The 114711-nt window shown below is 70.9% G+C and carries 93 protein-coding genes, 2 pseudogenes and 2 riboswitches (1 of these 97 running past the window's edge); of the genes and pseudogenes, 63 read left to right on the forward strand and 32 right to left on the reverse strand.

Going from position 1 to position 114711, the window contains the following annotated elements; all coding sequences use genetic code 11:
• The first annotated feature begins 767 nt into the window (after window positions 1-767).
• The 3 genes and pseudogenes from alr to tsaE all read left to right on the forward strand — a co-directional run bounded on the left by alr (window position 768) and on the right by tsaE (window position 3686).
• A complete protein-coding gene (gene alr, locus ACZ5WE_RS22460; RefSeq protein WP_467691556.1) occupies window positions 768-1928 on the forward strand; it encodes an alanine racemase in 1161 nt (386 codons plus the stop codon).
• 13 nt (window positions 1929-1941) lie between these two features.
• A pseudogene (locus tag ACZ5WE_RS22465) lies at window positions 1942-3196 on the forward strand (alpha/beta fold hydrolase); the annotation flags it as partial.
• Window positions 3174-3686 carry a tRNA (adenosine(37)-N6)-threonylcarbamoyltransferase complex ATPase subunit type 1 TsaE gene (gene tsaE, locus ACZ5WE_RS22470; RefSeq protein WP_467691558.1) on the forward strand — a complete coding sequence of 171 codons (513 nt, stop codon included), beginning with the start codon at window positions 3174-3176 and terminating at the stop codon, window positions 3684-3686. The pseudogene ACZ5WE_RS22465 and the gene tsaE, both read left to right, overlap by 23 nt.
• Before the next feature lie 296 nt (window positions 3687-3982).
• On the opposite strand, the gene ACZ5WE_RS22475 is transcribed toward tsaE, so the two are convergent.
• Complete coding sequence (locus ACZ5WE_RS22475) at window positions 3983-4534, reverse strand: hypothetical protein (protein ID WP_467691560.1); 552 nt, start codon at window positions 4532-4534, stop codon at window positions 3983-3985.
• A 108-nt stretch (window positions 4535-4642) separates the two neighbouring features.
• Between ACZ5WE_RS22475 and tsaB the strand changes: the two genes are divergently transcribed.
• The 4 genes from tsaB to ACZ5WE_RS22495 are packed head-to-tail and all read left to right on the forward strand — an operon-like array spanning window position 4643 to window position 7155.
• Window positions 4643-5299 (forward strand): tRNA (adenosine(37)-N6)-threonylcarbamoyltransferase complex dimerization subunit type 1 TsaB, encoded by a 657-nt coding sequence (tsaB, locus tag ACZ5WE_RS22480; RefSeq protein WP_467691562.1) that lies wholly within the window; start codon window positions 4643-4645, stop codon window positions 5297-5299.
• A gap of 29 nt (window positions 5300-5328) precedes the next feature.
• Window positions 5329-5802, forward strand: coding sequence for a ribosomal protein S18-alanine N-acetyltransferase (gene rimI / locus ACZ5WE_RS22485; protein ID WP_467691831.1), 474 nt, complete (start codon window positions 5329-5331; stop codon window positions 5800-5802).
• Window positions 5795-6901, forward strand: a complete 1107-nt coding sequence (tsaD, locus tag ACZ5WE_RS22490; RefSeq protein WP_467691564.1) for a tRNA (adenosine(37)-N6)-threonylcarbamoyltransferase complex transferase subunit TsaD — start codon at window positions 5795-5797, stop codon at window positions 6899-6901. Before rimI ends, tsaD begins: the two co-directional genes overlap by 8 nt.
• Window positions 6898-7155, forward strand: coding sequence for a hypothetical protein (locus ACZ5WE_RS22495; RefSeq protein ID WP_467691566.1), 258 nt, complete (start codon window positions 6898-6900; stop codon window positions 7153-7155). Before tsaD ends, ACZ5WE_RS22495 begins: the two co-directional genes overlap by 4 nt.
• 24 nt (window positions 7156-7179) lie before the next feature.
• Here ACZ5WE_RS22495 and ACZ5WE_RS22500 read toward each other — a convergent pair whose 3' ends face one another.
• A complete protein-coding gene (locus ACZ5WE_RS22500) occupies window positions 7180-7899 on the reverse strand; it encodes a TetR/AcrR family transcriptional regulator (protein ID WP_467691568.1) in 720 nt (239 codons plus the stop codon).
• A 71-nt stretch (window positions 7900-7970) separates the two neighbouring features.
• On the opposite strand from ACZ5WE_RS22500, the gene ACZ5WE_RS22505 reads away from it, so the two are divergent.
• A complete protein-coding gene (locus tag ACZ5WE_RS22505; RefSeq protein ID WP_467691570.1) occupies window positions 7971-9470 on the forward strand; it encodes an MFS transporter in 1500 nt (499 codons plus the stop codon).
• 131 nt (window positions 9471-9601) lie between these two features.
• On the opposite strand, the gene ACZ5WE_RS22510 is transcribed toward ACZ5WE_RS22505, so the two are convergent.
• The gene (locus tag ACZ5WE_RS22510; protein ID WP_467691572.1) at window positions 9602-10828 is read right to left on the reverse strand and encodes a THUMP-like domain-containing protein; all 1227 of its coding nucleotides are present in this window, start codon (window positions 10826-10828) and stop codon (window positions 9602-9604) included.
• A gap of 82 nt (window positions 10829-10910) precedes the next feature.
• On the opposite strand from ACZ5WE_RS22510, the gene ACZ5WE_RS22515 reads away from it, so the two are divergent.
• The 3 genes from ACZ5WE_RS22515 to groL all read left to right on the forward strand — a co-directional run bounded on the left by ACZ5WE_RS22515 (window position 10911) and on the right by groL (window position 14410).
• Window positions 10911-11870, forward strand: a complete 960-nt coding sequence (locus tag ACZ5WE_RS22515) for a polysaccharide deacetylase family protein (protein ID WP_467691574.1) — start codon at window positions 10911-10913, stop codon at window positions 11868-11870.
• Window positions 11871-12355: 485 nt separating this feature from the next.
• Window positions 12356-12664 (forward strand): co-chaperone GroES, encoded by a 309-nt coding sequence (gene groES, locus ACZ5WE_RS22520; RefSeq protein WP_006347174.1) that lies wholly within the window; start codon window positions 12356-12358, stop codon window positions 12662-12664.
• Between the two features lie 120 nt (window positions 12665-12784).
• Window positions 12785-14410 carry a chaperonin GroEL gene (gene groL / locus ACZ5WE_RS22525; RefSeq protein WP_467691576.1) on the forward strand — a complete coding sequence of 542 codons (1626 nt, stop codon included), beginning with the start codon at window positions 12785-12787 and terminating at the stop codon, window positions 14408-14410.
• 205 nt (window positions 14411-14615) lie between these two features.
• Here the strand turns inward: groL and ACZ5WE_RS22530 are convergent, their stop codons facing one another.
• Window positions 14616-15389 carry an SDR family NAD(P)-dependent oxidoreductase gene (locus ACZ5WE_RS22530; RefSeq protein WP_467691578.1) on the reverse strand — a complete coding sequence of 258 codons (774 nt, stop codon included), beginning with the start codon at window positions 15387-15389 and terminating at the stop codon, window positions 14616-14618.
• Between the two features lie 113 nt (window positions 15390-15502).
• Complete coding sequence (locus ACZ5WE_RS22535; RefSeq protein ID WP_467691580.1) at window positions 15503-16204, reverse strand: MOSC domain-containing protein; 702 nt, start codon at window positions 16202-16204, stop codon at window positions 15503-15505.
• A gap of 79 nt (window positions 16205-16283) precedes the next feature.
• Here ACZ5WE_RS22535 and ACZ5WE_RS22540 point away from each other — a divergent pair, with 79 nt between their 5' ends.
• Window positions 16284-17180: a LysR family transcriptional regulator gene (locus ACZ5WE_RS22540; protein ID WP_467691582.1), complete on the forward strand. Its 897-nt coding sequence runs from the start codon at window positions 16284-16286 to the stop codon at window positions 17178-17180.
• 22 nt (window positions 17181-17202) lie between these two features.
• Here the strand turns inward: ACZ5WE_RS22540 and ACZ5WE_RS22545 are convergent, their stop codons facing one another.
• On the reverse strand, window positions 17203-17571 hold the full coding sequence (locus tag ACZ5WE_RS22545; protein ID WP_467691583.1) for a WhiB family transcriptional regulator: 369 nt from the start codon (window positions 17569-17571) through the stop codon (window positions 17203-17205).
• Between the two features lie 390 nt (window positions 17572-17961).
• Between ACZ5WE_RS22545 and ACZ5WE_RS22550 the strand changes: the two genes are divergently transcribed.
• The 4 genes from ACZ5WE_RS22550 to ACZ5WE_RS22565 all read left to right on the forward strand — a co-directional run bounded on the left by ACZ5WE_RS22550 (window position 17962) and on the right by ACZ5WE_RS22565 (window position 22389).
• Window positions 17962-18573 (forward strand): response regulator transcription factor, encoded by a 612-nt coding sequence (locus ACZ5WE_RS22550; RefSeq protein WP_003948568.1) that lies wholly within the window; start codon window positions 17962-17964, stop codon window positions 18571-18573.
• Between the two features lie 266 nt (window positions 18574-18839).
• The gene (locus tag ACZ5WE_RS22555) at window positions 18840-19415 is read left to right on the forward strand and encodes a sigma-70 family RNA polymerase sigma factor (RefSeq protein ID WP_160506701.1); all 576 of its coding nucleotides are present in this window, start codon (window positions 18840-18842) and stop codon (window positions 19413-19415) included.
• Between the two features lie 198 nt (window positions 19416-19613).
• Complete coding sequence (guaB, locus tag ACZ5WE_RS22560) at window positions 19614-21122, forward strand: IMP dehydrogenase (protein ID WP_467691585.1); 1509 nt, start codon at window positions 19614-19616, stop codon at window positions 21120-21122.
• Window positions 21123-21264: 142 nt separating this feature from the next.
• The gene (locus tag ACZ5WE_RS22565) at window positions 21265-22389 is read left to right on the forward strand and encodes a GuaB3 family IMP dehydrogenase-related protein (RefSeq protein ID WP_467691587.1); all 1125 of its coding nucleotides are present in this window, start codon (window positions 21265-21267) and stop codon (window positions 22387-22389) included.
• A 97-nt stretch (window positions 22390-22486) separates the two neighbouring features.
• Here ACZ5WE_RS22565 and ACZ5WE_RS22570 read toward each other — a convergent pair whose 3' ends face one another.
• Complete coding sequence (locus tag ACZ5WE_RS22570) at window positions 22487-23740, reverse strand: nucleotide sugar dehydrogenase (protein WP_467691589.1); 1254 nt, start codon at window positions 23738-23740, stop codon at window positions 22487-22489.
• Between the two features lie 240 nt (window positions 23741-23980).
• Here ACZ5WE_RS22570 and ACZ5WE_RS22575 point away from each other — a divergent pair, with 240 nt between their 5' ends.
• The 8 genes from ACZ5WE_RS22575 to ACZ5WE_RS22610 all read left to right on the forward strand — a co-directional run bounded on the left by ACZ5WE_RS22575 (window position 23981) and on the right by ACZ5WE_RS22610 (window position 41085).
• Window positions 23981-25687, forward strand: coding sequence for a glycerol-3-phosphate dehydrogenase/oxidase (locus tag ACZ5WE_RS22575; RefSeq protein WP_467691591.1), 1707 nt, complete (start codon window positions 23981-23983; stop codon window positions 25685-25687).
• Window positions 25688-26200: 513 nt separating this feature from the next.
• A complete protein-coding gene (locus tag ACZ5WE_RS22580) occupies window positions 26201-28414 on the forward strand; it encodes a serine/threonine-protein kinase (RefSeq protein WP_467691593.1) in 2214 nt (737 codons plus the stop codon).
• Window positions 28415-28591: 177 nt separating this feature from the next.
• Entirely contained in the window at window positions 28592-31789 is a 3198-nt protein-coding gene (locus ACZ5WE_RS22585) for a protein kinase (protein WP_467691595.1), read from the forward strand.
• A gap of 210 nt (window positions 31790-31999) precedes the next feature.
• Entirely contained in the window at window positions 32000-33778 is a 1779-nt protein-coding gene (locus tag ACZ5WE_RS22590) for a serine/threonine-protein kinase (RefSeq protein WP_467691833.1), read from the forward strand.
• 103 nt (window positions 33779-33881) lie between these two features.
• Window positions 33882-35516: a serine/threonine-protein kinase gene (locus ACZ5WE_RS22595; RefSeq protein WP_467691597.1), complete on the forward strand. Its 1635-nt coding sequence runs from the start codon at window positions 33882-33884 to the stop codon at window positions 35514-35516.
• A 108-nt stretch (window positions 35517-35624) separates the two neighbouring features.
• Window positions 35625-37367, forward strand: coding sequence for a serine/threonine-protein kinase (locus ACZ5WE_RS22600; protein WP_467691599.1), 1743 nt, complete (start codon window positions 35625-35627; stop codon window positions 37365-37367).
• Window positions 37368-37541: 174 nt separating this feature from the next.
• Window positions 37542-39158, forward strand: a complete 1617-nt coding sequence (locus ACZ5WE_RS22605; protein WP_467691601.1) for a succinic semialdehyde dehydrogenase — start codon at window positions 37542-37544, stop codon at window positions 39156-39158.
• Between the two features lie 82 nt (window positions 39159-39240).
• On the forward strand, window positions 39241-41085 hold the full coding sequence (locus ACZ5WE_RS22610; protein ID WP_467691603.1) for a GMC family oxidoreductase N-terminal domain-containing protein: 1845 nt from the start codon (window positions 39241-39243) through the stop codon (window positions 41083-41085).
• A gap of 147 nt (window positions 41086-41232) precedes the next feature.
• On the opposite strand, the gene ACZ5WE_RS22615 is transcribed toward ACZ5WE_RS22610, so the two are convergent.
• Window positions 41233-42339 (reverse strand): LAETG motif-containing sortase-dependent surface protein, encoded by a 1107-nt coding sequence (locus ACZ5WE_RS22615; protein WP_467691605.1) that lies wholly within the window; start codon window positions 42337-42339, stop codon window positions 41233-41235.
• 189 nt (window positions 42340-42528) lie between these two features.
• Here ACZ5WE_RS22615 and ACZ5WE_RS22620 point away from each other — a divergent pair, with 189 nt between their 5' ends.
• Window positions 42529-42942 (forward strand): hypothetical protein, encoded by a 414-nt coding sequence (locus ACZ5WE_RS22620; protein ID WP_467691607.1) that lies wholly within the window; start codon window positions 42529-42531, stop codon window positions 42940-42942.
• 220 nt (window positions 42943-43162) lie between these two features.
• Window positions 43163-43915 (forward strand): hypothetical protein, encoded by a 753-nt coding sequence (locus tag ACZ5WE_RS22625; protein WP_467691609.1) that lies wholly within the window; start codon window positions 43163-43165, stop codon window positions 43913-43915.
• An 880-nt stretch (window positions 43916-44795) separates the two neighbouring features.
• On the opposite strand, the gene ACZ5WE_RS22630 is transcribed toward ACZ5WE_RS22625, so the two are convergent.
• A complete protein-coding gene (locus ACZ5WE_RS22630; RefSeq protein WP_467691611.1) occupies window positions 44796-45119 on the reverse strand; it encodes a chorismate mutase in 324 nt (107 codons plus the stop codon).
• A 535-nt stretch (window positions 45120-45654) separates the two neighbouring features.
• Here ACZ5WE_RS22630 and guaA point away from each other — a divergent pair.
• The 4 genes from guaA (at window position 45655) to ACZ5WE_RS22650 (ending at window position 50530) form a co-directional block, all read left to right on the forward strand.
• Window positions 45655-47241: a glutamine-hydrolyzing GMP synthase gene (gene guaA / locus ACZ5WE_RS22635; RefSeq protein WP_467691613.1), complete on the forward strand. Its 1587-nt coding sequence runs from the start codon at window positions 45655-45657 to the stop codon at window positions 47239-47241.
• 378 nt (window positions 47242-47619) lie between these two features.
• Window positions 47620-48405: a class II aldolase/adducin family protein gene (locus tag ACZ5WE_RS22640; protein WP_467691615.1), complete on the forward strand. Its 786-nt coding sequence runs from the start codon at window positions 47620-47622 to the stop codon at window positions 48403-48405.
• A gap of 169 nt (window positions 48406-48574) precedes the next feature.
• Entirely contained in the window at window positions 48575-49840 is a 1266-nt protein-coding gene (locus ACZ5WE_RS22645) for a hypothetical protein (RefSeq protein ID WP_467691617.1), read from the forward strand.
• Window positions 49841-50005: 165 nt separating this feature from the next.
• The gene (locus ACZ5WE_RS22650; protein ID WP_467691618.1) at window positions 50006-50530 is read left to right on the forward strand and encodes a DoxX family protein; all 525 of its coding nucleotides are present in this window, start codon (window positions 50006-50008) and stop codon (window positions 50528-50530) included.
• 73 nt (window positions 50531-50603) lie between these two features.
• On the opposite strand, the gene ACZ5WE_RS22655 is transcribed toward ACZ5WE_RS22650, so the two are convergent.
• Together ACZ5WE_RS22655 and ACZ5WE_RS22660 are read right to left on the reverse strand one after the other, a co-directional pair.
• Complete coding sequence (locus tag ACZ5WE_RS22655; protein WP_467691619.1) at window positions 50604-50843, reverse strand: hypothetical protein; 240 nt, start codon at window positions 50841-50843, stop codon at window positions 50604-50606.
• On the reverse strand, window positions 50830-52167 hold the full coding sequence (locus ACZ5WE_RS22660) for a PspC domain-containing protein (RefSeq protein WP_467691621.1): 1338 nt from the start codon (window positions 52165-52167) through the stop codon (window positions 50830-50832). The genes ACZ5WE_RS22655 and ACZ5WE_RS22660 overlap by 14 nt, the downstream gene beginning before the upstream one ends.
• 183 nt (window positions 52168-52350) lie before the next feature.
• On the opposite strand from ACZ5WE_RS22660, the gene ACZ5WE_RS22665 reads away from it, so the two are divergent.
• Window positions 52351-53640 (forward strand): PspC domain-containing protein, encoded by a 1290-nt coding sequence (locus ACZ5WE_RS22665; protein WP_467691622.1) that lies wholly within the window; start codon window positions 52351-52353, stop codon window positions 53638-53640.
• Complete coding sequence (locus ACZ5WE_RS22670) at window positions 53637-54443, forward strand: LuxR C-terminal-related transcriptional regulator (RefSeq protein ID WP_467691624.1); 807 nt, start codon at window positions 53637-53639, stop codon at window positions 54441-54443. Before ACZ5WE_RS22665 ends, ACZ5WE_RS22670 begins: the two co-directional genes overlap by 4 nt.
• Before the next feature lie 27 nt (window positions 54444-54470).
• Here the strand turns inward: ACZ5WE_RS22670 and ACZ5WE_RS22675 are convergent, their stop codons facing one another.
• Both ACZ5WE_RS22675 and ACZ5WE_RS22680 read right to left on the reverse strand, forming a co-directional pair.
• Window positions 54471-55112 carry a hypothetical protein gene (locus ACZ5WE_RS22675; RefSeq protein WP_467691626.1) on the reverse strand — a complete coding sequence of 214 codons (642 nt, stop codon included), beginning with the start codon at window positions 55110-55112 and terminating at the stop codon, window positions 54471-54473.
• Between the two features lie 34 nt (window positions 55113-55146).
• On the reverse strand, window positions 55147-56190 hold the full coding sequence (locus tag ACZ5WE_RS22680; RefSeq protein ID WP_467691627.1) for a C40 family peptidase: 1044 nt from the start codon (window positions 56188-56190) through the stop codon (window positions 55147-55149).
• A 319-nt stretch (window positions 56191-56509) separates the two neighbouring features.
• Between ACZ5WE_RS22680 and ACZ5WE_RS22685 the strand changes: the two genes are divergently transcribed.
• Entirely contained in the window at window positions 56510-56863 is a 354-nt protein-coding gene (locus ACZ5WE_RS22685; RefSeq protein WP_467691628.1) for a hypothetical protein, read from the forward strand.
• Between the two features lie 79 nt (window positions 56864-56942).
• Here ACZ5WE_RS22685 and ACZ5WE_RS22690 read toward each other — a convergent pair whose 3' ends face one another.
• Window positions 56943-58145, reverse strand: a complete 1203-nt coding sequence (locus tag ACZ5WE_RS22690; protein WP_467691630.1) for a C40 family peptidase — start codon at window positions 58143-58145, stop codon at window positions 56943-56945.
• Window positions 58146-58153: 8 nt separating this feature from the next.
• Window positions 58154-58310, reverse strand: a riboswitch (cyclic di-AMP (ydaO/yuaA leader).
• A gap of 243 nt (window positions 58311-58553) precedes the next feature.
• On the opposite strand from ACZ5WE_RS22690, the gene pcrA reads away from it, so the two are divergent.
• Entirely contained in the window at window positions 58554-61058 is a 2505-nt protein-coding gene (pcrA, locus tag ACZ5WE_RS22695) for a DNA helicase PcrA (RefSeq protein WP_467691631.1), read from the forward strand.
• A gap of 21 nt (window positions 61059-61079) precedes the next feature.
• On the opposite strand, the gene ACZ5WE_RS22700 is transcribed toward pcrA, so the two are convergent.
• Both ACZ5WE_RS22700 and ACZ5WE_RS22705 read right to left on the reverse strand, forming a co-directional pair.
• Window positions 61080-62714 carry a M23 family metallopeptidase gene (locus tag ACZ5WE_RS22700; RefSeq protein ID WP_467691632.1) on the reverse strand — a complete coding sequence of 545 codons (1635 nt, stop codon included), beginning with the start codon at window positions 62712-62714 and terminating at the stop codon, window positions 61080-61082.
• Window positions 62715-62920: 206 nt separating this feature from the next.
• Window positions 62921-63775, reverse strand: a complete 855-nt coding sequence (locus ACZ5WE_RS22705) for a lipase family alpha/beta hydrolase (RefSeq protein ID WP_467691634.1) — start codon at window positions 63773-63775, stop codon at window positions 62921-62923.
• A 404-nt stretch (window positions 63776-64179) separates the two neighbouring features.
• Here ACZ5WE_RS22705 and ACZ5WE_RS22710 point away from each other — a divergent pair, with 404 nt between their 5' ends.
• A complete protein-coding gene (locus tag ACZ5WE_RS22710; RefSeq protein WP_467691834.1) occupies window positions 64180-64596 on the forward strand; it encodes a cobalamin B12-binding domain-containing protein in 417 nt (138 codons plus the stop codon).
• A gap of 179 nt (window positions 64597-64775) precedes the next feature.
• Here ACZ5WE_RS22710 and ACZ5WE_RS22715 read toward each other — a convergent pair whose 3' ends face one another.
• A complete protein-coding gene (locus tag ACZ5WE_RS22715) occupies window positions 64776-66449 on the reverse strand; it encodes a DUF5691 domain-containing protein (RefSeq protein WP_467691636.1) in 1674 nt (557 codons plus the stop codon).
• A 259-nt stretch (window positions 66450-66708) separates the two neighbouring features.
• Complete coding sequence (locus ACZ5WE_RS22720) at window positions 66709-68091, reverse strand: SWIM zinc finger family protein (protein ID WP_467691638.1); 1383 nt, start codon at window positions 68089-68091, stop codon at window positions 66709-66711.
• Between the two features lie 155 nt (window positions 68092-68246).
• Between ACZ5WE_RS22720 and ACZ5WE_RS22725 the strand changes: the two genes are divergently transcribed.
• The 7 genes from ACZ5WE_RS22725 to sucD all read left to right on the forward strand — a co-directional run bounded on the left by ACZ5WE_RS22725 (window position 68247) and on the right by sucD (window position 78078).
• Entirely contained in the window at window positions 68247-69455 is a 1209-nt protein-coding gene (locus tag ACZ5WE_RS22725) for an ATP-binding protein (protein WP_467691640.1), read from the forward strand.
• A 99-nt stretch (window positions 69456-69554) separates the two neighbouring features.
• Window positions 69555-72083 carry a DUF5682 family protein gene (locus ACZ5WE_RS22730; protein ID WP_467691642.1) on the forward strand — a complete coding sequence of 843 codons (2529 nt, stop codon included), beginning with the start codon at window positions 69555-69557 and terminating at the stop codon, window positions 72081-72083.
• Window positions 72084-72268: 185 nt separating this feature from the next.
• Window positions 72269-73411: a vWA domain-containing protein gene (locus ACZ5WE_RS22735; RefSeq protein WP_467691836.1), complete on the forward strand. Its 1143-nt coding sequence runs from the start codon at window positions 72269-72271 to the stop codon at window positions 73409-73411.
• A 142-nt stretch (window positions 73412-73553) separates the two neighbouring features.
• Entirely contained in the window at window positions 73554-74594 is a 1041-nt protein-coding gene (locus tag ACZ5WE_RS22740) for a hypothetical protein (RefSeq protein ID WP_467691644.1), read from the forward strand.
• Window positions 74595-74714: 120 nt separating this feature from the next.
• Window positions 74715-75674: a hypothetical protein gene (locus tag ACZ5WE_RS22745; protein ID WP_467691646.1), complete on the forward strand. Its 960-nt coding sequence runs from the start codon at window positions 74715-74717 to the stop codon at window positions 75672-75674.
• Between the two features lie 319 nt (window positions 75675-75993).
• Complete coding sequence (sucC, locus tag ACZ5WE_RS22750; protein ID WP_467691648.1) at window positions 75994-77172, forward strand: ADP-forming succinate--CoA ligase subunit beta; 1179 nt, start codon at window positions 75994-75996, stop codon at window positions 77170-77172.
• A 21-nt stretch (window positions 77173-77193) separates the two neighbouring features.
• Window positions 77194-78078 (forward strand): succinate--CoA ligase subunit alpha, encoded by an 885-nt coding sequence (gene sucD / locus ACZ5WE_RS22755; RefSeq protein WP_160506736.1) that lies wholly within the window; start codon window positions 77194-77196, stop codon window positions 78076-78078.
• Window positions 78079-78211: 133 nt separating this feature from the next.
• Here sucD and ACZ5WE_RS22760 read toward each other — a convergent pair whose 3' ends face one another.
• Window positions 78212-79672: a sigma factor-like helix-turn-helix DNA-binding protein gene (locus tag ACZ5WE_RS22760; protein ID WP_467691650.1), complete on the reverse strand. Its 1461-nt coding sequence runs from the start codon at window positions 79670-79672 to the stop codon at window positions 78212-78214.
• Window positions 79673-79822: 150 nt separating this feature from the next.
• Between ACZ5WE_RS22760 and ACZ5WE_RS22765 the strand changes: the two genes are divergently transcribed.
• Complete coding sequence (locus ACZ5WE_RS22765) at window positions 79823-81472, forward strand: cell division protein PerM (protein WP_467691652.1); 1650 nt, start codon at window positions 79823-79825, stop codon at window positions 81470-81472.
• Window positions 81473-81848: 376 nt separating this feature from the next.
• Here ACZ5WE_RS22765 and ACZ5WE_RS22770 read toward each other — a convergent pair whose 3' ends face one another.
• On the reverse strand, window positions 81849-82700 hold the full coding sequence (locus tag ACZ5WE_RS22770; RefSeq protein WP_467691654.1) for a hypothetical protein: 852 nt from the start codon (window positions 82698-82700) through the stop codon (window positions 81849-81851).
• A gap of 254 nt (window positions 82701-82954) precedes the next feature.
• On the opposite strand from ACZ5WE_RS22770, the gene purN reads away from it, so the two are divergent.
• On the forward strand, window positions 82955-83584 hold the full coding sequence (purN, locus tag ACZ5WE_RS22775; RefSeq protein ID WP_467691655.1) for a phosphoribosylglycinamide formyltransferase: 630 nt from the start codon (window positions 82955-82957) through the stop codon (window positions 83582-83584).
• A complete protein-coding gene (gene purH, locus ACZ5WE_RS22780) occupies window positions 83581-85152 on the forward strand; it encodes a bifunctional phosphoribosylaminoimidazolecarboxamide formyltransferase/IMP cyclohydrolase (RefSeq protein ID WP_467691657.1) in 1572 nt (523 codons plus the stop codon). Before purN ends, purH begins: the two co-directional genes overlap by 4 nt.
• Before the next feature lie 199 nt (window positions 85153-85351).
• Here purH and ACZ5WE_RS22785 read toward each other — a convergent pair.
• The 3 genes and pseudogenes from ACZ5WE_RS22785 to ACZ5WE_RS22795 form a co-directional block, all read right to left on the reverse strand.
• Window positions 85352-85831 (reverse strand): annotated as a pseudogene (locus ACZ5WE_RS22785) (protein kinase family protein); the annotation flags it as partial.
• Entirely contained in the window at window positions 85828-86580 is a 753-nt protein-coding gene (locus tag ACZ5WE_RS22790; protein WP_467691658.1) for an FHA domain-containing protein, read from the reverse strand. The pseudogene ACZ5WE_RS22785 and the gene ACZ5WE_RS22790, both read right to left, overlap by 4 nt.
• Before the next feature lie 146 nt (window positions 86581-86726).
• Window positions 86727-87323, reverse strand: a complete 597-nt coding sequence (locus ACZ5WE_RS22795; RefSeq protein ID WP_467691660.1) for a hypothetical protein — start codon at window positions 87321-87323, stop codon at window positions 86727-86729.
• Between the two features lie 265 nt (window positions 87324-87588).
• Here ACZ5WE_RS22795 and ACZ5WE_RS22800 point away from each other — a divergent pair, with 265 nt between their 5' ends.
• From ACZ5WE_RS22800 to ACZ5WE_RS22835, 8 genes are all read left to right on the forward strand, one after another.
• Window positions 87589-88455, forward strand: coding sequence for a bifunctional methylenetetrahydrofolate dehydrogenase/methenyltetrahydrofolate cyclohydrolase (locus tag ACZ5WE_RS22800; protein WP_467691662.1), 867 nt, complete (start codon window positions 87589-87591; stop codon window positions 88453-88455).
• An 18-nt stretch (window positions 88456-88473) separates the two neighbouring features.
• Complete coding sequence (locus ACZ5WE_RS22805; RefSeq protein ID WP_467691664.1) at window positions 88474-89007, forward strand: DUF3017 domain-containing protein; 534 nt, start codon at window positions 88474-88476, stop codon at window positions 89005-89007.
• Between the two features lie 450 nt (window positions 89008-89457).
• Window positions 89458-90612, forward strand: a complete 1155-nt coding sequence (locus ACZ5WE_RS22810; RefSeq protein ID WP_467691666.1) for a sensor histidine kinase — start codon at window positions 89458-89460, stop codon at window positions 90610-90612.
• 1 nt (window position 90613) lies between these two features.
• Entirely contained in the window at window positions 90614-91297 is a 684-nt protein-coding gene (locus ACZ5WE_RS22815; protein ID WP_467691668.1) for a response regulator, read from the forward strand.
• Between the two features lie 486 nt (window positions 91298-91783).
• Window positions 91784-92974, forward strand: a complete 1191-nt coding sequence (locus tag ACZ5WE_RS22820) for an XRE family transcriptional regulator (RefSeq protein ID WP_467691670.1) — start codon at window positions 91784-91786, stop codon at window positions 92972-92974.
• A 415-nt stretch (window positions 92975-93389) separates the two neighbouring features.
• The gene (locus tag ACZ5WE_RS22825; RefSeq protein ID WP_467691672.1) at window positions 93390-94379 is read left to right on the forward strand and encodes a malate dehydrogenase; all 990 of its coding nucleotides are present in this window, start codon (window positions 93390-93392) and stop codon (window positions 94377-94379) included.
• A gap of 149 nt (window positions 94380-94528) precedes the next feature.
• Complete coding sequence (locus ACZ5WE_RS22830) at window positions 94529-94777, forward strand: helix-turn-helix transcriptional regulator (RefSeq protein ID WP_160506754.1); 249 nt, start codon at window positions 94529-94531, stop codon at window positions 94775-94777.
• Entirely contained in the window at window positions 94774-95319 is a 546-nt protein-coding gene (locus tag ACZ5WE_RS22835; protein ID WP_467691674.1) for a hypothetical protein, read from the forward strand. Before ACZ5WE_RS22830 ends, ACZ5WE_RS22835 begins: the two co-directional genes overlap by 4 nt.
• Before the next feature lie 19 nt (window positions 95320-95338).
• Here ACZ5WE_RS22835 and ACZ5WE_RS22840 read toward each other — a convergent pair whose 3' ends face one another.
• Window positions 95339-96052, reverse strand: a complete 714-nt coding sequence (locus ACZ5WE_RS22840) for a hypothetical protein (protein ID WP_467691676.1) — start codon at window positions 96050-96052, stop codon at window positions 95339-95341.
• A gap of 233 nt (window positions 96053-96285) precedes the next feature.
• Between ACZ5WE_RS22840 and ACZ5WE_RS22845 the strand changes: the two genes are divergently transcribed.
• From ACZ5WE_RS22845 to ACZ5WE_RS22865, 5 genes are all read left to right on the forward strand, one after another.
• The gene (locus tag ACZ5WE_RS22845; protein WP_467691838.1) at window positions 96286-97806 is read left to right on the forward strand and encodes an aldehyde dehydrogenase family protein; all 1521 of its coding nucleotides are present in this window, start codon (window positions 96286-96288) and stop codon (window positions 97804-97806) included.
• Window positions 97807-97941: 135 nt separating this feature from the next.
• Window positions 97942-99486 (forward strand): GMC family oxidoreductase, encoded by a 1545-nt coding sequence (locus tag ACZ5WE_RS22850; RefSeq protein WP_467691678.1) that lies wholly within the window; start codon window positions 97942-97944, stop codon window positions 99484-99486.
• Window positions 99483-100631 carry a quaternary amine ABC transporter ATP-binding protein gene (locus tag ACZ5WE_RS22855; RefSeq protein WP_467691680.1) on the forward strand — a complete coding sequence of 383 codons (1149 nt, stop codon included), beginning with the start codon at window positions 99483-99485 and terminating at the stop codon, window positions 100629-100631. The genes ACZ5WE_RS22850 and ACZ5WE_RS22855 overlap by 4 nt, the downstream gene beginning before the upstream one ends.
• Entirely contained in the window at window positions 100631-102607 is a 1977-nt protein-coding gene (locus ACZ5WE_RS22860; RefSeq protein WP_467691682.1) for an ABC transporter permease, read from the forward strand. The genes ACZ5WE_RS22855 and ACZ5WE_RS22860 overlap by 1 nt, the downstream gene beginning before the upstream one ends.
• A gap of 22 nt (window positions 102608-102629) precedes the next feature.
• A complete protein-coding gene (locus ACZ5WE_RS22865) occupies window positions 102630-103571 on the forward strand; it encodes an ABC transporter substrate-binding protein (protein ID WP_467691684.1) in 942 nt (313 codons plus the stop codon).
• Window positions 103572-103623: 52 nt separating this feature from the next.
• Here the strand turns inward: ACZ5WE_RS22865 and ACZ5WE_RS22870 are convergent, their stop codons facing one another.
• The 5 genes from ACZ5WE_RS22870 to ACZ5WE_RS22890 all read right to left on the reverse strand — a co-directional run bounded on the left by ACZ5WE_RS22870 (window position 103624) and on the right by ACZ5WE_RS22890 (window position 105930).
• The gene (locus ACZ5WE_RS22870) at window positions 103624-103941 is read right to left on the reverse strand and encodes a type II toxin-antitoxin system PemK/MazF family toxin (RefSeq protein WP_467691685.1); all 318 of its coding nucleotides are present in this window, start codon (window positions 103939-103941) and stop codon (window positions 103624-103626) included.
• On the reverse strand, window positions 103938-104138 hold the full coding sequence (locus ACZ5WE_RS22875) for a RuvA C-terminal domain-containing protein (RefSeq protein WP_367044420.1): 201 nt from the start codon (window positions 104136-104138) through the stop codon (window positions 103938-103940). Before ACZ5WE_RS22875 ends, ACZ5WE_RS22870 begins: the two co-directional genes overlap by 4 nt.
• Before the next feature lie 105 nt (window positions 104139-104243).
• A complete protein-coding gene (locus ACZ5WE_RS22880) occupies window positions 104244-104969 on the reverse strand; it encodes an isocitrate lyase/PEP mutase family protein (protein WP_467691687.1) in 726 nt (241 codons plus the stop codon).
• On the reverse strand, window positions 104966-105412 hold the full coding sequence (locus tag ACZ5WE_RS22885) for a carboxymuconolactone decarboxylase family protein (protein WP_467691689.1): 447 nt from the start codon (window positions 105410-105412) through the stop codon (window positions 104966-104968). The genes ACZ5WE_RS22880 and ACZ5WE_RS22885 overlap by 4 nt, the downstream gene beginning before the upstream one ends.
• A complete protein-coding gene (locus tag ACZ5WE_RS22890) occupies window positions 105409-105930 on the reverse strand; it encodes a carboxymuconolactone decarboxylase family protein (protein ID WP_467691690.1) in 522 nt (173 codons plus the stop codon). Before ACZ5WE_RS22890 ends, ACZ5WE_RS22885 begins: the two co-directional genes overlap by 4 nt.
• Before the next feature lie 47 nt (window positions 105931-105977).
• Between ACZ5WE_RS22890 and pdxR the strand changes: the two genes are divergently transcribed.
• Window positions 105978-107384 carry a MocR-like pyridoxine biosynthesis transcription factor PdxR gene (gene pdxR / locus ACZ5WE_RS22895; RefSeq protein WP_467691692.1) on the forward strand — a complete coding sequence of 469 codons (1407 nt, stop codon included), beginning with the start codon at window positions 105978-105980 and terminating at the stop codon, window positions 107382-107384.
• A 457-nt stretch (window positions 107385-107841) separates the two neighbouring features.
• Here the strand turns inward: pdxR and ACZ5WE_RS22900 are convergent, their stop codons facing one another.
• Window positions 107842-108699 (reverse strand): hypothetical protein, encoded by an 858-nt coding sequence (locus ACZ5WE_RS22900; protein WP_467691840.1) that lies wholly within the window; start codon window positions 108697-108699, stop codon window positions 107842-107844.
• A gap of 258 nt (window positions 108700-108957) precedes the next feature.
• Between ACZ5WE_RS22900 and ACZ5WE_RS22905 the strand changes: the two genes are divergently transcribed.
• The 3 genes from ACZ5WE_RS22905 to ACZ5WE_RS22915 all read left to right on the forward strand — a co-directional run bounded on the left by ACZ5WE_RS22905 (window position 108958) and on the right by ACZ5WE_RS22915 (window position 111472).
• On the forward strand, window positions 108958-109311 hold the full coding sequence (locus ACZ5WE_RS22905) for a hypothetical protein (protein ID WP_467691842.1): 354 nt from the start codon (window positions 108958-108960) through the stop codon (window positions 109309-109311).
• A 101-nt stretch (window positions 109312-109412) separates the two neighbouring features.
• The gene (locus tag ACZ5WE_RS22910; RefSeq protein ID WP_467691693.1) at window positions 109413-110603 is read left to right on the forward strand and encodes a glutathionylspermidine synthase family protein; all 1191 of its coding nucleotides are present in this window, start codon (window positions 109413-109415) and stop codon (window positions 110601-110603) included.
• Window positions 110604-110680: 77 nt separating this feature from the next.
• Window positions 110681-111472: an SAM-dependent methyltransferase gene (locus tag ACZ5WE_RS22915; protein ID WP_467691694.1), complete on the forward strand. Its 792-nt coding sequence runs from the start codon at window positions 110681-110683 to the stop codon at window positions 111470-111472.
• Between the two features lie 373 nt (window positions 111473-111845).
• Here the strand turns inward: ACZ5WE_RS22915 and rocD are convergent, their stop codons facing one another.
• Window positions 111846-113048: an ornithine--oxo-acid transaminase gene (gene rocD, locus ACZ5WE_RS22920; protein ID WP_467691695.1), complete on the reverse strand. Its 1203-nt coding sequence runs from the start codon at window positions 113046-113048 to the stop codon at window positions 111846-111848.
• Window positions 113049-113159: 111 nt separating this feature from the next.
• A riboswitch (ZMP/ZTP riboswitch) is annotated at window positions 113160-113250 on the forward strand.
• 40 nt (window positions 113251-113290) lie between these two features.
• Here rocD and ACZ5WE_RS22925 point away from each other — a divergent pair.
• On the forward strand, window positions 113291-114634 hold the full coding sequence (locus tag ACZ5WE_RS22925; RefSeq protein WP_467691696.1) for a serine hydroxymethyltransferase: 1344 nt from the start codon (window positions 113291-113293) through the stop codon (window positions 114632-114634).
• A gap of 62 nt (window positions 114635-114696) precedes the next feature.
• On the opposite strand, the gene ACZ5WE_RS22930 is transcribed toward ACZ5WE_RS22925, so the two are convergent.
• Window positions 114697-114711 carry the 3' portion of a hypothetical protein gene (locus ACZ5WE_RS22930; protein ID WP_467691698.1) on the reverse strand. The gene runs 819 nt beyond the window's last position, so 15 of the gene's 834 nt are visible here — the last part of the coding sequence; its start codon lies beyond the right edge, outside the window; it ends in the stop codon at window positions 114697-114699.

Consider the following 114711-nt stretch of genomic DNA (forward strand, 5'->3'; position numbering starts at 1 on the left):
GGTATGTCCGTCCTCGCTATCGTCCGGTGGCCGCCTTGGTACTTCGGCGAGGGAGCGTCGCGAGCCGTGCTCCGGGCGGACATACCGGCACGTCCCCTCGCGCGCGTTGCCGGCTGCGGGCCGTCGGGCGTTGCTGCGGTGCTGCTTCGTCTGTGGGTGCGGGGCCGTGCCGGTATGTCCGTCCTCGCTATCGTCCGGTGGGCGTTTGGGTGCTTCGCCGGGGGAGTCTTCGCGAGCCGTGCTCCGGGCGGACATACCGGCACGTCCCCTCGCGTCTGGCTGCCGGCTGCGGGTCGTCGGGCGTTGCTGCGGTGCTGCTTCGTCTGTGGGTGCGGGGCCGTGCCGGTATGTCCGTCCTCGCTATCGTCCGGTGGCCGCCTTGGTACTTCGGCGAGGGAGCGTCGCGAGCCGTGCTCCGGGCGGACATACCGGCACGTCCCCTCCCGAGTGCTCCCGACTGCGGGTGCGTGGCACTGTCCCACCCCGCCGCTACGTCCGCCCCCTCTATGCCGGGCTGCCCGCTGCCCCCCCCACTTGCTATGTCCGCCCTAGCTGTCGGGCTGTCCCCCCCCCCGCAACCGCGGGGCAATCGGGTAGGTGGGTGGGAAAGCTCGTTCGGGGCGGAGTGGCTGCGGGGTGATCGGGCGGATGGGTGGGGAAAGGCTTGTTCGGGTGGAGGTTGCTGGAGGGTGTGGGCGTAGCCCCGCGGTGCAGCCCCGCGGCTGGGAGGTTGTCAGAGGCGGGCCTCTGAGACACTGGTCGGCGTTATGACTGAGACCGCACCTTTGCGTGCCCGCGCCGAGATCGACCTGGCCGCCCTCAGGGCCAACGTGCGGACTCTGCGCGCCCACGCCCCAGCAGCCGCCTTCATGGCCGTCGTGAAGGCGGACGCGTACGGCCACGGGATGGTGCCCTGCGCCCGCGCCGCCGTCGAGGCGGGCGCCACCTGGGTGGGCACCGCGACCCCCGAAGAGGCCCTCGCGCTGCGCGCCGCCGGGATCCAGGGGCGCCTCATGTGCTGGCTGTGGACTCCGGGCGGGCCCTGGCGCGAGGGAGTCGAGGCCGACCTCGACATGTCGGTGAGCGCGCTCTGGGCGCTGCGTGAAGTCTCCGCCGCCGCGCGGTCCGTGGGGCGTACGGCGCGTATTCAGTTGAAGGCCGACACCGGGCTCGGGCGGGGCGGCTGCATGCCCGCCGACTGGCCCGAACTCGTCTCGCAGGCGCTGCAGGCCGAGGCCGAGGGCCTGGTGCGCGTCACGGGCCTCTGGTCGCACTTCGCGTGCGCCGACGAGCCGGGCCATCCGTCCATCGCGGCCCAACTCTCCCTGTTCCGCGAGATGGTCGGGGCCGCAGAGGGGCGCGGCATCCGCCCCGAGGTGCGGCACATCGCCAACTCGCCCGGCACGCTCACCCTTCCGGAGACCCACTTCGATCTCGTACGTCCCGGGATCGCGATGTACGGGATCTCGCCGAGCCCCGAGGTCGGCACGTCGGAGGAGTTCGGGCTGCGGCCCGTCATGCGGCTCAGCGCATCGCTCGCCCTGGTGAAGCATGCCCCGGGGGGTCACGGCGTGAGTTACGGGCATCACTACGTCACACTCGGCGAGACGACTCTCGGACTCGTCCCGGTCGGGTACGGGGACGGGATCCCGCGCCACGCGTCCGGCACCGGACCCGTACTCGTCGGCGGGAAGTTGCGGACAGTCGCGGGGCGCATCGCCATGGACCAGTTCGTGGTCGACCTCGGCGGCGACGAGCCGGCCGTGGGCTCCGAAGCCGTCCTGTTCGGTCCCGGCGACCGGGGCGAGCCGACCGCCGAGGACTGGGCACAGGCGGCGGGCACCATCGCGTACGAAATCGTCACCCGCATCGGATCGCGCGTTCCGCGCGTCTATGTGAACGAGCGGCGAGCAGCGGACGGCGTCTGAGGAGGAGCGGCACGTGAGCGAGACCAGCACGGGGGCGGCCGCGGACGCGGTGACGGAAGTCGCGGCGGCGGCCGGTAACTGGCGCAGGGCCGGCTTCGCCGGTGCCGCGATAGGTGTCGTCGCGGCGGGCGCCGCGGCCGGTGTCGCCATCGAGCGGCTGACCGTCGGCCGCGGGATGCGCAAGAAGGCGCGGCTCGCACTCGACGCGTCGGGGCCGTACGGCTCGCTGCGCGGCATGCCCGGCGTGGCGTACGCCGACGACGGCACGGAGCTCTCGTACGAGGTCGACGAGATCGACAAGGACGAGGCAGAGAGCGCGCGGGCACCGCGCCGCCGCAGGCTCTTCGGGCGCAAGACCCCGGCTCCCGTCACCGTCGTCTTCAGCCATGGCTACTGCCTGAGCCAGGACTCCTGGCACTTCCAGCGGGCGGCGCTGCGCGGCGTCGTGCGCTGTGTGTACTGGGACCAGCGCAGCCACGGCCGTTCGGGGCGCGGTGCGGCGCAGCTGAGGGACCGGACGCCGGTCTCCATCGACCAGTTGGGGCGTGACCTGAAGGCCGTCATCGACGCGGCGGCTCCCGAGGGGCCGCTGGTCCTCGTCGGGCACTCCATGGGCGGCATGACGACGATGGCCCTCGCCGACCACTTCCCGGAGCTGATCCGTGAGCGGGTCGTCGGCGTCGCCCTCGTCGGTACGTCGTCCGGTCGGCTCGGCTCGGTCAACTTCGGTCTTCCTGTCGCCGGGATGAATGCCGTGCGGCGCGTGCTTCCGGGCGTCCTGAAGGCGCTCGGATCGCAGGCCGATCTCGTGGAGAAGGGCCGGCGGGCCACCGCGGACCTCTTCGCCGGCATCATCAAGCGCTACTCGTTCTCGTCGAAGGACGTGGACCCGGCGATCTCGCGGTTCGCGGAGCGGATGATCGAGTCGACGCCCATCGACGTGGTCGCGGAGTTCTATCCGGCGTTCGCCGAGCACGACAAGACGGAGGCGCTCAAGCACCTCGCCGAGCTGCCGGTGCTCGTCCTCGCGGGGGACAAGGACCTGGTGACGCCCAGCGAGCACAGTGAGGCCATCGCCGATCTGCTCCCGGACGCCGAGCTCGTCCTCGTCGCCGACGCCGGGCACCTGGTCATGCTGGAACACCCCGAGGTCGTCACGGACCGCCTCGCGGACCTCCTCGCCCGTACGGGAGCTCTGCCGACGGCGGCCGACGCGCGGACGTCCAGCGGCTAACGTGGGTGGGCATGGAAGCACCGCACAACCCGGCCCCCGTGAACACCCTCGGCATCACCGTCACCTCCCCCGAGCAGATGGGCGACCTGGGCCGCCGCCTGGCCAAGCTGCTGCGCCCCGGTGACCTCGTGATGCTCACCGGCGAGCTCGGCGCAGGCAAGACGACACTGACCCGCGGCCTGGGCGAGGGCCTCGGCGTGCGCGGCGCCGTCACGTCGCCGACCTTCGTCATCGCCCGCGTGCATCCGTCCCTCTCCGAGGGGCCGCCCCTGGTGCACGTGGACGCGTACCGCCTGGGCGGCGGTCTCGACGAGATGGAGGACCTCGACCTCGACGTCTCGCTGCCCGAATCGGTGATCGTCGTCGAGTGGGGCGACGGCAAGGTCGAGGAGCTCTCCGACGACCGGCTGCGCGTCGTCATCGACCGGGCCGTCGGCGACACGGTGGACGAGGTGCGTGAAGTGACGCTGACCGGGGTCGGGGCGCGGTGGGCGCAGGCCGACCTCACGCTGCTTTCGGCCTGATCCGCGCCTTTTCACCGTCTTTTCGCCCTGACTTTCCGACAGGGCGTCGGGAAGATGTTGCGCGGCGTGCGTCGCGCGTGGTGACATGGATGCCGGTACTGGTTAGGTCTACCTAACCACGTCTGCCCCCGGAGCCCAGGAGGCATCCATGTCGGCTTCAGAACGTGACGCACAGCCCCGGCCGCACGGGCTGCCGGTGCCATCGGGGATTTCCATGCGCGATCTGCTGGCTTCCTGCGCGGCCGCGACCGCGGTCTCCACGCCGCCGCGCGATCCGGCGCCCCGGGGCGAGGCGCCTACGGAACGACGACGACCTTCTTGCTGATCGTCGCGAACTCCCACATCGCGTTGCCGTCCTTGCGGGACTCGCGGATGCCGCCGGTCTTCTTCGACGGGTCGGGCTTCGGCGTCGAGCCGTCCACCGCCGCGCTGAAGCCGATCGCGATCCCCTCCACGCTCGCGAAACGCACGACGTGCTCGATCGCCACACCGTCCGTTCCGGTGACGGTGCCCGAGCGTGAGGTGACGGCGTACGTGCCGGGGACCGGGTCCACCGTGCTCGGCGTGACCTTGAAGGTGCGCTGCGCCTTGTTGGAGCCGCCGACCAGCCACACGCGGTCCTCGCCCACCGAGTAGACGACCCGCTCGCCCGTGCCGGACTGTGCCGGGACCACGGTCGGGTCGGCCTTGTCCTTGGGGGAGCGGGGGACCGGCGCGGAAGGGGACGAGTCCGGCTTCCTGCCCAGGGTGTCCGGCGCGCTGGCCGAGGCCTGGTAAGCGAGGAAGCCGACGCCGGCGAGTGCGGCGGCCGTGAGCCCGGCCACGAATCCCGAGCTGCTCCTGGACACCTGCGCCACCCTCTTCGTACTCCGTACGGCTACGGGGTGACGTTAGCAGCAGGTGTGCGGCATCCCGGGTCGGCCGTGCTCCGGGCGTCGGAGCCGTAGGCTATTCGCGTGCTCTTGCTCGCTCTGGATACCGCCACCCCCGCCGTCACCGTCGCGCTGCACGACGGCTCGTCCGTCGTCGCAGCCTCCAGCCAGGTGGACGCCCGCCGCCACGGCGAGCTGCTGCTGCCCGCCGTCGACCGCGTGCTCGCCGAGGCGGGGCTCGGACTCGACGCCGTGACCGGCATCGTCGTCGGCGTGGGCCCCGGCCCCTACACCGGCCTGCGTGTCGGCCTGATGACCGCCGACACGTTCGGCCTCGCGCTCGGCGTGCCGGTGCACGGCGTGTGCACGCTCGACGGCCTCGCGTACGAGTCCGGCGTCGAGGGCGGCCCCTTCGTCGTCGCCACGGACGCGCGGCGCAAGGAGGTCTACTGGGCGCGGTACGCGGACCCGCGCACCCGCCTCACCGACCCCGCCGTGGACCGCCCCGCGGACATCGCGGACGAGGTGGCGGGCCTGCCCGCCGTCGGCGCCGGCGCGGTGCTCTACCCCGAGACCTTCCCGGACGCCCGCGCCCCCGAGCACGTCTCGGCGGCCTCGCTCGCCTCCCTCGCCGCGCGGAAGCTGGCCGCGGGCGAGGAGCTGTTGGCCCCCAGGCCGCTGTATCTGCGGCGCCCTGACGCGCAGGTCCCCAAGAACTACAAGGTGGTCACCCCCAAGTGACATCCGTGACGACAGTCGTCCTGCGCGAGATGCGCTGGTGGGACATCGAGCCCGTCTTCGTCCTTGAGAAGGAACTCTTCCCGGACGACGCCTGGTCGCGCGGCATGTTCTGGTCCGAGCTCTCCCACGCGCGCGGGCCGCTGGCCACCCGCCGCTATGTGGTCGCCATGGACGGGGACCGGCTCGTCGGGTACGCGGGGCTCGCCTCGGCCGGCGACCAGGCCGACGTACAGACCATCGCGGTGGCCCCGAGCCACTGGGGCACGGGGCTCGGCTCCCGGCTCCTGACCGATCTGCTGAGCGCGGCGAGCGCCTTCGAGTGCGCCGAGGTCATGCTCGAGGTGCGGGTCGACAACACGCGGGCGCAGAAGCTGTACGAGCGTTTCGGCTTCGAGCCCATCGGCTTCAGGCGCGGCTACTACCAGCCGGGCAACGTGGACGCCCTCGTCATGCGTCTGACCGACCCATCAACTTCCGTACAAGGAACCGACATCCATGGCTGACTCGCGCGACCAACCTCTCGTTCTCGGCATCGAGACCTCCTGCGACGAGACCGGCGTCGGCATCGTCCGCGGCACCACCCTGCTCGCCGACGCCATCGCGTCCAGCGTCGACGAGCACGCGCGTTTCGGCGGTGTCGTGCCCGAGGTCGCCTCGCGGGCGCACCTGGAGGCAATGGTGCCGACCATCGATCGCGCCCTGAAGGAAGCGGGCGTGAGCGCCAAGGATCTGGACGGCATCGCGGTGACGGCCGGGCCCGGTCTCGCGGGCGCTCTGCTGGTGGGCGTCTCGGCGGCCAAGGCGTACGCGTACGCGCTCGGCAAGCCGCTCTACGGCGTGAACCACCTGGCCTCGCACATCTGTGTCGACCAGCTGGAGCACGGCACGCTGCCCGAGCCGACGATGGCGCTGCTCGTCTCCGGCGGCCACTCCTCGCTGTTGCTCTCCACCGACATCACCTCGGACGTGCGTCCCCTGGGCGCGACGATCGACGACGCGGCGGGCGAGGCCTTCGACAAGATCGCGCGGGTGCTGAACCTGGGCTTTCCCGGCGGACCCGTCATCGACCGGTACGCGAAGGAGGGCGACCCGCAGGCGATCGCCTTCCCGCGCGGCCTCACCGGGCCGCGCGACGCCGCGTACGACTTCTCCTTCTCCGGTCTGAAGACGTCCGTGGCGCGCTGGATCGAGGCCAAGCGGGCCGCGGGCGAGGAGGTGCCCGTCCGTGATGTGTCGGCGTCCTTCCAGGAGGCGGTCGTCGACGTGCTGACCCGCAAGGCGGTGCGGGCCTGCAAGGACGAGGGCGTGGACCACCTGATGATCGGCGGCGGCGTGGCCGCCAACACGCGGCTGCGCGCGCTGGCGCAGGAGCGCTGCGAGGCGGCAGGGATCCGGCTGCGGGTGCCGCGGCCGAAGCTGTGCACCGACAACGGCGCGATGGTGGCCGCACTCGGCGCGGAGATGGTGGCCCGGAACCGGTCGGCATCCGACTGGGCCCTGTCGGCCGACTCCTCGCTCCCGGTGACCGAGCCGCATGTCCCGGGGCACACCCACGCGCACGACCACGTGCACGAGGTCAGCAAGGAGAACCTGTACTCGTGACCGTCGCGCTGATGTGGGAGGCCCGCGCCGTCGACGGGCGGGGCGATGAACTGCTCGCGTGGGCGCGGGCCCAGGTCCTGGACGCCGAACCGGTCCGCCGGGAGAGCTTCCACGCCCCGCAGGACCGGGTCCTCGTCCTGACCTGGTGGGACGCCGCGTACGACGCCGACCTCCCCGAACTCCCGGAGCCCGCGCCGGAGTTGGTGACGCGGGCGGTGCACCGGTGGCGTTTCGAGTCGGTCGGCCTCGGCTGACGCCCCACAGCGGCCCGGGGTGGGTCAGGGGCGTCGCGCCCGCCCCAGGAGGCCGTCGATGACCGTTCCCAGCTGCGCGGACATGTCGTAGTCCGCTGTCAGTTCCAGCCAGCGGTCGGCGAGCGCGGTCAGGTGGGGGAGTTCATCGGCGTCCGCGTCCGTGAGCATGCCGGGGAAGTGGCGCCCGCGGTCCGGTTCCTCGGCGCGGCGGGTCATCGCGTGGCGGAAGACCAGGTCGCCGTAGACGCAGTGCCAGATCGTGCGGTAGGCGGAGACGGCCTCGGGCGGGGTCAGGCCGCAGGCGACGCAGTCGGCGATGATCTCCTCGACCATCCACAGGGCGCCCTTGTCGGTGAGGTCGCCGAGGCTCAGGACCTCGACCACCCAGGGCATCCGCGCCAGCGTGCCGTGCATGTGCAGGGAGACCGCGAGCAGTCGGTCGCGCGGGTCGTCGGGGAGCTCCGGGCGCGGGACCGAGTCGGCCGTGCCGGACAGGGTGAGCATCAGGAGCTCGTCCTTGTCGCGTACGTGGTGGTAGAGCGCCATCGGCGTCGTGCCGACCTCCTTGGCGACCCGGCGCATGCTCAGGGCGGCCACGCCCTCCTCCTGGAGGATGCGGCGCGCGATGCCGACGATCGTGTCGAGGTCGATACGGCTTGGCCGCCCCCGCTTCTTCTTCTCGACCGGCTTCGCCGCTTCTGGCGCCGGTGCCGACGCTGGCTTCTCTGCTTCCACGCGGCTCATTGTCGCTGCCGCGCCGCATGGATGACGCACACCGCGGCATTTTCTTTACACGTATAGTAAAGTTCGTGGGCATGGTGAACCCCGTTGACTCGAAGCCTCCAGGGACCCGTTGGCTGCTGCCCGTGCTGCTGACCGTGCAGTTCCTGGTCTCCCTCGACATGTCCGTCGTGAACATCGCGCTGCCCGACATCGGCTACGACCTCGGCTTCGGTGCCGATTCGCTGCTCTGGGTCGTCAACGCCTACGCGCTCGCCTTCGGCGGCCTCCTCATGCTGGGCGGGCGCCTCGCCGACCTGGCCGGGCGGCGACGCACGCTGGTCGCCGGGTTCGCGGTCTTCGGCCTCGCGAGTCTGGTGGGCGGTCTCGCGCAGACGCCGGGGCAGCTCGTCGCCGCGCGGGCCGTCCAGGGCGCGGGTGCGGCTGCCCTCGCACCCGTCGCGCTCGCCCTGATCACCGTCAACTACGCGGCAGGACCCGCGCGTTCACGGGCGCTCGGGCTCTGGGGCGCGGCGGGCGCGCTCGGTGGCGCTGTCGGGGTGATGGCGGGCGGGCTGCTCACGGACTTGGCGGGCTGGCGCTCCGTGATGCTGATCAACGTCCCGGTGGTGCTCGGCGCACTGCTCCTGTCGCGGCGCGGCGTGCCCGCCGACCGGCGCACCGGGCCCGCTCCGCGCCTCGACGTGGCGGGGGCGCTCCTGGTCACGGCCGGCATGGCGGTGCTCGTCCTCGGCCTCGTCCGTACGGAGACGCACGCCTGGGGGTCGGCCGCGACCCTGGGCACCCTCGGCGCGGCCGTCGTGCTGCTCGCCGCCTTCGCCGCCGTCGAGTCCCGCCGACGGGAGCCGCTGCTCAGGCTCGGCCTGCTCAGGAACCGTCCCGTGCTCTCCGCGAACGCGTTCGCGCTCCTGATGTCGTCCGGGCAGTTCGCCGCCTTCTACTTCACCTCGCTCTATCTGCAGGAGGTCCTTTCGTACGGGTCGACGCGGGCGGGGGCGGCGTTCCTGCCGTTCTGCGCGGGTGTCGTCGCCGGGTCAGTGATCTCGGCGCGGAAGGTGGGACGGCTCGGGGAGCGGGCGCTGCTGGTGACCGGGGGGCTCCTGGGAGCGGCGGGGTTCGTGTGGTTCGCGCTCACGGTCGGGCCCGAGGGCACCTTCCTGTGGTCCGTCGCGGGGCCCTCCCTGGTGGCGAGCGTCGGCATCGGCATGTGCTTCGTGCCGCTGGGCACCGCGGCGACGTCCGGTGTCGCAGCCGAGGAGACCGGCATGGCTTCGGGGCTGCTCAACAGCTCGCGGCAGCTGGGCGGTTCGCTGGGGCTCGCGGTGCTGGTGACGGTGGCGTCGGGCGTCACGGGGGCCACGGGGAGCGGCCGGGGGCCGGGGGTGCTCGCGGACGGGTACGCGACGGCGTTCGGGGTCGCCGCGGCGCTGCTCGTGGCGGCAGCCGTGGCCACAGCGGTGCTGCATCGCGGCCCCGCGCGGCTGCCACCTGCGCAAACGTATGCCCAAGAAGATTCCTCGAAGAACCTGGGCCACGATGCCGATCCGGGCGTCTCCCGTTCGACGCATGGGTGAGAGGCGAGGAGAAGCCCCGCCACCACCCGATGGGAGATCACCGTGCCGCGCTTTCTGACGATGATCCGTGTCGACGAGAAGAACTCCCCCGAGGGCGGCCCCAGCCCCGAGATGGGCGAGCGAAGAGGAAGTCAGCTCCCCGCCACCGGCCGCCCGATCAGCATCGCCGGCGCCCCCGCCACCCGCGTAAGGAAAACGGTCGCCGAGTTCTTGCCCCGCGGCTTCACCTTGCGTCGCAGTTCCTCGGGCTCCATCGCCGACCCCCGCTTCTTCACCGTCAGGATGCCGACCTCCCGCTCCCGCAGCACCGCCTTCAACTTCTTCACGCCGAAGGGAAGTTGATCGGTGATCTCGTACACAGCCGCGTACGGCGTCGCGTGCAGCGAGTCGGAGGTGACGTACGCGATCGTCTCGTCGATCAGGCCGCCCTCCACCCGCGCGGCCACCTCCGCCACCAGATGCGCGCGGATGACGGCGCCGTCCGGCTCGTACAGATAGCGCCCCACCGGTCGGACCTCCGGGTCCGGCAGCATCGCGTCGAGCGAGGACCACAGGAGGGCGCCCGAGGGCAGTAGCGTGGCGCGGTGCGAGGACGGGGTGTCCGTGCCGAACCACAGCACGGCCTCCTTCACGTCCCCGCCGTCCGAGATCCACTCCGCCGCGGCATCGGCGGGCACCGCCTCGTGCGGAATGCCGGGAGCGATCTTCAGTGCCGCGTGCGGGGCCTTGCGGGCGGCCTCGATCGCCCAGGAGAGGGGCGGGGAGTAGGCCTCGGGGTCGAAGATGCGGCCCCGCCCGCCGCGCCGCGCCGGGTCCACGAAGACCGCGTCGTACGTGGAGGTGTCGACCGCGGTGACATCGGCCTCGCGCACCTCGATGAGGTCCGCGAGCCCAAGGGCGTCCGCGTTCGCGCGCGCCACCGCGCAGGTCAGCGGGTCGCGGTCGACGGCGAGCACGGCGATCCCGGCGCGGGCGAGGGCGATCGCGTCGCCGCCGATGCCGCAGCAGAGGTCGGCCAGGGTGCGTACGCCGAGGGCCTTGAAGCTCTCGGCGCGGTGCACGGCCACGCTCGTACGGGTCGCCTGCTCGACGCCGTTCGGCGTGAAGAACATCCGCCCCGCGTCCTTCGCGCCGAACTTCGCCACCGCCCGCCTGCGCAGCCGCGCCTGCGCGAGCACCGCCGTGACCAGTTCCGCCGGGTGCTCGCGGCGCAGGCGGGTGGCGACGGCCAGCTCCCGGGCCGGGTCGGCCTCCCGCACCTCGTCGAGATCGAGCAGGGACCGGCCCTCGGGGGTGAGCAGCGCGGAGAAGGAGGCCAGGGCGGTCGAAGCGGGGTCGAGGTCGTTCACCCGGCCCATTGTGGGCCAGTCGGTGGATGGTGCGCGCCCGGCGGCAGTGTCGGCCGAGCGGCGGGGACGTGAGCTGCAAAGATCCGGCGCCATGCAACTAGTACGACAAAACGACAAATTCAGGGCGAGATGGAAGGGCAGAGGGCGGGGCGCGACCCGGGGCCGGGCGAGAGGCCGGGTGCGGGCCGGGGCCGCCGTGCTGACCGCCGCCGCGATCGTCTCCGGCTGCGCCTCGGGCGACGACGGCGGGGCGAACCCCGCCCCCGGTCAGCAGCGCCTGGACGCGCCGCCCGCCCGCGCCCTCGACTCCTACGCCCACAAACTCCGCGTCACCCAGGTCGCCCGCGCCGCCGCCGCGAAACGCTGGGGCCTGGCCAAGCCCCCGCTTGCCGCGCCGCCGGCCCCGGCCAGGAAGCCGGAGATCACCACCCGCAAGGGGTTCGAGGTGAAGGGGCAGGCGAGTCTGCCCCCGGTCTTCACGACCATCCCGACCAAGAAGAAGATCGTCTTCCTGACCATCGACGACGGCGCCGAGAAGGACCCGGCGCTGCTCAAGATGATGAGCGAACTGCAGATCCCGTACACCGCGTTCCTCAGCGACTATCTGGTCAAGGAGGACTACGGCTACTTCAAGAAGATGCAGTCCCGCGGGGTCGCGCTCAACAACCACACCCTGAACCACCCCTACCTGCCGGGACTCTCGTACAAGCAGCAGCGGCGCGAGATCTGCGGCATGCAGGACGTCATCCACAAGCGGTACGGCAAACGCCCCGAGCTCTTCCGGCCGCCGTACGGCAACTACAACGCGGACTCGCTGCGCGCCGCCAAGTCCTGCGGCATCAAGGCCGTCCCGCTGTGGGCGTCCGAAGCGTTCCCCAACCGTATGGACTGGCGCGAGTGGGACCGGGACCTGCACCCCGGCGACATCATCCTCACGCACTTCAGGGGGCGTGAGGACTGGAAGGGCACGATGCCCGACATGGTCCGCAAGGTCATGAAGACGGTCACCGACAAGGGGTACGCGGTGGCCAGGCTGGAGGACTACCTGTGACCGGGCGGGCGCGGGCGCGGCGGTTCCTCGTCGGCGCGCTCGCGGCAGGCGTGCTCGCGCCCGCACTGCTCACGGGGTGCGCACAGTCGGTGGACCCGATCGAGAGGCTGGGGAGGAAGGCGGCGGAGAAGGTCCCGCCGAGGAAACCCGGGGCCTCGCCCAGCTGTGCCCCACCTGCGGGGGCGCCGAGAACCGGGCGGCACACGGCTACGGAGACGCAGCCGCCCACTCCCGGGGAACGGTGCCCCGAGGGGCGCCGGGCCGCGTCCGAGCCCCCGCGGAGCAGTCCGTCCGGATAAGACCCGCGTCAGCGAATTAGCAGTCCGCTTGACCGAGTGCTAATCGTCGTCCTAGTCTCGGGCTTGGCACTCACCACTGGAGAGTGCCAACAGCGACGGGCAGGTCCGGCACCCGCGACGACGGATCCACCTGGTCGCCACCCCAGACTGTTAACCCCGTAGATCTCCGAAGGGGGAGACCGGATCGTGACGACCGCCAGCTCCAAGGTTGCCATTAAGCCGCTCGAGGACCGCATTGTGGTCCAGCCGCTCGACGCCGAGCAGACCACGGCCTCCGGCCTGGTCATCCCGGACACCGCGAAGGAGAAGCCCCAGGAGGGTGCTGTCCTCGCCGTGGGCCCGGGCCGCTTCGAGAACGGCGAGCGCCTGCCGCTCGACGTGAAGGTCGGCGATGTCGTGCTGTACAGCAAGTACGGCGGCACCGAGGTGAAGTACAACGGCGACGAGTACCTCGTCCTCTCGGCTCGCGACGTGCTCGCGATCGTCGAGAAGTAATTCACCCGCTTCACCAGTTTTGCTTTTGAGTTGCGCCCCTGGTCACCCCGCTGCTGATTGCCGGGCGGCGAGGGGCGCAGTTCGTTAAACCCGAGTTTTCGAGAGGGCTGAACCGCTCCCATGGCGAAGATCCTGAAGTTCGACGAGGACGCCCGTCGCGCCCTCGAGCGCGGCGTCAACAAGCTTGCCGACACGGTCAAGGTGACGATCGGCCCCCGCGGCCGCAACGTCGTCATCGACAAGAAGTTCGGCGCCCCCACCATCACCAACGACGGCGTCACCATCGCCCGTGAGGTCGAGGTCGAGGACCCGTACGAGAACCTCGGCGCGCAGCTCGTCAAGGAGGTGGCGACCAAGACCAACGACATCGCGGGTGACGGCACCACCACCGCGACCGTGCTCGCCCAGGCCCTGGTCAAGGAAGGCCTGCGCAACGTAGCCGCCGGCGCCTCCCCGGCCGCCCTGAAGAAGGGCATCGACGCCGCCGTCAAGGCCGTGTCCGAGGAGCTCCTCGCGACCGCGCGCCCGATCGACGACAAGGCCGACATCGCGGCCGTCGCCGGTCTCTCCGCCCAGGACCCGCAGGTCGGCGAGCTCATCGCCGAGGCGATGGACAAGGTCGGCAAGGACGGTGTCATCACCGTCGAGGAGTCCAACACCTTCGGTCTGGAGCTGGACTTCACCGAGGGCATGGCCTTCGACAAGGGCTACCTGTCCCCGTACATGGTGTCCGACCAGGAGCGTATGGAGGCCGTCCTCGACGACCCGTACATCCTGATCCACCAGGGCAAGATCTCCTCGATCCAGGACCTGCTCCCGCTGCTCGAGAAGGTCATCCAGACCAACGCCTCGAAGCCGCTCCTGATCATCGCCGAGGACGTCGAGGGCGAGGCCCTGTCGACCCTGGTCGTGAACAAGATCCGCGGCACCTTCAACGCCGTCGCGGTGAAGGCCCCCGGCTTCGGTGACCGTCGCAAGGCCATGCTCGGTGACCTCGCCACCCTCACCGGCGGCACCGTCATCGCCGAAGAGGTCGGCCTCAAGCTCGACCAGGTCGGTCTCGACGTGCTCGGCACCGCCCGCCGCGTGACCATCACCAAGGACGACACCACCGTGGTCGACGGCGGCGGCGACGCCTCCGAGGTCGCGGGCCGCGTCAACCAGATCAAGGCCGAGATCGAGTCCACGGACTCGGACTGGGACCGCGAGAAGCTGCAGGAGCGCCTGGCGAAGCTCGCCGGTGGCGTCTGCGTGATCAAGGTCGGCGCCGCGACCGAGGTCGAGCTCAAGGAGAAGAAGCACCGTCTGGAGGACGCCATCTCCGCGACCCGCGCCGCGGTCGAGGAGGGCATCGTCTCCGGTGGTGGCTCCGCTCTGGTGCACGCCGTCAAGGTCCTCGAGGGCAACCTCGGCAAGGAGGGCGACGAGGCCACCGGTGTCGCCGTCGTCCGCCGCGCCGCCGTCGAGCCGCTGCGCTGGATCGCCGAGAACGCCGGCCTCGAGGGCTACGTCATCACCTCGAAGGTCGCCGAGCTCGACAAGAACTTCGGCTTCAACGCCGCGACCGGCGAGTACGGCGACCTGGTCAAGGCCGGCGTCATCGACCCGGTCAAGGTGACGCGCTCCGCGCTGGAGAACGCCGCTTCCATCGCCTCGCTGCTCCTGACGACCGAGACCCTGGTCGTCGAGAAGCCGGCCGAGGAAGAGGCCGATGCCGGTCACGGCGGGCACGGTCACTCGCACTGACCCGCTGCGCTCGGCTTGAACGGTGACCGAGGCCCGGCTTCCCCGCGAGGGAAGCCGGGCCTCGGTCCTTTTCGGGTGCGCGTCTTCCCGTCCTTTCGGGTGCGCGTCTTCCGGGTCGCGGGCCGTTGCCGACCGCGGATCGGCGTCCGTCCTCGCGCAGTTCCCCGCGCCCCTTACGGGGCGCTCCTTGTGTCTCTACGTATCGCTACTGCGGGCCGTACTTCCTGCCCGTACGGGATGTCACGCCCCCCAGCAGCGCCCTCGGCGTCACCTTCACCACGCCCATCAGCGCCTTGTAGCGCGGGTCCGGGATGGACAGGGACTTGCCGCGCGCCAGGTCGGCAAGACCGGCCGCGACCAGCTTGTCCGCGTCGAGCCACATCCACTTGGGGATGTTGGACGTCCCCATTCCGGCGCGCTCGTGGAACTCGGTGCGTACGAATCCGGGGCACAGGGCCATCAGCCGCACCCCGGAGCCGGCCAGATCCTTCGCCGCCCCCTGCGTGAACTGCACGACCCACGCCTTCGACGCGCCATACGTCCCGCGCGGCACGAACGCCGCCACCGAAGCGACGTTGACGACGCCACCACGGCCCCGCTCCCGCATCGACTCCGTCGCCGCCGACGTCAGCCGGAGCACCGCCTCGCAGTGCACCTTGAGCATCGTCAGCTCGTCCTCGATCGACACCTCCAAGTACCGGCCCTTGTTGCCGAACCCGGCGTTGTTCACAAGGAGGTCGACCGGATTCCTGCGGTCCGCGAGCCGCTTCTCGACGGCGGTGATCCCGTCGTCGGTCGCGAGGTCCGCGGTGAGCACCTCCGCCTCGATGCCGTGCCGGTCGTGCAGTTCGGTCGCCTGTTCCCGCAGCCGCTCGGTGTCCCGTGCCACAAGGACCAGGTTGTGGCCGTCACCGGCGAGCCGCCGGGCGAAGGCCGCGCCGATACCGGCGGTCGATCCCGTAATCAGAGCCGTAGTCATGGACCAAGGCTAGTGAGATCCGATGCCCCCTGCGTCGCCCGGACGGCCTCCCGGCCTGCTGTGCTTCGGTTTTCACGGCGGCCCCGGCCCAAGTCGCAGGGCCCGACGGCCAGTTACGACGCCTGCGATCCCTGTTCCTGCGCGTCCTTCTCCGCGTGCTTCTCCGCGTACGTCCGAGCCGTTTCGATCACCTCGGAATGGAGCGCGTCCCCGGCGGCGAGCAGGCTCGGCAGCAGATGCCTCTCCGTCGTGACCGCCCTGAACTGGAGGGCGACGGTGACGTCGTGCGCCGGCCGGTGCGCGATCTCCAGCGCGTCCCCGCCGCGGATCTCGCCCGGCTCGATCACCCGCAGATAGGCGCCGGGAGCGCCCTGTTGGGTGAAACGCCTGACCCACTGCGTCGCGCCGAGGTGGCCCTGGAAGGTCTGGCAGGGGATGCGGCCCGACGTCACCTCGAGGAGCAGATCGGGGCCGACGCGCCAGCGCTCGCCGATCTTCGCTCCGCTCACGTCGAGCCCGGACGTCGTGAGGTTCTCGCCGAAGGAGCCGTGGGGCAGCGGGCGGCCGAGCAGCCGTTCCCATGCGTCGAGGTCCTCGCGCGCGTAGGCGTACACCGCCTGGTCGTCGCCGCCGTGGTGCCGCAGGTCGCAGACCTCGTCCCCGGCCACCCCGCTTCCGGCGGCCCCCTTCGCGCCGGGAGCCGCCACCCGTACGGCCCCATCGGCGGGCTGCTTGTCGATGCCGGTTCCACCCGAGGGCGCGTCGGTGTACTCCACGGCTTTGTACCGGCCCAGATTCACGGAGAGAAGCTTCATGGCGGAAGGCTAGGCGAGTACGCTCAAAGCCTCGACGCATTATTGGGCACTTCACCCAAGCGTCGCTTATGCTCGAGTCATGATCGAGGCCCGCCATCTCCGTGTCCTGCGTGCGGTCGCCGCCACCGGCTCCTTCTCCGCCGCGGCGCGCGAGCTCGGCTGCACCCAGCCGGCCGTCAGTCAGCAGATGAAGGCGCTCGAAGCCTCCGCGGGCACGACACTGCTGATCCGCACAGGGCGTGAGATGCGCCTGACGCAGGCGGGCGAGGCCCTGGTCCGGCATGCTGCCGGGATCCTGGCGGGGCTGACGGCCGCCGAGGAGGAGGTCGCCGCGATCGCCGGCCTGCGGGCAGGCCGCGTCCGCCTCGTCTCCTTCCCCAGCGGCAGCTCGACGCTGGTGCCGAGCGCCCTGGCCGCCCTGCGCGCGGCGCACCCCGGCACCCGGGTCTCGCTCGTGGACGCCGAACCGCCGCGCTCGGTCGAGATGCTGCGCGAGGGCGACTGCGATGTGGCGCTTGCCTTCCGCTACGACGGCGCGTCCGCCGCCGAGGAGTGGGACGACCTGGTGGTGCGCCCCCTTCTCGCCGACCGGCTCGTCGGTCTCGTGCCGGAGGGGCACCGGCTCGCCAAGGCGGATGCGGTCGCGATCGGAGAGCTGGCCGACGAGTCGTGGATCGCGGGCTGCCCGCGCTGTCGCCGGCAGCTGGTCGAGGTCTGCGAAGGGGCGGGGTTCGTGCCCCGCATCGATTTCGCGACCGACGACTATCCGGCGGTGATCGGCCTGGTCGGCGCGGGCCTCGGGGTCGCGGTGCTGCCCGAGCTCGCCATCGAATCCGTACGCCCCAAAGGTGCACGCACAGTGACGGTGGAGCCTGCCGTCCAGCGCGAGATCGTCGCGCTCACCCTGCCGGATCTGGCGCAGGTGCCGGCGGTGGCGGCCACGCTGGACCACCTCGCGCGCGCCGCGGAGCGCTGAGCGCCTTCGAAGAAACGTTCCTTCAGGTGTGCGTGATCATGCCGCCGCTTGATGCCCTGGACGCGGCCGAGGTCGAGGCCGAGGCCGTGGGTGCGGACGTCGTGACGAGGCGGTTGCGGGCCCGGCCCATGAGCTCCTCGCGCTCGTCCTCGGTAAGACCGCCCCACACGCCGTACGGCTCCCGTACCGCGAGGGCGTGAGCAGCGCACTCCGCGCGTACCGGGCACCTCATGCAGACCTCCTTGGCGGAGTTCTCACGCGCGCTGCGTGCCGCGCCCCGCTCGCCCTCGGGGTGGAAGAAGAGCGAGCTGTCGACCCCGCGGCAGGCCGCGAGGAGCTGCCAGTCCCAGAGATCTGCGTTCGGTCCGGGAAGGCGGGAGAAATCTGCCATTGCTTGTCTCCTGGTAGCCGTTCTGCGCGGATACGGTGCCCACGACCGTACATCTACTGTCTAAGGAGATGAAAATATGACTCATTGGAAAATCTAGCCACAGACACCAGCAAAAGGGAAGGAAGAGGGCTAAATGGGGCATGGGTTGTGATGAAACGTTGAGGGTCTCTTGCGCCGCCTGCTCCGTGTCCGCGCCCTCACGTAGAGTGCCGAAGGAGGCCCACCGCCCCGTAACTCTTTCGGGTGACCGTCGTTGAGAGTGCGGAGGCGGTTGAAAGAACAAGCGCTCGGGCAGATGTCCGAGAGCGTCAACCGCACAGGTGACGAATAAGTACCAGCCTGGAGGCTCAAGGTGACGCGCAGCAGCTGTGAGAGCCGCGGAGGACAGTCATGACATCCGTCCTCGTCTGCGACGACTCCCCGCTCGCCCGAGAGGCGCTCCGCCGCGCGGTCGCGACCGTGCCCGGCGTCGAGCGCGTGACGACAGCGGCCAACGGCGAGGAAGTCCTCCGCCGCTGGGGCGCCGACCGCTCGGACCTGATTTTGATGGACGTACGCATGCCCGGTCTGGGCGGCGTGGAGACGGTCCGGCGGCTGCTGTCCGCCGACCCCGGTGCGCGCATCATCATGCTCACCGTGGCCGAGGACCTGGACGGGGTCGCACTCGCGGTCGCCGCCGGTGCCCGCGGCTATCTCCACAAGGACGCCTCGCGCGCCGAACTGCGCGCGACCGTCACGCAGGCGCTCGCCGACCCTACGTGGCGACTGGCTCCGCGCAGACTGCGTTCGGCCGAGATGGGCGCGGCGCCCACACTCACCGCGCGTGAGATCCAGGTGCTCGAGGGCATGAGCCACGGCCGGTCGAACGCCGAGATCGGACGTGAGCTTTTTCTCTCCGAGGACACGGTCAAGACCCACGCCCGGCGGCTGTTCAAGAAGCTCGGCGCCTCGGACCGCGCGCACGCCGTGGCGCTCGGTTTCCGCTGGGGCCTGGTCCGATAGGTGTGCCGCCGTGCGGGCACGGCGATCCCCGCCCGCCGTGTGGCGGGTGGGGTGACGGACGCCCGTCGCTCCCTCTCGCGGGAGCGGTTGCCGTTGCTTCGCCGCCGATGCCGCATCCTTGAGATGTGGAGTTCCTCGGGGACAGGTCGGTCGAGCGGGAGGGGAGGGCGCACGAGATGAGTTCCGGCGCACCTGCTCATAACGCTTCGGTGCACAACTACGGACGTGGTGCCACGGATCAATCAGCGCCAAGGCACCATGGACCGATGCGCGATGACAGGACGACGGTGATCGGTGCCCTCGTCCTTCGCGCGGTCGAGGGTGACGAGCAGGCGACGCACGATCTGCTGGCTCATGTGCACCCCCTGGCGCTGCGGTACTGCCGCACCAGACTCTCCCGACTGCCGGGCGACGCCCGGCACTTCGTGGAGGACCTGGCGCAGGAAGTGTGTGTCGCGGTCCTTCTGGCGCTGCCGCGCTACAAGGACACGGGCCGCCCCTTCGAAGCCTTCGTCTTCGCGATCGCCGCGCACAAGGTCGCCGATCTGCAGCGCGCGGCGATGCGCCATCCCGGGTCCACGGCGGTGCCGTCGGACGAGATGCCGGAGCGGCCCGACGACTCCCTCGGTCCCGAGGAGCGCGCGCTGCTCAGCAGCGACGCCGAGTGGGCCAAGAAGCTCATGGCGAACCTTCCGGAGAACCAGCGCGAGCTGCTGCTCCTGAGGATCGCGGTCGGGCTCACGGCCGAGGAGACCGGGCAGATGCTGGGCATGTCACCGGGCGCTGTGCGGGTCGCGCAGCATCGCGCGTTGAGTCGGTTGCGGGCACTGGCCGAGCAGTAGATCGGGCATCGGCCGAACAGCAGGTGCGGGCATCGGCCGAGCAGCGGGGTTCGGTACCGGTCGACGGCGGACTTCGACGGCTTTGCATGCCGTATGAACGTACGAACCTGGTCGATGATCTTGATCGTGGAATGAGACACCCTCTGTTCCCGTTAGCATGGACATCCGCACCGATCAAGGCCATTTGGGGAAGGTGTCATGACTGCAAACGTCGACGGAGTGCCCGAGAAATTCGCGACACTCGGGCTGACCTACGACGACGTGCTGCTGCTGCCCGGCGCGTCGGACATGGCGCCGGACCAGATCGACACTTCCTCGCTCATCTCGAAGAACGTGCGCGTGAACGTCCCGCTGCTCTCCGCGGCGATGGACAAGGTCACCGAGTCCCGCATGGCGATCGCCATGGCGCGACAGGGCGGCGTCGGCGTGCTGCACCGCAACCTCTCCATCGCGGACCAGGCCAACCAGGTCGACCTCGTGAAGCGCTCCGAGTCCGGCATGGTCACCGACCCGATCACGGTGCACCCGGACGCGACGCTCGGCGAGGCCGACGCGATCTGCGCCAAGTTCCGCATCAGCGGCGTCCCGGTGACCGACCCGGCGGGCAAGCTGCTCGGCATCGTCACCAACCGCGACATGGCCTTCGAGTCGGACCGCACGCGCCAGGTGCGCGAGGTCATGACGCCGATGCCGCTGGTCACCGGCAAGGTCGGCATCTCCGGCGTCGACGCCATGGAGCTGCTGCGCCGCCACAAGATCGAGAAGCTTCCGCTCGTCGACGACAGCGGTGTCCTCAAGGGCCTCATCACGGTCAAGGACTTCGTCAAGGCCGAGAAGTACCCCGGCGCCGCCAAGGACAGCGAAGGCCGCCTCCTGGTGGGCGCCGCCGTCGGTGTCGCGGGCGACTCCTTCGAGCGCGCCCAGGCCCTGATCGAGGCGGGCGTCGACTTCATCGTCGTCGACACCGCGCACGGCCACTCCCGTCTGGTCGGCGACATGGTCGCCAAGATCAAGTCCAATGCCTCGGGCGTGGACGTCATCGGCGGCAACATCGCCACGCGTGACGGCGCCAAGTCCCTCATCGACGCCGGTGTCGACGGCATCAAGGTCGGCGTCGGACCCGGCTCCATCTGTACGACGCGTGTCGTCGCCGGCATCGGCGTACCGCAGGTGACGGCCATCTACGAAGCGTCGCTCGCCGCCAAGGAGGCCGGTGTCCCGGTCATCGGCGACGGCGGCCTGCAGTACTCGGGCGACATCGCCAAGGCGCTCGTCGCCGGCGCGGACACGGTCATGCTGGGCTCGCTGCTCGCGGGCTGCGAGGAGTCCCCGGGCGAGCTGATGTTCATCAACGGCAAGCAGTTCAAGTCGTACCGCGGCATGGGCTCGCTGGGCGCGATGCAGACGCGCGGCGACCGCAAGTCCTTCTCCAAGGACCGGTACTTCCAGGAGGGCGTCGCCTCCGACGAGAAGCTGGTGCCCGAGGGCATCGAGGGCCAGGTGCCCTACCGCGGCCCGCTCTCCTCGGTCGTGCACCAGCTGGTCGGCGGTCTGCGCCAGTCGATGTTCTACGTAGGCGGCCAGACGGTGCCGGAGCTCCAGCGGAACGGCCGTTTCGTACGGATCACATCGGCGGGCCTCAAGGAGAGCCACCCGCACGACATCCAGATGACGGTCGAAGCGCCCAACTACACGAACAAGCGCTGACGGCGCTCCACGCGCGCGTGGTGGGCGGTCCGGATTCCCCGGGCCGCCCCCTTTGCGCGCGTCGGGGATACTGGAGCGGCAGACCGAGTGCCGAAGTGCCGAAGAAGTGCGAAGTACCGAAGAAAGCTGAAGGGCCACCCACGTGACTGAGATCGAGATCGGGCGCGGCAAGCGCGGCCGCCGGGCGTACGCCTTCGACGACATCGCCGTCGTACCGAGCCGTCGTACCCGCGACCCGAAGGAGGTCTCGATCGCCTGGCAGATCGACGCCTACCGCTTCGAGCTGCCCTTCCTGGCGGCGCCGATGGACTCGGTCGTCTCGCCGCAGACCGCGATCCGCATCGGTGAGCTGGGTGGACTGGGCGTACTGAACCTCGAGGGCCTGTGGACGCGGTACGAGGACCCGCAGCCGCTGCTCGACGAGATCGCGGAGCTCGACACCGACAACGCCACCCGGCGCCTCCAGGAGATCTACGCCGCTCCGATCCAGGCCGATCTGATCAAGCAGCGCATCAAGGAGGTGCGCGACTCGGGCGTGGTCACCGCCGCCGCGCTCTCCCCGCAGCGCACCGCGGAGTTCTCCAAGGCCGTCGTGGACGCCGGTGTCGACATCTTCGTCATCCGCGGGACGACCGTCTCCGCCGAGCACGTCTCCGGCGCCGCCGAGCCGCTCAACCTCAAGCAGTTCATCTACGAGCTCGACGTGCCGGTGATCGTCGGTGGCTGCGCCACGTACACCGCCGCGCTGCACCTGATGCGCACCGGCGCGGCCGGTGTCCTCGTCGGCTTCGGCGGCGGCGCCGCGCACACCACGCGCAACGTCCTGGGCATCCAGGTGCCGATGGCCACCGCCGTCGCGGACGTCGCGGCCGCACGCCGTGACTACATGGACGAGTCCGGCGGCCGGTACGTGCACGTCATCGCGGACGGTGGCGTGGGCTGGTCCGGCGATCTGCCCAAGGCCATCGCCTGCGGCGCCGACTCGGTGATGATCGGCTCCCCGCTGGCTCGTGCCACGGACGCGCCCGGCAAGGGCCACCACTGGGGCATGGAGGCCGTCCACGAGGACGTGCCGCGCGGCAAGCGGGTCGACCTCGGCGTGGTCGGCACGACGGAGGAGATCCTCTCGGGTCCCTCGCACATCCCGGACGGCTCGATGAACTTCTTCGGGGCGCTGCGCCGGGCGATGGCGACGACGGGCTACAGCGAGCTCAAGGAGTTCCAGCGCGTCGAGGTGACGGTCGCGGACTCGCAGCACAAGCGGTGACGCCGCGCTGAGCGGAGCGTGTGATCGATGTGGGGCCCGGACGCTGACGCGTCCGGGCCCCACATGCGTGCGGGGAGCCCCACGCGCGCGTGCCCGGCTACAGGCGGTGGGCCGCGCCCGCCGGGGTCGCGCCGCGGGTGTCGAGCAGGAGCTGTGCCTTCACGGCGAGGCCCTGCAGGTCGTACGTGCGGTGGTGCTGGAGCAGGATCGTGAGGTCGGCGTCGGCGGCGGCATCGTAGAGGGAGTCCGCGCGGGGCACGGGGTGGCCGAGCACGCTCCAGCTGGGGACGTAGGGGTCGTGGTAGCTGACGGCGGCGCCCATCTCCATCAGGCGGGTCGCGACCTCCTGGGCGGGGGAGCCCTGCTGATCGGCGAGGTCGGGCTTGTAGGTGACGCCGAGGAGCAGGACGCGGGCGCCGCGGGCGGACTTGCCGTGTTCGTTGAGCAGGGTCGCCGAGCGCTGGATCACGTACCGGGGCATGCGGTCGTTGACCTGCTGGGCCAGTTCGACCATGCGCAGGGGGCGTGCGCCGCGGCCGGGGCCGGGGATGTCCAGGGCGACCCCGTGGCCGCCGACGCCGGGGCCCGGCCGGAAGGCCTGGAAGCCGAAGGGCTTGGTCTCCGCGCAGCGGATGACGTCCCACAGGTCGATGCTCAGGTCGTGGCAGAGCACGGCCATCTCATTGACCAGGGCCATGTTCACGTGCCGGTAGTTGGTCTCCAGGAGGTGCACGGTCTCGGCCTCGCGCGGGCCACGCGCGCGTACGACCTTGTCGGTGAGGCGGCCGTAGAAGGCGGCGGCCGATTCGGTGCAGGCCGGGGTGAGGCCGCCGATGACCTTGGGGGTGCCGGCGTAACCGTGGGTGCGGTTGCCCGGGTCGAGGCGGCCGGGCGAGTGCGCGAGGTGGAAGTCGCGGCCCGCGCGCAGGCCCGATCCGTCTTCGAGGATGGGGCGCAGGAATTCCTCCGTGGTTCCCGGGTAAACGGGTGACTCGAGGATGACCGTGGTGTGCGGGCGCAGGCGCGCGGCCAGGGCGCGGGCGGCGTCGGCCACCTGGCTCAGGTCGAGGCTGCGGTCGGCTGCCGGAGGAGTGGGGGCACAGATGACCGCGGTACGGACCCGGCCGAGCTCGGCCGGGTCGGTCGTGGGCCGGAAGCCCCCCGAGAGCATCCGGCGGACATCGGCGGCGGTGAGGGTTCCCTCGGCGCCGTCGCAGGGCAGGCGGCCGCTCGCCAGGTCGACGGCGCGGGCGGGGTCGTAGCCGATGGTGGCGATGCCGCCGGAGACGGCGGCCTGGGCGAGGGGCAGGCCGAGGTGGCCGAGACCGATGACGGCGAGATCTGCGGGCATGGCGGTGGGCCGTCCTCCCAATAGCCGGAGCGGGACGAGCGCGCAAGTCCTGTGGACAAGGTGGACCAGCGCAATGTCAGACTAGGAGTAAATATGACCGTTATGCGGCATTGCGCTGTGCCGGGCGTCGGAGTGTTGGCCGCGGGGTTGTCCACAGGCGGCGGTCGAACTCAGCGGACCCGACCAGAATCTGGGCATGATGTGAGCGCGACCACACCCGACAGCTAACGGGAGGCAGCGGTGAGGACAGCGACCTTGGGACCGGCGGAGCGTGCCGAGTCACTTGCGGGAATGGCCGAGCGGGAGCTGGATGTCCTGGTCGTGGGAGCGGGAGTGGTCGGTGCGGGCACCGCACTGGACGCCGTGACCCGCGGCCTGTCCACCGGCCTGGTCGAGGCGCGGGACTGGGCCTCGGGCACCTCCAGCCGGTCGAGCAAGCTGATCCACGGCGGACTGCGCTATCTGGAGATGCTCGACTTCGCGCTGGTGCGGGAGGCGCTGAAGGAGCGCGGCCTGCTCCTGGAGCGGCTCGCCCCGCACCTCGTGAAGCCGGTGCCGTTCCTGTACCCCTTGCAGCACAAGGGGTGGGAGCGGATCTACGCCGGATCGGGCGTCGCGTTGTACGACGCCATGTCGATGTCACGTGGACACGGCCGCGGCCTGCCCATGCACCGCCACCTGACCCGGCGTCACGCCCTGCGTGTCGCCCCGTGTCTGAAGAAGGACGCCCTGACGGGTGCCATGCAGTACTACGACGCGCAGATGGACGACGCCCGCTATGTGGCGACCCTGGTGCGCACCGCGTCGGCTTACGGCGCCAAGGTCGCCAACCGGGCGCGCGTGACGGGCTTCCTGCGCGAGGGCGAACGGGTCGTCGGCGCCCGGGTGCAGGACGTGGAAGGCGGCGGGGAGTACGAGGTCCGGGCCAAGCAGGTGGTGAACGCGACCGGCGTGTGGACGGACGACACACAGGCGATGGTCGGGGAGCGGGGGCAGTTCCACGTCAGGGCGTCCAAGGGCATCCATCTGGTCGTTCCCAAGGACCGGATCAACTCGACGACCGGCCTGATCCTGCGCACCGAGAAGAGCGTCCTCTTCGTCATTCCGTGGGGCCGGCACTGGATCGTGGGCACGACCGACACCGACTGGGACCTGGACAAGGCGCATCCCGCGGCGTCCAGCGCCGACATCGACTATCTGCTGGAGCATGTGAACTCGGTGCTCGGGGTGCCCCTTTCGCGGGACGACGTCCAAGGGGTGTACGCGGGTCTCCGGCCGCTGCTCGCCGGTGAGTCGGACGCCACGAGCAAGCTGTCCCGTGAGCACACGGTGGCCCATCCGGCGCCGGGCCTCGTGGTCATCGCCGGCGGCAAGTACACGACGTACCGAGTGATGGCGAAGGACGCCGTGGACGAGGCGGTGCACGGCCTCGACCAGCGGGTCGCCGACTGTGTCACCGAGGACATTCCGCTGGTCGGCGCCGAAGGGTACAAGGCGCTGTGGAACGCGCGCGCCGGGATCGCCGCCCGTACCGGACTTCATGTGGTGCGCGTGGAGCACCTGTTGAACCGGTACGGCTCGCTGGCGGAAGAGGTCCTCGCCCTCGTCACGGCCGACCCCACCCTGGGCGAACCGCTCACTGCCGCGGACGACTATCTGCGCGCCGAGATCGTCTATGCCGCGTCGCACGAGGGCGCACGGCACTTGGACGACGTGTTGACCCGGCGCACACGGATCTCGATCGAGACGTTCGACCGGGGCACGCGCAGTGCGCGGGTGTGCGCCGAGTTGATGGCGCCGGTGCTCGGCTGGGACAAGGACCAGGTGGAGAGGGAGGTCCAGCATTACGAGAAGCGGGTGGAGGCGGAGCGGGAGTCGCAGCGGCAGCCGGATGACCTGACGGCGGACGCGGCGAGGCTGGGGGCGCCGGACATCGTGCCGCTCTAGCGCGGACACCGCGCGCTCCGGCGCTGACATCGCGATACTCCAGCGCGGACATAACGATGCTCCAGCGCTGACAAGCTGGCAGAACTCGGCTGCCAGGTGCGCTCGTTCGATGGCCGAGGGCTCGTCGACGTGGGCGAAGCGCCAGTGGGGTTGGCGGGTCTCCTGCCGGTCGGATGCAGGGTTCGGGGCCTCTGGCGCGGTCGTTGACCAGGCGGCTCTGTGGGCCAACAGAGCCGCGGCGGGGGCCTTGCCCTGGGTGGCGAGCAACGGAAGAGTGGCGTCCGTGGCCGGTTTCGCGGCCGGCGGCGCACTGGCGGAAGGCGGGCCGAAATCGGCCGCAGAGGGGGGTATGGCCGACAGTGTCCGTGGATTGGGGGCGGCGGTCCCTGCCTGTGCGGAGCCCATCATGAGGGACGTTGGACCCTGGGCGTAGACCGGTCCCCGAGTGAGGGACAATGGAGGCTCTGTCAGGGCGGGTTGCGCGGGTAGCAGCGGTAGCAGCAGAGGGGACGCATGTCGGACGCGGAGAAGACGGGTCAGTCCCGTCAGGACAAGAGCGAACGTCTCCTCTCCGGGCGCTACCGGCTGGGAGAAGTGCTCGGCCGCGGCGGAATGGGAACCGTCTGGCGTGCCAAGGACGAGACACTCGGCCGTACGGTCGCGGTGAAGGAACTGCGCTTTCCCTCGAGCATCGACGAGGAAGAGAAGCGGCGGCTCATCACGCGTACGTTGCGTGAGGCCAAGGCGATCGCGCGGATTCGCAACACCAGTGCGGTGACCGTGTACGACGTGGTCGACGAGGACGACCGGCCGTGGATCGTGATGGAGCTGGTCGAGGGCAAGTCGCTCGCCGAGGCCATTCGCGAGGACGGGCTGCTCACGCCGAGGCGTGCGGCCGAGGTCGGGCTCGCGGTGCTCGACGTACTGCGGTCCGCGCACCGCGAGGGTATTCTGCACCGCGACGTGAAGCCGTCGAACGTGCTGATCGCCGAGGACGGGCGGGTCGTCCTCACGGACTTCGGCATCGCGCAGGTCGAGGGCGATCCGTCGATCACGTCCACCGGCATGCTCGTCGGCGCTCCCTCGTACATCTCGCCGGAGCGGGCGCGAGGGCACAAGCCGGGTCCGGCTGCCGACCTGTGGTCGCTGGGCGGCCTGCTGTACGCGGCTGTGGAAGGCGTTCCTCCGTACGACAAGGGCTCGGCGATCGCCACCCTCACGGCGGTGATGACCGAGGACGTCGAACAGCCGACGAACGCGGGGCCGTTGGAGAAGGTCATCTACGGCCTGCTCGCCAAGGACCCCGAGCAGCGGCTCGACGACGTGGGGGCGCGGGCGCTCCTGATCGACGTGATTCACGCGCCGGAGGTCAAGGACGAGCCGGAGCCGGTCGACGCGACGAAGGTCGTGCCGCTGCCTCCGGTGCCGCCGGCCTCGGGGACGGGGAAGCGGTTCGGCAAGGGCAAGGGGGGCGTCGGCCGTGCGGCCGGGGCGGGCGCGGCCGGTGGCGGCGCTGCGGGCGCCGCTGGTGCGGCGGCCAAGTCCGAGTCCGCCACGGCCTCCGGGTCTGCGGGCTCCTCCGTGGATTCCGGCGGCGGCAAGGGCGAGGAGGTCGCCGAGCGGCTGAAGGGTGCGCTCCGGTCGGTGCGGAAGGCCGCGGCTGCGACTACCGCTCGGGGTGCGGGGGCCGGGACGACTGCTTCCGCTTCCGCTTCTGCTTCGCCGTCTGTCTCGGGCTCGGATTCCACCTCCGACTCCGACTCCGGCTCCACCTCCAACTCGAACCCCACCTCCAACCACACCTCCCATTCCAACTCCGGTTCCGGCTCAGCTTCTGGGGCGGTGGCGGGGAAGCCTTCGCGCTCCGGGGCGGCTGGGGGAGCCTCCGGTTCTTCGAGTACTTCGCCGGTTCCGGCGACGCCGCCGCGTGCGACGCCTCCCAAGGCCTCGCTCACCGACGTGGTGCCTCGGCGCACGCTCGTGATCTTCTCGTTGGCCCTCGCGCTCGCGGTGCTCGGAACCGTGCTCGCGTTCGCACTGAGCGACGGGGACGGCAGCGGTGCGCGGGACAGCAAGAACGGCGGCGACAAGGCCGCGTCCAGCGGGGCGACCGCGGGCGACGGCGAGAAGGAGGAGGGCAAGGGCACCGGGCAGGACGACAGTGCCGAGAAGGACAGGGCCAAGGACGAAGCTGAGGCGAGCGCGGGGGCGAGCCCCGGTTCGGGTGAGGGCGAGCCGAGCGAGAGCGACGACGGTGACGGCGGTGACGATGACTCCGGCAAGAAGCCGGAAGACGCTGTCGAGTCGACGTACAAGCACTCCCAAGGTTTCTCCGTGGGTCTGCCCAAGGGCTGGAAGTACCAGTCCACGAGCGTCGCGGGCGCGCGTTTCTCCGGGCCGGACGGGCAGAAGCTGCTGATCGGCTGGACTCCCACCCCCAAGTCGGACCCCGTGGGCGACTGGAAGAGCCAGGAGTCGTACATGGTCCGGTCGCAGTACAAGCGGATCCGGATAGAGAAGGTCGACTTCCGGGGCTGGAACACGGCCGACTGGGAGTTCACGTACGTCGACGGCGGCACGAAGTACCGCTCGATAGACCGTGGGTTCGTCGTCAACGACCACCTGGGCTACGGACTGATGTACACGTCCAAGGCGGACAAGTGGGACAGCGGCGAGCGCAAGGACGCGTGGCGGGCCTTCACGAAGTCGTTCGAACCGAAGAAGTAGTGGCTGTGCAGGTAGTGGCCGTACAAGGAGCAGCCGCAGAAGAAGCAGCCGAAGAAGTAGCAATCCCCTCAATGTGGTTTGCCTCTGGCACGTATCGTGAGTGCTTGCGGACCGTACGCAGCCGCAACAGGGCGTAAGGCGAACGGAATTGACCACCGGGCGGACGGGGGAGGCGTCGTGGACGAATACGCGGGGCGGGTACTCGCCGACCGCTATCGCCTGCCGCTGCCTCCCGCGGATGAGTACGAACTCGCCGAGACCCGGGCCTTTGACACCTACAGCGGACAGGAAGTCCTGGTCAGGCAGGTGCCGTTGCCTGAGGTCGTCGACGCGGAAGTGCTCGAGCTCGATGAGCGTGACCTCCCGGAGGGGGAGCTTCCGGCAGGGTTCGTGAGCGCGGGGGCCGTGCGCCGGCCGTCGGCGCGTACGACCCGGCGGCCGTCGGATCCGGCGGTGCGTCGGGCGATAGAGGCGGCGCAGGCCGCCGCGCAGATCCCCGACCATCCGCGGCTCGACCAGGTCTTCGACGTCTTCGCCGAGGGCGGTTCGCTGTGGATAGTCAGCGAGTTGGTGGCGGCGAGGCCGCTCGCCGCGCTGCTCGCGGACCGGCCGCTGAGTCCGTACCGCGCGGCGGAGGTCGCGTCGGACGTGGTGACGGCGCTGCGGGTGCTGCACGCGCACGGCTGGGTGCACCGGAACATCACCGCCCGCACGGTCCTGGTCTGCGACGACGGCCGGGTGGTCCTCACGGGCCTCGCGGCGGGCGCGGCGGAAGAGGCGCTGTGCGGGTACGACCCTCGGCCCGAGGAGTTCCTCGGGGGGTTCGAGGGCGGGGGTGACTCCGATGTCGGTGGGGTGCCCGAGGCGGAGGAATCCGACGGGTCGAGCGGGCCTGCCGCGATCGAGGCCGCCCCGGCCCCGGGGCCCGGAGGTGACGCGCGGGCCGCACGAACCAGCGCCATAGCCGCGTATCGCGCCGGGGCGCGGGCTGCGGCGCGGGTGAGCGAGGACGAGGGGCGCCGGGGCGCGGAGTTGCCGGGGCCCAGGGCCGGCGGGTCGTTCGGAGCGGGCCCGGGGGGCGGCGAGGGGTACGACGAGGGCGGCAGGGGCGGGGGCGATGCCGAGACTGCCGGCCGGATCCTGGATCCGTACGGGGTCGGGGGTACGAAGCCGTGGCACGGAGCGGTGCCGAGGGGCGGTGGATCGGGGGCTTCGAGTCCCGGTGGGGGCAAGGACGCCGGGCCCGCTGACGAGGGAACCGGCCGCGGCGAGCCCGCCCCAGGGGAGCGCGCCGGCTTCGGTTACGGAGGGCAGGACGCTGAGCGGGAGCGCGCCGGCTTCGGTTACGGAGGGCAGGACGCTGAGCCTGGCTCTGGCGGGCAGGGTGCCGAGCCTGGCCTGAGCGGCTCGCGTCCGCCGTCCGGCTACGGCGGACGGGGTTCCGGCCCGAACCAGGCCGCCCCGGGTGCCGACTCTGCCGGCGGGGGAGAAGGCTCTGGTTACGGTGCTTCGGGCGCAGCTTCGGGCTCTGCGTCGGGCCGTGGTGGGCAGGGCTCCGGCTACGGTGCGTCGGGCCGCGGTGGGCAGGGCTCCGGCTACGGTGCGCCGGGCCGCGGTGGGCAGGGCCCTGGCTACGGCACGCCGGGCACCGCTTCCAGTTCCGGATCGGGCTCCACGCCGGGCTCCGCGCCCGGCTTCGGGCCGGGCTCCGCGCACGGCTCCGCGCCGGGCTCCGCGCCGGGCTCCGCGCACGGCTCCGCGCACGGCTCCGGGCCGGGCTCCGCGCACGGTCGCGGTGGGCGGGGGCAGGTCGCCGCGAGGCAGGGTGTGCCTGGTTCTGCCGTTGGCCGAGGCGGGCAGGGTGCCATTGAGGTTGGTCCTGGCCATGGCAGTCCTCCAGCCGCATCCGTTCCCTCGGCATCGTCCGGCCACAGTTACTGGGACGCCCTCGTCGCCGAGCGAAGTGGGGCACGGCGTGGGCCCGCGACCGCTCTGGCCGCGGAGCGGGCCCGGCACGCCCGGATGACCGTGGTCGGGGGCGTGACCGAGCGGTGGGCGCCCGAGCAGGCCGGGCCCGTGCACGAGAACTGGCAGCTCGCCCCGCCCATCGGGCCCGCCACCGACCTCTGGGCGCTGGGCGCCTTGCTGTTCAGGGCCGTGCAGGGCCACGCGCCCTACCCGGAGGAGAGCACCTTCGAGCTCGTCCAGTTGGTGTGCGCCGAGCCGCCCGCCTTCGCGGAGGAATGCGGAGCCCTGCGTCCCGTCGTCGAGTCGTTGCTGCGTCAGGACCCAACCGAGCGACTCGACATCGAGGAACTGAGCGGCTGGCTGCGGTCACTGGTCCGCTCCGCACCCGAGCCGGACGCCGGTGCGAACGTCGTACCCGCGCCGCCGTTCGACGCCCGGCGGCTGCCTGTCGTACGCCGTCGCGGTGATCTCGTACGTCGGAAGAAGCGACGTGCCCCCGCACCCGCCGCCCCCATGCAGGACGCCCGGCAGAACGCCCGGCAGAACGGGCGCCACAAGCACAAGCGAGGGCGGGAAGCCAGGCAGGCGGCCGCGGCGCCCAGGCCCCAGCGGACAGCAGCAGCAGCCGCCCCCACGCCCAAGCGCTCAGCCGCCAAGCAGAGCAGTACGGGGCGGCCGCGTTCCCTGGGGCGGCTCCTGCTCCTCCTCATCCTGGTCGGGCTCGCCGCAGCGGTCGCGTACGCCATGGTCTTCATGCCCAAGTCGGGGGAGAACGAGGGCAGTGGGCGCACGGGCTCCGTGGGAGACCCCGGCACCAGCCAGGCGCCCGACACCGGCAGCAGCTCCAGCGCCCAGCCCAGCGAGGACGGCGAGGACGGCAAGTCCGGTGGGCCCAGCGAGAAGCCCGAGAAGAGCCCCGGCTCGCAGAAGCCGCAGACCAGCGGGCCCGAAGTGCCGCAGGGCTTCACGCTCCGCAAGGACGCCGCGGGCTTCCGGGTCGCCGTCGCCAGCGGCTGGGACCGGCAGCCCAAGAACGGCCGGGGACAAGTCGTCTACACGCGGGGTGACTTCGAGCTCATCGTCGTACCGGGGCGGGACGGCACGGACGAGTACGGCAGCGACCCCATGAAGTACCAGCGTGAGCACGAGCGCGAACTGCAGCCGTTCCGCGACTCGACCTGGGCGGAGTCCTCGGGAATGCGCAGGATCGACGTGGGCGGACGGGTCATGGGCGAGGGGCAGTTCACCTGGCAGGGCCCGGGCGGCGGCGAAGTCTTCGTACGCAATCTCGCGATGATTGTCGGCGGGAAGTACCACGTCGTGCAGATCCGGGGGCCCGAGGCCGAGCGTGACGAAGTGGACCGGCTCTATGAACAGGCCTCGTCGACCTATGAGGTCACCGATTGAGCGTCGGGTATCCAATTGAGCACCGGCCCCTTGTCCATTGCTCACCGCTCACTGCCCGTTGCTCACCGCCTATCGCTCATCGCTCATCGGCCCGACGACGTTGCGTCGCGCGTCACAGTGAGGTCTCCGAGCACCCCCGGAGGTTCCCCGTACGCCGACCGCTCCCTAATCTGGGCCATGTCAGAACCAATGCGGGGGATCGTGAATCAGATGCAGGGCCTGCTCCTCGCGGGCCGCTACCGGCTCGGAGAGTCCATCGGCCGCGGTGGCATGGGCAGGGTGTGGCGCGCACGGGACGAGGTGCTGCACCGGACCGTCGCCGTCAAGGAGCTGACGGCCGCACAGTTCGTGCAGGAGGCCGACCGCGCGGTCCTCTTCGCCCGTACGCACGCTGAGGCGCGGGCCGCCGCCCGGATCAACCACCCCGCGGTCGTCACCGTCCACGACGTCCTGGAGTACGACGACCGGCCCTGGATCGTGATGGAGCTGGTCGAGGGCCGCTCGCTCGCCGACGCCGTCAAGGAACGGGGCCGCATCGATCCCGTCGAGGCCGCCCGCATCGGCCTGTGGACCCTGAAGGCCCTGCGCGCCGCGCACGCCGCCGGGGTCCTGCACCGCGACGTCAAGCCCGGCAACGTACTCCTGGCGGACGACCGGCGCATCCTGCTGACCGACTTCGGGATCGCCGCGATCGAGGGGGACACGACGATCACGCGGACCGGCGAGGTCGTCGGCTCCGTCGACTACCTGGCGCCCGAGCGGGTCAGCGGCGCCAACCCCGGCCCCGCCTCAGACCTGTGGGCGCTCGGTGCCACCCTGTACACGGCGGTCGAGGGGAACTCCCCGTTCCGGCGTACGTCTCCGCTGGGCACCATGCAGGCCGTGGTCACGGAGGAGCCCGCGCCGGCCGCGTACGCGGGGGCGCTCGCCCCTGTCATCAGCGCGCTCCTGCGCAAGGACCCGGAGACCCGGCCGACGGCCGAGGAAGCCGAGCTGATGCTCGCGGAGGCGGCGGAGGGACGCAGGCCGAGCGGGGCGCAGGCGTACGTGCCGACGCAGAACCATGCCACCCACGGCAGCCACACCGCCCACGGTACCCACACCACCCACGGCACGTCCCAGCAGCCGCAGCAACACCCGCAGCAACACCCGCACCCGCAACCGCAGGCCCACACCCCGCAGTTCGGCCACCACCCCGTGGAGCCCGGCACCGTGGTCACCGGAATCGGGAGCGGGAACGGAAACGGGATCGGGAGCGGGATCGGGATCGGGAACACCGTCGGTTCCTCCGGTTCCTCCGTTTCCTCCGGATCCTCCGGCACCGTCGTCCACGGCCCCCACCAGCCCACGTCCCACACTCACCTCCCTTCCCACCCCAACCCCCCGAAGCGCCGCAAGCGCCCCGCGCTCGTCGCCGCCGTCGCGGCGGTCCTGCTGCTCGGCGGCGGGACCGCGGGCTACCTGTCCTACGGGGACGGCGATGACGGTCGTACGCAGCAGTCCAGTGACGGGAAGGCGGGCAAGACCGTCGGCGGCATCCCCGAGGACTGGCCGCGGGTGAAGGACGCAGAAGGCTTCAGCCTCAGGCTGCCCAAGGGCTGGGAGCGCGAGGCCGACGGCAGCCAGATCGACTACACGCCCGACCACGGACGCCACTTCGTGCGCATCGGCATAGACCGCAAACCGACGTGGGAGAGCCCCTACACGCACCAGCTGGACCTGGAGAAGAACTCCAAGGTCAAGCTGCCGGGCTACCAGCGGCTGCAACTGGACCAGAACACCTTCCGCGACCGGCCGGGCGCGCTCTGGGAGTTCAGCTGGACGGCCGGGGCGAACGACACGACCGCGGGCCCGCGCCGCGCGATCGAACAGATGTATCTCAGCCGTGAAGGCGTCGAGTACGTGATTTACATGTCGTCCCCCGCGGAAGACTGGAGCACGGCACGCCAGCAGTTCGACGCGATGCTCCGGGGCTGGCGGGAGCGCTGAATGCCCTCTCCCGCGGCCGTGATGGCAGGGACAAGCGGCCGGAACCAGTCCGCCCCGCACGCCCACAGGGTCCGTCCGCACACCTGTGGGGCATGATGGCCGCATGGGGAGCGTGGGGGACAACGCGCGGGTCATAGCCGGCCGTTACCGCCTGGACGCGCGGCTCGGCAGGGGTGGCATGGGCGTGGTCTGGCAGGCCACTGACCAGTTTCTCGGCCGGCGGGTCGCCGTCAAGGAACTCGCCCTCGACGACACGCTCTCGGAATCCGACGCGATGCAGCAGCGCGAACGGACCCTGCGCGAGGCGCGGGCTGCGGCGCAGCTCAGGCATCCGCACATCATCGTCGTCCACGATGTCGTCGTGCAGAGCGACCGCCCGTACATCGTCATGGAGTTGATCGAGGGCGGTTCGCTGGCCGGGCGGATCGCGCGGACGGGTCCGATGAGCGCGCGTGAGGTGGCGCGGATGGGCATCGGCCTGCTGGGCGCGCTGCGTGTCGCGCACGCCGCCGGGGTCCTGCACCGCGACATCAAACCCGCGAACGTCCTCATGGAGGAGACGACCGGGCGCGTCGTGCTCACCGACTTCGGGATCGCGCAGGTCAGCGGGGCGACGACGCTGACGGAGATCGGATCGTTCGTGGGCTCGCCCGAGTACACCGCTCCCGAGCGGATGTCGGGCGAGCGGACAGGACCCGAGTCCGACCTCTGGTCGCTCGGCGCGCTGCTCGTCACGGCGATGACCGGCGAATCGCCCTTCCGCCGGGACTCGATCAGTGGCGTGCTGCACGCCGTCGTCTTCGACGAGATCCGCCCGCCACCGGCGGCGGCACCCCTGCTGCCCGTGATCCTCGGCCTCCTCGAACGCAACCCGGACCGGCGGCTCGGGGCGGGGGAGGCGGAGCGGCTGCTGCGGACGTACGTCGAGACGGGGCGCATGCCGTCGACGCCCGCGGGCCGGGCCGGCAGCCAGCCGTCGGCGCTGCCGGTCGGGCCGATCGGCGGCTACACGCCCACCTACCGCGATCTGCCCACGCGTCCGCCCGCGCAGCAGGCCGGCCCTTCCCGTCGCCGCAGCCGGGCCATGCTGATCGCGGCGGCGCTCGTGGCCGCGGTGGCCGGGGCAGGGGTGTCCGCCGCGCTTCTGATGAGCAGGGACGGTGGCGGCGACGGTGACAAGCCGCCGCCGACGGCCACGCAGTCCGCGCCGACGAAGACGGTGAGCCCCTCCCCGTCCCCGACCCCGACGGTGACGGTGACGCGCGGCTCCCGCACCCCCAAGCCCTCCACTCCCGAGGCCCCGGAGGGCTACCGCGTGACGAAGGACCGCCGCGGCTTCACGCTCGCCGTGCCCGACGGCTTCACGCGCGAGGTGGACGGGCCCCGCGTCTTCTACAAGTCGGCGGGCGGCACCTTCCGCATCGGCATCAAGGAGTCGGCCCCGGAGCCGGGCGGCCCGCTCGCCGTGCAGCGCCGCTCCGACGCCAAGGGGCCCGAGAACAACCCGGGTTACCGGGACGGCGAGGTCACGGAGACCTCGCACAACGGACGGCCCGCGGCCCTCTGGCAGTTCAGCTGGGACGGTTTCACAGAGGCGGAGGGCGCCCGGCACACGTACGACCTCTGCTGGGAGGAGGGCGGCCGGATGTACGACGTGTGGGTCTCGGCGCCGGTCGGCAGGGCCGAGGAGGGCCGGCGGTACTTCGACACGGCGGTCGACTCGTTCGTGCGCCGCTGACGTAGACCGCAGAGGCACGCCGCTGAAGTTCCGCCGGGTGCATCGCCCGGGTCACAAGTCAGTGACCCGGGTGGAACGAAAGACCGTCGGCAAGGTACTGATGTGTGCATGAGTAATGACGGGGGAGCCTCCTACGGTCCGTACGAACCCACCAGTTACGGACTGCAGACGCCACAGCCACAGCCTTACCAGCAGACCGCGCAGCACCCTGCCGGCCCGCAGCAGCCCGGTGCTTCCGGTCAGCAGCAGCCCGGCGCTTCCGGCCCGCAGCACCCCGGTGCTCCGACGCCGCCCCCGTCGCCCTACGCCCAGCCCACCCAGGTGGTGCCGAATCAGCCGTCGGAGCCGGATCCGGGCGCGGGCCGTCTGATCGCGGGCCGCTACCGCCTGCTGTCCAAGCTCGGCCACGGCGGCATGGGCACGGTCTGGCGTGCGAAGGACGAGACGGTGGACCGCGAGGTCGCCGTCAAGGAACCCCGCATCCCCGACCACCTCCCCGAGCGCGAGCGCGCCAACGCCTTCGAGCGGATGCGCCGCGAGGCGCGTGCCGCGGCCCGCCTCGACCACCCGGCCGTGGTCAACGTCCACGATGTGGCGGTGGAGGACGGCCAGCCGTGGATCGTCATGGAACTGGTCAAGGGCCGCTCGCTCGGCGCCGCCCTCCAGGAGGGCACCCTGGGCGCCCGCGACGCCGCACGCATCGGCCTCGAGGTGCTCGGCGCCCTGGACGCCGCTCACCAGGCGGGCATCCTGCACCGTGACGTCAAGCCGGACAACGTGATGCTGGGGCAGCACGACCGCGTCGTCCTCACCGACTTCGGCATCGCCCAGATCGAGGGCGAGACGAACCTGACGGACACGGGCGGCTTCGTCGGCTCGCCCGAGTTCATCGCCCCGGAGCGGGTGCTCGGCCAGCGCCCCGGCCCGGCGTCGGACCTCTGGTCGCTCGGCGTGGTCCTGTACGCCGCGACGGAGGGCGTGTCGCCGTTCCGGCGCAACAACACCCCCGCGACGCTGCAGTCCGTCCTGAACGCGACGCCGGCGGCGCCGGCTTCGGCCACGGGCCCGCTCGCGCACGCGATCAACAGCCTCCTGATCAAGGAGCCGGCCCAGCGCCCGCGCGCCGCGCAGGTCCGCGCCCTCCTGGAGGAGGCGGCGCAGCCGCCGCAGACGGCGCCTACGCGGGTCGTCCAGGTCGGTGGCGGAGGCGCGTCGGGCGGCACGGGCGTCACCCTCGGGCGCAAGGCGCTCATGGGCATCGGCGCGGTGGTCGTCGCGGCCGTGGTCGCGGGCGTCCTCGTGGTCATGAACCCGTTCGCCGCGGATGAGGCGGATAGCTGGAAGAAGCACGAGGAGAAGACGCTGGGCGCGACGCTCGCGGCGCCGCCGGACTATGTGAAGTCCGTGCCGGACGGCATCGACAAGACGGAGCACTGGGTCAGTTACACCGATCCGAGCACCGCCATCTCGATCACTCTGTATCTCGAGAAGAAGTCCGAGGACACCACGGGAGAGATGGCGGGGTCGGCGGCCGCGCAGGCGTACAGCGACGGCGACGCGATCGAGAGTGGCGACGAGAGCAGCATGGCCGAGGCGCCCGCCCCGCGGAGCAGGACGGCGAAGACCTCGTACAAGGACCGGGAGTCCGCCGAAAACACAATCACGTACGTCGACGACTCGGACTCGGACAGACTGAAGCCGCGCGAGGCCAAGGTCTTCTACTACAAGACCGCCAAGCCCGGCGATATGTACAAGCTCTGGATCGACTACCCGAGCAAGGGCGACTTCACCGAGCGCGGCCGCGAGGTCGCCAAGAGCGCGATCGCGAATCTGGAGATCGACAAGCTCTGACCCGACGCGGTCGGCGACGGGGACGCGTGAATTCGCGTCCCCACTTGATCAACTCCAACTAAGCCCCTGATCAGGGCCTTTGCCGCCAGCAATCGCTGGCACGATGTGTCCGCCCGGCGAAAGTGGATTACCGACGGGTACCCAAAACCCTGACCTGGGCCTACGCTCACCCCCATGACGGACTCGCAGGCCACCGCAGCGCCCCTCGGAACGAACCCGATAGCCACCGCCCCCGAAGGCGCGCGCACCGCCGCCGACGTGGTGACTCCCGAGCTCATCGCGCAGCTCACCCGGGACGTGATCGGTTCGGCACGGACCGCCAACCACATGCCGTTCACCGGCGAGAAGCTGGCCGACCTGCCCGAGTCCACCCCCGAGGACGTGGCCACCGCCTTCGAGCGCGCCCGGGTCGCCCAGGTCGCCTGGGAGCGCACCCCGGTCCGCCGCCGCGCCGCGGTCCTGCTGCGCTTCCACGACCTGGTCCTGCAGCGCCAGGCCGAGGTCCTGGACCTCATCCAGCTGGAGACCGGCAAGGCCCGGCTGCACGCGCACGAGGAGCTGCAGGCCGTCGCCGTCGCCGCCCGGCACTACGGCCGCAAGGCCCCCGCGTATCTGAACCCCAAGCGGCACACCGGCGTCGTACCGACCCTCACGAAGGTCACCGAGAACCGCCAGCCGCGCGGTGTGGTCGGCCAGATCGCGCCCTGGAACTACCCCTTCGAGCTGTCCATCGGCGACGCCCTTCCCGCGCTCGTCGCGGGCAACGCGCTGGTGATGAAGCCCGACACGGAGACCTGCCTGACCGCCCTGTGGGCGCGTGACCTGATCATCGAGGCGGGGCTGCCCGCGGAGGTCTTCCAGGTCGTCATCGGTGACGGGCCCGTCGTCGGACCCGAGATCGTCAAGCACGCCGACTACGTCTCCTTCACCGGCTCCACCCGCACCGGCCGCGAGGTCGCGCAGGGCGCCGCGGGCCGCCTCGTCGGCGTCTCGCTCGAACTGGGCGGCAAGAACGCCATGTTGGTGCTGCATGATGCCGACAGCGACAAGGCCGCCGCGGGCGCCGTGCGCGCCTGCTTCTCGTCGGCGGGCCAGCTGTGCATCTCCATCGAGCGGCTGTACGTCCACGAGTCGATCGCGGACGAGTTCGTGGAGCGCTTCGCCAAGCGGACCAAGGCGATGCGGCTCGGCCGCTCCCTCGCGTACGGCGCGGAGATGGGCTCGCTGGTCGGCGAGCGGCAGCTGGAGACCACCAAGCGGCACGTCGACGAGGCGGTCGCCAAGGGGGCGACGCTGATCGCGGGCGGCGTCGCCCGGCCCGACATCGGCCCGTTCTTCTTCGAGCCGACGATCCTGGACGGCGTCGAGTCCCCGATGGCGGTGTGCGGCGAGGAGACCTTCGGCCCGGTCGTCTCCATCTACCGCTTCACCGACGAGAACGAAGCGGTCGAGCTCGCGAACTCCACGTCGTACGGACTGAATTCCTCGGTCTGGACGAAGGACGGCAGCCGCGGCCGCAAGCTCGCCGCCCGCCTGCGCACCGGCACCGTCAACGTGAACGAGGGCTTCGCGCCCGCCTACGGCAGCGTGCAGTCGCCGATGGGCGGCATGAAGGACTCGGGCCTCGGCCGCAGGCACGGCTCCGAGGGCATCCTGAAGTACACCGAGGCGCAGACCGTCGCGCACCAGCGTCTTATGCCGCTCGCGCCGTCCTTCGGCATGGACGACGAGAAGTACGCGGCGTTCATGAGCCTGAGCCTGAAGGTGATGAAGTCCCTGCGCCTGCGCTAGGCCGGGAGCCGGGCCCGGGCCCGCACGAACCCGGGTCCTCAAGTTCCTTTCTCTAGGGGTTAGTTCTCAACGAGGAGAGTCGATGTCACAGGAGAGCTCTGTCCAGAAACAGCCGGACAGTGAGGCGGGTGGGTCCAACGGGGGCGGCAAAGCGTCGTACGACTACGACGTGCTCGTCGTCGGGTCGGGCTTCGGCGGCTCCGTCTCCGCCCTGCGTCTGACGGAGAAGGGCTACCGCGTCGGCGTGCTCGAAGCGGGGCGCCGCTTCACCCGTGACTCGCTCCCGAAGAACTCCTGGGACCTCAAGAACTACCTCTGGGCGCCGGCGCTCGGCCTCTACGGCATCCAGCGCATCCACCTGCTCGGCAACGTGATGGTGCTGGCGGGGGCGGGCGTCGGCGGAGGTTCGCTGAACTACGCGAACACGCTCTACGTGCCCCCCGCGCCGTTCTTCAACGACCCGCAGTGGAAGGACATCACGGACTGGCAGAACGAGCTCGCCCCCTACTACGAGCAGGCCAAGCGCATGCTCGGGGTGCGGCTCAACCCGACCACGACTCCGTCCGACATCCATCTGAAGGCGACCGCCCAGGCCATGGGAGTGGGCGACAGCTTCCACATGGCGCCGGTCGGCGTCTTCTTCGGAGACGAACAGGACGCCTCAGGTACTTCAACGGCCAGGCCCGGCGAGGAAGTTCCCGACCCCTACTTCGGGGGCGCGGGCCCCTCCCGCAAGGCCTGCAGCGAATGCGGCGAGTGCATGACGGGCTGCCGGCACGGCGCCAAGAACACCCTCAACGAGAACTACCTCTACCTGGCGGAGAAGGCCGGCGCCGTCATCCACCCGATGACGTCCGTCGTCACCGTCACCGAGGACTCGCGGGGCGGTTTCGCCGTCGCCACCCTGCCGACCGACGCCAAGCGCAAGGGCAAGGGGCGTACGTTCACGGCCCGCGAGGTCGTCGTCGCGGCGGGCACCTACGGCACGCAGACGCTCCTGCACCGCATGAAGGACACCGGTCTGCTGCCCCGCATTTCGGGGCGGCTCGGCGCGCTGACCCGCACCAACTCCGAGGCCCTGGTCGGCTCGCAGACCACCGACCGCCGCTACCGCAAGCAGCACGGTACCGAGAAGGTGGACTTCACCAAGGGCGTCGCGATCACCTCGTCGATCCACCCGAACGCCACCACGCACATCGAGCCGGTCCGCTACGGCAAGAAGTCCAACGCGATGGGCGGCATGACGATCCTGCAGGTGCCGTACAGCATCAAGGGCGGCAAGGCGCGCGTCGCCGGGTGGCTCGGCAACGTCGCCAAGCACCCCTGGCTGACGGCGCGGTCGCTCTCCAACCGGCGCTGGTCGGAGCGCACCATCATCGGCCTGGTCATGCAGACGCTCGACAACTCCCTGACCACGTACCGCAAGGAGAAGGGCATCGGCAAGGGTCTGCTGACCGCGCGGCAGGGCCATGGCGCTCCCAACCCGACGCAGATCCCCGAGGCCACCGAGGCCGCGACGCTGCTCGCCAAGGAGATCAACGGCTTCGCGGGTTCGAACATCGGCGAGCTGATGGGCACCCCGCTGACCGCGCACTTCCTGGGCGGTTGCCCGATCGGCGACTGCGCCGAAACCGGGGTCATCGACCCCTACCACCGCCTCTACGGCCACCCCGGCATCTCGGTCGTCGACGGCGCCGCGATCTCGGCGAACCTGGGCGTGAACCCGTCCCTGACGATCACCGCCCAGGCGGAGCGCGCGATGTCGTTCTGGCCCAACAAGGGCGCCGAGGACACACGCCCCGCGCAGGGCACCCAGTACGTGCGTCTCGCCGCCGTCGAGCCGAAGTCCCCGGCGGTACCGGCGGACGCGTTCGGCGCGCTGAGGCTTCCCTTCCTGGGAATGCCAGTGATGCCGGCGAAGAAGTAACCGGGCGGCGAGCGCCCCCGAGTACGCCAAAGGACCTGCACCCCCCTCCGAGCGCAGGTCCTTCAGCGTGTCTCAGGTGCCGCTGAGCGGCGTGCCGTTACCGGCGTGCATCAGCGACGTGCATCAGCGGCGTGCTGACGCGCGTGCCTACGCGGTGGCGTCGGCCTTCTTGCGGCGGACGACGAAGACCGCGCCCGCACCGGCGATGACGGCGACACCGCCGACGAGGCCGATGGTCGGCAGCATGGAGCTGGAGCCGGTCTCGGCGAGGTTGCCGGTGACCGCGATCTCCTTGGCGCCGCCCTGGGGCGTCTTGCCACCGTTGGGCGTCTTGCCGCCCTCGTTCTGCTCGGCCTCGCCCGGGTTCTCGTTGTCGCTGCCGGCCTTCAGGACCGTGAACTCGTAGAACGCGAACGCGTTGTGCACGCAGTTCTGCTCGGAGTCGAGGTAGCCGCCGAGGCCGAGCGCGTAGCCGTCACCGGCCGGGGCCTTGGCGCTGACGTTGAGGCGCAGCTTGATGTCGACCTTCTCCTTGGCACCCAGCTCGGTGGTGCCGAAGTAGAGGCCGCCCGAGACCTCGTCCGCGATGGACTCCCAGGCCTTGGTGTCGGGGTTGAAGTACTGGATCTGCGCGTAGTTGGCGAGCCAGTCCTTCTCGTCCTCGCTCTCCGTGAAGTTGTCCACGGCGGCGAGCCACTGGACCTCGCCGAGGTCCTCGTCGGTCGGGTTCGAGGCGGTCAGCTTGAACTGGTGCCAGCCGCTGCCCGCGACGATCTTGCCGGGCAGACCCGAGAGCCCCATCTTCAGCTTCGAGTCGGCGTCCTCGCCGTCCTCGTCGACCGGGCAGTCCGTGGGGTCCACGGTGGGCTCGTCGGTCGGCTCTTCGGACTCGGTGGGCTCCTCGGTGGGCTCGCCCGTCTCGGTGGCCGACGCGGTCGGCGAGGCGGTGGTCGACTCGGTGGCCGACGGGGTCGGCGCCGCCGTCTCGGACGGCTTCTCGCTCGGGGTGGCCGTCGCGCTGGGCGCGGCCGACTCGGTGGCCGTCGCGCTCGGGGCCGGCGTGGTGTCCTCGGTCGCGAAGGCGGCAGGGGCCGAGAGCAGCGCGATCGGGGCTATGGCAGCGGTCGCGGCCGCGGCGGCCATGACACGGCGAAGCTTCATGAAGACCTCAGGGAGTCCGGCGTACCACCTGGTGGGCGATACGGGGGTGGAGGCCTCCGCGGTGGGGACGCGGGTGTGGCCGTTGTTACGCATGCATGACCTGCGTCCCCTGTGAATGGTTGTCCTCGAACTCACAGAATTCTTATGTGGCTTGGATCACACGGCTTGTGCGGCTTGTGCGGCTTGGGTCACAGAGCTTGTGCGGGCGTCGCCGGGTGACGTAGAAATTCCTCCGCTCGACGGCGATCCGCCGGAGAGCGAGGGGTGTCAGGAGGGGGCGGCGTGGCGGAGCCGGATGAGATACGGGACGAAATGCCGGGGGAGATACCGGACGACGTGTGGGAGCGGTTCGAGCGCGACAGCCTGCGTGACATCCGTACGTCGGCGCCGAAGGAGCCGTCCGCTCGGGCGCGCATGGTGGCCGAACGGTTGCGGCGCCTCGACGAGGAGGCGGCGCGACAACAGGCCGCGGACTCCCGGGCGCTGGGCCGCCGGCGCAGGAAACGCAAGGCGGCGCGGGGGGAGGGCGCCGCGGGGGCGTGGCGGCCGGACGAGTGGCGGGCCGCGCCGACGGGGCCACGGCGCGGCGGGCGTTCGGAGCGCAGCCGCCGGGTGTGGAGCGTGGTGATCGTGGTGGGTGGCATGGCGCTGGCGATCGTGTTCCTGAGCCCGTTCCGGTTCTGGATCTGGCAGTAGACGGGTCTGGCAGTGGTCGGGTCCGGCGGTGGACGGGTCTGGCAGTGGTCGGGTCCGGCGGTGCACGGGTCTGGCAGAAGTCGGGTCTGGCGGTGGACGGGGCCGAGGTGGGGAACCGCTCGTAACGATCTTCCGTCGTAGAGGGGGTGCGGGTGACTCCGCACGATGCGTACGAAAGTGGGGGAGCGGGAACGTGAAGTCAGCTGTGTCGCGTGGCGTGGTGGCTGTTTCGACTGTGGCGGTGCTCGGCCTTACGGCGGCGTGCAGCGGAAGCGGCGGTGACGGCGACGGCAAGGACGAGAAGCCGGTCCGGGCGGACGCGACCCCCGCCGGGGCGAAGCTGGAGAAGGCGGCTCTCGCCTCGGGCGACGTGAAGAAGTACAAGGTCGAGGCCACAAAGGAGTCCGGAGCTTCCAAGGGCACGGCCGAGGCGTCGGGGGCGCGCGTGAACCCGGCCGAGTGCCGCCCGCTGTCCGAGATGCTCACGGCCGCCGCCCCGCGCAAGTCGAAGGCTCACGTCAGCCGCACGCTGAGCAGCACCGACGTCGCGGACACCACGACGACCGAGGTCGTGCTGTTGGCGTACGGCAAGGCCGACGCCGAGGACACCATGGACACGCTGCGTACGGCGACGAAGTCGAAGAAGTGCGCCACGTTCCGGGACGGCGGGCGCCGGTACATCGGCGTCAGGCCGCAACCCGGTCCGGTCGATGGCGACGAGGCCGTCTCGTACAAGCTCGCGAGCCGTGCCGGTGAGTTCCTCGGCCGGGACCGCGTCACGGTCGTACGCAGCGGCTCGACGCTGATCGCTTTCCGCGCCTCGAACGTCTTCGACCCGGAGTCGGCCCGCGCCGACGGGGAGGGCGGGGCCGCCGGGCTGCCGGAGAAATTCCGTGACGCGAAGACGGGCGACCCGGAGGTGGCCGACGTCATCGTCGACGCACAGCTCGCGAAGCTGGCCGCAGCGAAGTAGCGGCGCCCGGAGCGGGACGACGGCAAAGCAGGCGACGGCAAGGCAGGCGACGGCAAGGCAGGCGACGGCAAGGCAGGCGACGGCAAAGCAGGGGACGGCAAACCGAAGGGCCCCGCGGGACGGATCCGCGGGGCCCTTGGCCGTCAGCACCGACGTCAGGGCAGCGTCGGTGCCACGGGGCGGCGCCCGGGGGAGTGCGCCGCGGGCCCTGAGGGGCGCCGGTGGCCTACCCGGCGTACGAGGGGCGCACGGGTGGTCTCGACCAATGGCAATGGAATTGTGCAGAGCCGTACGTGCGGCCTGTCCTGCTACGCATCGTGCTGGATGCGCCGCGACCCGCGCAACCGGTTCGGCATGATCCAGACGAACAGGGACAGCACAGGGACAGCTGGGCCTTCGTGCGGGGACGGAGGAGCCGAAAAGCTTGAGGGACCTGGGGACCAGGAGACGGCGGCGCCGGCGGAGACGGTGGAGCCGGCGGGGGAGAGGCCGCTGGGGACGGGTGCGAGAGTGACCGGGGCGGTCGGGGACGAATCGGGGGACGGATCCGGGGGGGGGTGGTTCCGGGATACGGGTCCGGGGGGACGGTTCCGGGAGACGGAGGCCGGTCGGCTTCGGGCGTCCCCGAAGCCGACCGTTCCCTGGGTGACCGGGCTGCTGTCCCCTGCCGTCCGGTCACGTCTCTGGAGCGAGGTCCCACGGCGCACACGAGGTGTGCGCCTCATCGCTCCAGCGGAGCCACGCGTGGTTTTTCCGTGCCCGCCCCTGGCTGGCACGGACATCGGGTCCAACGAAGTCCCTCCGGGCCTGGTCACGCGCCGTACGGGTGAGAGCGGACCCGAACTCAGGTCCGGTGGGAACGGGGGTGCGCCGGGAGGCCTCAGACCCGGCCCCTGCACAGCTCGAGGAGCGTCATCGCGAGCGACGTACCGGGCTTGCCGAGCGCGTCCCTGTAGTGGGCGAGGACCTCCATCTCACGCGACAGGTTGACCCGACGGCCGCCCGAACCGATCCGGGCCTCCTGGATGACGGCCGACACGGCCATCCGTTCCTGTACGAGACCGATGATGCGGTCGTCGAGTGCGTCGATGCGATCGCGTGCGCCCTCGATCACATCGGCGGCTTCGGGGGTGCGGGCGCCGGTCTTGTCGCTCTTGGCGTCCTTGACGGTCTTACCGGCCATGGCGGTCGTGGCGATGGTCATCTGGGGCTCCTCATCGGATGGGATCTCGGTGGATCTCAGCGAATTCCAGTGGATCTCGGTGGATCTCGGTGGATCTCGCATGGAGTGCCCCGGAGCGACAAGGTCCGGAAATGACAGAACGCCCCGGGCCTTGTCGGCCCGGGGCGCCTGGGAAGTCGCTTGTCAGTGGATCAAGCAGCTCGACCATGGCAGCCGGCGGGCCGGTTGCCATAGGTAAAGAGGAAGCTGAGGTGCTTGGTCACGAGCCCAGTATGCCCCCACGCGCGCACCCCTGGTCAACACGGGTCCCGAGGCGGCTCGGATACTGAGACGTCGCGCATCGCCACGATCGCGGGGGGTGCCCCAGGCGCGTGCGAGGGGGTACCCCCGGCACGTGCGTGAGGGCGCCCTCCAGGGGCGCGATGGGCGGGGTCCCGTCGGATGCGACGAATGGGGTGCCCGCGAGCCCGTTAGAATCGACAAAACAGACCCCCTGCTCACGCACGAGCCCCAGCTCATCGCTCAAGCTCACGCTCAACGCCGGAAGGCCGCCGCCGTGCCATCAGCGTCCCCCGCTGCCGCCGCCCCCGACACCGTTCTGGTCGTCGACTTCGGAGCGCAGTACGCCCAGCTCATCGCCCGCCGCGTCCGTGAGGCCCGGATCTACAGCGAGATCGTGCCGAGCAGCATGCCGGTCTCCGAGATGCTCGCGAAGAACCCCGCCGCGATCGTCCTCTCCGGTGGCCCGTCCTCCGTGTACGCGGACGAGGCGCCGCGCCTGGACCGCGCGATCTTCGAGGCGGGTGTCCCCGTCTTCGGCATGTGCTACGGCTTCCAGCTGATGGCGACCACCCTCGGCGGCACCGTCGACAACACGGGCGCGCGGGAGTACGGGCGCACGCCCCTTGCCGTCTCCAAGCCCGGCTCCACGCTCTTCGAGGGCACTCCGACCGAGCAGTCCGTGTGGATGTCGCACGGCGACGCGTGCAGCGCGGCGCCCGAGGGCTTCTCCGTCACCGCGTCCACGGACGTCGTGCCGGTCGCGGCCTTCGAGGACGACGAGAAGAAGCTGTACGGCGTGCAGTACCACCCCGAGGTCATGCACTCCACGTACGGTCAGCAGGTGCTCGAGCACTTCCTCTACCGGGGCGCGGGCCTGAAGCCCGACTGGACCACCGGCAACATCGTCGAGGAGCAGCTCACCGCGATCCGCGAGCAGGTCGGCAACAAGCGCGCGATCTGCGGCCTGTCCGGTGGCGTCGACTCCGCCGTGGCCGCCGCCCTCGTGCAGAAGGCCATCGGTTCGCAGCTGACCTGCGTGTACGTCGACCACGGTCTGATGCGCAAGGGCGAGACCGAGCAGGTCGAGAAGGACTTCGTCGCGGCCACGGGTGTGCAGCTCAAGGTCGTTGACGCTCAGGAGCGCTTCCTCAGTGCCCTCGCCGGGGTCTCCGACCCCGAGCAGAAGCGGAAGATCATCGGTCGCGAGTTCATCCGCGTCTTCGAGCAGGCCCAGGCGGAGATCGTCGCCGAGGCGCCGGGTGACCAGCCCGTCGAGTTCCTGGTCCAGGGCACGCTGTACCCCGACGTCGTCGAGTCCGGCGGCGGCACCGGCACCGCGAACATCAAGTCCCACCACAACGTGGGCGGCCTCCCCGAGGACCTCGAGTTCCAGCTGATCGAGCCGCTGCGCCAGCTCTTCAAGGACGAGGTGCGGATGGTCGGCCAGGAGCTCGGCCTGCCGGACGAGATCGTCCAGCGCCAGCCGTTCCCGGGCCCCGGCCTCGGTATCCGCATCGTCGGGGACGTCACCAAGGAGCGCCTCGACCTGCTGCGCGAGGCCGACGCGATCGCCCGCGAGGAGCTGACCGCGGCCGGTCTCGACCGTGAGATCTGGCAGTGCCCCGTAGTGCTGCTCGCGGACGTGCGCAGTGTGGGCGTGCAGGGCGACGGCCGGACGTACGGCCACCCGATCGTGCTGCGGCCCGTCTCCTCCGAGGACGCCATGACGGCCGACTGGACGCGCATGCCGTACGAGGTCCTCGCGAAGATCTCGACGCGCATCACGAACGAGGTCGCCGACGTGAACCGCGTCGTCCTCGATGTGACGAGCAAGCCGCCGGGCACCATCGAGTGGGAGTAGTCCCCAGGGCCCGACTGAGGCCTGAACGGGCTTGAACGCCGGTGCCGCCGTCCCTCGAACAGGGCGGTGGCACCGGCGTTTTCTCATGTCCGCCTGGTCGTTCGCGCCGGTGCGCCCGGCTACCACGACTGCACCGCCAGATACTTCTCGTCCTCGCTGTACCTCCCGGACCACCCCCGTCAGCTCCGTACGGAAGAGATGGAACGCGGACCGCGGCGCAGGCCGAACCGCTCCTCGGCGGCACCTCCAGTCCGGCTCGGCGTGCCGACTTCCGCCCGGCCCCGCGCCCCGATTGCGCACTCTCTTCACAGGGGACCCCTGTCTTCCTGGGCTGACCGGCGGTAACTTCCGCTCCGTACAGCCAGGGATGGAGGACACATGCAGGCGCCCACACCGATACCCGTCGAGCGGTTGCAGTTCGCGATGCCGCCGGTGCACGACTCGTTGGCGGACGAACGGCGCTACCGCAAGGAACGGCTCGCCGGGGCGCTGCGGATCTTCGGGCGGTTCGGATACGAGGACGGGGTGTCCGGGCACATCACCGTGCGGGACCCGGAGCACGAGGACTGTTTCTGGGTGAACCCCTTCGGGATGCCCTTCAAGCACGTCACCGTGGGCGACCTGGTGCTCGCCAATGCGGAAGGGCAGGTCGTCGAGGGCCGCCACCACGTCAATCAGGCCGCCTTCACCGTCCACGCGCAGGCGCACCTCGCGCGGCCCGACGTCGTCGCCGTCGCGCACTGCCACTCGCTGCACGGCCGCGCCCTGTCCACACTCGGCGAACTCCTCGACCCCATCACCCAGGAGTCCTGCGCCTTCTACGAGAGCCATGCGCTGTACGACGGTTACACGGGCGTCGTCGTGGACTCGGACGAGGGTCGGCGGATCGCCACCGCGCTCGGCGATCACAAGGCCGTCATCCTGCGCAACCACGGGCTGCTCACCGTCGGCGACTCCGTCGACGCCGCCGCCTGGTGGTTCCTCACGATGGAGCGCTCCTGCCAGGTACAGCTGAGCGCGCGGGCCGCGGGCCGCCCGATCCTCATCGGCCACAAGCAGGCGGTGGCGACGCGCGAGCAGCTCGGCAGCGATCTCGTCGCGTGGATCAACTACCAGTCCCTGTGGCAGGACATCAGCCGCAGCGAACCGGATCTCCTGGCCTGAGCCTGATCCCGAGCCGAGGACTCCCGCCGTCAACGCGCGTACGGGGAAATCACCCTCGCTGACCTGACCCGGGCAACCCGATCGTCTTCCAGTACGGCACAATCCCCTTTCATCGCAAGGAAGTTCACGTTTCGGTGCACGAACGAGGGCGGGGAAGGCGGCGTACGCGGTGGCGGTGCAGGAGGCGCGGCAGGGCGCACACGGGGGCGGCTGCACGTGCGGCGACTGCCCGCACGGTGCGCGCGAGGGGCATCGGCGTGCCGTGGCCGCGTTCCTCGCCAAGCGCGACGAACTGGCGGCGGGGCAGGGGCTGCCCGCGGCGGTCGCCCACTCGGCGGGCGCTTCCCGGCAGTGGGTGTCGGACGAGCTGACCCAGTCCGCCCGGGCCGTCGCCGAACGCGGCAGGGCCGAGGGCGAGGCCTGGCTCGGCCTGCTCTGGCGCCGCACGGCAGGCGTGATCTGGGTGGCCGTGGGCGTGCTGCTCCTGGTCCAGGCGCTCACCGCGATCGGCACCGGGTGGACCCTCGCCAGGACCGCCGGGATGCTCGCGGCCGTGGTACTGGGGGGCCTGCTGACCGGCGCCGGATACGTGCACCGGGCGCGCGGAGGCATCCTCGCGCCGTTGGTCGGCGAGGACAACCGCCTCTCCACCTCCCGTGCGGTGGCCGCCTGTTGGGTCCTCCTCGTCGTCTTCGCCGTGCTCGTCCTCGCAGGCGAGCTCGCCGGGGCGGCAGGGCACCGCGAGCGGGACGAGCTGATCGCCGGGCTCGACCTCGCCCGCGCCGCCGGCGCGGTGACCGTCCTCGCCGTGGTCTGCGGGATCGCCGTACTCGTACGGCGTGTGGTGGGCCTGCGTGTCCTTGGCCAACGGCTGCAGAAGGTGCCCGCCGACCGGCCAAGGGCCGCCGACCTTCTCACCGACGACGCGGGCCGCGGCAGCTTCGCGGACGCGCAGTACGTCCTGGTCAGCGTCGTCGCCATGGTCTTCGCCGCCGTACGCCTCGCGCGCCGTCCCGAGCAGCTGCCCGACCTGCCGTGGGGTCTCGCCCTCCTCGTCCTGGTGTCGGCGGCGACGTACCTCGCGGGCAAGTACGCCGAGGGCGGCCGGCCCGTGATCCTCTCCGTGGTGCGCGCCCGGGAGGCGGGCGATCTCGACGCCCCCATCCGCACCGGCGACGACATCGAGATCCGAGGCGCAGGATTCGTGCCTCCCGGCGCGCAGACCGCCGATCGCCTCGCCCGGATGGTCGTTCGCATCGGTACCGTGCACGTCCATGTGCCGCTCGTCCCCGTGCCGGGCGGATTCACCAACCCGACCGACGCTGCCCTGACCGTCCCCGTCCCGGTCGACGTGGAGCCGGGGCGCGTCGACGTCCAGGTGATCACGGCCGCGGGCGTGGAGACGAACCGCTGCACGATCGACGTCACGGACTGAGCCCCCAGGCCCGCTGCCGGACCGGTCCTCGCGAATTCGGTGCAAGCCACTGAGCAGGCCCCCCTGTTCGTACGTATCGTCAGATGACGGGTCAATGGGCGAGGCGGGCCCATGGGCGAGGTGGGCCCATAGGCGACGCGGGTCACGGGAGAGGCGGCGAGAGCGATGGCTCACGGCATGCGTACCGACAGCCACACCAGCTACGTCAGAAGCAGCGGCTGGCGGGAGAGCGCCTCCCGATACGCCCTGCTCCCGCTCCGGATCTTCCTCGGCGTCACTTTCATCTACGCGGGCCTGGACAAGATCACTGACAGCGCCTTCATGTCCGCCAGCGGTGACGGTTCCATCGGCCAGCAGATGGAAGGCGTCCGCGACATCTCCGCCATCCCGGACCTCGTCGACCTCGCCCTCAAGAGCCCTGTCGGCTTCGGCTACGCCATCGCCCTCGGTGAGCTGGCCGTCGGCATCGGCACCCTCGTCGGCCTGTTCGCCCGGATCGCCGCGCTCGGCGGCGCGCTGATCTCGCTCAGCCTCTGGCTGACCATGAGCTGGTCCATCGAGCCCTACTACTACGGCAACGACCTGGCCTACCTGATGGCCTGGCTCCCGCTGATCCTGGCGGGGGCATCCATCTTCTCGGTCGACGCGATGCTCGCGGCCCGGCGCAGGCACGCCTCGGGGCTCGGCTGAGTGCCGGCTGCTGACCGCTGATCGCCGACCGCCAGGGGGCCCTGATGGGCCCGGGTGGGCCGGGCCGGGTCGGCTAGGCGTCCGTGGAGGTGTCGGCCGAGCGGTCAGCCGTGCGGGCGGTGGGCCGGCCGCGTATGCCGTAGGACACGGCTGCCGCCGCGCCCGCGAGCAGCAGGCCCGCCAGCAGGAGCGGGAACGCCACGAACCACGGCGTGTCCCAGATGCCGGCCGCGTCGCCCGCGTAGGCGATGGCCGCTATCAGCAGGAACAGACCAAGGACCAGCTTGCCGGGATGAAACTCATGGCGTAGCACGGGTCACCTCCACCTGTCCGATTCCCACTTCGACGTGCAGCTCGAGCGTGCCGCCGTCCTTGCTGCCCGCGACCGGGTCCAGCGTCACCGACTTCTCCTTGCCCGGAGCGATGTCCACGTCTCCCTCGCGGTCGTCCGGCAACTGGATGTCGCCGACGCCCACTTCGATGTCCAGCTTCACCGTGCTGTCCTTCGGCACGATCACCTTCAGCTGCCCGGCTCCCACCTCGGCACTGGTGCTCACGGTCCGGCCCTTGTCGGGACCGGCGCGGGTCAGGTCGAGCGTGCCGACGCCTGTCCCCAGTTCGTACTGCGGCCGGACCTGCTCCACCGCGGTCGGCTTCCACTCGGTCTCCGCCCAGTCGGTGCTGATGTCCTTGGGCAGCGCGGCAGAGCCCGCGAGCAGCCCGGCCGTGATCACCGCCAGCACGATCGAGCCCACGCCGGTGCGGCCGAGGAAGGCGCTGAGGGCGATGCCGATGCCGAACACGCCGAGCGCGAGGGCGAGGCCGGTCTGCAGGCTGGTGCCGAGCGACTGCTCCTCCCATGTGAGGCCGGTGCCGAGAACGCCGGCGAGCAGCGCTCCCAGCAAGATGAAGCCGCCGATCCAGCGCGGGCCTCGCGGCTTGGGCCGAGGGGCTGCCTCGGGGGCACGCTGCGGTGCCCTTCCGTGCGGGGGGTCGGGCCGATACTCGACGGCCACTCCCTCGGGCCCCCAGAAATAGCCCGAGATCCCGTCGTGCGTGCCGTCCTTGACGATCGGGTCCCGCCACCACGAAGGGGCGCCCGCCACCGGCGGTGCCTTCGCCTCGGGCGGCGCGTCCGCCACGGCCTGGGCCGCCACCGGATCGGGGTCGGTCGTAGCACGCTGCTGAGACCAGTACCCCGCGCCCGTGAGGAGCAGCGCGAGGACGGCCGCGAAGGTGAGCGCACCGGCGTTGTTCAGCAGGGAGAGGAAGACGCCGCAGCCGACGAGCGCGAAGAGCACGGCCGTCAGAGCCTGGCCGTCCACCCGGCCGGAGAGGAGCCTGCGCGCCTCGTTCTCCTCCTCGTCATCGAAGGGAACGAACAGCCATGCGAAGCCGTAGAAAACAAGGCCGAGCCCGCTGGTGACGGAGAGGAGCGCGAGCCCGATCCGGAAGATCACCGGATCCATGTCGCAGTGCTGACCGAGCCCCGCGCACACGCCCCCCAGCTTCTTGTGCCGGCGGTCGCGGCGGAAGGCCCGCACGACCATCGGCCCGCCCGGCTCCTGCGCCGTGGCGGTGAGAGGATCGCGCGGCGCGGCCTGCGGGCCCGTCCCGGCGGGCTGCTCGTCTGTCATGTGTCCATGGTGACGGGCCGCGGGCCGCCGCGGCAGTCGGGACAACCCTGGCCGAACCCTGAGATCGTCCCTGACGCGCCCCTGCCCTGACCTTCGCGCCCTGCCGTCCGGGTCGGAGATCAGGGACGTCTCGGGGGTCGACCCTGATGCCCGCGTACGCGTACGCGTGTGAATATCGGAGACATGCCGGAAGCCGCAGCAGTACCCATCGATGACGAGCGGCCGCTGCGAAAGCTCTATCGCAGCGGTGACGGCCGTTGGCTCGGCGGTGTCGCGCGCGGCCTCGCCGGTCATCTCGGTCTTCCCGTCATCTGGGTACGGCTGATCTTCGTCGGCCTGTTCACGGCGGACGGGCTCGGCGCACTGTTGTACGCGGCGTTCTGGTTCTTCGTGCCGCTGGGTGTCGGCGGGGTCGACGCCCAGCGTCCGCCCTCAGCCGTCACTGCCGAGACATCTCCCGACGGACGCCGCAGACTCGTGGCCCGCAAGCCGGACAAGGGCCAGCTCGTCGCGCTGCTCGCGATGGTCGTCGTCGCCATGGTCTTCGTCGGCAACGTGGACCTGGGCAGCTCGACCAAGGCCTATGTCTGGCCGACTCTGCTCGTCGCCGCCGGTGTCGCCCTGGTCTGGCGGCAGGCCGACAACGCCCGCCGGGCCCGCTGGATGGCCGTCGGCCGCCGCAGGCGCACGCTGACCATCGCCCGCGCGGGGGCCGGAGTGCTGCTGGTCGGCGCCGGAGTCTCCGGCATCGTCGTGCTGCAGGGCTCCACCTCGCACCTCAGCTCCGTGCTGCAGGCCGCGCTCGCGGTCCTCGTAGGCGTCGCGCTGCTCGCCGGCCCCTATCTCGTGCGCATGATGCAGGACCTCTCCGAGGAGCGGCTGATGCGTATCCGTGCCCAGGAGCGGGCGGAAGTCGCCGCCCACGTGCACGACTCGGTCCTGCACACCCTGACCCTGATCCAGCGCAACGCCGAGAACGCCGGAGAGGTGCGCCGCCTGGCCCGCGCCCAGGAGCGCGACCTGCGCCAATGGCTCTACAAACCGGAGGGCACGGGCAAGGACGAGGCGGATGAGCCCGACACTCTCGCCGAAGCGGTCCGGCGCGGCGCCGCGGAGGTGGAGGACAAGCACGGCGTTCCCATCGAGGTCGTCATAGTCGGCGACTGCCCGCTGGACGACCGTCTTACGGCGCAGACGCAGGCCGCGCGGGAAGCAATGGTGAACGCCGCCAAGTACGGTGGCGAGGGCGGGGCGGTGCAGGTCTTCGCCGAAGTCGAGGGGGAGACGGTGTTCGTGTCCGTCCGGGACCGTGGCCCCGGCTTTGATCTGGATTCCGTGCCGGACGACCGCATGGGCGTACGAGAATCGATCATCGGCCGTATGCAGCGCAACGGCGGCACGGCGCGGCTGCGCGCGGTGCCGGGGGGCGGCACGGAAGTCGAGCTGGAGATGGAGAGGACGGCGACGACATGAGCGACGCGAGTGAGCCCGTGGGGCCCGGGGGCGCAGACGCGGAGGCTGAGGCTTCCGCGGCCGAACCGACCACGTCGGCCGGGGCGACCGAAGCGGCCCGGACCGCCGACGCTGCCGGCGGCGGCGCTCCGGAGGGGGAGGGCCGCCGCGCGCGCGTCGTCCTGGTCGACGACCACCGGATGTTCCGTACGGGCGTCCAGGCGGAGATCGGCAGGACCGCGATCACCGGTGTCGAGGTCGTCGGCGAGGCAGCGGACGTCGACCAGGCGGTCACCGTCATCACCACGACGCGCCCCGAGGTCGTGCTCCTCGACGTGCACCTGCCGGGCGGCGGCGGTGTCGAAGTGCTGCGCCGCTGCGCGCCGTTGATGTCCGACGCGGAGCGTCCCGTGCGGTTCCTCGCGCTCTCCGTATCGGACGCCGCCGAGGACGTCATCGGAGTCATCCGTGGCGGCGCCCGCGGCTATGTCACCAAGACGATCACCGGCACCGACCTGGTCGACTCCATCTTCCGTGTGCAGGACGGCGACGCGGTGTTCTCGCCGCGCCTCGCCGGGTTCGTCCTCGACGCCTTCGCCTCGACCGACGCGCCCCCGGTCGACGAGGACCTGGACCGCCTCACGCAGCGCGAGCGCGAGGTGCTGCGGCTCATCGCGCGGGGGTACGCGTACAAGGAGATCGCCAAGCAGTTGTTCATCTCCGTGAAGACGGTCGAGTCACATGTGTCGGCGGTGCTGAGGAAGCTCCAGCTGTCCAACCGCCACGAGCTGACGAGGTGGGCGACGGCGCGGCGGCTGGTGTGACGGTCGGTCGGCCCGGTCCTGCCCGGCTCATCGGCGTGCGCCGCCACCGACCACCGGAGCGGGCCCCAACTTCCGTATCGCCCAGCGGTAGTGGCTCGCCGCCTTGGTGATGCCGATGAGGCCTGTCAGCCACAGGATGAGGCCGGTTCCCATGCCGAGCACGACGTCGCTGTACGAGTCCCGGCCGGGCTCGGCGTAGGCGGCGGCCGCGAAGGACGCCCACAGGCCGAGCGCGCACACGGCGAGGGACGAGAGGAGCCAGCAGAGGCTCAGGCCGGGGGAGCGCAGAGCGCAGTCCGACGTCGGGTGGCTGTCCAGCGCCAGCCAGCTGTCGGTGAGTTCGCGGATCTTCCGGTCGGTGCGGATGCCGACGACGACGCCGATCACCGAGGGAGCAAGCGCCCCGAGGCCCAGGACCGCGCAGATCGGGCCCACGAAGAAGGCCATCGGATCGTGGTCCTCGATCATCCCGAACGGCACTGTCAGGAGTGCCCAGCCGATGACGCAGCCGAGGGCGAACAGCCAGAGCAGCAACAGGCGGTGCACGCCCAGGATCCGCCGGCGCAGGTCTTCGAGGGCCATGCCGCGGTCGTACAGCAGCGCGTTCCGGTCCGGCCAGGTGCGCAGACAGACAGGTGGCGGAGGCGGCGGCAGCGTACGGCGGGGCATGGCCCTGACAGTACCTGCGGGCCCGAGAGCCCCCTCACGCCACCCGCGTCGCCCCTGCGAACGGCATCTGGCTGATCGGCGCGAGGCGGACCGGAGCGCTCGGGTTCGGGGCGTGGATCATCTGGCCGTTGCCCACATAGAGGCCCACATGGCTGATGCCCTGGTAGAAGAAGACCAGGTCGCCTGGCCGGAGTTGGGAACGCGGCACGCGTTCGCCCTCGGTGATCTGCGCGTACGTCGTGCGCGGCAGGTCGACCCCCGCCGCCCGGTAGGCGGCCTGGGTGAGCCCCGAGCAGTCGAAGGCGTTGGGGCCGGTGGCGCCCCATACGTAGGGGCTGCCCAGCGCCTTGTAGGCGTACGAGACGGCCGCTGAGGCACGGGAGTTGGGAGCCTTGGCCGGGATGCCCGATGGGCCGCCACGGTCCGCGGCACGGGAGGCCCTGTCCTCACCCGTCACCTCCGCTCGCTGGTCTTCGGTGAGCCGCGCCAGGAGTCGTCTGGCCGCGTCGAGCTTTCCGTTGACCGTCTTCTTGTGCTTGTTCAGCTGCGCTTGGCGGGACTTGAGGTGCGCCAGGGTGTCGTCGGCCTCCGTGCGCAGCTGGTCGATCTCCTGGAGCTGCTTCTGTACCCCGGTGACCGCCGCGGCCTGGCGGCTGACGGCCCGGTCGGCGATCGCGGCGCGCTCGAGGTACTGGTCGGGGTCGGAGGAGAGCGCGAGTTGGACGGCCGGGTCGATGCCGCCGCTGCGGTACTGCGCTGTGGCGATCGAACCAAGCCCCTCCCGCGCCGAGTTGAGCTTCTCCGTCTTGCGGGCCGCCTCGTCACGCAGCTCGCCGAGGGACTTCTGGGCGCCATCGGCCTTCTCCTTGGCGCCGTTGTACTTCTCGGTGGCGACCTCCGCCTCGCGGTAGAGCGCGTCGACCTTGGACTTCACCTCGGCCGGGCCGATCCGGGGGTCCGCGTGTCCGGTGCCGTCGAAGGCGGTGGCTGTGGCGGCCCCGGCAAGGGCGATGGTGGCGGCGGTGCGGGCCGTATGGCCACTGAGCGAGCGCTGTTTCGGCTTGCGGTGCGCTGCCACGAAGAGGGCTCCTTACGGTTCCGGCGGCGGCCCGCACAGGGGGAGCGGGCCGCCGCCGGATTCTCGGCGGGGTGTCCGACTGCCGCCCCTGGTCCGGGCGGCGGTGGGGAGCCGGTCACCTGACGAAGGACGCTAAACCTGACCGTCACGGGCTGGTGACGGATTGTGCGCAACTGGCGGAAGTGTGTTGGCCGGTGACCGTATGTGACTGCGCGACTCGCAGGACCGGCACCCTTCACAGGCGCGAGTGACCGATGCGGCGCCAGGGGCCCAACCTGACTATTGAGGGGTGATAAGGCCCCGGCTAGGCTCCGGGCCCATGGACGTACTCACCCATCTCTTCGTCGGCCTGCACATCATCGGCATCGCCTCCCTCCTGGGCGGCTTCCTCACCCAGATGAAGCAGATGGGCCAAGGCACGGCCCGATTCAACCCCGCGATGCTGCACGGCGCGCTCACGATGCTCGTCACGGGCGCGATCCTGGTGGGCCTCAACCGGGCGGACGACAACCCCGTCAATCACGTCAAGATCGGCATCAAGATGGCCGTCCTGATCGTGATCCTCGCGCTGGTCTACGTGAAACGGGACGAGGAGAAGGTGGACAAGGGGATGTTCGGCGCCGTCGGCGCGCTGACCGTCACGAACATCTTCATCGCCGTCCTGTGGACCTGACACGCACCCACGAGAAAGCGGCCCTCCACGCGCGCGTGGAGGGCCGCTTTCTCGTCTGACGGTTTCTCGTGGGCGGTGGTTACGCGGGGCGCACCACGCTGTGGATCGGCATGTAGTAGATCGACTCGACGCGGACGTTCGCGCCCGGCTTCGGGGCGTGGATCATCTTGCCGTCGCCGATGTAGATCCCTACGTGGCTGATGTCGTCGTAGAAGAAGACCAGGTCGCCCGGCTTGGCGTCGGCGGTCTTCACGGTCGTGCCGACCTCCACCTGGTCCCAGGTCGTACGCGGCAGGGAGATCCCCGCGGCCTTCCACGCGTCCTGGGTGAGCCCGGAGCAGTCGTAGGAGTCGGGGCCGGTGGCGCCCCACACGTAGGGCTTGCCGATCTGCGCCTCGGCGAAGTTGATCACCTTCGCGGCCTTCGTCGCGTACCCGCTGTCCGTGTCGCCGGAGCCTGCGCCCGAACCGGAACCGGAACCGGTGTCGGAACCGGAGCCCGAGTCCGGGGTCTCCTTGTTCTTCTCGCGCTCCTTGGCCGCGGCCTCTTCCGCCGCCTTGCGCTTGGCCTCCGCCTCGGCCTCCTGCTTACGCGCCAGCTCGGCGGCCTTGCGCTTGGCCTCTTCTTCCTTCTTCTTCTCGATCGCCGCGAGCCGCGCCTTCTCCTCGGCCGTCAGCTCCGAGAGCATCGTGCGCGCCTGGCCCAGCTTCTTCTGGACGGTGCGCTTGCTCGTCTTGAGCTCGTCCCGCGAGTCGCTCAGCGTCTCCAGGCTCTTGGCTGCCTTCGTGCGCTGCTTCGTCGCCGAGGCCTGCTGCGTCTGGTAGTCGTCGACCGCCTTCTTCTGGCGCGCGGTCAGCCGGTCCGACAGGTGATTCTGGTCGAAGTACCCCTGCGGGTCGTCGGCGAGCATCATCGTGGCGGTCTCGGAGACCCCACCGGTGCGGTACTGGGCCGCGGCGAACGTGCCCAGCTCCTGGCGGGCCTCGTTCAGCTTGTCGGTGCGCTCGGCCACGTCGTCGAGAAGGGTGTCGACCTTCTTGCGCTGCTTGTCGGTGCGCTCCTTGGCCGAGTTGTACTTCTGGGTGGCCACGCCCGCCTGCTGGTAGAGGTCGTCGACCTTCTTCTGGACCTCTTCGAGGCTGGGCTTCTCGGGCGCGGACGGTGCCGCCTGCGCACTCTGCGACAGGAGGGCCACGGAGGTGAGGGCTGCCGTCGTTATACCGAGGGCAGGGGTGGCGCGTAGGCCGGCAATGCGGGTCCGCGGCTTGCGGTGCGACGCCAAGGGAGGCGACTCCTTCCGTAGACCGCCTACCGGGTTAGCTGTCGGGTTCGGGCGGGTGGTTCCGGAAGGTTGCCCTACAGTCCCGTACTTCGTACGGGACCGATTCACCCCAAGTTCATCGTGGGTCCCCGGCTCCGAGGAGATCGAACTCGGCGGAGGCAGCCCGTTCCCGGCGGGGTTCGCCGGTGGGAGTACGAGCAGCCTGCGGAGCACGCTAGCCAACTCGTGTGGCCCGTGTGAAGGTTGATGTTCGATATGCCCGATACGTTTTCGTTACTTTACGAAGCTCTTGACGCGGGCACGCCGTGCCGTGACGGAGAGTGACCGGAAGCGGCCGAGGTGTAGGCGGATGGACGTGGCCGGAACCCGGGGCGGGTTGTCAGTGGGGCCGCCTAGACTCGGGAGGCGATGAGCAGCCTCTTTGATGACAGCTTCCTGGCGGACCTCAAGCCCTCGCGGGCTTCGGAGGAAGAGCCCCCGCCGCCGCCCGAGGACAGTGCTCCGGAGTCCGTTCCGGATGATCTGTTCGACGGGAAGTTCGACGCGCCCGTACCCCGGGACGCGCACTACCGCGGCGGTGCCCCGCGCCCCGTGATCGATCCGGCGGCCTTGCTCGACGGGCTGAACGAGAACCAGCGCGCGGCCGTCGTGCACGCGGACTCCCCGCTGCTCATCGTCGCGGGCGCCGGCTCCGGCAAGACCCGGGTCCTGACGCACCGCATCGCGTATCTCCTGGCCGAGCGGCACGTGCACCCGGGGCAGATCCTGGCGATCACGTTCACGAACAAGGCCGCGGGCGAGATGAAGGAGCGCGTCGAGCAGCTCGTCGGGCCGCGGGCCAACGCGATGTGGGTGTCGACGTTCCACAGTGCGTGCGTGCGGATACTGCGCCGCGAGTCGAAGACGATCGGCTTCACCTCCTCCTTCTCGATCTACGACGCCGCCGACTCCAAGCGGCTGATGGCGCTGGTCTGCCGGGACCTGGACATCGACCCGAAGAAGTTCCCGCCGAAGTCCTTCAGCGCCAAGATCTCGAACCTGAAGAACGAGCTGATCGACGAGGAGACCTTCGCGGGCCAGGCGGCCGATGGCTTCGAGAAGACGCTCGCCCAGGCATACGCGATGTACCAGTCGCGCCTGCGCGAGGCGAACGCCCTCGACTTCGACGACCTGATCATGACGACGGTCAACATGCTCCGCGCGTTCCCGGACATCGCCGCGCACTACCGCCGCCGCTTCCGCCACGTGATGGTCGATGAGTACCAGGACACCAACCACGCCCAGTACGCCTTGGTGCGCGAGCTGGTGGGCCCCTCCGGAGGCGAGGGTGACGACCCCGCCGAGCTGTGTGTCGTGGGTGACGCCGACCAGTCGATCTACGCCTTCCGCGGCGCCACGATCCGCAACATCCTCCAGTTCGAGGAGGACTACCCGAACGCGACCACGATCCTCCTCGAGCAGAACTACCGCTCCACGCAGACGATCCTGACCGCGGCCAACGCCGTCATCGAGCGCAACGAAAGCCGCCGCCCCAAGAACCTGTGGACCAACGCGGGCGCGGGCGCGGGCATCACGGGCTACGTCGCCGACACCGAACACGACGAGGCGCAGTTCGTCGCCGACGAGATCGACCGGCTCACCGACGCGGGCGACGCGAAAGCCGGCGACGTCGCGATCTTCTACCGGACGAACGCGCAGTCCCGTGTCTTCGAAGAGATCTTCATCCGCGTCGGCCTGCCCTACAAGGTCGTCGGCGGCGTCCGCTTCTACGAGCGCAAGGAGGTCCGGGACGTCCTCGCGTATCTGCGGGTGCTCGCCAACCCGGAGGACTCCGTCCCGCTGCGGCGCATTCTGAACGTACCCAAGAGGGGCATCGGCGACCGCGCGGAAGCGATGATCGACGCGCTCTCGCAGCGCGAGAAGATCTCCTTCCCGCAGGCGCTGAAGCGCGTCGACGAGGCGTACGGGATGGCTGCCCGCTCGGCCAACGCCGTCAGGCGTTTCAACGTGCTGATGGAGGAGCTGCGGACCATCGTCGAGTCCGGCGCGGGCCCCGCCGTGGTCCTGGAGGCCGTGCTCGAACGGACCGGATATCTGGCCGAGTTGCAGGCCTCGACCGACCCGCAGGACGAGACGCGCATCGAGAACCTCCAGGAACTCGCTGCCGTGGCGCTGGAGTTCGAGCAGGACAGCGGCGAGGCGCCCTCCGAAGGCGAAGGGGAGACCGAGGGCGAGGAAGCCGCGGCCACAGGTGTGGCGGGCACGCTCTCCGAGTTCCTGGAGCGAGTCGCGCTCGTCGCGGACTCGGACCAGATCCCGGACGAGGAGGACGACGGCTCCGGAGTCATCACGCTGATGACGCTGCACACCGCCAAGGGCCTCGAGTTCCCGGTCGTCTTCCTGACCGGCATGGAGGACGGCGTCTTCCCGCACATGCGTGCCCTTGGCCAGGTCAAGGAGCTTGAGGAGGAGCGCCGCCTCGCGTACGTGGGCATCACGCGCGCGCGTGAGCGGCTCTATCTGACGCGGTCCTCGATGCGCAGCGCCTGGGGGCAGCCTTCGTACAACCCGCCATCGCGCTTCCTGGAGGAGATCCCGGAGATCCACCTGGACTGGAAGCGGAAGGGTTCCGTCGGCGCACCGGCATCCTCCGGCCCCGCGGCCTCAATCGCCTCCTCCTTGTCGTCGTCGCGCTCGCGCACCGGGGGCGCGCAGGGCTTCGCCACGAGCCGTGCATCGGAGAAGCCGGTGGTCGCGCTGGCGATCGGGGACCGGGTCACGCACGACCAGTTCGGGCTTGGGACCGTGGTCGGGGTGAAGGGGACGGGGGCCAACGCCGAGGCGACGGTGGACTTCGGGGAGCCGAAGCCGAAGCGGCTGCTCCTGCGGTACGCGCCGGTGGAGAAGCTGTAACGCCGCGGGCGGCGGCCGGAGTTACGTCGGGTCGAGGCCGTGGCTGCGCAGCCACGGCAGCGGGTCGATAGCCGAGCCGCCGCCGGGGCGCACCTCGAAGTGCAGGTGCGGGCCCGTGGAGTTGCCGGAGTTCCCGGAGAAGGCGATGGGGTCGCCCGCCTTGACGGGGCCGCTGGAGACCTTGTGCGTGGAGAGGTGGCAGTACCACGTCTCGGTGCCGTCCTTGGCGGTCACGATCGCCATGTTGCCGTAGGCGCTGTTCCACTTCGTGGAGACCGTGCCGTCGGTGGCGGCGAGCACCTCGGTGCCGTACGACACCGGGAAGTCGATGCCGGAGTGCGCGGACATCCAGTTGATGCCGGCCTGTCCGTAGTACGCGCTCAGGCCGTGCTGTTTCACCGGCAGCGAGAACTTGGGGCGCAGGCGCTCCTTGCGCGCGGCTTCCTCGGCGGCCTTCTTCTCGGCGGCGACCTTCTCCGCCTTGAGGTCGATGCGCTCCTGGGTGCGGCTCGCGCGGTCGGCGAAGTCACCGGCGTCCGCTGAGAGGTTCGCCAGCTGCGTGTCGAGCTTGTTGTTGGCGGCCGAGGGCTGCACCGACGCGGGGTCAGGGGCCGATGCCGCCTGTGCCTCCTTCTCGTCGCCGCCGCCGAAGTCGCCGACGGAAGCGGCCGCGATACCCGCGACGCCCATCACACAGGCGGAAGGTACGGCGACGGTGAAGAGCGCGGAGCGCTTGGCGGGGGAGCGGCGGCGGGCCCGCGAGCGGGAGCCGTGCGAACGGTCCATGACCGGCGGTTCGTCGTCACCCGCGGCGCCCCGGCGGCTGGGCTCGACCGGGCCGAGTGAATCGGCGGGAGCTTCGTCGAGGGTGAACTCGTGCTCGGCGGGAGCCGGTTGGGCGTAGGGATCGGGGGAGTGGAGGCCGGAGTCGTAGGACTCGGAGGCGTAGGAACCGGTGGACCCGGTGTCGTAAGGCGAATGCTCGTACGGTTCGGGTGTCTCGTACGGTTCCGGCGCACCGGGCGTGTCCTGGGCCTCGTACACGCCGTGCGCCCCGTGGGCCTCAAGCATCTCGGGGGTGCCGTACGCCTCGTGCGTCCCGGTGGTTCCGTACGTCATGTCCTGGGCGCCGGAGTTCCACGCGGTCGCGTCGTACGCGCCGGTGTCGAAGGCCTGGGTCTCCCACTGGCCGGTCTGCTGCGGCTGGTTCCAGGCGGTGGCGTCCCACTGACCAGTGGCTTCGAGGCCGCCGGGTTGCGCCGGGATGTCGGCGGAGAGGTGCTGATAGCCGCCGGTCGACCACATGGCGCCGGTGTCGTAGCTACCGGTCTCATAGCCACTGGTGTCGTACGCGGCCTGGTGATGCGCGGCGTACGGGTCGTAGTTCAGCGTCTGCTGTGTCCCCGTGGTGGACCACTGCCCGGTGTCGTACGAACTGCCGGGCATATCGCCGAAGAGCGGGTCGGACGCGAAGCTTCCGGTGTCGGGACCGGCCGTCGCGTAGCTGCCCGCGGTGTCGAAGCTTCCGGTGGAGTAGCCGTCGTACCCATAGGCGCCGTGCTCGGTGCCCTGCAGGTCATACGCCGCGTAGGGCGCATAGTCGGCGGGTGCCGAGGCCGGGGGTGTCGAGCTCCCCGACGGGTGACGGTCGTTCACCAACTTCTCTTTCGCCTCGGCAGCAGGGGCAGAGCAGTGCGGCGACTGTACCCGGCGGTATGCGGGCGCGACAATCTTCGGCAGGTTTCACGCTCTCAGGAAACGGGCATTCGGCCGCCTTTCGGCGGACGGCGGGCACAGCTTTGGCCCTGCGTTCGAGCTCCGTTCGACAAATTGCCTTCGCTGCGGGGTGCGAAAGCTGCTCCTCAGGCCACGGTCAGACCGCTCTCGGCGCCCGTCGCGGGGGTCCCCGGGGCAGACAGATCGAGGGCCTGGCGGATCCCGGCGGCGACCGCGGGGTGCACGGGCAGGGCGAGATGACCGATACCGGAGACACGTACGTTCTGTGCGATCAGGTCGGGATGGTTGACGCAGGCCGTCTCGAGCGGCGCCATCAGCTGGTCCAGATCGCTCCAGAAACTCACGAAACGGGTCCGGCAGCCCGGGGCGGGCTCGCGCAGCTCCTCGATCAGGTCCGAGCCGGGGCGCATCTGGCGCACGATCGGGTGGGCGTCGGCGAGCGGCACGACCCGCGTTCCCTCGTGGGGCGTCCCGAGGGTGACCAGCGTGCGGACGTGCTCGTCGCCGCCGAGGCGCTGCGCGTAGTAGCGGGCTATCAGGCCACCGAGGCTGTGCCCGACGATGTCCACCCGTTGGTGGCCCGTGCGCTCGCAGATCTCCTCTATGTGGCGGCCGAGGAGCTCGGCGGCGGTGCGGATGTCGCAGGTGAGAGGGGAGTAGTTGAGGGACTCCACATGCTGGCCGCCGTGCTGGGCCAGGGAGCGGCGCAGGAGGACGAAGACCGAGCGGTTGTCGATGAAGCCGTGCAGGAGGACGACCGGCGGCCGGCTCTCCGCGGGGAGCCGGGGGGCGTCGGGAGTCGCCAGTTCCGAGACGATCCTGCGTTCCTGGGCGATACCCGAGGGATAGAGGAGGAGGTGTCCGGCGAGGATCGCCACCTCGAGTGCGGTCGCTTTCAGCAGAGCTATGGAGAGCCCCGCCAGTCTGGCGGGCAGCTGAAGGCAGGGCGGGCGAAAGGGCAGGACCCTCGTGATGGTCATGGTCGACCTCCCGGTCGGCACGCGGGAGGAAGGCTCTGTCCCCCGTGTGCCCGTAATGGGGAGGCGTGGCAGAGGTCGTACGGCGGCGCGTGGTCGGCGCCCATGGCGCCCCGCATACCGGCGCGATCGCCGATGCGCCGCGTCACCACGGCGTGCGGCTGACGGCGCGGTGGCACGGCGACCTCGTAGCGGCTCCCCTTGCGCCGTCCCGGGGGCGGCCCGAATGCCGCTGGATACGGGATCGGCGCGCAGCGAACGTGTCCCATCGTGTGATTTCCCCCTCGCTCTCCACCGTGAAACTGCCGGGTGCGAGATGCTGGAGATAACGTTCGTTCACTTCCCCGGCCGGTGCGGCACGGGGTGCCAGTGCTCGGACAGATGGATATCGGTACATGGAGGCAGTGATGGGTGTGGCAGCCGGTCCGATCCGCGTGGTGGTGGCCAAGCCGGGTCTCGACGGTCATGATCGCGGAGCCAAGGTGATCGCGAGGGCACTGCGTGACGCGGGCATGGAGGTCATCTACACCGGCCTGCATCAGACGCCCGAGCAGGTGGTGGACACCGCGATCCAGGAGGACGCCGACGCGATCGGTCTGTCCATCCTCTCCGGCGCCCACAACACGCTCTTCGCGCGCGTGATCGAGCTCCTCAAGGAGCGTGACGCCGAGGACATCAAGGTCTTTGGCGGCGGCATCATCCCCGAGGCGGACATCGCGCCGCTCAAGGAGAAGGGCGTCGCGGAGATCTTCACTCCAGGGGCGACGACGGCATCGATCGTGGAGTGGGTACGGGCGAACGTCCGTCAGCCGGCGGGCGCCTGACACCCACCGTGCTGCGGCTGACGCCCGCCGTGCTGCGGCTGACACCCACCGTGCTGCGGCTGACGCCCGCCGTGCTGCGGCGGGTTCGCCCGGCCTTCCTCGCTCCAGGGTGGGGGCGGGCCGTCGGCTTCGCGTTGCGGCTGGGGTGGCCGGCTGCCTCCGCTCCTTCCTCGGGTTCTCTAGGATGGCGGCACCTCCGCGGGCTCCGGGGGCTCCGCGGGTGCCGGGAGCGCGCCCAGCTCCGCCCGCATCGCCGCGCGTAGACGCAACGTACTGACCAGGCGCTGGAAGGCCTCCGACCAGTAGCCGCCCGCTCCGGGGGACGCGTCCTCCGGCTCGTCCTGTATCGCGGTCAGTACGTCGAGGCGTACGGCTTCGGCCGGGTCCAGGCAGCGCTCCGCAAGCCCCATCACCCCGCTGAAGCTCCAGGGATAACTCCCCGCGTCCCGCGCGATGTTCAGCGCGTCCACCACCGCCCGGCCCAGCGGCTCCGACCAGGGCAGCGCGCACACGCCCAGCAGCTGGAACGCCTCCGACAGGCCGTGCGTCGCGATGAACCCCGCGACCCAGTCGGCCCGCTCCCCTGCAGGCAGTGCGGCGAGGAGCTTCGCGCGCTCGGCGAGCGATGCCGCTCCGGGCCCCGCCGCATCGGGCGACGAGGGAGCCCCGAGCAGCGCCCGGGACCAGATCGCGTCGCGCTGCCGCACGGCCGCGCGGCACCACGCGGCGTGCAGCTCGCTCTGCCAGTCGTCGGCCACGGGAAGCGACACGATCTCGGCGGGGGTACGTCCACCGAGCCGCTCCGGCCAGATGCCGAGCGGCGCCGCTTCCACCAACTGACCAAGCCACCAGGAGCGTTCGCCTCGCCCGGCCGGCGGCTTCGGGGTGACGCCGTCGCGCTCCATGCCCGCGTCGCACTCGTGGGGTGCCTCGACGGTGAGCGTCGGCATGCTCTTCGTGCCCTGTGCGTGGTCGATGGCCACGCAGGACGCTGCCCGGTCCGCCATCCGCGCGGCGAGGGCGGACGAGGGGAGCGCGGAGAGGAGCTCGGCTGCCGTGGCGCGGACGTTGCGGCTGCGGTCGGTGAGGGCCTGCTCCAGGAACGGCTCGTCCGCGTCGTGCAGGTGGGTGCGCAGGGAGTCGAGGAACATCAGGCGGTCCTCCGCCCGCTCCGTACTCCAGGTGGAGGCGAGCAGGTCCCGCGCGGCGGCCGGGTCATGGGCGCGCACCGCGCCGAGCAGGGCGACGCGCTCGGCGAAAAGGCCCTCTTCCCACAGCTGTTGGACCTGGACTGTGTCCTCCGGGGCGGGCAGGGCCACACCGCCGCCCGGAGTGGAGCGGAGGGCGAACTTCCAGTCCGGGTTGAGCCGGGCGAGCCACAGGGCCCGCGGGCCCGCGAAGGCGAGGGCCTGCGGCCTGAGATCCGTGCGCCCACGAGCCGCGTTCAGGAGGGCGGGAAGCAGCTCGGGCGGGGCCGCGAAGCCCCGTTCGTTGGCCAACGCCAGCCACTGGGGCAGCAGTTCCATCAGGTCGGGCACCGCGCCCCGGCGTCCGCCGCTGCCCGCTCCGGGGTGATCGGTGAGCAGCGTGGCGAGCCTGCGCCGCGCCGAGGGCGGCACCAGGGGCCTGGGGTCGTCCGCCGCCGGCTCGGGAGGTGTGGCGGCGGGCGCGGGGGCCAGGCCGGCTCTGCGCCGCACGGTCTGCATCGCGGCCGCGTCCAGGAGGGCGGTCGGTGCGGCCTTGACCTGGGTGCGTACGGGGGGTGTGCGGCGGTCGGTGCCGAGGAGCGCGGCGGTGACCAGGTCTTCCCAGGGGGTGAGGGCTGCTTCGGTGAGTGCGGTGGTGCCGGTCATGTGGACTCCTCTCCCGGAGGGATCTCTCTCCGGTGCTCTCCGGCCTCGCCGGTCTTTCGGGTCCTTCGCGTCTTTCAGGTCCTTCGGATCCCTGGACCTCGTGGGTCTGTCGGGTGGGGCTGCCGTCTTGGATCTGTCGGGTCTTTCGTGTGGGGCTGCCGCCTTGGTCTGTCGGGCCCGTCGTCCAGGACTGCTGCTGTGGATCTGTCACGGCGGGCCCCCACTGCCTGGCGGGCGAACCCGGAGTCGCCCGTGGTGGTCAGCACAGGGCCACCGCCTCTCCCGCTCCGCGCGGCCAGGCCGTCAGAGGGGTGAAGCCCTCGTGACCACACTCGCCGAAGACCGTCACCGGAGCGCCTCCGGAGAGTGCCACCAGCCGCCACAGGCCCGCTCGGGACGCTGCGGAGGCGGTGATGGGCAGCGCCATGTCACCTTCCGCATCCACCAGTTGCCAGCTGCTGGAGGAGGGTCCCGCGCACGGGGTCGGTATGACTTCGCTCAGCGTCACCGGCCAGGACTCCAGCCATGGGTCGTCCCGCAGCACCTCGCCGTAGCGGCGCGTTGCTTCTTCCGTTTGCACGCCGGGTGGCCGCGCGGCCGTCGGTGTGGGAGCAGCGAACTGCTCGCCCAGGTCGGCCCGCAACTGCCCGGCGCCTGGGTACGAGGTCAGCTCGGCGTCCAGCGCGAGGCCCACCGGCAGCGCGAGCACGGGTGCGCGGCCCGCGGCTCCGTACGACAGGAGCAGGGCCGTTTGTCCGGACTCCGCGCCGTACAGCCATATCCGGCGGGTGGTGAGCTTGCTGTCCGCCGTGTCGTACTGCGCGAGCACCAGCCAGTGGTCCCGCACCGGTGGGCCTCCCGCCGGTGTGGGCAGGCCTATGCGGGAGCGGACCGTGGCCGCCAGCGCCTCGGGCAGTCGTTCGCGGTGCAGCCAGCCCTGGTCGAGGAGGTGGAGGAGCGCGCACTCCTCCAGCATCCGCACGGGCCAGCCGGGCCCGGAGGAGGGGATGGCTCCCAACTCCCGCACGCGCGAGGCGAGTCCGGGCGCCTGCGCGTCGACCATGCGGGCCGCCGTCTCCTCCCACAGCCCGTACCCCGTCTGCTCCGCGGCGGCTATACCGCCCCGCAGCAGGTCGGAGAGGCGCTGCTCGAGCTCCGCCACCCCCGCCGTGACCCGCTCGGCCCGCCGCTCCGCCCTGCGGCGTGCGGCCTCGGGATCAGCGACCGGCGCGGCAGGCGCAGCGTCCGCAGTCCGCTGGGCCTCCGCTCTGCTGCGTCGCCCCGCCAGCCACTCCTCCGCCCACTCCGGCGGCTGCGCGTCCGGCACCGCGCCGACCGTCCCGTCCCCGCCCGCCCAGAGCAGCAACAGCCCGAGCGCGTGCTTGCACGGAAACTTGCGGCTCGGACAACTGCACTTGTACGCCGGGCCCGCCGCGCCGGTGACGTCCGCGATGTCGACGACCGTCCGATACGGCTTGCTGCCACTCCCCTTGCACAGTCCCCACACCGTCCCCTCGCCCGAACTGCCCGCCTCCGACCATGGGCCGGCGACGCCGAGTTTGCTTCCCGCCTTGCGTGACGGGGCGTCAGGCGCCAAGGCCAGCACCTGATCCGCCGTCCAGCGCACCCCCTGCTGAGTCATGTCATCGAAGGTAGATCCCACCACTGACAATCGATCCCGCGCTCGGTGTCTGTGCAGGTCAGACGCGTGCGAGGGTCGATTGTCAGTGGCGTGGTGCACGGTTGGAATCACATCCGGGCCAGATGCGTCCGGACGAGTTGGAGGGGGATCGCTCCATGACTGTGTCCGTCGACTCGACGACCTCGACGACCGAGAACCAGCCCGCGTCAGCATCCGCCGTTTCCGCCGTTTCCGCCGTGTCCGCTGTATCCGCGTCCGCAGCCGCGCCCGCGGGGGGAGAGGGGGCGGAGGTGCTGCGACCGCATGCCGAGCATGCCTTCGCCGCCGAACTGGCCGCGCTCGCAGCGCAGGACGACCGGACCCGGCCGGCCCGCTGGCGGCTCTCGCCATGGGCGGTCGCGACGTATCTGCTCGGCGGCACGCTGCCCGACGGGACCGTGATCTCGCCGAAGTACGTGGGACCGCGCCGCATCGTCGAGGTCGCTGTCACCACCCTCGCCACCGACCGCGCCCTACTCCTGCTCGGCGTGCCCGGCACCGCGAAGACCTGGGTGTCCGAGCATCTGGCGGCCGCCGTCAGCGGAGACTCGACGCTGCTCGTGCAGGGCACGGCCGGGACGCCGGAGGAGGCGATCCGGTACGGCTGGAACTACGCGCAGCTGCTCGCGCACGGCCCCAGCCGCGACGCGCTCGTGCCAAGCCCTGTCATGCGGGCCATGGCCGACGGCATGACGGCGAGGGTAGAGGAGCTGACCCGAATCCCCGCGGACGTACAGGACACGTTGATCACGATTCTGTCGGAAAAGACCCTTCCCATACCGGAGTTGGGCCAAGAGGTGCAGGCGGTACGCGGCTTCAACCTCATCGCCACGGCCAACAACCGCGACCGCGGGGTCAACGACCTGTCGAGCGCGCTGCGCCGCCGTTTCAACACGGTGGTCCTTCCGCTGCCGGAGAGCGCCGACGCCGAGGTCGACATCGTCTCGCGCCGCGTCGACCAGGTCGGGCGCTCGCTCGATCTGCCGTCCGGGCCCGAGGGGATCGACGAGATCCGCCGCGTCGTCACTGTCTTCCGCGAGCTGCGGGACGGGGTCACGGCCGACGGGCGTACGAAGGTGAAGTCACCGAGCGGCACGCTCTCGACGGCCGAGGCGATATCCGTCGTGACCAACGGCCTTGCCCTGGCGGCCCACTTCGGGGACGGCGTGCTGCGGCCGGGCGATGTCGCGGCGGGCATCTTCGGCGCGGTCGTACGCGACCCGGCGGCGGACCGGGTGATCTGGCAGGAGTACCTGGAAGCGGTGGTCCGGGAGCGTGACGGTTGGAAGGACTTCTACCGCGCGTGCCGTGAGGTGAGCGCGTGAGGCGTGTGGGTGCACGTATGGGTGTGGGAGCAGGTGTGGGTGCGGGTGCAGGTGTGGGTGTGACGGTGGCTTGTTCGCGTGAGATGGGGAGGGGCGGACATGAACGACGAGGCACGGGGGACGGCTCGGGCTGGCGAGGGGCCTTTGCTGCTCGGGGTGAGGCATCACGGGCCGGGGTCGGCGCGTGCGGTGCTCGCCGCGCTTGATCAGGGGGCGCCGCGTGTGGTGCTGATCGAGGGGCCGCCGGAAGCTGACGCGTTGGTGGAGCTCGCGGCGGACGAGGGGATGCGGCCGCCGGTCGCGCTGCTGGCGCACGTGGTGGACGAGCCCGGCCGGTCGGCGTTCTGGCCGCTGGCCGAGTTCTCGCCGGAGTGGGTCGCGATCAAGTGGGCCGCGGAGGCCGGGGTCCCGGTGCGCTTCATGGATCTTCCGGCGGCGCATTCGCTGGCGCGGACGGAGGGAGTGGAAGGCGTGGAGGGCGCTGAGGACGCCGCCGAGGGGGAGCCGGTCGGGCCCGGAGCCTCGGAGGACGCGGACGCGGACGTGGACTTGGACGCGGGCGCGGACGCCGGCACGGGCGTGGACGTGGTGCGGATTGATCCGCTCGCGGTGCTTGCGGAGACCGCCGGGTACGACGATCCGGAGCGGTGGTGGGAGGACGTCGTCGAACACCGCGACGGAGGCGGGGACGCGTTCGCGCCGTTCGGCGCGCTGGGCGAGGCCATGGGGGTGCTGCGCGAGGAGTACGGCGCCGGGGGACATGACCGTGACCTGGTGCGCGAGGCGTACATGCGGATCCAAGTACGGTCGGCGCAAAGGGAGTTCGGGGCGGACGACGTCGCTGTTGTGTGCGGGGCATGGCATGTGCCCGCGCTGCGGCAGAAGGTGACGGTGGCGGCCGACCGTGCGCTGCTCAAGGGGCTGCCCAAGGTGAAGGTCGACATGACCTGGGTGCCCTGGACCCACCGCCGCCTCTCCCGGGCCAGTGGATATGGCGCGGGGATCGCGTCTCCCGGTTGGTACGGGCATCTGTTCAGCGCCCCGGACAGGCCCGTAGAGCGATGGCTGACCAAGGTCGCCCGACTTTTTCGGGACGAGGACAGGCTCGTGTCGTCCGCGCATGTCATCGAGGCGGTACGGCTCGCGGACACGCTCGCCGCGATGCGGGGGCGTCCGCTGCCGGGGCTCACCGAGACGACGGATGCGATCCGGGCGGTGATGTGCGAGGGCTCGGACGTGCCGCTCTCCCTCGTGCACGACAAGCTAGTTGTCGGGGACGTCCTGGGGGAGGTGCCGGACTCGGCGCCGGCGGTGCCGTTGCAGCGCGATCTCACGCGCCTTCAGCGAAAGCTGCGGCTCAAACCGGAGGCTCTTGAGAGGGAGTTGGAGCTGGATCTGCGCAAGGATACGGACGCCGCGCGCAGCAGGCTGCTGCACCGACTGCGGCTGCTCGGGATCGGCTGGGGCGAGCCGGCCGAGTCACGCGGGAGTACGGGTACGTTCCGGGAGACCTGGCGGCTGCGGTGGGAGCCGGAGCTTTCCGTGCGGGTGGCGGAGGCGGGGGTGTGGGGGACGACCGTGCCGGCGGCGGCCACCGCTCGGGCGGAGTCCGATGCCGTCGGGGCCAGGGCGCTGGCCGACGTCACCGCGCTGGCCGAGTGGTGTCTGCTGGCCGAGTTGCCGGAGGCGTTGCCCGTGGTGATGCGGGTCCTCGCGGACCGGGCGGCACTGGACGCGGATGTCGGACATCTGGCGCAGGCGTTGCCCGCGTTGGTGCGGTCGCTTCGGTACGGGGATGTGCGGGGCACGGACACGGTCGCGCTCGGCGAGGTGGCTGTGGGCCTGGCCGAGCGGGTGTTCGTCGGTCTGCCCCCTGCGTGTGCGGGGCTCGACCAGGACGCGGCGCTCGAGATGCGGGGCCATGTGGACGCGGTTCACCAGGCGGTGGGCCTGCTGGGGGAGCTGGGCGCAGGGACCGAGGAGACATCCGGCCCGGGTGCCACTCCACTGGGCGCCGGTATGCGGGGGCGGTGGTACTCCGTACTGCGGGTGTTGGGGGAGCGGGACAGCGCGGCGGGGGTGGTGCGGGGGCGGTCTGTGCGGCTCTTGTTGGACGGCGGGGAGCTGGCCGAGGGTGAGGCCGCTCGGTTCATGGGGCTGGCCCTGTCACGCGGGACCGAACCGGCCGATGCCGCCGCCTGGATCGAGGGGTTCGTGGGCGGCGGCTCAGGGGGCGGCATGTTGCTCGTGCACGACGAGCGGCTGCTCGGCCTTGTCGACGACTGGTTGACCGGCGTCCCCGACCGGGCCTTCACCGACGTGCTGCCCCTGCTGCGGCGCACGTTCTCGGCGTACGAACCAGGAGTGCGGCGGACGCTGGGCGAGCTGGTGCGGCGCGGCCCGGCGGCGACCGGCGCGGGCCCGACCGTCGCCGGCGGGATACCTGGCTTCGGGCTGGAACTGAACACCGAGCGCGCGGACGCGGTGCTGCCGGTGCTGAGTCTGTTGCTCGGGCTCGGGGCCGAGCATGAGGCAGGGGCAGGGGCAGGGGCAGGGGCAGGGGCAGGAGTCGGGGTCAGTTTTGGTGACGGTGGCGGTAACGGCAACGGGCTTGTGGGGGTGGGCTGATGGCGCGGGACGCAGCTCGGGGCGACGCGGGGGAGGCGACGGTGGACGTGGCCGGAGGATCGAGGACGGACATGGCTCGGCCGATGCCGGCTGACGCGAGAGCGGGAGGGACGGAGGGCAGGGCTTTGGAGACGAGGACAGAGGGGGCGGTGCGCGGCCAGGCGTTGGACTCCGTGGGGGAGCGGATGCGGCGGTGGCGGCTTGTCTTGGGAGGAGGGCCCGCCGACGGGACCGGGTGTGAGCTCGGGGGGCGGGATGCGGGGATGGACGGGGCGCTCGGTGCGCTTTATGGGGGAGGGGACGCGGGGAAGAAGGAGCGCGGGCGGGACCGTTCGGCGGGGCTCGGGGCGTCCGCGCCATCAGTGTCGCGTTGGCTCGGGGATATACGGACCTACTTCCCCTCCTCCGTCGTTCAGGTCATGCAGCGTGACGCCATCGAGCGGCTGGGGCTTTCCACGCTGCTTCTGGAGCCCGAGATGCTGGAAGCCGTGGAGGCCGACGTGCATCTGGTGGGGACACTCCTCTCCCTGAACAAGGCCATGCCGGAGACCACCAAGGAGACCGCGCGGGCGGTCGTACGCAAGGTTGTCGAGGACCTGGAGAAGCGGCTCGCCACGCGCACCCGGGCCACTCTCACCGGCGCGCTCGACCGCAGCGCCCGCGTCAGCCGACCGCGCCACCACGACATCGACTGGAACCGCACCATCGCGGCCAACCTCAAGAACTACCTGCCGGAGTACAAGACGATCGTGCCCGAGCGCCTTATCGGATACGGGCGGGCATCGCAGTCCGTGAAGAAGGAGGTCATCCTCTGCATCGACCAGTCGGGATCGATGGCCGCTTCCGTCGTCTACGCCTCGGTGTTCGGCGCCGTGCTCGGTTCGATGCGGTCGCTCAACACGCGGCTCGTCGTCTTCGACACGAACGTCGTCGATCTGACCGATCAGCTCGACGATCCGGTGGATGTTCTGTTCGGCACGCAGTTGGGAGGCGGGACAGACATCAACCGGGCGCTCGCGTACTGCCAGTCGCAGATCACCCGGCCCGCCGACACCATCGTCGTCCTCATCAGCGACCTCTACGAAGGGGGCATACGCAACGAGATGCTGAAGCGGGTCGCGGCGATGAAGGCGTCCGGTGTGCAGTTCGTGACGCTGCTCGCGCTCTCCGACGAGGGGACACCCGCGTACGACCGCGAACACGCGGCTGCGCTCTCGGCGCTTGACGCGCCGGCCTTCGCCTGTACCCCGGACCTCTTCCCGGAGGTGATGGCAGCGGCGATCGAGAAGCGCCCGCTGCCCATACCGGACATGAATACGCATCGGTAACGGGGGACTTGCGCGAAGGCGGGCGGACCGTGCGAGGATCGGCGGGCCTCACTCCCGGAGTGTCGCGTTCCGTACCCCCGGAGTGTCACGCTCCGTGTACCGCTCCGGGCCTCGCCCGGCCCAGCAGAGGAACCCCCTCGTCTTGACTCCCGCAGCAGTCGTTCTGCCCGATGCCGCTGAGCGCGTTCCGCGTGCCGTGGCCGGGCGGCGTGCGCTGCAACTGGTGGTGCTGCTGGCCGGATTGCTCGCGCTGGGTTTCCTCTGCGGCGAGCGCGCGCACGCGGCGGACGGTGTGGAGGCTCCGGCGCGTGTGGAGTCGGCGCGGTCGGCGGAACCGGTGCGTGAGCGGGTCGCCGAGCCTGCGGGCGAGGCCGCGAGTGAGGCCGCGCGTGAGGCCGAGAGCGGCACGGCGCGTGAGGCCGCGAGCGGGACGGCACGTGAGGCTGTGGGGGATGGGCGCGCTCGGCGCGAGGTGGTGCGCCGTGCTGCCGTTGAGCCTGTGGCCCATGCTGCCGAGCCCGTGGTTCGGACGGCGCGGGGTGTCGTGCGGCCGGTCGTGGATGAGGCCACCGGAATTGTCGAGGGTGCGCCGCAGCGGGTGCTGCCCGAGGCGAGCGATTTCCCCGGCTTCCCCACTGTTCCCGTCGTTCCCGGCGTCCCTGACTTTCCTGGCAGGCCCACGCTCCCCACCGTCCCCATGCTCCCCACCGTTCCCACCCTCCCCACCGTTCCCGGCGTGCCTGAGGTGACTGAGCTTCCGGAGCCTGGGTCTGGCGGTGGTGCGGACGTGGGTGTCGAGCCTCAGTCACCCCACGCCGGTCAGGGCGAGGCGACAGTTCGAGCGCGGGCTGAGTCCCCGTACGGCACGGGTACCGGCGCCCATGCCGTCACCGGCACCCGCACAGGTACCGAAGGCGACGGCGGCTCGGACTACGCGCACCGCACCGGGCACGGGCCGGCTCCGTTCCCGTTCCCGTCCCCTCTCCCGTCCGTGCCCGGCGATCCCGCGCGGACGCTGGGCGGGCAGTCGGCCGGTGACGGGAGTCCGACGCGGCACGGCGATCCGTGTGCCGCCTCGCTCGACAGTCGTGCGCCGGTGCGGCTTCTGCAGGGTGCCGGCGCCGGTCAGGTTCCCGCGCCGGTCCGCGAACGACACCGGGACATTCCCGAATTCCCTGGCTAGGGCAGCCCTTTCCCCGCGAAGACCTGCCGCGCGGGGGTGGCAAAGGTCTGCCCACCGACCGGACGTAAGGACACGTCCGGGCCGGATTCCCAGCCAGAGTTCGAAGGATCTGAAGCACGCATGAACAAGAACATCCGTCGTTCCATCGTCATAGCCGCCGGTGTTACGGGCGCCTGGGCGCTCGGTTCCGCTGTGGCCAGCGCGGACGAGCTGCCGCAGCACTCCGTCGCCCTGCCGGACAACGCGTCCGACGCGGTCGCCGATGTCGCCGATGCGACCGGCGACGTCGAGCGTGATGTCACCGACGCCCGGGGCAAGGCGAAGTCCACCGTCACCGAAGCGAAGGCCGCAGCCCCCAAGGTCGACCTCCCCAAGGCCCCGGCGGTCGACAAGGCCCCCGCGCTCGACACCCCGGACGTCAGGACCCCCGACGTCAGCACCCCCATCGACTCCACCGACTCCATCGACTCCATCGACTCCACCGACTCCATCGACTCCGTCGACTACCTCTTCGGCCCGCTCTCCGCCTTCGCCCCGGAGCTTGAGAGGACCCCGGCGACCGCCACGGGCGCCGCCGCCCCCATCGTCGACGAAACCGCCGCAGCCGTGCTGCCGCCCGTCGCCGCCACCGCGGTGGACGGTGTCGTGCCGGTCGCCGGGCAGGCGGTCGGTGACGCCGGCTACTTGGCGCAGGGCGTGGTCGGCGACGTGCGGCCGTTCGCCGACGGGGTCGTCGGTGAGGCCCCGCCGTTCGCGCAGGGTGTCGTCGGCGACGACGTGCAGCCCTTCGCGGGCGGTGTCGTCGGCTCGGTCTCGCCGCTCGTGCAGACCGTCACCGACCAGGTGCGGCCCGTCGTGCAGGGCGTCGGCGGCAGCGCGGGTGAGCTCGCGTACGGCGTCACGGGCGATGTCCGGCCGTTCGCCGACGGTGTCGTCGGCCAGGTCTCGCCCTTCGCGCAGGACCTGACGGGCACCGTCGCCCCCGACGCCCGGTCGCTCGCCGGGAACGCCGTCACGGGCATCCACGGCGTGGCCGACTCGGTCACCCCGGGCTACCTGCCCACGACGCACGCCCTCTAAGAGCGGGAGCGGGAGCCGGAGCGGGAGCGGGAGCGGCATCCGTGCGGCGGCGCGGCTTGCCGCTCCCTCCTCCCTCTCTCCTCGCACCCAGTCCGCATCCGCGATCTGTGACAGTCATCACCGCCCAAATGTGATCTGCGATTTAGGGACCCAAGGCCCACGGCGATAACCTGCGAGACGGACATGCCGCGTACCGGACTCCGTCCTACGCCTCCCTTGTGACAGCGCAGTCACGTTGCCCTCCGCGGCACGCCCACGCAGACAGCTGACCACAAAGCAGCGAGATCGCAGCGAGATCACGGAAAAGGGACGGACGCGCGTGGACCTGTTCGAGTACCAGGCGAGGGACCTCTTCGCCAAGCACGGTGTACCGGTGCTGGCCGGTGAAGTCATCGACACGCCTGAGGCGGCGCGCGAGGCCACCGAGAAGCTGGGCGGCAAGTCGGTCGTCAAGGCACAGGTGAAGGTCGGTGGCCGCGGCAAGGCCGGCGGCGTGAAGCTGGCCGACACCCCGGACGAGGCCGTCGCTCGCGCGACGGACATTCTCGGGATGGACATCAAGGGCCACACGGTCCACAAGGTGATGATCGCCGAGCTGTCCCCGGAGATCGAGGCGGAGTACTACGTCTCGTACCTCCTCGACCGCACCAACCGCACCTTCCTCGCCATGGCGTCGGTGCAGGGCGGCATGGACATCGAGGAGGTCGCGGAGAAGACCCCCGAGGCCCTCGCGAAGGTCCCGGTCAACGCTGTCGAGGGCGTGAACATCGACAAGGCCCGCGAGATCGTGGCCCAGGCGAAGTTCCCGGCCGAGGTGGCCGAGGGTGTCGCCGAGGCGATGGTGACCCTGTGGGACACCTTCGTCGCCGAGGACGCGCTCCTCGTCGAGGTCAACCCGCTGGTGAAGACCAAGGACGGTCGCATCCTGGCCCTGGACGGCAAGGTCTCGCTCGACGAGAACGCCGACTTCCGCCAGGCCGACCACGAGGCCCTTGAGGACAAGGACGCAGCCAACCCGCTCGAGGCTGCCGCCAAGGCCAAGAACCTCAACTACGTGAAGCTGGACGGCGAGGTCGGCATCATCGGCAACGGCGCGGGTCTCGTCATGAGCACCCTCGACGTCGTCGCGTACGCCGGTGAGGCGCACAACAACGTCAAGCCGGCCAACTTCCTCGACATCGGCGGCGGCGCTTCGGCCGAGGTCATGGCGAACGGCCTGGAGATCATCCTCGGCGACCCGGACGTCAAGTCCGTCTTCGTCAACGTCTTCGGTGGCATCACCGCCTGTGACGAGGTTGCCAACGGCATCGTCCAGGCGCTGGAGCTCCTCAAGTCCAAGGGCGAGGAAGTCACCAAGCCGCTGGTCGTGCGTCTCGACGGCAACAACGCGGAGCTGGGTCGCAAGATCCTGAGCGACGCCAACCACCCGCTCGTGCAGCGCGTGGACACCATGGACGGCGCGGCCGACAAGGCCGCCGAGCTCGCGGCCGCGAAGTAAGGGACGAGGGACAGAACAGCCATGGCTATCTTCCTCAACAAGGACAGCAAGGTCATCGTCCAGGGCATGACCGGTGCCACGGGCATGAAGCACACCAAGCTCATGCTCGGTGACGGCACCAACATCGTCGGCGGCGTGAACCCCCGCAAGGCGGGCACGAAGGTCGACTTCGACGGCACCGAGGTACCGGTCTTCGGCTCGGTCAAGGAGGCCATGGAGGCCACGGGCGCCAACGTGTCCGTCCTCTTCGTGCCGCCGGCCTTCTCCAAGGCCGCCGTCGTCGAGGCGATCGACGCCGAGATCCCCCTCGCCGTCGTCATCACCGAGGGCATCGCCGTCCACGACTCCGCCGCCTTCTGGGCGTACGCGAAGTCGAAGGGCAACAAGACCCGCATCATCGGCCCGAACTGCCCCGGTCTCATCACCCCGGGCCAGTCGAACGCCGGCATCATCCCGGGCGACATCACGAAGCCGGGCCGCATCGGCCTGGTCTCGAAGTCCGGCACGCTGACGTACCAGATGATGTACGAGCTGCGTGACATCGGCTTCTCCTCGGCCGTCGGCATCGGTGGCGACCCGGTCATCGGCACGACGCACATCGACGCCCTCGAGGCGTTCGAGGCCGACCCCGACACCGACCTGATCGTCATGATCGGCGAGATCGGCGGCGACGCCGAGGAGCGTGCGGCGGACTACATCAAGGCCAACGTGACGAAGCCGGTCGTCGGCTACGTCGCCGGCTTCACCGCGCCCGAGGGCAAGACCATGGGCCACGCCGGCGCCATCGTCTCCGGCTCCTCCGGCACGGCTGCCGCCAAGAAGGAGGCCCTTGAGGCCGCGGGCGTCAAGGTCGGCAAGACGCCTACCGAGACGGCCAAGCTGGCGCGGGCGATTCTCGCGGGCTGAGTTCGCCTGAACCGTTGAACAGTGGGCCCGCACCTTGAACGAGGTGCGGGCCCACTGTTCGTTCTGACCCGCGGGCCGTACGCGGCTGATCGCGCCCACGCGGCGGAGCCGCAAAATGTCACAGCCCGCGCCCCTAACGGGCCTGCGGCGTCAGTCTCTCCGGGCCGCTCGCCAAGTCCTCGCGCAGCTTCTTGTGGAGGATCTGGTCCGCGTATGTCAGGTGGCCGGGACCCATCCGGGGTGGTACGCCGCTGATGGCCTTGCCAGGGGCCTGGGGCGGCTCGTAGTGCGAGGGCGCCGACCTCAGGGTGAGGGCCGTCGCGCCGACGATCAGGGCGGTGAAGGCGATCGCCGCGCGGGTCCAGAACCGGGCGCGGTGCTCGCTCCCGGTGCGGACCCGGCCCGCGTTCGGGGGCGCCAGCTTCTCCGCGTTGCACAGTTCGCCGAGGCGCTGGTGCAGGGCGTCGGGTGCCGCCGCGAGTTCGGGGAGCTTCTCGGTGATCTTCTCGCGGGCGTTGAGGAGACGGTTGGCCGCCGCCGGCGTGCTCGCCTCCGTCTCGGCCGCGGTCTCGGGCAGGTCGAGCCCGACGCCGTCATAGAGCAGCAGCGTGCGGCGCTGCGCGGGCGGCAGGCTCATCAGCACCCTGAGGAAGGCGCGGTCGGCCGCATCGGCGGGCGGGGCGTCCGGCTGCCGGTGGGTGGGGCGGAGGCGGTGCCAGGGGGACATCGCATACTCGTACGCCGCCGCGCGGACCCAGCCGGCCGGGTCGCGGTCCACTGCGACCTCGGGCCAACGCTGCCAGGCGAGCTGGAAGGCGCGCTCCACGGATTCCTGGGCGAGGGTGCGGCGGCCGGTGAGGAGATAGGTCTGGCGTACGAGGCCGGGGGCGCAGGTCGCGCAGAGCGTGTCGAAGGCTTCGGCGGGGGTCGCCACTGCGGTGGGCCTTGCCGGCTGGACCTCCGGATCGGGCTTCGCCTTGGGCACCGGTCCGGACCCTGGCACCGGCCCCCGTGCGGACCCTGGCACCGGCCCCCGTGCGGACCCTGGTTCTGACCCCCGTGCGGACCCTGGTTCTGACCCCCGTGCGGACCCTGGCACCGGCCCCCGCGCGAACCCTGGTTCCGGTCCCCGTTCGGGCCACGGCTCGGGCTTTCGCTCGGCCTGAGCGGCGGGCGTCGCTCCTGGCTTTCGCTCGCCCTGGGCGACAGTGGTCGCCCGCACCCCCGGCTCCGGCAGGGTGTGACCGTTCATCGCCGCGCCGACCGGGATGCGCTCGGGGGACTTGCCGCCCTTGGTGTCGACGGCCGAATCCGGGTCCTTGGCCCAGCTGGGACGCTGTCGGGAGCGCTCTGCGGAGTGCGGCGCGGAGCGCTTGCCGGCGACGGCCTGCTCGTTTGCGATCTCGGCGAGCAGCTTCGTGTAGATGTCTCGCTTACGGCCGCGTGGCGTCGAGCGGCCCGACTCCCAGGAGCGGACCGTTTCCCGCGTGACGCCCACCTTCGCGGCGATCTCGGCCTGGCTCAGGCGCTTCGCCTCGCGCAGACGTCGGCGTTCCTTCGGGGACGGCAACGGTGTGGCAGGGCTCTGGGTCATGTCGGACTCTCCGCGCCGTGGGCCGTGGGCCTTCGTGCGGCGAGCAGCAGGGCGCGACCGATCCGCCGTACGAAAAAGTACATAAACGTATATTGAGCGACACATCCGGTATTCGCCTGTTACGGGGAGAAAGCGCGTGTCGTTGGCAGCATGGCCGGTGTGACTCAAATCACCCACCGCAGCTCACCGTTGCCGCCCCTCAAGCAGCTGATCGAAAGGGTCCGCGATCGCTCACCCGGACTGGGGACATGCCTGTTCGGCGGGGCCGTCGCGGCCGGGCTCGGCCTGGGCGCGTGTGCCGTCCTGGTGATGGTCCTCTGGATCAGTTCCCCCTATCCGGACAGCGGTCCCGACGGGGCGCTGCATGTCGCCGCCGCGGTCTGGCTGCTCGCCCACGGCACGGAGCTGATCAGGACGGACACCCTCTCCGGGGCCCCGGCGCCGGTCGGTGTCACGCCCCTGCTCCTGATGGTGCTGCCGGGCTGGCTCGCGCACCGGGCGGCGCGGGACGCGGCTGATCCCGAGGGGCGCTGCATGGCGCCGCGGACCGCGTGGTGCGGGGTGGTCGGCGGCTACCTGCTGGTCGGCGCCGCCGCGACGCTCTACGCGGCCGGGGGCGAGCTGCGGCCGTCGTGGCCGAGCGCGGTCCTGCACCTGCCGGTGGTCGTGGCGGGTGCGGCGGCGGTGGGGGTGTGGACGGCGCTCGGGCGACCCCGGGAGCCGCTGCCCGGCGTGGTGCGGGGCGGCCTGCGTGCGCTGCCCGCAGGGGTACGTCGTTTCCTCGTACGCCGCCATGTCCGCGCCGTCACGCGGGCCGGAGCGGCCGGGGCGGTGGTGCTCGTCGGCGGGGGAGCGCTCCTGGTCGCGGTGTCCCTCGCGCTGCACGGCGGCCTGGCGAGGGCATCGTTCGCGCAGGTCACGGACGTGTGGTCGGGGCGTTTGGCGGTACTGCTGCTCGCCATGGCGCTGGTGCCGAACGCGGCGGTGTGGGGCGCGGCGTATGGCCTCGGCCCCGGCTTCGCGCTCGGCACGGGGGGTGTGGCGGGGCCGCTGGCAGTGAGTTCCGGACCGCTGCTGCCGGCGTTCCCGTTGCTCGCGGCGGTGCCGGCGCAGGGCGCCGGGTCGCCGTTGACGTGGGCGGTGGGTGCGGTGCCGCTGGCGGCGGGGGTCGCGGTCGGGTGGTTCACGGCGCGGGCGGCGGCGCCTGTACTCGGGGAGCGGGGCGAGGCGTGGTCGCGGGGGCGGACGGCGCTGGTCGCCGTGGCGGCGGCGGCGCTGTGCGGGGCGGCCATGGCCGGGCTCGCGGAGCTGGCGGGCGGCCCGATGGGGGTGGCCGCCCTGGCCGACTTCGGACCGGTGTGGTGGCAGACGGGGGCGGCGGCGCTGGGGTGGGCGGCGGTGGTGGGGGTGCCGGTTGCCCTGGCGGGGCGGGCGTGGCGCTTGCGGACGCGGAGGACTGCGCCTCGCTGGGCCGCGTTGCGCCGGGCGGTGCCGCGGTGGGCTGTGCCGCGCTGGATGGTGCCGCGCTGGATGGTGCCGCGCTGGGCGTGGCCCCGGTTGCCGAAGCCTCGCCTCCCCCAGATGCGGCTGCGGGCGCCTCGGCTGCGGCTTCCACGGATTCCCCGCCGGCGCCAGAAGCCACCGCCGCCGGTGCTGCCGACGCCGGAGCCGTTCGAGCCGTACGACTTCTTGCCTGGGCCTGTGGCCGGCGTGGCGGACTGGCACAGCGAGGCGTCCCGCGAAGCCCGCTGGGCCGCCCTGCGGGACGCGGGCCCGGAGGAGCGGCCTCCGGGGGCTTGAGCGGGCGGGGCGCGCGCTGCCCCTGCGGGTGGGCAACCCCCGGCCGCGGGCGCCCGGCAGCTCCGGCCCCCGCCGGGGTGGTACCGCTGGGCCCCGCGGGCGTGCGCCCGGCAGCCGCAGCCCCGCCAACAAGCCCGCCGCTGCGCGGCGAATGCTTCCCACCCACCCACCGGTTACCCCGCAGGGCAATCGGGTGGGTGGGCGGGAAGCATCCGCCGCGCAGCGGCGGGCTGATGAAACCGACGCGAGGGCAAAGAACGACGCCGCCCCAACCGCAAGCACAACGCCGTCCCAACCGCGCCCCAAGGCCGGCGAGGCCAGGGCCGGCGAGGCCAGGGCCGGCGAGGCCAGGGCGGTCAGAGGCCCCCGGCCAGGATTAGTCCCGCTCCCCCAGCAAGGGGCGCAACTGCTTCGGCAGAAGGTCGTTGCACTCCTGCTTCGACTGGGTCGTCAGCGCATCGCTCACGCACGTGTAGTAGTCGCGGTACACCAGCTGCGCCGCGAACGTCGCCGCCACCATCGCCAGCGCGAGCGACGCCGTCACCAGGCCGCTGACCGCCGCCGTCTTCTGCGGCTTCATGCTCGTGAGGTCGGCCCCGGGCTGCTTGGCGACCGGCGCCGTCGGGTCCGGTTGCTTCGGCTTCGCCCGCAGCGAGCTGATGCCCCAGTTCAGCGCGAGCGCGCCCAGGAGCAGGGCCACGTACCGCCAGCCGAAGAGTGCGAAGAAGAAGGCCCACATGCCGGAGAGCAGGGCATACCGAGCGCGGCGCTGGGCCGGGTCGGTCGGGTCCCAGCGCATGCCGGAGCCGGGCCCGGAGGGTCCGTCGGGGCCCTGGCCCCCGCCCTCCTTGCCGGGGCGCTCGCCGAAGCCGCCGCCCTGGGAGCGGCCGGGCTGCCGGTCGCTCCACTGGCTGCCCCAGGGGGAACGCCCCTGGCCGTCGGAGTCCGGGTTCTCGCCGCCGTTGCCGGGGCGGGGCCGCCATGGCTGGTCCGGGGTCCCCTCCGGCGGCGGCGCGAAGGGATTGTCGTCCTTCTTCTTCCCGGAGCCCGAGGAACCGGAGGAGTCGGAGGGGTCGGAGGAGCCCGAGGACCCGGAACCCCCCGAGCCCTGGGAGTCCTGCGGCGGGGACGACGGGCGGCCGTCGCGCAGCAGCGTCGAGCCGCGCTCCCCTGCGTGCGTCAATCCGAACGCGAAGGACAGCGGGAGGCGGAGGCTACGGTCCGGCATCAGGTGTGCGTCTTCCCCTTGGTCGAGCGGGCCCGGTCGAGCGCGCTTGGCGGGCGAGCTTCTGGACGGTGTGACGTCATGTGACGTCTTGGTGCAGACGCTACCTTCCGGCCGCGCCCCCGTCCCGTGAGGGGCCGCACCGTGTGCCGGTATCGTTGCTGACGGTCGGCCGCTTCGTAGAGTTCCCCGTATCGGGAGATGCGAAGCCTTTGTACGACCCTACAAAGACGCACCTCCCGAGAAAGGGCCCCGCTGTGGCCAAGAGCCCTGTGGCCAAGCGCCTGGTCGTGCTGGTCTCCGGATCAGGCACGAATCTGCAGGCTCTGCTCGACAAGATCGCGACGGACGGGGCGGCGGGCTACGGCGCCGAGATCGTCGCGGTCGGCGCCGACCGCGACGGCATCGTCGGACTCGAACGTGCCGAGAGCGCGGGGATTCCCACCTTCGTCCGCCGGGTGAAGGACCACGCGTCGCGCGACGAGTGGGACGCGGCTCTCGCCGAGGCGACCGCCTCGTACGACCCCGATCTGGTCGTGTCGGCGGGGTTCATGAAGATCGTGGGGAAGCAATTCCTCGCACGGTTCGGCGGCCGGTTCGTCAATACGCACCCCGCCCTGCTGCCCAGTTTCCCGGGGGCCCACGGTGTGCGCGACGCGCTCGCGTACGGCGCGAAGGTCACGGGATGCACCGTCCACTTCGTCGACGACGGCGTCGACACCGGCCCGATCATCGCCCAGGGCGTGGTCCCGGTCGGGGATGAGGACGACGAGAGCGCTCTGCACGAGCGCATCAAGGAAGTCGAGCGAAGGCTGCTCGTCGATGTCGTGGGGCGTCTGGCCCGTAACGGCTACCGCATTGAGGGACGAAAGGTACTTATCCCGTGACCGCCGAAGGTACGCACGGTTCGCAGCGCCCCATCAAGCGCGCGCTCATCAGCGTCTATGACAAGACCGGGCTCGAGGAGCTCGCGCGCGGGCTGCACGAGGCCGGCGTCGAGCTCGTCTCGACCGGTTCGACCGCCGCGAAGATCGCCGCCACCGGGGTGCCCGTCACCAAGGTCGAGGAGCTCACCGGCTTCCCCGAGTGCCTGGACGGCCGGGTCAAGACGCTGCACCCGCGCGTGCACGCCGGGATCCTCGCCGACCTGCGCCTCGATGACCACCAGCGTCAGCTCGCCGACCTCGGCATCGAGCCGTTCCAGCTGGTCGTCGTGAACCTCTACCCCTTCAAGGCGACCGTCGCCTCGGGTGCGACGCCCGACGAGTGCGTCGAGCAGATCGACATCGGCGGCCCCTCGATGGTCCGCGCCGCCGCCAAGAACCACCCCTCGGTGTCGGTCATCACGAGCCCCGCCCGGTACGCGGACGTGCTCGCCGCCGTCCGTACCGGCGGTTTCGAGCTGGCCGAGCGCAAGCGCCTGGCCGCTGAAGCGTTCCGCCACACCGCCGAGTACGACCTCGCGGTCGCCTCGTGGTTCGCGGACGACTACGCGGCCGACGACACCTCGGGCTTCCCCGAGTTCATCGGCAGCGCGTACGCCCGTAAGAACGTCCTGCGCTACGGCGAGAACCCGCACCAGGGCGCCGCCCTCTATGTCGACGGCAACGGCGGCCTCGCGGAAGCCGAGCAGCTGCACGGCAAGGAGATGTCGTACAACAACTACACGGACACGGACGCCGCGCGCCGTGCCGCGTATGACCACGACGACCCCTGCGTCGCGATCATCAAGCACGCCAACCCCTGTGGCATCGCGATCGGTTCGAACGTCGCCGAGGCGCACCGCAAGGCGCACGCCTGTGACCCGGTCTCCGCGTACGGCGGCGTGATCGCCGTCAACCGCCCGGTCTCCAAGGAGATGGCCGAGCAGGTCGCCGACATCTTCACCGAGGTCATCGTCGCGCCGGAGTACGAGGACGGCGCCCTCGAAGCCCTCACCAAGAAGAAGAACATCCGCGTCCTGCGCGCCCACCGGGCCCCGGACAACACCACCGAGGTCAAGCAGATCGACGGCGGCGCGCTCCTCCAGGTCACCGACCGCCTCCAGGCCGACGGCGACAACCCCGCCAACTGGACGCTCGCCACGGGCGACGCCCTGAACGCGGGCGAGCTCGCCGAGCTGGCCTTCGCCTGGAAGGCGTCCCGCGCGGTGAAGTCCAACGCGATCCTGCTCGCCAAGGACGGCGCGTCGGTCGGCGTCGGCATGGGCCAGGTCAACCGCGTCGACTCCGCGAAGCTCGCCGTCGAGCGGGCGGGCGAGGAACGCGCGCACGGTGCGTACGCCGCCTCGGACGCGTTCTTCCCGTTCCCCGACGGTCTGGAGATCCTGACCGCCGCGGGCGTCAAGGCCGTGGTGCAGCCGGGCGGTTCGGTCCGTGACGAGCTGGTCGTCGAGGCCGCGAAGAAGGCGGGCGTGACGATGTACTTCACCGGTACGCGGCACTTCTTCCACTGACCATCCCCGGCGACGCACGGTGGCCGCGCCCTTCCCCCGAGGGCGCGGCCACCGCTGCTTCGCAGGCGGCCAGTGTGTGGGCGTGCCGGACACGGGCCTCGCGGGAGAGCCGGGCCGCGTGGCCCGGGTCGGTGTGGTCGTGGCCGTGGGCGGCCATGCAGAGCGCGAGCGGCAGATCGATGTGCGGCCCCCGGGGGCCGACGTTGGCAGGCTTGAGGTCGCCGTGCGCCCAGCCGGCCCGGTGCAGTTGACGCAGCCCCGCACAGACCTCCCCGAGCAGCGCGGGCCCGTTCGCGGGCGGCAGCGGTCCCTCCAGGAGCCCGGCGAGCGAGCCTTCCGCCTTCTCGAGGACGAGGACGGTGGCGCCGTCGAGCGCGGGGTGCTCCGGGTCGTCGACGGTCAGCGTGTCGTACATGCGAATGAGGCGCGGGGAGCGCAGCTTGCGCAGCAACTCGACCTCGCGCTCGGCCAGTTCACGCAAGTGGTTCAGCTGGCGCGGGGTGCGCAGGCCGGTGGGCAGGAACTTCAGCGCGACCGTACGGGGCGTTCCCTCGGCGGGCGCGATCCGGCGGGCGGCGTAGACACTCCCGAAGGCGCCACTGGCCAGGGGCTCGCGAACGCCCCAGGGGCCGACGCGATAGCCCTTCGGTACGTCGACGGCGTAGGCCCCCTCTCTCATCGGCCGACGCCGCCGCGGGGCGGGGCCAGGACGCCGAGATCGTCTTCGCGCACGAGGTCGAAGCGCAGCGCGAGCGAGACCAGCGACTCCTTCTTGCCGTTCAGGCGCGGGCCCGAATCCGCCGTGTCGGGGCCGGGCTTGAGGCGGAGTTTGACCGCGAGGTAGTCGATGTTCCACTGCACGGCGGCACGGTTCGCCGACGGCCAGCCGGGCCGCAGGCGCTCCACGACCTGCTCGACGGTGGGCAGCGGGGCGTGCGGGGCGCCGCGCAGGCGGGGCTCGCACAGGGCGGCCAGGACGGCGAAGTACCGCTTGGTGCGATCCACGGAGAAGGCGGGGCGGGTAGTGGCCCCGTCGAGGCCCGCGCGGTCCCGGTCGCGCAGGTAGTCGTGGCGCGGGGCCCACACCTCCAGGTGCAGCAGCTCGCCCGCCACGGGCAGCACGATCCGGGAGAACTCGAAGGGGACGGGGGCGTCCAGGCGGCCGGGCCCGACCTTGATGTGCTCGCCGGCACCCTCGGGGTTCTCCACCACGTACGTCTGGTGGGCGCTGAGGTTGCTCAGTATCCAAAAGGCGCCGTGCGCGGTGATCTCACCGGCCGCGCGCGAGACGCCCTCGTGGTCGATGGGCAGGTCGTTGGCCTCGGTCGATCTGCCGAAGGCGAGCCTTTCGCCCGGAGCGAGGCGGAGTTGGGCCTCGCGGGATGGCTGCTTCGTTGTTCGTGGCGGCACGACGATGATGCTGTACAAGGCATGTCCCCCTCACCCCCGACGTGGTCAGAGTAGAGCGGGACAGCGAGATGAGGACAGCGAAAACCCACGGGCCGTGCTCCCCTCGACAGGGTGAGCACGGCCCGTGGGTGTGGATCGCGTGGGGTGCGCGGCGGGTTCTGGCCTCAGTAACGGGGGCGGTTGAACCACGCCGACGCCTGCGCGTTCACCATGGCGGCCAGGATGATGCCGCCGATGGCAAGACCGATGATCGCGCTGAAGACACCGCTGCTCGTGCCCGAGACCAGGTTGCCGAGGCCGCCGAGAATGATCAGTGACGCGTAGACGATCGTGGTGACCCGCACGCCGTTGCCGCCCGTGCTGAACTTCACCGCCAGGATGATGCCGAGGACCGCGAGGGTGATCAGAATCGCGACCAGAGCGAAGCCGAGGCCGGCGAGACCGTCGGTCTCGTCGCCCACACCCACCTCGTTGGACACGTCCTGAGCGGCGGCGACCGCGATGCCCGCGATTATCGCGAAGAGGATCTGCAGACCGGAGATGATGTAGATGAGGACACGCGCGGTGGTCATCAGGCCCGGCATCGTCATGGGCATCTGGTTGCCGCCGGGGTAGCCGGGGTAGGCCGGCTGCTGCGGATAGCCGTAACCGGGCTGGCCCTGCGGATAGCCGTAACCGGGCTGGCCCTGCGGGGCCTGCGGGTATCCGGGCTGCTGGCCCTGTGGCGGACCGTAGGGGTTGTTCGGGTCGCCGTAACTCATGGCGGTCTTCCTCCGTCGGGTAGTGCGGGGACGACGCGGCACATCACGGAGGAAGTTCTACAGATGCGGTCCGTCCCCCCGACACTGCCCGCGGCACTGTGTCGCATATCGTTCTTTAGGCCAGGCTTATTTGTCCAGCCGCACTCCGTATGTGTTGTGCAAGTGCAACAGAGCTGCTCAGGTCTCGGGACACAGCTGGGACACAGCCGGCTCGCAGGGACGACCTGATTGGTACCGGGCGGGCCTCATCCGGGAAGATGGAGTCATGACCGCCCAGATTCTCGATGGCAAGGCCACCGCAGCCGCGATCAAGTCCGAACTGACCGCCCGCGTGGCGGCCCTGAAGGAGAGGGGCTTCACGCCCGGCCTCGGGACTGTTCTGGTCGGTGACGACCCGGGCAGCCAGAAGTACGTCGCCGGGAAGCACCGCGACTGCGCGCAGGTGGGCATCGCCTCCATCCAGCGCGAGCTGCCCGCCACCGCGACGCAGGAGGAGATCGAGGCCGTCGTCCGCGAGCTCAACGACGACCCGGCCTGCACCGGCTACATCGTGCAGCTCCCGCTGCCCAAGGGCATCGACGAGAACCGCGTCCTGGAGCTGATGGACCCGGACAAGGACGCCGACGGCCTGCACCCCATGAACCTCGGCCGCCTCGTCCTGAACGAGCCCGCGCCGCTGCCCTGCACGCCCTACGGCATCATCCAGCTCCTTCGCCAGTACGGCGTGGAGATCAACGGCGCCGAGGTCGTGGTCGTCGGACGCGGTGTGACGATCGGCCGCTCCATGCCGCTGCTGCTCACCCGCCGCTCGGAGAACGCGACGGTGACGCAGTGCCACACCGGCACACGCGACCTGTCCTTCCACCTGAAGAAGGCCGACATCATCGTGGCCGCGGCGGGCGTGCCGCACCTGATCAAGCCCGAGGACGTGAAGGAGGGCGCCGCCGTCCTGGACGTGGGCGTCTCGCGGGACGAGACCGGCAAGATCGTCGGCGATGTGCATCCGGGCGTCCGCGAGATCGCCGGGTGGATCTCGCCGAACCCCGGCGGTGTCGGCCCGATGACGCGCGCCCAGCTGCTCGTCAACGTGGTCGAGGCGGCCGAGCGCGCCGCGTCCCCCGCCGCGAGCTGAACCGGGAAGGGTGAGCCCATGAGCGCCGAACCAGATCGAGGGGCATCGCCGGCGGACGTCAGGGAGGCCGATGCCACGGAGGCCGATGTCACGGAGGCCGAGGCCGTCGAGGACACCGAGGCCAAGGGTGCCGTCAGCGCCCCCGGTCCCGACGGGCCCAGGAAGACCACGCGGCGCTTCCCGCTCCTGACCCGGGACACCGCGCGACCCGAGGGCGGCGGCAGGGCCGCGGGCGGCGACGCCCCCGCGCCCGCCCGGCAGTGGCCGCTGCTCACCGTGCTCTCGACGGTGGGGCTCGGGCTGCTGCTCACGGCCTTCGACGTGTTCCGCGTCGGCACGATACTGATCGGCCTCGCGCTGATCGCGGGCGCCGTCATGCGGTGGGCGCTGCCCGGCGTCGGCATGCTGGCGGTGCGTTCGCGCTTCACGGACATGGTCACGTACGGGGCGCTCGGCCTCGCCATCGTGCTCCTGGCGATGATGGCGCAGCCGGATCCGTGGCTGGAGATCCCGTTCCTGGGAGACACGCTGCATCGGACGATCACCACCTAGCGGTACGCGGTACGCGGTACGCACGACAGGCCGGCGGCCCGTCCTCTCCCCCGGGGAGGACGGGCCGTCGCCGTCTGCGGCGGGGCGCCTACTTCAGGCGCAGCGCCTTCCAGGTCTGCGGGCCGACGCTTGCTCCGCTTGTCGTAGCCGCAGTAGAAGCCGACGCCGGGCGTCCGGGGGCAGTGATGTCTCCCTTCCGGCCGCGGGCCGGCCCCCCCCCCGTTGGGCCCCCCGTTGGGTCCCCCGACGGCCCGCGATCCGCTGGGCTCCGGTGGTCGGCCGGTGCCGTGGTGCTGTTGCAAGAAGCTACGGCGGCGGGCCGGAGGGAGTCGTCCCGTGTGGGGTTGAGGTGCGGGCACGTCCTGTGGAGTACGGCCGCGGTTCCTGCAACTCCCGCTGTACCGCGGCAGTTTGACGTTCCGGTGACCGCACCCGGGCTACGCTGCGGCGGTGCGGATCCGCCCCCTCGTCGCCGACACGTCGATCGCGGTCGCCCTGACCACGGTCGCCGTGCTCCTCGGGCAGGAGTCGGCGCGGCAGGGGTGGCCCGAACTCGACGCGCGGGGCCACGCGTTGGTGGCCCTCGCCAACCTGCCGGTCGCCGGTCGCTCCAGGGCGCCGCTCGCGGTCCTGCTCCTGGTGCACGTGGTGTGGGCCGGGTACGTCACGCTCGGCTACTGGCCCGTGGTGAACACCTTCGCGCCCATGCTCGCCGTCTACACGGTCGCGTCCCTGCGGCCCACCCGTGTCTCCGCCCCCTGCGCCGCCCTGATGAGCGCCGTCTGGGTCTACGCGGGCCTGGTGAGCGAAGGCGCGGCCATGGCATCCGTGATCGGACAGGCCATCGGCTTCCCCTTGGTGATCTGGCGGTTCGGATACGTCGCGCGCCGTTCCGCCGAGCTGGCCCGGCAGCTGAAACGTGAGCAGGACGAGCGGGCGCGGCGCGAGGTGGCCGAGGAACGCGGGCGTATAGCACGTGAGTTGCACGATGTCGTGGCGCATCACATGTCCGTGATATCCGTGCAGGCGGGCCTCGCGAAGTTCGTCTTCACCTCCGATCCGGCCACCGCGCACGCCGCGCTTTCCACCATCTCCGGCACCAGCGGCGAAGCGCTCGAGGAGCTGCGCCGCATGCTGCGGGTGCTGCGGGCGCGGGAGGAGGGCGACGGCGCACCCGACGCGCCGATGCCGGGGCTCGCGCGGCTCGGCGAGATGGTCGAGCGCGTGCGGGCCGGGGGAGTCGCCGTCGAGCTGCGCGTCGAGGGGACGCCGAGGCAGCTGGCTCCCGGGGTCGAACTCTGCGCGTACCGCGTGGTCCAGGAGGCCCTGACCAACGTACTGAAGCACGCGCGAGGCGCCGGCGCGGCGGTCGAACTGCGCTACCGGCCACACCATGTGACGGTTTCGGTCACCAACGACGGGGAGGGGGTGATTCCGGACAGAGTGGGCACAGGGAGCGGCCATGGGTTGATTGGGATGCGGGAGCGGGCCAAGCTCTACGGCGGGACGATCAGCATCGGCCCGCGGAGCGAGGGAGGGTTCGCCGTGCGTCTGACCCTGCCGACCTCCGCGCAGGCCGCATCGCAGGGGGACGACGCGACTTAAAATGACCAGGGTGCTCGTGGTCGACGACCAGTTCCTCATCCGGGCCGGTCTGGTGGGGCTGCTGCGCGCCGCGCCCGGCATCGAGGTCGTCGGTGAGGCGGGTGACGGCGCCCAGGCCGTCGCGCTCGCCGCGACGACCCGGCCCGATGTGATCCTGATGGACATCCGCATGCCGGGCATGAGCGGCGTCGTGGCCACCGAGAAGATCCTCGCCGAGGCGCCCGAACCTCCGCCGCGCGTCCTGGTGTTGACCACGTTCGACCTCGACGAGTACGTGTACGGGGCGCTGCGGGCCGGAGCGTCGGGCTTCCTGCTCAAGGACTCCGGGCCCGAGCGCCTGCTCGCCGCGGTGGCCGCCGTCGGTGGCGGCGACGCGCTCTTCGCGCCCAGCGTCACCTGCCGCCTCGTCGAGGCCTTCGCCCGGCAGGCCGGAGCCGGGGCCGGCGACCGCGCCGAGCCGCCGCCCGATCTGCGTGCGCTGACCCTGCGCGAGGTCGAGGTCCTGAAGCTGATCGCGACGGGCCTGTCGAACGCGGACATCGCCGACCGCCTCTACATCAGCGAGGCCACGGTCAAGACCCATCTCAACCGGACGATGTCCAAACTCGACCTGGACAGCAGGGCGCAGGCGGTGGTGGTGGCCTACGAGACGGGTCTCGTCACGCCGGGCGGCGGCCACCACTGAAAGCAGAGACGGCGCCCGTCCTCTCCCCCGTGGGAGGACGGGCGCCGCCAGTTCGTGGGGCCGTTCCAACGGGATCCAGCGTCATGCCCCCGCCAATTCCGTACAAGGGATGCCTTGCCCCTGTGGCACGGAGGTGACCATTCCGCAATGCTGTTCCCGGCCCGCAACAGCGCTGCCGGGAGCATTTCGCAAAAGGGGCAACATGTGCAATCGGGGCGATTTGGTGTGTTCCGGGTTGGTGCCTGGGGTTCCGCATCGTGGAGTGGGACAGCGATGGGACACTGGACGCCGGACCGCACGGAGTGCGACGGTGCACGCCAGTGGCCCGAATGCTCCCGTGCGCCCCCGGTCCGGGAACTGACATCCTGCCTTTCGGCATCCCTCTGGGTAGCCCATGGCAGGAGCAGCGGGGGCTGCCTCATGGGCAGAGCGGGGGGAACCACGCGCGGGGGCACGTTGGCACGTACGGGGGGAATAGGGGGAGTAATGCCTCGTTGGAAGGCGCTACCGGATGAGCTGGATCCGCAGGTCAGGGAGTTCGCCAGTCAGCTGCGCAGGCTCGTCGACCGCAGTGGTCTGAGCATCGCCGCGGTGTCGGACCGCACCGGGTACAGCAAGACGTCGTGGGAGCGCTATCTGAACGGGCGGCTGCTCGCTCCGAAGGGTGCGATCGTCGCGCTTGCCGAGGTGACGGGCACCAATCCCGTTCACCTCATCACGATGTGGGAACTCGCCGAGCGCGCGTGGAGCCGCTCCGAGATGCGACACGACATGACCATGCAGGCGATCCGGATCTCCCAGGCGCGGGCCGCGCTCGGCGAGCTGGGTCCGAACCCGCCCAAGAGCAAGGGCAAGGGACAGGGCCAGGGACAAGGACAGGGCCAGGGGAACGGCGGCACGGCACGCAACGGCGCCGCGGGCGCCGGTCCCGGAGTCGGTCCCGGCGCGGGTGCGGGCGCGGGTGCCGGCACGGGTGCCGGTGTCGATTCCGCCGCCCGTCCCGGCCGTTCCGCCCGCCCCGGCGGGAGCGTCACCGGGGTCGCCGGTCCCGCGGGCGTCTCGCCCACTGCGGCGCCGCCAACTCCGTCGTACGGACCTGGGGGTGCGGGCGGGGGCGACCAGGGCGTCGTCTTCGGGCCGCCCGGTACGGACGAGCCGGGCCCCCGCAACGACTCGCCCGACCGGCAGCGGAGGCGCAGGAAGCTGACGATGTTCCTGGCCGGTGTCGTGGGCGCGCTCGTCGTCATAGCCGCCGCCGTGTTCCTGACCGACTTCGGCAAGGACGACAAGGGCAACGAAGGCGCCAAGCCGCCGGCGTCACCCAGCACCACCGACAAGGACCTGCCCGACGGCGTCGAGTGCAGCGGCAAGAGCTGCACCGGCAAGGACCCGGAGACCATGGGCTGCGGCGGCGAGTTGGCGGCCACGTCGACGCGCGCGACGGTGGGCAAGGCTCTGGTCGAGGTCCGCTACAGCAAGACGTGCGGGGCGGCGTGGGCGCGTATCACCCAGGCGGCTCCGGGCGACAAGGTCACGATCTCCGGCGACGGCGCGAAGCAGAACGGCACCGTGAACGCGGACTTGGACGCGTACACGCCGATGGTGGCCGTCAAGGACGGTGCGTCGGCTGAGGCGTGCGCGACCCTCAAGGCGGGCCAGACCGGCTGCACGAAGTAAGAACGGGGGAGTGCACCCGGCCGGGGGTGGCCGGGTGCAAGGGGTGACCGACGGGAGATGGCGGCCACCACCTCAGGGGGGGGGGAGCGTGGCGGCCGCCTGGGGGTGTGACCACTCCCGTGGGGGTACTGCTGCGTGTGCCCTCACTCGCCGAAGACATGCCTGTCGATTTCGCAGAAATTTCGCGGGGGCCGAACGGAGCCCGTGGATCGTGGTCCGGCGGCACGGGTGGATCTTTGTGGGGTGGGCCACACCCTCCCGGGGTTCGGCGGTCGGCGGGGCGCGATAGCCTGAGCGGCGGATCTCTCTTGATGCCAAGAGATCGATCATCGAGGGCGTCGGTGGGGATCCAGCACAAGGGGACCCCGCACAAGGGGCAGGGACCCTCACCGCCAGCTGTCTTACGGAGATCGCCATGACCCGCACTCCCGTGAATGTCACCGTCACCGGCGCGGCCGGCCAGATCGGCTACGCGCTGCTCTTCCGCATCGCGTCCGGCCACCTGCTCGGCGCGGACGTGCCGGTCAATCTGCGACTGCTCGAGATCACGCCGGCCCTGAAGGCCGCCGAGGGCACCGCCATGGAGCTCGACGACTGCGCCTTCCCGCTGCTGAACTCGATCGAGATCAGCGACGACCCGAACGTCGCCTTCGACGGCGCCAACGTCGCCCTCCTCGTCGGCGCCCGCCCCCGCACCAAGGGCATGGAGCGCGGCGACCTGCTCTCCGCCAACGGCGGCATCTTCAAGCCGCAGGGCAAGGCGATCAACGACAACGCCGCGGACGACATCAAGGTCCTCGTCGTGGGCAACCCGGCCAACACGAACGCGCTCATCGCGCAGGCCGCCGCCCCGGACGTACCGGCCGAGCGTTTCACCGCGATGACCCGCCTGGACCACAACCGCGCGCTGTCGCAGCTGGCGAAGAAGACCGGCTCGTCGGTCTCCGACATCAAGCGCCTCACCATCTGGGGCAACCACTCGGCCACCCAGTACCCCGACATCTTCCACGCGGAGATCGCCGGCAAGAACGCCCCGGACGTCGTGGGCGACCAGGCCTGGCTCGCCGACGAGTTCATCCCGACCGTCGCCAAGCGCGGCGCCGCGATCATCGAGGCCCGTGGCGCGTCCTCGGCTGCCTCCGCCGCCAACGCCGCCATCGACCACGTCCACACGTGGGTGAACGGCACGGCCGCCGGTGACTGGACCTCGATGGGTATCCCGTCGGACGGTTCGTACGGCGTTCCGGAGGGCCTCATCTCCTCCTTCCCCGTCACCACCAAGGACGGCAAGTACGAGATCGTCCAGGGCCTGGAGATCAACGAGTTCTCGCGCACGCGCATCGACGCGTCCGTGCAGGAGCTCACCGAGGAGCGCGAGGCGGTCCGCGGCCTCGGCCTCATCTAGTACGGCCCGCCCGTACGGTTCGTTCCGTACGCGCAGGTCTCCACCTCGCCCCCGGCAGCCGTTCGATCGGCAGCCGGGGGCGAGGTGCGTTCGGCCGGGGGGCGTTGTTCCCGTTGCCAAGCTGCTCGGCAATGTAGTACTTCTTATACATGAGCGAGCAAGTGCACAACAGGTTGGCGATGGTGCGCGCGGAGCGGAAAGTGTCGCGCCAGAGCCTGGCCGAGGCGGTGGGGGTCCACTACCAGACCATCGGCTACATCGAGCGCGGGCAGTACAACCCGAGCCTCGACCTGGCGCTGAAAATCGCGGTGTTCTTCGGGCTGCCGGTCGAGGCGCTGTTCTCCCTCGAACCGTTCCGCCCGCTCACGGACGAGGTCTACGGGAGGAGTCAGGGATGACGGACCAGCAGGTGACGGAGACGGGGGCGCGACCGATGACCGGGTACGACCGGCGGATGTTCGCGCTCATGAACCGGCGCGAGGCGGCGCCGATGTACGCCACCGCCGCGCGCAGGCGGTTTGCGGTCGGCGCCCACATCGCACTGACCGTGGCGAGTGAGGTGACCTGGCTGCTCACGGTCGTCGGCGACCAGCGCTGGGCGATGTGGACCATGCTCGGCCTTCTGCTGCCCTGGTGTCTCGCCACCGGAGTCATCAACGGCGCCACGCGCGGCCTTCTCGAACTGCGCGAACGCGCCCTGGACGAGCGGCAGCGCGCGGAGCGGGTCCGCGTCTCGGCGCGTGCCCGGCAGATCATGCTCTGGCTGCTGCTCGCGGCGGCGGCGGGGGCCGGGTTCGCCGCGTACCAGGGGTGGGACACCGACGGGCTGCTCTTCCCCGTCCTCTTCACCGCGTTCGTCGTGCACTGGCTGATGCCGCTGTGGGTGGCGGGGCTCGCGGTGCAGGACGAGCCCGCGGACTTCGACGAGGCCGGGGAGTAGCGCTCAGTACGTGTAGCGCTCAGTACGTGTTCGGCTTGTCCGTCACCTGGCCCCGCAGTTGGGACACGTCCACCGAGTCCTCGTCGGACGGGGTCTTCGACGGGACCGGCTTGTCGTAGTCGCCGAGTGTCAGCGTCGAGTCGGTCCCTCCGCCCTTCTCCGTGGCCTTGACCAGGTACGGGGTGCCTTCCGTCGCGACGTACAAGGTGGTCGTCCTGCCGTCCTCCCTGCCGGACACGGGGATCGCGGACGTGCCGTCGACCTTGGTCGTCCCGCCCTTGTTCAAGGCCGTGTTGCCGTCGGACTTGTTCTTCACCTCGTCCTGGATCGCGTTGAGGTCGCAGACCCCGGCCATGTCCTTGAACAGGGCGTCGTCGGTCGTGCCGTACAGATAACGGTCCCCGATCACCTCGGCCGTGGCCTCGCCCTGGCCGCCGGGGAGCTGGGCCTTCCAGAAGGCGCGGTCGGGCTTCATCCAGACCTTCTTGCCTTGCTTGATCAGCTCCAGGCCGCCGCCGTCGTCGGCCATGCGCAGCGATCCGACGCAGTTGTCGTCCTGGTCCAGGGTGAGGTCCATGGAGACCGGTTCGTCGCCCTCCGTGTCCGTGCCCCTCTGCTCCAGCTTCAGGTGAACCGACTTCGCGTCGAGCAGTTCCCGCTCCGCCTTGTCGGAGATCTCCTGGGCGCTCAGATCCTCCGTGTCGGCGAGGGCGACAGCCGGTGCGACCAGCAACGCAGCCGCCGTAAAGGTCGCCGTGCAGGCCGCGGTGGACCAAGCGTGTCTCCTGGATATTCCACGCATAGCGCCACCTCCATGGCAAACCCCTCTTCGAGCGTACGTTTCGCCCCAGGTGCCTGCACGCGCAGTGACACAGCGCACTTTCAGTTATGTAATGCGCATGGTTTCTCCGCCTCGGGGCATGTGCACCCGGCTACCGCGAGTGACAGGCGGGGCGTATGACAGGAATGGAAGGCAAACGGGACGTGTCCGCACAACAGACCATCCACGTGGGCGGAGAGTGGCTGCACGCCCTCTCCGGCGCCACACGCGAGATCCTCGACCCGGCGGATGCCAAGCCGTTCGCTCTGATCGCCGAGGGCGGCACCGAGGACACCGACGCGGCCATCGCCGCCGCACGTCAGGCGTTCGACCACGGACCGTGGCCGGCCACGCCCGTCGCCGAACGGGCCGCACTGCTGCGCCGCGTGGCAGACCTCCTCGTACGCGACCGGGAGAAGATCGGGCTCCTGGAGAGCCGCGACGCCGGCAAGACCGTCGAGGAGGGACGCGTCGACGTCGACTGCGTCGCCGACGCCTTCCGCTACTTCGCCGACCTGGTGATCGGCGAGGGCGCGGGCCGCGTCGTCGACGCCGGGTCCGACGACATCCACAGCGTGGTCGTGCACGAGCCGGTCGGCGTCTGCACGATGATCACGCCCTGGAACTACCCGCTCCTCCAGGCAAGCTGGAAGATCGCCCCCGCGCTCGCCGCGGGCAACACCTTCGTCATCAAGCCGAGTGAGGTCACTCCGCTGACGACGGTCGCGCTGATCGAGCTGCTCGTCGAGGCGGGCCTCCCGGCCGGCGTCGCGAACATCGTGACAGGACCCGGCCACACGGTCGGCGCACGCCTGTCCGACCACCCCGACGTCGACCTGGTCTCCTTCACCGGCGGCCTCGTCTCCGGCACCAAGGTCGCCCAGGCCGCGGCCCTCGGCGTCAAGAAGGTCGCCCTCGAACTCGGCGGCAAGAACCCGAACGTCGTCTTCGCCGACGCCTGCGCCACCGAAGAGGGCTTCGACACCGCCGTCGACCAGGCGCTGAACGCCGCCTTCATCCACAGCGGGCAGGTCTGCTCCGCCGGTGGCCGCCTCATCATCGAGGAGTCGGTCCGCGAGCGCTTCGTCGCCGAACTCGCCCGCCGCGCCAGCCGCATCAAGCTCGGCCGCGGCACGGAGGACGGCGTGGAGTGCGGCCCGCTCGTCTCGCAGCAGCAGCGCGAGAAGACCGAGTCGTACGTCGCATCCGCACTGGAGGAAGGCGCGGTCCTGCGCACCGGCGGCAAGCGCCCCGAGCCCAGCGAAGTGCGCCCCGCGACCGGCTACTTCTACGAGCCGACCGTCCTGGACCAGTGCCACCGCGAGATGCGCGTCGTGCGCGAAGAGGTCTTCGGCCCGGTCCTGACCGTCGAGACCTTCCGCACCGAGGACGAGGCCGTCGCGCTCGCCAACGACACCGAGTACGGCCTCGCGGGCGCCGTATGGACCAACGACGCCGGCCTCGGCCGCCGCATGGCACGGCGCCTGCGCCACGGCACGGTCTGGATCAACGACTTCCACCCCTACCTGCCGCAGGCGGAGTGGGGCGGCTTCGGCAAGAGCGGCGTCGGGCGCGAGCTCGGACCCGCCGGGCTCGCCGAGTACCGCGAGTCCAAGCACATCTACCAGAACCTCGCCCCGCGGCCGGTCCGCTGGTTCGCGGGCTGAGGCCCGAAGCGCAGAGGCGTGCGCGGGGGCGGCGGTCCCGCCCCCGCGCACGTGTATGTCCGTCACTCCGAGCACCCCCCGCTCTATACGCGCAAGCACCTTGCATCACACCTCGCAGGAAGAGGAGCAGCACGCATGGCTGAGACCACTGAGTACGACTACGTCATCGTCGGTGGCGGAACCGCAGGGTCGGTGATCGCGTCCCGGCTCACCGAGGACCCGGGCGTCACCGTCGCCGTCATCGAGGGCGGGCCCAGCGACATCGACCGGGAGGACGTCCTCACGCTGCGCCGCTGGCTCGGCCTGCTCGGCGGCGACCTCGACTACGGCTACACCACCACCGAGCAGCCGCGCGGCAACTCGCACATCCTGCACAGCCGCGCCAAGGTCCTCGGCGGCTGCTCGTCGCACAACACCCTGATCTCCTTCAAGCCGCTGCCCTCCGACTGGGACGAGTGGGAAGAGGCGGGCGCCGCCGGCTGGGGCGCCAAGTCGATGGACCCCTTCTTCGGCAAGCTGCGCAACAACATCGTGCGCGTCGCCAAGAAGGACCAGAACCAGATCGCCACCGACTGGGTCGAGGCGAGCAAGAGCGCGCTCGGCGTCCCCGAGGTCGTCGGCTTCAACGACAAGCCCTTCGACGAGGGCGTCGGCTTCTTCGACCTCTCGTACCACCCGGAGAACAACAAGCGTTCCTCCGCCTCCGTCGCCTACCTCCACCCCCACATGGAGGCCGGCGACCGCCCGAACCTCCACCTGTTCCTGGAGACCTGGGCCACCAAGCTGGACCTGGACGGCAAGACCGCGCGCGGCGTCCACATCCGCGCGAAGGACGGCGCCGAGCAGCTGCTCACCGCCCGCCGCGAGGTGCTCGTCTGCGCGGGCGCCGTCGACACGCCCCGACTGCTCATGCACTCCGGCATCGGCCCGGCGAAGGACCTCGAAGCCCTCGGCATCCCCGTCGTGCACGACCTGCCGGGCGTCGGCGAGAACCTCCTCGACCACCCCGAGTCGGTCATCGTCTGGGAGACCAACGGGCCGATCCCCGGCAACTCCGCGATGGACTCCGACGCGGGCCTCTTCGTCAAGCGGGACCCGGACCACAAGGGCCCTGACCTGATGTTCCACTTCTACCAGATCCCGTTCACGGACAACCCGGAGCGCCTGGGCTACGAACGCCCGGAGCACGGCGTCTCGATGACGCCGAACATCCCCAAGTCCCGTGCGCGCGGCCGCGTCTACCTGACGTCGGCCGACCCCGAGGTGAAGCCCGCCCTCGACTTCAAGTACTTCGAGCACGACGAGAACGGCGTCGACTACGACGGTCAGACCCTCGTCGACGGCATCAAGCTGGCCCGCAAGGTCGCGCAGGCCGAGCCCTTCGCCAAGTGGCTCAAGCGCGAGGTCTTCCCCGGCCCCGACGTCACCGACGACGCCGAGATCAGCGAACTCGTGCGCAAGGCCGCGCACACCGTCTACCACCCGGCGGGAACCTGCCGCATGGGTGCCGCCGCGGACGAACTCGCTGTGGTCGACCCGGAGTTGAAGATCCGGGGACTTCAAGGAATCCGTATCGCGGACGCATCCGTCTTCCCGACGATGCCCGCCGTGAACCCGATGATCGGAGTGCTCATGGTCGGGGAGAAGTGTGCCGAGATGCTGGGTGGTGACGGCCGATGAGCGAGGCCTCAGTGAAGAAAACGGAAGACACGACGCAGCAGTCGAAGCAGGGGCCCGCGGACGGGCCCGTCTTCGCCGTCGAGAACCTCTGGAAGGTCTTCGGCCCGAAGGCCGACCGCATACCGGGCGACACGTCCGTCCATGACCTCACCCCCGCCGAACTGCGCGAGCAGACCGGCTGCACCGCCGCCGTGCGCGATGTGTCCTTCGAGGTGAAGAAGGGCGAGGTCTTCGTCGTCATGGGCCTTTCGGGCTCCGGCAAGTCGACGCTCGTACGCTGCCTCACCCGGCTCATCGAGCCGACATCGGGGTCCATCGCGATCGACGGCGAGGACGTCCTCGGCATGGACAAGGCACGCCTGCGCGAACTGCGCAGGCACCGCGCCGCCATGGTCTTCCAGCACTTCGGCCTCCTCCCGCACCGCACCGTCCTCGACAACGTCGCCTACGGCCTGGAGATCCAGGGCGTCGGCAAGGCCGAGCGCCGCGCCAAGGCCCTCGAAGTCGTCGCCAAGGTCGGCCTCGAAGGCCTCGAGCAGCGCAAGCCCGGACAGCTCTCCGGCGGCCAGCAGCAGCGTGTCGGCCTGGCCCGCGCCCTCGCCGTCGACCCCGAAGTCCTGCTCTTCGACGAGCCGTTCAGCGCCCTCGACCCGCTCATCCGCCGCGACATGCAGGAAGAAGTCATCCGCCTGCACCGCGAAGAGGGCCGCACGATGGTCTTCATCACCCACGACCTCAGCGAGGCCCTGCGCCTAGGCGACCGCATCGCGCTGATGCGCGACGGCCGCATCGTGCAGCTCGGCACGCCCGAGGAGATCGTCGGCTCCCCGGCCGACGACTACGTACGCGACTTCGTACGGGACGTGGCGCGCGCCGACGTGATGAGCGTGCGCACCGCCATGCGTCCCGCCGACGCCGACGAGCAGGAGCGCGGCCCGGCGCTCGCGCCGGACGCCAAGGTCGCCGACGCCATCGAGGCCGTCGCCAAGTCCGGCTTCCCGGTGCGCGTGATGGACGGCCCCCGCTGCCTCGGAGTCGTCGACCACGAGGCGCTTCTCGGCGTCGTCGCGGGCGTGGCCCCGGCGGACGGGCGTGTGACGAAGCCCGACAAGGGGCGCTCCGATACCGGCGAGGTGGTCGCCTGATGGCCACCGCCACCGCTTCGACTCCCGTACGCGACACGGGAATCGGCGCGCTCCTGCGCCACCGTGCCGTCGGCAAGCTCCTGTTGCTCGCCGTCGCCGCGGCGATCCTCGTCCCCATCGTCAACGCCAAGTGGGCGTCCGGCGCCTGGCCCGGCGCGCTCACCGTCGACCTGACGGAGCCGCTCGGCAAGACCACCGACTGGATCATCGACAACCGCGACAGCCACCCGCTGTTCGTCTACGTCCTCGGCAACATCTCCAACGGCATCGTGCTCTCCATCCGCGGCGTCTACCTGGTGCTGCTCGCGGCCGGCTGGGCCGGAGTGAGTGTCGGCGCCGCCCTCGTCGCCTGGCGTGTGGCGGGCGTGCGGCTCGCGCTCCTTGCCGGCGCCTCGTTCGGCCTGTGCGGACTGCTCGGCATGTGGGTGCCGACGATGCAGACGCTGTCCCTGATGATCGTGGCCGTCCTCGTCTCCGTCGTACTCGGCATGCTGCTCGGCCTTGCCGGCGGTCTCAACGACCGGGTCTTCCGCATCCTGCGGCCGGTCCTCGACACCATGCAGGTGCTCCCCGCCTTCTCGTATCTGCTGCCCGTCGCCCTGGTCTTCGGCATCGGCGTGCCCGCCGCGGTCATCGCGACCGTCGTCTACGCGGCACCGCCGATGGCCCGGCTCACGGCGCTCGGCCTGCGCGGCGCCGACGGCGGCGTGATGGAAGCGGTGACGTCGCTCGGCACCACCGCCCGCCAGCGCCTGCTCTCCGCGCGCCTCCCGCTGGCCCGCAAGGAACTGCTTCTCGGCCTCAACCAGACGATCATGATGGCCCTCGGCATGGCCGTCATCGCGTCGATGATCGGCGGCGCCGGTCTCGGTGACCGCGTCTATCAGGCCCTCGGCTCGGTGGACGTCGGAGCCGCGCTCGCGGCCGGCATCCCGATCGTGCTGCTCGCCGTGGTCCTCGACCGCGTGACGGCCGCCGCGGGGGAGCGGCTCGGCGCCAACACCGAGGACAACTCGCCGCTGCGCGGCCGGCGCGGCTGGTCCGTGGCAGCGGCGGCCGTCGTCGTGGCCGCGCTCGCCGCGCGCTTCGCGGACCGCCTGGAGTGGCCCGAGAGCTGGGTCGTGAACATCGCCGAGCCGGTGAACACCGCCAAGGAGTGGATGGTCGACCACATCTACACCGGCGTGCCCGTCGTCGGCGGCACCGCCGACTGGGCCGCCCACTTCACCACGTGGGTCCTCGACCCGATCCGTGACGGTCTCCAGGGCCTGCCCTGGTGGTCGGTGCTCCTCATCATCGCTGCCCTCGCCTGGCTGATCGGCACCTGGCAGACCGCGCTCACCGCCGTCCTCGCCATGGCGGCGACCGGCGTACTCGGCGTGTGGAAGCCGTCCCTCGACACCCTCGCGCAGGTCCTTGCCGCCGTCGCCGTCACCGTGGTCCTCGGCTTCGCGATCGGCATCGCCGCGGCGCGCAGTCCGCGACTGGAGGGGCTCCTGAGGCCCGTACTCGACGTCTTCCAGACGATGCCGCAGTTCGTGTACCTGATCCCGGTCGTGGCCCTCTTCGGCATCGGCCGGGCCCCCGCGGTCGCCGCGGCCATCGTGTACGGGCTGCCCGCCGTCATCCGCATCACCACGCAGGGCCTGCGCCAGGTCAACGCCGCCGCCATGGAGTCGTCACACTCCCTCGGCGCCACCAGCTGGCAGCAACTGCGCCAGGTCCAGCTGCCGCTGGCCCGCCCGGCGCTCCTGCTCGCCGTCAACCAGGCGGTCGTCCTGATCCTCGCCGTCGTCGTCATCGGCGGTCTGGTGGGCGGTGGGGCACTCGGTTACGAAGCGGTGTTCGGCCTCGCGCAGGGCGACCTGGCCACGGGTCTCGTGGCGGGTGTGGCGATCGTGTGCCTCGGTCTCATGCTCGACCGGGTCACGCAGCCGACGACACGCCGGGAACACAGCTCGAAGAAGGGTGCGTGACATGCGAGTACGTACGCGTGTGATGAGTGCAGCCACCGCGGGCTGCGCCCTCCTTGCCCTCTCCGGCTGCGCCTCCGACATGACCAAGCAGGCGTCCCCGTACGCCAATGCCGAGGGCGCCAAGACCGTGACGCTGTCGGTCCAGTCCTGGGTCGGCGCGCAGGCGGACGTGGCCGTCGCCGAGTATCTGCTCAAGCACGAGCTCGGGTACCGCGTCGACAAGGTCCAGATCGACGAGGTCCCCGCCTGGGACGCGCTCAGCCAGGGCCGCGTCGACGCGATCATGGAGGACTGGGGCCACCCGGACCAGGAGCAGCGGTACATCAAGGACAAGAAGACGATCGTCCCCGGCGGCGACGTGGGGGTCACCGGGCACATCGGGTGGTACGTCCCGACGTACTTCGCGAAGAAGCACCCGGACGTCACCAATTGGAAGAACCTCAACAAGTACGCGAAGGACTTCCGCACCTCCGAGAGCGGCAGCAAGGGCCAGCTCATGGACGGCTCCCCGTCGTACGTCACGAACGACAAGGCCCTGGTGAAGAACCTCGGCCTGGACTACGAGGTCGTCTTCGCGGGGTCCGAGGCGGCGCAGATCACGCAGATCGAGCAGTTCGCCAAGCAGCAGAAGCCGTTCCTGACGTACTGGTACAAGCCGCAGTGGCTGTTCGAGAAGGTGCCGATGACGGAGGTGAAGCTGCCCGAGTACAAGGAGGGCTGCGACGCCGACCCCGTCAAGATCAAGTGCGCCTATCCGCACACGCCCCTGCAGAAGTACTTCAACGCCGACTTCGCCAAGAAGGGCGGCGACGCGGCGGAGTTCCTGAAGAACTTCAAGTGGTCGGAGGAGGACCAGAACGAGGTCTCGCTGATGATCGCGGACAAGAAGATGGCGCCGGAGGACGCGGCGGAGGCTTGGGTCGCCGACCATGAGCGGAAGTGGCGGGGCTGGCTGCCGAAGTAACCGCAACGCGCCGGTGCCGGGCTCCCAAAGCCGGGAGCCCGGCACCGGCGCGTCACATGCCGAGGTAGTGGCTGAGCGCGTGCTCGACCTCAGCCATCTCATGTCGGTCGAGGTAGTGCACGGGGTCGCCGTGGACGTACGTGACGTCGACGGAGCGGATCTGGTCCACGAGCAGTCGGGTCAGGGTGCCGGCGATCTCCAGTTCCGGACGGAATACCGCCGCTTGCGCGCCGGTGGATGTCGGGATGATCGTCGCGACGTTCCAGGGCATGGAGGTGGGGCTGAGCACGAGCCCGTACCGACGCCCACGCTGCTCGTGCCCGCGCTTGGCATCGCCGAGATCAACCCGGTAGACGGCTCCCCGGATCACCAGGCGTCCGGTTCCGTGGAGAGGTCTTCGTCCGCCAGACGTTCCGCCGCCGCTCGCGCCTCGGTCATCCACTCCTCGCGCTCGAGGAGACGCAAGGCGCGGCGGATGACGTCACTCGTGCTGTCGCCGCCTCGCATGGCGGCCTTGATGATGCGCTCGTCCGCCTCCGTGGGCCTGAACCCTATGGTGCTCGCCATGTAGGCCAGCGTAGTCCCGTGTCGAGCATCTGTGCAACATTTGTTTAACGCGCGGACGCGCGGACGCGTGGGCTCTCAGCCAGGCATTCAACGGCGCCTCCACGGCTACCCCAGCTCCGCGGCGATGGTCCGCAACGCCTCCGTCGCCCGGATCTGCAGGCCGGGGCCGAACGTGATCCGCGTGGCGCCGAGCGAGCCGAGTTCCCGGAGGGAGGGGCCGCCGGGCTTGGCCACCGCGTTGATCGGTCCCTCGACGCCCGCCCGCAGCGCCGGCAGCGCCTCCGGAGGCGCCATGATCGGGTAGACACAGTCCGCGCCGGCCTCGACGTACAGCCGAGCCCGCTCAACCGCCTGCCCGGGATCCGCGACGCCCCGGATGAACGTGTCCACCCGCGCGTTGAGGAACAGCCCCGGGCCCGCGGCGGACCGTACCTCCGCCAGCCACTCCGCCTGCTCACGCGGATCCCTGAGGGCCCCGCCCGAAGCGTTCGAGTCCTCCAGGTTGCAGCCGACCGCGCCCGTCTCCAGAAGCCGTTCCACCAGCTCCTTCGGCGGCAGCCCATAGCCGCCCTCGATGTCCGCGGAGACCGGAACGGCCCCGGCGACCGACCGTACGATCCGGGCCACCGCCGCGAACATCTCGTCCGGCGGCACCTCCCCGTCCGCGTACCCGAGCGACGCCGCGACCCCCGCGCTCGGCGTCGCGAGTGCGGGGAACCCGGCATCCACGAAGACCCGTGCGCTGGCCGCGTCCCACGGCCCGGGCAGGACCAGCGGGTCGCCGGGCGCGCGCCCGCGATGCAGCGCGCGGAATTCGTCCCCGAGGCTCACGGCGCGTACCCTCCCGGCTCGATGCGGCGGCTGACCATCAGCCGGTTCCAGCTGTTGATGACGGTGATCACCCCGATGAGATGGGCGAGTTCGGCCTCGTCGAAGTGCTTCGCCGCCGCCTCGTACGCCGCGTCGGGGACGAACCCGTCCGTCAGGACCGTGACCGCGTCGGTCAGCGCGAGAGCGGTCCGCTCCCGCTCGCTGAAGAGCTCACCCGCCTCCGCCCACGCGTTGAGGAGCGCGATCCGCTTCGTCGTCTCGCCGTTCTTCACAGCGATGTCCACATGCATGTCCAGACAGAACGCGCACGCGTTGATCTGTGAGGCGCGCATCATCACGAGCTCGGCGAGAACAGGGTCGCCGAGCCCCTTCTTCGCGGCAGCGCTCAGCGCGGACAGCGCGCTCGCGACGCCCTTGTCGAGGTGGGTGGTCCGAGCGCTCACTTGTGGTCTCCGGCCTTGTAGTGGCCCGGCACCTGACGCGTCGAGACGCCGAAGCGGTTCCACGCGTTGATCACGGTGATCGCGGCGATCAGCTGCGTCAGCTCCTGCTCGTCGAAGAGGGCCGCGGCCCTGTCGTACACCTCGTCCGGCACGAAGCCGTCCGTCAGGACGGTGATCGCCTCGGCCAGCTCGATCGCGGCGACCTCCTTCGCCGTGTAGAAGTGCCGCGACTCCTCCCACGCGCTGAGCTGGATGATCCGCTCCACGCTCTCGCCCGCCGCGAGCGCGTCCTTGCTGTGCATGTCGACGCAGAGCGCGCAGTGGTTGAGCTGCGAGGCGCGGATCTTCACGAGCTCCAGGATCACCGGGTCGACGCCCTTACGGGCCGCCGCGTCGAGCCGGACCATCGCCTTGAACACCTCGGGGGCGTGCTGGTGCCAGTCGAGGCGGGGCGTGTGCTCGTGGAGGTGTTCCGCGGTCTTCCGCGGCTGTCCGTGGGTGTTGTCGATCGTCGTCATGACATCGACCGTACGGGCACAATAGCCCACCGGTATGGTCCATTCCCATGGAAGAATCCTGGGCCACTCTGGGCGTCGACCTCCACCTGGAGACCGGGGGAGAGGCGACGCGCTCCGGCGTACGCAAGGGCCTCACGGACGCCCTGCGTGAAGCGGTGCGCGGCGGCAGGCTCGCCCCCGGCACCCGCCTCCCCTCGTCCCGCTCCCTCGCCGTCGACCTGGGCATCGCCCGCAACACCGTCGCCGACGCGTACGCGGACCTCGTCGCCGAGGGCTGGCTCACCGCACGCCAGGGCTCGGGCACCCGCGTCGCCGCACGCGCCGTGCCGCGCCCCGCCGAGCCCGCACCGCACCGCAGGGCCGCGGGCAGCCCGACGTACGACCTGATGCCGGGCACCCCCGACCTCTCCTCGTTCCCGCGCGCCGCCTGGCTCAAGGCCGCGCGCCGGGCCCTGGCAACCGCCCCGAACAACGCCCTCGGCTACGGCGATCCGCGTGGCCGCATCGAGCTGCGCACCGCCCTCGCCGACTACCTCTCCCGGGCGCGCGGCGTGCACGCGGACCCGGACCGCATCGTCATCTGCGCCGGGTTCGCGCAGGGACTGAGAGTGCTGGGCGGTGTGCTGCGGGCGCGCGGTCTGCGGGAGATGACGGTCGAGTCGTACGGCCTCGACGTGCACTGGCATCTCCTGCAGCGGGCCGGACTGCGGACGAGGCCGCTGCCCTTCGACGAACTGGGCACCTCCACAGCCGAGTTGGAGGCAGGCTCGGCCAAGGTCGCGCTTCTGACGCCCGCCCATCCGTTCCCCATGGGGGTTCCGCTGCACCCCGACCGGCGCGCGGCCGCCGTCGAATGGGCGCGGCGCGCGGGCGGTCTGATCCTGGAGGACGACTACGACGGTGAGTTCCGCTACGACCGGCAGCCGGTGGGCGCGCTCCAGGGCCTTGACCCCGACCGCGTGGTCTATCTCGGCACGGCGAGCAAGTCCCTCGCCCCCGGCCTCCGGCTCGGCTGGATGGTGCTTCCGGAGCCGATCGCCGCCGAGGTCATCGAGGCGAAGGGGGGCGCGGAGTGGGCCTGCGGGGCGCTGGACCAGCTGACACTCGCGGAGTTCATCACGTCGGGCGCGTACGACCGCCACGTGCGGGGCGCACGCCTGCGCTACCGGCGTCGACGGGACCAACTGGTCGCCGCGCTTGCCGCACGGGCACCGGAGGTGCGGGCCACGGGGATCGCCGCGGGACTGCACGCGGTACTCGAACTCCCGCCGGGCACGGAGCGATCGGTGGTGCAGGCGGCCGGCTGGCAACGCCTCGCCGTGCAGGGACTCGCGAGCTTCCGCCACCCTGCCGCGCGGCCCCCGGCACGGGACGCGCTGGTGGTGGGGTACGGGACCCCGGCGGACCATGGGTGGGCGGGGGCGCTGGAAGCGTTGTGCAGGGTACTGCCGTAGGGCTGAACCGGCTGTGCGCACCGCCAGCGCCGGCTCCGCAGCTGTGTGTGCCGTCAGTCAGCGCTGGCTCCGCAGCTGTGTGTGCCGTCAGTCAGCGCTGGCTCCGCAGCTGTGTGTGCTGTCAGTGCCGGCTCTGCAGCTGTGCGTGCCGTCAGTCAGCGCCGGCTCTGCAGCTGTGCGTGCCGTCAGTCAGCGCCGGCTCCGCAGCTGTGTGTACTGTCAGCGCCGGTTCCGCAGCTGTGTGTACCGCCATCACCGGCTCCGCAGCTGTGTGTACCGTCAGCGCCGGCTCCGCAGCTGTGTGTACCGTCAGCGCCGGCTCCGCAGCCGTGTGCACCCACCATCACCGGCTCCGCAGCCGTGTGCACCGCCATCACCGGCTCCGCAGCTGTGCGTACTGTCATCACGGGCTCCGCAGCCGTGCGCACCGCAATCACCGGCTCCGCCGAGTTCGTCCTCAAACGCCGGACGGGCTGATGGGTTCCACCCCCTCCGCAGGAGCCGGCGGCTCGCCGAACCGCGCCAGCGCCAACGCCCCCACCACAGCCACCACGAACCCCAGCACCGCGACCCATTCCATCCCGCCCCGGGTCCGATCCCCGAGCCACACCACCCCCACCACCGCGGGCCCGATCGTCTCCCCGATCACCATCCCCGCGGTGGCGGTCGTCACCGACCCCCGCTGCAAAGCGGACGTGAGCAGCAAGAACGCAGCCCCGCCGCCCACCAGCAGGGCGTAGGCAGCGGGGTTGGCCGCCAACGCCCCCGGCGAGACACCGTCGATCAGCCGCACTGCCACCTCCACCACCCCGAACCCGAGCCCCGCCCCGAGCCCCAGGGCCAACGCCCGCGCACGGCCGGGCAGCCTCCCCGCCACGGCCCCCAGCACCAGAACCCCCACCGCCACGCCCAGCATCACGTACCGCAGAGTCGTCGACCCGACGTCATCCCCCTCGTCCCCCGAAGCGAGCCCCAGCAGCGCGAGCCCCGCGCACACCACCCCCACCGCCGCCCACTCCACCCCGCTCAACCGCACCCGCAGCAACCGTGAGGCCACCACCGCCGTGACGGCGAGGCTCGCGGCGAGCGCCGCGCCGACGGCGTAGATCGGGATGGAGCGCAGCGCCACGATCTGCAGCAGGAATCCGAGCCCGTCGAGCCCGAGCCCCACGATGTACCGCCACTGCTTCGCCGCGCGCAGCAGCAGCGCGGGGTCGACCCCGGACCCCGTCCCCGGCGCCGTGGCGCGCGCGGCGATGGCCTGGAAGACGGAGGCCGTGCCGAAGCAGACCGCTGAACCGAGTGCGCAAATCATCCCAAGAGACACGAAGTGACTGTAGAGGAAGGGGATTCGGCTGAGCCGGTTGGCGTGGCGCGCGGGCCCTTACCTACGCTGATCGCCGAACACGCTTTGACACATGTACGACAACGGGGAGCTGTAGAGCAGATGGCGGCTGAGCAGCAGGAACTCAAGCGCGAGCCGAAGCAGGAACTCAAGCACGAGCCGAAGCAGGAGCCGAAGCAGAGGGCGCAGCGGCGCAGGCTGCGGTCCAGCACGGTCGTACTCGGCGGAATGGGTGTCCTCGCGGCGGCCCTGACCTCGTGCGGCTCCGAACCGGACAAGCGGTGCGTGGACCGCGACAGTTACGACTACCTCACCGGCTACAAGATCGTCGCCGACAAGAACTGCAAGAGCGGTTCGTCCTCCGGCTCCTCCTCCTCGTACGGCAAGGGGCGTCAGACCGGCGGAAGTTCGTACGGGGCCGGCACCGGAACCGGCACGGGCAAGTCCGGTCGCATGGAAGCCGACTGGTACTACGACGCGGACATCGAAGGCCGCCGCGCCGACTACGGCACGTTCAGCCGCAGTGAGGCCGTCGACCGTGACGGCTTCGGCTGCTCGGGCAGCGGCAGCGGCGGCGGCTGAGCGGGACCCGAGACCGAGTTCCGAGACGCTGACCCAGACCCACCTCCAGCCCCAGACCAGCCCCAGACCCACCCCCAGACCCGAGACCGAGACCCGAGACCGTGGAACGCCGTACCCTCACCCCCCGCCCCGGCTGGCAGCAGACCGTCGAGGACCAGGGGCTCATCTACCCCCTCACCCGCTACCCCGACGACTCGCTACGCCCCTACTGGGACGAGTCCGCCTGCTACGTCTTCTCGCTGCCCGAGGTGGAAGCCCTCGAAGAGGTCGTCGAGGAGCTGCACGCGATGTGCCTCGCGGCAGCCGAGCACATCGTCACGCGGGGCCGTCTCGCCGATCTCGGCATCACGGACCCCCGAGTGGCCGACGCGGTCACCGAGGCCTGGCACCGCCGCACCGAACTCCCCTCCCTCTACGGGCGGTTCGATCTGCACTACGAAGGTACGAGCGGCGGCCCGGCCAAGATGCTGGAGTACAACGCCGACACCCCCACCTCCCTGGTCGAGGCCGCGAGCCCCCAGTGGTTCTGGATGGAGGAGTGCTTCCCGGGCGCCGACCAGTGGAACTCCCTCCACGAGCGCCTCGTCGACGCCTGGAAGAAGCAGGCCGCGCTGCTTCCGCCCGGCGGCCCGCTGTACTTCGCGCACTCGGCGGGTGACGAGCTGGGCGAGGATCTGATGACGGTCGCGTATCTGCGCGAGACCGCGCAGCAGGCCGGGCTCGACACCGAGGCGATCTCCATGGAGGACATCGGCTGGGACCGGCTGTCGCGGCGCTTCGTCGACAAGAAGCTCGGCTTCATCCGCAGCTGCTTCAAGCTCTATCCGTGGGAGTGGCTGACCACCGACCGCTTCGCCCCGCATGTCCTGGAGACCCTCGACAACGGCGGCGGCACCGGCTCCACGCTGTGGATCGAGCCCGCCTGGAAGATGCTCCTCTCCAACAAGGCGCTGCTGGCGGTGCTCTGGGAGCTGTACCCGGGCCACCCGAACCTCCTGCCCGCCTACCTGGACGGCCCCCGGGAGCTCGCTTCCGGCCGAGGCTACGTCGCCAAACCCCTCCTCGGCCGCGAGGGCGCCGGGGTCACGGTCCACCCACCGGGTGCGGCGCCCGCGATCCGCGAAGAGGCGTGCTGTTACCAGGAGTTGGCGCCGCTGCCCGACTTCGACGGCAATCGCGTGGTGCTCGGTGCGTGGGTCGTCGAGGACGAGGCGGCGGGGCTCGGCATCCGGGAGTCGGCGGGCCTGATCACGGACGAGTACGCGAGGTTCCTGCCGCACGTCATTCTCTGAGGTCTTCCGGGGGCCTGGCGAAGTCCCGCGAGTACGCTGCCGGTTGATCGAATGACGCACTCGGAGGCGAACCGAACATGGCCGACAGCAGGATCAACACCACGCAGCCTCACACGGCCCGGATCTGGAACTACTGGCTCGGCGGCAAGGACAACTACCCCGTCGACCAGGCCGCCGGGGACCAGATCCGCGCGCTGCACCCCGGCATCGGCGCGTACGCGCTGGCCGACCGGCAGTTCCTCGGGCGTGCCGTGAGCCACCTCGTGACCGAGTGCGGCATCCGGCAGTTCCTCGACATCGGCACCGGACTGCCGACCGCCGACAACACCCACGAGGTCGCCCAGCGGATCGCCCCCGAGTCGCGTGTCGTCTACGTGGACAACGACCCGTTGGTCCTCACCCACGCGCGCGCCCTGCTCACCAGCACCCCGGAGGGCAGGACCGACTACCTCGACGAGGATCTGCGCAACGTCGAGGCGATCCTCGAACACGCTGCCAAGACACTGGACTTCGACCGCCCGGTCGGGCTGATCCTGCTCGGAGTCGTCATCTTCATCGGCGACGACTCCGAGGCGTACGGCATCGTGCGCCGCCTGCTCGACGCCCTGCCGGCCGGCAGCCACCTGGTCCTGTCGCACACGATCACCAGCCCTGAGATGCCCGACGTGGACGAGGCGGTGGCGTTCTGGAACGAGAACGGCACGCCCAAGCTGACGCAGCGCACACCCGAGCAGGTCGCCGCCTTCTTCGAGGGCTTGGAGCTCCTCGCGCCCGGAGTGGTGTCGTGCAACCGCTGGCGTGCGGAGGGGGAGGCGACGCCGGGCGTCGAGGACGTGGCCATGTTCGGCGGGGTGGGCCTCAAGCGCTGAGGCCCGGGCCACTCGGATCGGGGCCGGTGATTCCACGTCCGTCGAGTGCGGCGGGGCCGGTGAAACGGAGGCCGTCGAGTGCGGCGTCCGTCTCGTTGAACGCGGCCTCACCCGCGTTCAGCGAGTCGTAAACGAAGCGCACCGAGGCGTCGCCGATCCCGCAGACTCCGAGATGCCGACCCGCAGCGTACGCGTGACCGACCGTCTCGTCCCAGCCGAGCTCAGCGAACTGCTCCCCGCGGTCACGCCACCCCCGCCCCCCCTCGACTCACCGGACCCCGAGGAACCAGAGCCGCCGGCTGCCGGCCACCGGCCACCGGCCACCGGCCACCGGCCACCGGCCACCGGCTGCCGGCCGCCGGCCACCGGTGAACTAAGCCAGCACAGCGCGCAGTTGATCAAGCCCCCAGTCCAGGTCCTCCTTGCTGATCACCAGAGGTGGAGCGATCCGGATCGTCGACCCGTGGGTGTCCTTGACCAGCACACCCCGGTCCATCAGCTTCTCGGAGATCTCGCGGCCCGTGCCGTGCGACGGCTCGATGTCGACGCCCGCCCACAGCCCGCGGCCCCGGACCTGCGTCACCGCGCCCGTACCGGCAAGGAGCCCCAGCTCGGCGTGCAGATGCTCGCCCAGCTCGGTGGCCCGCTGCTGGAACTCGCCCGAGCTCAGCATCGCCACGACCTCCAGCGCCACCGCGCACGCCAGCGGATTGCCGCCGAACGTCGACCCGTGCTCGCCCGGCTTGAACACCCCCAGGACATCCGCGTCCGCCACCACCGCGGACACCGGCACGACGCCCCCGCCGAGCGCCTTGCCCAGGATGTACACGTCCGGGACCACACCCTCGTGCTCGCAAGCGAACGTCCTGCCCGTCCTGCCGAGCCCCGACTGGATCTCGTCCGCCATGAAGAGGACGTTCCGCTCCCGCGTCAACTCCCGCACGCCCTCCAGATATCCGGCCGGCGGCACCAGGACCCCGGCCTCTCCCTGGATCGGTTCGAGGAGCACGGCCACGGTGTTCTCCGTGACCGCGGCCCGCAACGCCGTCAGGTCGCCGTACTGCACGATTTCGAAGCCGGGTGTGTACGGACCGAAGTCCGCCCGCGCCTCGTGGTCCGTCGAGAAGCTGACGATGGTCGTGGTCCGCCCGTGGAAGTTGTCGCGAGCCACGACGATCTTCGCCCGCCCGTCGGGCACGCCCTTGACCTGATAGCCCCACTTCCTGGCGGTCTTCACCGCCGTCTCCACCGCCTCCGCCCCGGTGTTCATCGGCAGCACCATCTCCTTGCCGCACAGCTCCGCGAGCCGCGTACAGAACTCGGCGAACCGGTCGTGGTGGAAGGCCCGCGAGGTGAGCGTCACCCGCTCCAGCTGCGCCTTGGCCGCGTCGATCAGGCGGCGGTTGCCGTGCCCGAAATTCAGCGCCGAATACCCGGCCAGCATGTCGAGGTAGCGGCGCCCCTCGACGTCGGTCATCCAGGCACCCTCGGCGGACGCGACCACGATGGGCAGCGGGTGGTAGTTGTGCGCGCTGTGCGCTTCGGCCGAGGTGATGAACTCTTCGGTAGTCGACACGGGGTCTCCGTTCGTCCTGCGGCATGGGGCGGGTGTGGCGCCCAAGTTCTATCGTCGCTCGGATCGTGGACGAAGAAACCTGCCGACCCGGCGTGCCCGATAGGCTGGTCTCTACAGCACGGCGACTGGCGCACGGGGAACGGACCCCGAGGAAGCCGTGCGAGGCAGAACCTTCGAGGTGCCGACCGCCTGGGCACCCCGGGACCACGACCGGACACTCACCGCTCGCCCCGGAGGACGCCATGACTCACTCCCCTTCCTCGCATCCCGCTTCCTCGGATGCCGTTTCCTCGGATTCCGCGCTCTCCCCGGATCTCCCGAACGCCCTCAGCCACCCCGTCCTCGCAGCGCAGGACCCCGAGCTGTCCGCACTCGTCGCCGCCGAGGAACAACTCCAGGCCGACACCCTGCGCCTGATCCCCAGCGAGAACTACGTCTCCACCGCCGTCCTCGAAGCCTCCGGCACGGTCCTGCAGAACAAGTACAGCGAGGGCTACCCCGGCCGCCGCTACTACGAGGGCCAGCAGAACATCGACCCCGTCGAGCGCCTCGCCGTAGCCCGAGCCAAGTCCGTCTTCGGCGTCGAGCACGCCAACGTCCAGCCCTACTCCGGCTCCCCGGCCAACCTCGCCGTCTACCTCGCCTTCGCCGAGCCCGGTGACACCGTGATGGGCATGGCCCTCCCGATGGGCGGTCACCTCACCCACGGCTGGGGCGTCTCCGCCACGGGCAAGTGGTTCCGCGGCGTGCAGTACGGCGTCCGCCACGACACGGGCCGCATCGACTTCGACGAGGTCCGCGATCTCGCCCTCAAGGAACGCCCGAAGCTGATCTTCTGTGGTGGCACCGCCCTCCCTCGCACCATCGACTTCGCCGCCTTCGCCGAGATCGCCCACGAGGCGGGGGCCGTCCTCGTCGCCGACATCGCGCACATCGCCGGCCTGATCGCGGGCGGCGCCCACCCCTCACCGGTGCCGCACGCCGACGTGATCTCCACGACCACCCACAAGACCCTGCGCGGCCCGCGCGGCGCGATGCTGATGTCCCGCGAGGAGCACGCCAAGGCCATCGACAAGGCGGTCTTCCCCGGCCTGCAGGGCGGCCCGCACAACCAGACCACCGCGGCCATCGCCGTCGCCCTGCACGAGGCGTCGCAACCTTCCTTCCGCGACTACGCCCAGTCGATCGTAGCCAACGCCAAGGCCCTCGCCGAAGCGCTGCTCGCCCGCGGCTTCGACCTGGTCTCCGGCGGCACCGACAACCACCTGATCCTGATGGACCTCACCCCCAAGGACGTCCCGGGCAAGGTCGCCGCCAAGGCCCTCGACCGGGCCGGGATCGTCGTCAACTACAACACCGTGCCGTACGACCCGAGGAAGCCGTTCGACCCCTCCGGCGTCCGCATCGGCACCCCGTCGCTCACCTCCCGCGGTCTCGGGACGCAGCACATGCCGACCGTCGCCGACTGGATCGACCGAGGCGTAGCCGCGGCCCGTGCCGAAGATGAGGACGCCCTGACGAAGATCCGGTCCGAGGTCGCCGACCTGATGGCCGCCCACCCGGCCCCGGGGCTGCCGGGCCACTGACCCGCCGGGCCGAACAGCCGCTCCGGGTCGGCCAACTCACCGGCCGGGAGCGGCCGAAGCCCTCACGCGTCCCTCAA

It is taken from the genome of Streptomyces sp. NPDC033180 (assembly GCF_055577645.1).

What these genes read in the sequence shown, in the direction of transcription:
- ACZ5WE_RS22630 (WP_467691611.1), bottom strand. Translation starts at nt 45,119, where the DNA reads ATGACCATCGCCACGACCGCCATGGCCGGTAAGACCGTCAAGGACGCC.
- ACZ5WE_RS22515 (WP_467691574.1), top strand. Translation starts at nt 10,911, where the DNA reads ATGCAACTAGTACGACAAAACGACAAATTCAGGGCGAGATGGAAGGGC.
- tsaD (WP_467691564.1), top strand. Translation starts at nt 5,795, where the DNA reads ATGGCTGACTCGCGCGACCAACCTCTCGTTCTCGGCATCGAGACCTCC.
- ACZ5WE_RS22595 (WP_467691597.1), top strand. Translation starts at nt 33,882, where the DNA reads ATGGGGAGCGTGGGGGACAACGCGCGGGTCATAGCCGGCCGTTACCGC.
- ACZ5WE_RS22765 (WP_467691652.1), top strand. Translation starts at nt 79,823, where the DNA reads ATGGCCGGTGTGACTCAAATCACCCACCGCAGCTCACCGTTGCCGCCC.
- ACZ5WE_RS22800 (WP_467691662.1), top strand. Translation starts at nt 87,589, where the DNA reads ATGACCGCCCAGATTCTCGATGGCAAGGCCACCGCAGCCGCGATCAAG.
- ACZ5WE_RS22540 (WP_467691582.1), top strand. Translation starts at nt 16,284, where the DNA reads ATGATCGAGGCCCGCCATCTCCGTGTCCTGCGTGCGGTCGCCGCCACC.
- ACZ5WE_RS22660 (WP_467691621.1), bottom strand. Translation starts at nt 52,167, where the DNA reads ATGACAGACGAGCAGCCCGCCGGGACGGGCCCGCAGGCCGCGCCGCGC.
- ACZ5WE_RS22735 (WP_467691836.1), top strand. Translation starts at nt 72,269, where the DNA reads ATGCGGCGGTGGCGGCTTGTCTTGGGAGGAGGGCCCGCCGACGGGACC.
- ACZ5WE_RS22860 (WP_467691682.1), top strand. Translation starts at nt 100,631, where the DNA reads ATGGCCACCGCCACCGCTTCGACTCCCGTACGCGACACGGGAATCGGC.
- ACZ5WE_RS22915 (WP_467691694.1), top strand. Translation starts at nt 110,681, where the DNA reads ATGGCCGACAGCAGGATCAACACCACGCAGCCTCACACGGCCCGGATC.
- ACZ5WE_RS22760 (WP_467691650.1), bottom strand. Translation starts at nt 79,672, where the DNA reads ATGACCCAGAGCCCTGCCACACCGTTGCCGTCCCCGAAGGAACGCCGA.
- guaB (WP_467691585.1), top strand. Translation starts at nt 19,614, where the DNA reads ATGACTGCAAACGTCGACGGAGTGCCCGAGAAATTCGCGACACTCGGG.
- ACZ5WE_RS22530 (WP_467691578.1), bottom strand. Translation starts at nt 15,389, where the DNA reads ATGACTACGGCTCTGATTACGGGATCGACCGCCGGTATCGGCGCGGCC.
- ACZ5WE_RS22610 (WP_467691603.1), top strand. Translation starts at nt 39,241, where the DNA reads ATGTCACAGGAGAGCTCTGTCCAGAAACAGCCGGACAGTGAGGCGGGT.
- ACZ5WE_RS22670 (WP_467691624.1), top strand. Translation starts at nt 53,637, where the DNA reads ATGAGCGACGCGAGTGAGCCCGTGGGGCCCGGGGGCGCAGACGCGGAG.
- ACZ5WE_RS22505 (WP_467691570.1), top strand. Translation starts at nt 7,971, where the DNA reads ATGGTGAACCCCGTTGACTCGAAGCCTCCAGGGACCCGTTGGCTGCTG.
- ACZ5WE_RS22570 (WP_467691589.1), bottom strand. Translation starts at nt 23,740, where the DNA reads ATGCCCGCAGATCTCGCCGTCATCGGTCTCGGCCACCTCGGCCTGCCC.
- ACZ5WE_RS22820 (WP_467691670.1), top strand. Translation starts at nt 91,784, where the DNA reads ATGCCTCGTTGGAAGGCGCTACCGGATGAGCTGGATCCGCAGGTCAGG.
- ACZ5WE_RS22580 (WP_467691593.1), top strand. Translation starts at nt 26,201, where the DNA reads ATGTCGGACGCGGAGAAGACGGGTCAGTCCCGTCAGGACAAGAGCGAA.
- ACZ5WE_RS22805 (WP_467691664.1), top strand. Translation starts at nt 88,474, where the DNA reads ATGAGCGCCGAACCAGATCGAGGGGCATCGCCGGCGGACGTCAGGGAG.
- ACZ5WE_RS22890 (WP_467691690.1), bottom strand. Translation starts at nt 105,930, where the DNA reads ATGACGACGATCGACAACACCCACGGACAGCCGCGGAAGACCGCGGAA.
- ACZ5WE_RS22535 (WP_467691580.1), bottom strand. Translation starts at nt 16,204, where the DNA reads ATGAAGCTTCTCTCCGTGAATCTGGGCCGGTACAAAGCCGTGGAGTAC.
- ACZ5WE_RS22545 (WP_467691583.1), bottom strand. Translation starts at nt 17,571, where the DNA reads ATGGCAGATTTCTCCCGCCTTCCCGGACCGAACGCAGATCTCTGGGAC.
- sucD (WP_160506736.1), top strand. Translation starts at nt 77,194, where the DNA reads ATGGCTATCTTCCTCAACAAGGACAGCAAGGTCATCGTCCAGGGCATG.
- ACZ5WE_RS22705 (WP_467691634.1), bottom strand. Translation starts at nt 63,775, where the DNA reads ATGACCATCACGAGGGTCCTGCCCTTTCGCCCGCCCTGCCTTCAGCTG.
- ACZ5WE_RS22555 (WP_160506701.1), top strand. Translation starts at nt 18,840, where the DNA reads ATGCGCGATGACAGGACGACGGTGATCGGTGCCCTCGTCCTTCGCGCG.
- ACZ5WE_RS22650 (WP_467691618.1), top strand. Translation starts at nt 50,006, where the DNA reads ATGGCTCACGGCATGCGTACCGACAGCCACACCAGCTACGTCAGAAGC.
- ACZ5WE_RS22850 (WP_467691678.1), top strand. Translation starts at nt 97,942, where the DNA reads ATGGCTGAGACCACTGAGTACGACTACGTCATCGTCGGTGGCGGAACC.
- ACZ5WE_RS22675 (WP_467691626.1), bottom strand. Translation starts at nt 55,112, where the DNA reads ATGCCCCGCCGTACGCTGCCGCCGCCTCCGCCACCTGTCTGTCTGCGC.
- pcrA (WP_467691631.1), top strand. Translation starts at nt 58,554, where the DNA reads ATGAGCAGCCTCTTTGATGACAGCTTCCTGGCGGACCTCAAGCCCTCG.
- ACZ5WE_RS22590 (WP_467691833.1), top strand. Translation starts at nt 32,000, where the DNA reads ATGCAGGGCCTGCTCCTCGCGGGCCGCTACCGGCTCGGAGAGTCCATC.
- tsaE (WP_467691558.1), top strand. Translation starts at nt 3,174, where the DNA reads ATGGAAGCACCGCACAACCCGGCCCCCGTGAACACCCTCGGCATCACC.
- ACZ5WE_RS22685 (WP_467691628.1), top strand. Translation starts at nt 56,510, where the DNA reads ATGGACGTACTCACCCATCTCTTCGTCGGCCTGCACATCATCGGCATC.
- groL (WP_467691576.1), top strand. Translation starts at nt 12,785, where the DNA reads ATGGCGAAGATCCTGAAGTTCGACGAGGACGCCCGTCGCGCCCTCGAG.
- ACZ5WE_RS22500 (WP_467691568.1), bottom strand. Translation starts at nt 7,899, where the DNA reads ATGAGCCGCGTGGAAGCAGAGAAGCCAGCGTCGGCACCGGCGCCAGAA.
- ACZ5WE_RS22925 (WP_467691696.1), top strand. Translation starts at nt 113,291, where the DNA reads ATGACTCACTCCCCTTCCTCGCATCCCGCTTCCTCGGATGCCGTTTCC.
- ACZ5WE_RS22845 (WP_467691838.1), top strand. Translation starts at nt 96,286, where the DNA reads ATGGAAGGCAAACGGGACGTGTCCGCACAACAGACCATCCACGTGGGC.
- ACZ5WE_RS22725 (WP_467691640.1), top strand. Translation starts at nt 68,247, where the DNA reads ATGACTGTGTCCGTCGACTCGACGACCTCGACGACCGAGAACCAGCCC.
- ACZ5WE_RS22855 (WP_467691680.1), top strand. Translation starts at nt 99,483, where the DNA reads ATGAGCGAGGCCTCAGTGAAGAAAACGGAAGACACGACGCAGCAGTCG.
- ACZ5WE_RS22875 (WP_367044420.1), bottom strand. Translation starts at nt 104,138, where the DNA reads ATGGCGAGCACCATAGGGTTCAGGCCCACGGAGGCGGACGAGCGCATC.
- ACZ5WE_RS22615 (WP_467691605.1), bottom strand. Translation starts at nt 42,339, where the DNA reads ATGCGTAACAACGGCCACACCCGCGTCCCCACCGCGGAGGCCTCCACC.
- ACZ5WE_RS22865 (WP_467691684.1), top strand. Translation starts at nt 102,630, where the DNA reads ATGAGTGCAGCCACCGCGGGCTGCGCCCTCCTTGCCCTCTCCGGCTGC.
- ACZ5WE_RS22550 (WP_003948568.1), top strand. Translation starts at nt 17,962, where the DNA reads ATGACATCCGTCCTCGTCTGCGACGACTCCCCGCTCGCCCGAGAGGCG.
- ACZ5WE_RS22640 (WP_467691615.1), top strand. Translation starts at nt 47,620, where the DNA reads ATGCAGGCGCCCACACCGATACCCGTCGAGCGGTTGCAGTTCGCGATG.
- ACZ5WE_RS22835 (WP_467691674.1), top strand. Translation starts at nt 94,774, where the DNA reads ATGACGGACCAGCAGGTGACGGAGACGGGGGCGCGACCGATGACCGGG.
- ACZ5WE_RS22815 (WP_467691668.1), top strand. Translation starts at nt 90,614, where the DNA reads ATGACCAGGGTGCTCGTGGTCGACGACCAGTTCCTCATCCGGGCCGGT.
- alr (WP_467691556.1), top strand. Translation starts at nt 768, where the DNA reads ATGACTGAGACCGCACCTTTGCGTGCCCGCGCCGAGATCGACCTGGCC.
- pdxR (WP_467691692.1), top strand. Translation starts at nt 105,978, where the DNA reads ATGGAAGAATCCTGGGCCACTCTGGGCGTCGACCTCCACCTGGAGACC.
- ACZ5WE_RS22605 (WP_467691601.1), top strand. Translation starts at nt 37,542, where the DNA reads ATGACGGACTCGCAGGCCACCGCAGCGCCCCTCGGAACGAACCCGATA.
- ACZ5WE_RS22745 (WP_467691646.1), top strand. Translation starts at nt 74,715, where the DNA reads ATGAACAAGAACATCCGTCGTTCCATCGTCATAGCCGCCGGTGTTACG.
- ACZ5WE_RS22710 (WP_467691834.1), top strand. Translation starts at nt 64,180, where the DNA reads ATGGGTGTGGCAGCCGGTCCGATCCGCGTGGTGGTGGCCAAGCCGGGT.
- ACZ5WE_RS22720 (WP_467691638.1), bottom strand. Translation starts at nt 68,091, where the DNA reads ATGACTCAGCAGGGGGTGCGCTGGACGGCGGATCAGGTGCTGGCCTTG.
- ACZ5WE_RS22795 (WP_467691660.1), bottom strand. Translation starts at nt 87,323, where the DNA reads ATGAGTTACGGCGACCCGAACAACCCCTACGGTCCGCCACAGGGCCAG.
- ACZ5WE_RS22510 (WP_467691572.1), bottom strand. Translation starts at nt 10,828, where the DNA reads ATGGGCCGGGTGAACGACCTCGACCCCGCTTCGACCGCCCTGGCCTCC.
- ACZ5WE_RS22770 (WP_467691654.1), bottom strand. Translation starts at nt 82,700, where the DNA reads ATGCCGGACCGTAGCCTCCGCCTCCCGCTGTCCTTCGCGTTCGGATTG.
- rimI (WP_467691831.1), top strand. Translation starts at nt 5,329, where the DNA reads ATGCGCTGGTGGGACATCGAGCCCGTCTTCGTCCTTGAGAAGGAACTC.
- ACZ5WE_RS22825 (WP_467691672.1), top strand. Translation starts at nt 93,390, where the DNA reads ATGACCCGCACTCCCGTGAATGTCACCGTCACCGGCGCGGCCGGCCAG.
- ACZ5WE_RS22715 (WP_467691636.1), bottom strand. Translation starts at nt 66,449, where the DNA reads ATGACCGGCACCACCGCACTCACCGAAGCAGCCCTCACCCCCTGGGAA.
- ACZ5WE_RS22900 (WP_467691840.1), bottom strand. Translation starts at nt 108,699, where the DNA reads ATGATTTGCGCACTCGGTTCAGCGGTCTGCTTCGGCACGGCCTCCGTC.
- ACZ5WE_RS22830 (WP_160506754.1), top strand. Translation starts at nt 94,529, where the DNA reads ATGAGCGAGCAAGTGCACAACAGGTTGGCGATGGTGCGCGCGGAGCGG.
- ACZ5WE_RS22905 (WP_467691842.1), top strand. Translation starts at nt 108,958, where the DNA reads ATGGGTGTCCTCGCGGCGGCCCTGACCTCGTGCGGCTCCGAACCGGAC.
- ACZ5WE_RS22665 (WP_467691622.1), top strand. Translation starts at nt 52,351, where the DNA reads ATGCCGGAAGCCGCAGCAGTACCCATCGATGACGAGCGGCCGCTGCGA.
- ACZ5WE_RS22600 (WP_467691599.1), top strand. Translation starts at nt 35,625, where the DNA reads ATGAGTAATGACGGGGGAGCCTCCTACGGTCCGTACGAACCCACCAGT.
- ACZ5WE_RS22730 (WP_467691642.1), top strand. Translation starts at nt 69,555, where the DNA reads ATGAACGACGAGGCACGGGGGACGGCTCGGGCTGGCGAGGGGCCTTTG.